We start from the raw sequence: 115,343 nt of genomic DNA on the forward strand, positions 1-115,343 counted from the left end.
CACCCTGCACGAACACACAGAACCCGCCCGCCCCGAGCTCTACCTCACCGCCTGACCACCACCCACCCACAGGGAACAACGGAATGACACCACGCCACGGGACTTGACCCCCACCTCGATCGCGGCAGGATCACCCGAAGGTTCGATCCCCACACCCCGGACGGCAACCGATCTGCCGCGAGGGACAGGCTTCCATCGTTGTTTCGCGAGATACCCATGATTCTGAATTCCTTCCTGGACGCCGATCTGGTCGTCTGATGGGTATAGGCCCCCTTGGCAGGCCTTCGCGGACATGGCAATTTGCGTGAATTCACGGCCACCACTCGAAGACGCCGTCGAGCGCATCGATATGCGCGACCGAGCGCTCGATGTGCGCCAGCTCGAACTCGTCGGCGAAGTCGTCGGCGTTGCGGTGCAGCAGGCTGCGGTACTCCCCCAGCGCGTTCACGAGGATGGCGTGGCACTCCGGGTTGGCGAGGAGCTCGTCGAGCTCCTGGTGGACGCCCATCACTCCCCCTCACCGAACAGCGAATCGATGGCGGCCGCCGCGCGACGGGCGACGTCGGAACGGGCGCGGCTGTACCGCTCGGTCATCTGCATGCTCGAGTGCCCGAGCACGGCCTGGACGTCGTTGGCCGAGGCGCCGGCATCGAACAGCATCGTGGCGAGCGTGTGGCGTAGATCGTGGAGGCGCAGGTCGTCGCGATGCAACTTCGCACGGAGCGTCTTCCAGTCGATCGCGCGGCGCACGTTAGAGGCGTTGATCCGCCCACCGCGAGGGCCCGTGAACACGAGCTCGCCGCGGTGCTTGCCGGCCATTGCCTCGGTCAGCGGCGCGACGAGCGGCGTCGGAATCGGCACGTCGCGCTCCTTGTGGCTCTTCGGCGTCAGCTCGACCCCGCGCCCGTCCGCGCCGATGCTGAATGCCCGGCGCACGTGGATCGTCCGATGCGCAAGATCGACGTCTTCCAGGCGCAATGCCGTCGCCTCGTTGGCGCGCATGCCGGTGTAGACGAGAGCGGCGATGTAGCGCCGATAGTGCGCATCATCGATCGCTGCAAGCAGCGTCGGCACCTCCGCGGCAGCGAGCGCGCGAGATCGCAGGCTCGTCGCCGACTCGGACTTCGGACGACGCGCGAGACGTGCTTGGTTCAGCGGCACGAGGTGCGCGCGGACCGCCCCGTCGAGTAGGCGGCTCAGCACTGAGAGCGCGTCGATCCGCGTAGACGTGCTCCCCTCCCACCCGATGATCGCTTCCTCGATGACTCCTGCCGTCAGCTTCTCGAGCTTCATGTGGCCCAGCCATGGCTTTACTCGCAGGCGCCAGCCGCGCTCGTATGCACGCGCCGTCGACGCACGCACGCTGCCCTCGATGACCGACCAGTGCCGCGAATGCCACTGAGTGAGCGTCATATCGCCGTCGGGGTAGCGCCGCGTGAGCGTCTCAGCGCGGAGCTTCTTCGCCTCGGCCAGCGTCTCGACGTAGGTCGACCGTTCGCGCTGCTCCCCGTTCAGGCCGATCGCCCATACGCGCACCTGATACTTGCCGCGGTCCGCGCGAAAGCGGATGCCCTCAGGGAGCGGGCGCCGGGTCTTCGGGTCGATCCGCTCGCCCCGTTCAGCCGACACCGCGGGTACCGCCAGCTTCGAGGAACGCTGCGACGGTCGACGCCCGCCAGAGCATGTGCTTGCCCATGTGCGCATCCGGGAACGGGAACCGGTTCTGCCGCCGAAGCGAGTCGAAGGTCGACAACGGCACACGGCAGAGCGCGGCCGCCTCTCGACGAGTCAGGTAGTCGTTCGGCTCGGCGTGGTCGGCGATGTCGATCTCGGGGTCGTCGACGAGCGTGTGAGTGGTCATGTCGTACTCCTTCCGGTGGGTGGGGTCTTGCGGTCTCGTGCGCGGTCGTGGCGCCACTGTCGGGCGGCATCCGCTGCTTCTCTCGCGAGTGCTTTGTCGCCGTCGGTGAGCCAGCCCATGCCCGCGTAGGCCCATGAGCCGATGACGAGTACCTCGTCGGGACTGATCTCCTCGGTCGGCTTCGTCTTGGCGAGCAGGTGCTTGAGGCGCCAGGTCCGCCGTGCGCCGCGAAGCGAGCCGAGCGTCACCGAGTAGCGCCGCGACTTCGTCGAGAAGTGACCGCGAAAGCCGAGCATCCCGTCCCAGCGATGCAGCTGCTCGTACGGCCCCTCGGGACCGACGACAGTGGCCAGCTCGCGAACCGTCGACCTGATGCGCTTGATGTGGTCACGGCCGGCGCCGGTGGGCTCGAGATCCTCGGTCGCTTTCGTCGCGTACTTCGCGATGTAGGCGGCCACAGCGCGGTCGGACAGTGCGCCGTCAAGACCCTCGCGACGCACGATCGGCCGCACGTCGAACTGCTTGCCCCAAGCGAGCGTGCGAGTCCTGGCGTCGCCAGGAAGTGGATCCGCAGCGACACTCGTCTTCCTCACAGCGGAGTGGATCGCCGTCACCAAGTGATCGGTCGTCACTGCGGCCGGCGGCGCCGGGAAAGGGAGCTCGGGATGGATGCCGTCGAGCCGGATGATGGCGTGGAAGTGGACGACTCCCCGACGCTGGAACTCGGCGACCTTCGCGAACTGCAGCCGTACGACGCGGGCCGCTGCGCGCTGCGTCATGCCGAGCGATCGAGCCAGCTCGCGGCGCAGCCGGATCGTGAACCGACGCCACAACTCCGGCGCGTGGTACTGCCAGACGACGTGACCGACGTAGTCGTAGCACTCGGCGCACACCGCGTCACCCCGCTGCGGATCGTCGTCGTCATGGTGGCAGCGGCATCCTCTCGGCTTGCCGTGCTCGCAGACGCCGGTGCGACGGTCGACGGCGGTCGTGTGCACGGCTCCGAACGACGGGGCTGTGAGCGTGAGGAAGACCATCGGGTGCTCGGCGACCTCCTCTGGCACCTCCTTCATCCCACCCGCAGCGCCGGCCATGATCATGTGCCAGGTGTCGCCCTTGTACTCGTGACTGCAGGACTCGCAGCGTGTGGCGCGTCGATTGCCGCACCGAGTGAAGGTGACGCCGTCCGGTTCGCTCGTCGACGAGTACTCCGAGAGGATCTCGCCGGATGCCTCGTGGAGCGTCGTCGAGGATCCAACGAGACGCACCGGGTTGAGGCAGTAGCCGGTCGAGGCGACGTTGTGCATCCAACGGTCGTACTCCTCGCTGCGGAGCCGCCGCGCGACGGACTCATCGAGACGCATCGGTCACCACCATCACGGGCACCGCGCAGCCGATCGGGTAGGTCAGGCTCATAAACGGGTCGTCGTACCAGGTAATGCGGCAGATCTCATCACTCTCGCCGGTTTCGCGGCGCAGCCCCTGCCAGTTGATGATCGCTGCGTCCGAGCAGGAGTTGTTCGCGATGGTCGGCCCGTAGTCGTCGAGCAGACTGTCGTCGACAGCGGGCGCGTCGTATCGTGCGACTTTGAGCATGGCGGCGCGGTCCCACCTCTCCCCCAGGTTGCAGGGCGCAAGAACGTCAGCGGGGCGTGTCCCGGTCGTCTGGCGGCTTGGGACGGGTGACGAGCTCCCAGTCGGTGCAGCACAGCCCGACAGGACGAGCGCCGCGACGAGGCCGCCGAGGGCGGCCGATGCGAGACCACGGGTGCGGTTCATGATGCGGTTTCCTTTCGTGAGGTGCGTCGCTGAGGTCGCGGCGCCCGGGGTGAGCGAGGCTGACGCTCTTCGGGAGCGGGAGGTTCGGGGATGACGACAGGCACCTGCCGCGGTGCGGCATATCGGGACGCGACGTCGCGGATCATGTCGTCGCTGATCAGTCCGGCGCGGACACGCTCGGGAGGGCGGCCATCTTCGGGCAGGACATAGGCGACGCCGGGTGTCGTGGGCGAGATCTCGTGGCAGCGTGCACCTGCCACCACGGCTCCGTCGCCGAGGACCATCGCGGTCTCCATGCGGTCACGCAGTCGGAGCCCGACCGTCTGAGTGAAGAGGCCGCGCGCCGGCAACGTCTCCTTGCGCGGATCTTGGAGACAGGCGAACACGATGAATCCGACAGCGCGGCCCTGTGAGGCGAGAGTCGCGAGCGCGGAGTTTGCCCGGCGGAGCAGATCTCGATCGGTTTCGTACGCGGTGAGCGCCGCGAGCTCGTCGATCAGCACGACGATCGTCGGGCTGTCGAGGGTCGCGACGTGCTGTCGGGTCGTGCCCGCGAGATCCTTCGCTCGCTGTTGCATCGCGGCGACGGCATCCTCGAGCAGAATTACCGAGCGCTCAGCGTCGGCGGCAAATCTCGTCAGCAGCGAGCGCCCGAGCGCGAGTTCCATGCCGCCCTTGCGGTCGATGCCCCAGACCTCGACGAGGCCGCTGTGGATGGGTTCGGCGAGTCCGAGGAGCAGACCCCACACCAGCGATGCTTTGCCGCTGCCCGATGCGCCGGCCACGAGGGTGTGGGGACCGAGGCGAAGCGACCAAGGTCCGCCTGTTGCGTCTCTGCCCATCGGGACCGTCTTGCCGTCCCACGCCACGGGCAGGTCGAGGGAGAACGCGAACTCGAGCGCATCCACGAACTCGAGCCGCAGCACCATCGCGCCGATGTGCTCACCGTGGACCGTCGCGCGGCGTGCGCCGAAGGCCTGCGCGAGTAGATCTGCCTGCGCCTGCAGGTGCTCACGGCCGAGTCCTTGCGGGAGGGCAATGGCGACGGCGCAGGTCCACCCCTCCCACACAGGCGCGCTGATTGCGGGGACCACCATGCCGCGCGTTCCGTAGCCGGGGACTCCGAGGCCGACGCGCATCGCTACCCCGGGCCAGTTCGCGAGGATGTTGCGGGCGACGTCACGCTTCCACTTGTCGTCGGGCCGGCGCGGCATCCGGAGAGCCACGACCGTGAGCCAGAGACCGAGGAGGACGACGAGCGCCAGGCACCCGATAGTGAAAGCGACCTGTACGACCGGCACCGGGGGGAGCCACGAAACAACCACCACGATCGCCGCGAGCCACCACCAGCGACGCAGAAGGATTCCGATCTCGTCACCCCAGCTGCGCAGTTCGCGCGGCACGGAGGTTCTCATTACTCGGCGCCGCGCGGCTTGGGCGCCGGCTTCATCTCGCGAGCACGGAGCGAGTAGGCGACGCGCGGGCGCCCCCGGCCCTCCTTGACGTACGGCGTCACGGTGAGCCCCTCGAACACAGCCGGGCGGAACGGCAGGCCGTTCAGCTCGGGCGGCAACTGCGGCTCGGAGATACTCGCGATCTTGACGGTGACCTCGCCCTGGCCCTTCTTGGCGTCGGGGTCGGCGTCGATCACGCGCACCTGCCAGAGCGGGTGACCGGAGTTCTTGTCGAGGTCCTGCCCCTGCCGCTCGCCGTCGTCGGACCACCTGATGATCGGCTCGACCTCGCCGACGACGAACGCACCCCGCGGGAAGAACGCGTCGAAGCTGACCGGGATTGCTGACTGGATTGCCATTACTAGTTCCTCTCAACTGGTGAACTTTTTGCTCACAGGAACAGCATCACACTTCTTCCTCATGCAGTCAACCTTTTTCTCGTTTAGTGCTTCAGGTGTCTCTACGCGCAGAAAAACGACACACGAGTAAGCTCGGAGCCGTGGAGAGGTCACCATGAGCGAACTGCCGGCACTGCCGACGTGGGGCGTTGTCCCCGACCCGGTTCGCAACGTCCTCCAGCGACTCAAGGAGCGAGCCGCTGCCGGGGTCGAGGCAATGGACACTCAGAAGATCAGCGGCGAGACCCCGCAGAACCACGACGAAGCGTTCCTGCAGATGTCGTGGGCAGCCGAAGCCGCCGATCGAGCCACGCGGGACTATCGCAGCGTCTTCAACGCCTACACGCACAAGTTCCACCAACCGAAGCCGCCGATCGGCGAACTCGCTGCAATGCAGGGAGCGATCACACAGTCATTCGCGAAGCGGTACACGCCGAAGACCGTCGAAGCGATCGAGGCACTCCTTTCAGCGGAGCCCAACCTCGACGCGATCCGCACAGGCATCCGTGCGCTCGGCTTCGAGGATCTCCGCGGAATCTCCGATGCACTCGACCGGGCGATGAACGCAGCCGAATCCGAGCGTGGCTTCCACCCTTGGTTGCCTGCCGCCGATAAGGCTCGTGCCGCAAGCCGCGCTCTCCAGGACCTCGGGGACGACGAGCTGTGAGAACTTTCTTTACTCGTTCAAGGCCGGCCTCCGGCCGGCGCGGTGAGCGTGGCACTGCGGTGCGTCCGGTCCTCGCTGCGCTCCGGTCCGGGCGCTCCTCGGCCACGCTCACCACACGCCATTCGTTGGTCGATCAGTAAGGAGCAACTACGACTCCGATAGTGTCGGCACGTGGCAGAAGGCGACTCGCAATCGGTGCAGGTACTAACGAGCACGGCTGTCCGCTGGAGCATCGACACTCTCGGAGTGCAGCGCCTGCACCCAACATTCGTGATGTACCTATACCTTCGCGGCCTAGACCGTGCCGGCGAGCTGGACAACGCCTCCGCGTCGGACCCTGAACTGCTCGCCCTAATCACCATGCCCGGCAACCCGACGAAGCCGTACTACTTCCCCTTGATAGACCGCGGTGACCGCACGAAGATGCCACTCCCAAGTTTCTGGCGAGCGAGGAACATTCCGGGGAGCTGGTCACCAGGCTCGATTCGTCGGCTACAAGGAGGAGGCTGGCTCGGCGCCAGCGAAAGCGCGTATGCGCTCCCGCCCAACCACGTGGAACTCGCATTCGACCAGATGCTCTACGGCCAGCGCACTTCCGCGCTGGCCCTTGGCGCCTACTTCCTGCGCAACGACGGCTTCCGCATAACGGGTGAACCCAGCGCGGCAGACGTGATCGCCGGCTTCCGAAGCAAGTTCGACTATCCCGCCGAAGCGGATAATGAGTTCCACACGCTCTTCCACACTGATCTCCCTGACTTCGAACTGGACTGGTTCGAACAACAGCCAGTGTCGGACGACGCACCGGCTTCGACGCAGATGGTCGATATCGAGGAGTCGAATGCTTGAGTCACTCGTTCCGTCAGTACGAGAGGTTTCGGCCGATGAACTCGGCATCGGCGTCATCGCGAAAGCACATAGTCGTGGAGGGTCCTCAGCGCCTGACGCCCCCGAAGCAAACTCCGACAACCCGGTGATTCGGGAGGTAGTGAGGCTCTCCTCGTTGTTCGGCGGAGTGATCTTTACCGGCCCGCCGGGAACATCCAAGTCCTACTACGCGGCTGAATCCGCGCGGGTCCTCGCCGATGGCGTCGATGACCGAGTGCGATTCGTGCAGTTTCACGCCAGCTACCAGTACGAAGACTTCATGATCGGCTTCGTGCCGACGACAAGCGGCTTCAAAGAGAGACCCGGCCCATTCCTCGAGCTCGTTCGCGCCGCCGATGCCGACCGAGAGCACACTTACGTGCTGGTCATCGATGAGCTCTCAAGGGCCGACGTCGGCCGCGTCTTCGGCGAGGCTCTGACGTATGTAGAACGCACCAAGAGAGAGCTCACTTTTGCCCTTGCCAATGGCCTATCCATCAAAGTCCCGTCGAATCTGATCATCCTCGCCACCATGAACCCGTTCGATCGCGGCGTCGACGAGGTGGATGCAGCGTTCGAACGTCGATTTGCCAAGATCACGATGGACCCCGACAAGGACCTGCTGGCCGATATGCTGACAGCAAGTGGCATGGAGGCCGCTCTGCGGCAGAGAGTGATCGGATGGTTCTCTCGTATCAATAGTCATGCCCAAAAGAATCCCGCTGCAGCTGTAGGCCATGCGTACTTCTCGAGCGCTTCCGATGAGAGCTCGCTTGACGACGTCTGGAGCTACCAGCTTCGGTACCTCGTACAACGGGCGTTCAGGCGAGACGAGAGCACCCGCAATGACCTCGAGGCGGCTTGGCGAAACATCTTCGTCCGCGCTGACGTCATTCTGGACCCGGAAATTGCCGTCGAAACGGAGCCCGGAGTCTAGTCGTGGCCCCGCAAACAGGTCAGCTGACCGTGGTCGAATGCGCTGAGTACGATCACATCGACGTCGATCCCGACCTATGGTTAGGTGACGGACATCGGACCGTGTTCAATTCGGAGATCGACAACCGCGATGTACTCCGCGCGTCCTTCCAAAAGGGACAGCTACGGCTGCAAGCCACTTCCTACGTCGGCGTGATCCCGATCAACGAACAATTGGTCGTGCGGGTAAAACCGCGTGTGCCCATAGGGAACCTGACGCGAATGGTCATCGATACGGGACACTCGGTGATGGCGCTGTCCGCGTTCCGCGACTACTCCGGCCGAGGCTCGGCGGACGACTGGGCAATGAAGGTGTACACCGATGCACTTATCGAGTATGTCGATGAGCTGCTCGATGCAGGTCTGATTCGAGAGTATCGAGACAGGACGGCAGAGGGTTCTTACCCGCACGGGCGTATCAACATGACGCAAACCGTACAGCGCTACGCCGCCCGTGGGATTCCTAACCGCGCGTCGTTCTCATGGTTCGAGCGCACGGTCGATACGGCTGAGAATCGCTGTATCAAGACGGCCCTAGAGATCGTCCACGCGCACCTGGAACAGCACCGCGACCGGCCCCGCAAAGGTGACCGAACGCGACTAGGAAGGCTCGCTGGGCTGCTACTGGCATTCGATGCGGTGTCTGATGACGAGCAGCACCGCTTCCTCACTGATCCGTACGTCGCTGGCCTAAAATCGCTCCCCGACTCGAGGTCCTACTACCGAAGGGTCTTGGATCTCTCGGTGCTCATTGTGCGCGGAGTCGGACTGGCCCTCGAGCTCGATGGTGACGATGTTCAACTCGGATCGATGCTCATCGACACGAACCAGCTCTTCGAAAGCTTTGTCCGAGTGAGTCTCGTGCGAGCCGCGGCAGCGCGATCATGGCTAGCCTCGGTGCTCGACGGCAACACGGAGGGACGCGTCGACTTCTACGATGTACCCGACCAGCTTCCTTCCATCCGGGGTAGTTCTCTTGAGGCGCTTGCAAGTGCTGACGCGGGAAAAGCGCAACCCGACATCGTTGTCGCGCGGCCAGACGGCAAAGCGCTGCTGATTGCGGAGGTCAAGAACACGGCGCACGGCCAAAGGTCGCAGACAATCGATACGCTTCCGGAGCGCGGAGAAGTAGAGCAAGCCGTCACGTACGCACTGCGGTACGACCTACCGTTCACCCTTCTAATCCACCCCTGGATTCGAGGGAGGAAGGGACTCGTCTACGTAGGGCGAGTTCGCACCATCGATGTCTACGACTATCGTCTCGATCTCTCGCTCGACGAGGCGATGGATGCCTCCCTGGAAGACATGGCCGAGGTTGTCGCCTACCTTGCTCGCCTGGAAGGCTCGGACGCCCCGATCTCAGGCTGATTCATTAGCGGCACGAGATCCACTCCGATCGCATCCCGACCCTCGGCGACCGCGGTTGTCAGCGTAGTTCCTGTGCCCGCGAATGGGTCCAGGACGATGCCTCTCGCGGGAGTGCCGTGCCCACAGTCGGTCCAGCCGACGGTGCGCTTCCTCGCGAAGGTGAACTCGCGAAAGTATCCGCCGAGGGCCTTCTTCGCCTCAGCCGCGAGCCTTTGCACCTCCGCAGTGTTACGGCCGGTTCCATTCTGGAACTTCGTCGCCTTACCGACATCCGAGACTCCGAACGCTTGGATCGCTCGGATATGAGCGTCAGTCAGGCCATGTTCTCTGGCGAGCTCCATCGCACGCTTCGCCTGCGGGCGGTTGGGGTCGAGTTCCGAAGTCCGCTCAATCACTCGCTGTCGGGGCACTCCGCACGTCTCACACACCTGCTGCGGCGCGCCCAGAAGAATCGCGCGACGCACAAGCTCCTTGGGGTACGGGGCCAGGTGAGCACCCATGTTGCGTTCAGGGTTGATCGTCCACACGTCGCCCGGATTGGCGCCGTTGCCGACGACTTCTGAGTATCCGACGAGGTCGTAGTAGTAACTCGGCTTGTACGTGAGATGAATGACGTACTCGTGACGATTGGCCAGCCGGTTCTTGACTGGATCAGGCATCCCAGATTCTTTCGCCCAGATGATCCTGTTACGAACCAGCCAACCGCCTTTATTGACAGCATCCCACTCGATCCGCCCGGGGATACCGAGGAGAGATTTGTTGTGATAAGTGTCCCCAACGTTGAGGAACACTGAACCGTGCGGACGAAGGACGCGCTTCCACTCGTCGAGACAGTCGAGAATTGAACGGACGTAAGCCTCAGCGGTAGCTTCAAGGCCGATCTGGTCATTGTGACCATAGTCGCGCTTGTTCCAGTACGGCGGCGAAGTCACGATCATGTCAACGGAGTTGTCCGGAAGGCCGGTGGAGCGAGCGTCGCCAGCGGTGAAGGACAAGGAAGGCTCGGCCAGCAGCGACTGCCAGTCCTCGAGTTGGCCGACTGATACAGATCCGAGCTTTGCGGCGCCTGCGACAGGCTCCGAGTCTGCGGCGACGCCCGAGGTCGTCTCGCTTGCCGTGTTAGTCATTCAGATTAGCCCTCAAATCGTCTTACTGTCTTCGTCTTGAAGCTATCGACGGGCTCGGACACTCGCTTCAAGGTCGCCGTGCACTCTCCCGCCTAGAGTCCTGTATACCCGAGATGTCGGCGGTCGTCGAGGCCCCGAGCCGCTCTCGACAGACTTACTCGACTGCTCCCTCCACGCCGTGACGCCCTGTCACCGATCGCAGAGCCAACTTGACGCACTCCCAGGTTCGTCTGGTAGAAATGAGCCATTGCTCCCCACCGTCCTCGCGGATTGGTGGGGCTTTTTTTACCAGGGGTGGATCATGGTTGATCGGGTTGCAGTGTTCATCGACTACGAGAACGCGCATCGCACCGGGCACGGTCTCTTCGGTGGGGTCGGCCAGCCGAAGTACGAAACGGTGCTCGATCCGCTGAAAGTCGCCGAAGCGCTCGTCTCTAAACGACGCTTCGCTGGCGAGCTCACTGACGTGTGGGTCTTCCGTGGAAGGCCAGTTCCCGAGCATCAACCTAAGCCCGCCAGTTCGAACGACCTGCAGGCGGAGGCCTGGTCTGAGGACGAACGGGTCCATGTCATACGGCGAGACCTCAAGTACGACTTCTGGGACGACGGCACTTTCACCGCACGCGAGAAGGGCATCGATGTCGCTCTGGCAGTTGGTCTCACCGAGGGTGCCCTGGACGGAGCGTTCGACGTCGCGATCGTCTTCAGCGGAGACACGGACCTATTGCCGGCGCTCGAGCTCGTGTTCCGCCGGCATCTGGCGAAGCTCGAGATCGCGACCTGGAGCGGTGCAAAGCCTCTCTGGTTTGCCGACTTCCTCCGCCAGACCCCACCGCGCCACCTGCCCTTTTGTCACTTCCTGAACGAGACGGATTTCCTCGCGTTCCGCGACTACAGCGCCATCGACGAGTGAACCGACTCTGGGCCGGTCCTGGGCCGGGGACCCGGTTGAAACCATCCGCGACCAGCGATCACCAACGAGCACGATTTCCGCGGAATCACGCGGCAAACGAGCACTCGTGAGCACCCGCAAACCCCCCGCATACAACTGAAAATCGCGAGGTCACCGGATCGACGCCTACCTTCGAACGTTGGCCACCCGGCGCGTCAAACCCCCCACCCCCGCTGGCCCCATCCCGATACCCTCAACACGTGCTCGCCGTCGCCACCGCGTACTCCGCCCGAGCGGCCGAGTACGCGGATGCGCTCGGGTCGATGGATGCCGTGCACCCGAGCGATCGGCAGCTCGTCGCCACCTGGGCGCGCACCGTCTCGGGGCGCGTGCTCGACGCCGGCTGCGGGCCCGGGCACTGGACCCGCTTCCTCCACACGCTCGGGGTGGACGTGCGCGGCATCGACCTCGCGCCGGAGTTCGTCGATCATGCCCGCGCGACTCACCCAGACGTCACCTTCGAGCGCGGTGACATCGACGCGACCGACGAGCGTGGCGGGTCTCTCGGCGGCATCCTGGCCTGGTTCTCGACGATCCATCACGCGCCGGCGCAGATCCATGTCCCGCTGACCGAGTTCGCGCGCGTCCTCCGCCCCGGCGGCACACTGCTGCTCGGCTACTTCGACGGCACGGCGATCGAGCCCTTCGACCACGCCGTCGTCCGCGCGTATCGCTGGCCCGCGGGCGAGCTGAGCGCCGCGCTGGATGCCGCCGGTTTCGACATCATCGAGACGCACCGGCGCACCGAACGCGGCCGCCGCGACGTCGGCGCCCTCCTCGGCGAGCGCCGCGCGCGCTGAGACGCCACGCCGACCGGCGCGCTACCTCACCATCCGTGCGTCGGTGATCAGCGGCGCCTGCGGATCGATCTGCTCGCTTTGTCAAATATTCTTGACACGCCACAGTCGTCTGCCCTACTGTGACCATGTCAAGAAAACTTGACACACAGAGGAGGGCTCATGTCGTACGAAGAGAAGAACACGTGGTCGCTCGGCATCATCGCCGTGCTCGGCTACGCGGCGTACCTCGTCATGGCATTCCTCGTCGGCAACGGTCCCCTCGACCCGGACACGTACATGTGGCCGATGGTGTGGGCGATCGGCGGCGGAATCGTGGCGGGCATCGTCGCCGGCATCCTGATCGGCATGGCGAGCGGCGGCTCGATGCGACGCGGGGCCACGATGATCGACCGGCGCGACCGCGAGATCGGCTGGGCCGGCTCGCGCGTCGGCAATTCTTTGATCGTCATCGGCGGCATCGGCGCGCTCATCCTGTGCTTCGTCGATGCGCCGCACGTCCTGATCGCCAACACGCTCTACCTCGGCTTCGTGCTCGCCGCGATCCTCGAGACGACCACGAAGATCGTCATCTACCGCAGGGGGTTCTGACGTGGTCAAACCGACCCGGGTGAGCAATCGCATCCGCGCCCTCCGCGCCGCATCGGGAGAGATGACGCAAGCCGACCTCGCCGACCGCATCGGCGTCACCCGACAGACCGTCAACGCGATCGAGCAGGGCAAGTACTCGCCTTCGCTCGAGGTGGCGTTCCAGATCGCCCAGGTCTTCGGCGTGGGCCTCGACGACGTCTTCCACTACGGCCCGAACCCCCACGATCAGGAGACCCCGAAATGAGAGCAGTCGTCCGCCGGGAGTACGGTGACACCTCCGTCCTCCACGTCGAAGACGTCCCCGAACCCGCCCTCGAGCCGGGCCACGTCATCATCGACGTCGCCGCGGCCGGCGTGAACATGGCCGAGTGGCACCTCATGGCGGGGCGGCCGAGCGTCGCACGCCTCGCCCTCGGCATCCGCCGCCCGAAAAGACCGGTGCTGGGGCAGGACGTCGCGGGCGTCGTGAGCGCCGTCGGCGAAGGCGTCACGCGGTTCGCCGTCGGCGACGCGGTCTTCGGTTCGGCGAAGGGATCGTGGGCGGAGCGCGCCGCCGCGAACGCCGACCTCCTGCAGCCCCTCCCGCCGGCGACGAGCTTCGAGCAGGCGGCGGCGGTGCCGATGTCGGGCTACACGGCCCTTCAGGCACTCCGCGCGGCGGGTGACGTCGAGGGGCGATCGGTCGCCATCACGGGCGCGGGTGGCGGCGTCGGTTCGTACGCCGTGCAGCTCGCGGCAGCGCGCGGCGCCCACGTCACCGCCGTCTGCAGCGCCGCGAAGGCGGCATTCGTGCGCGACCTCGGCGCCCACGAGGTCATCGACTACGCGACGACCGACCCCACCGATCCTGGCCGCACTCCACGGCGCTTCGACGCCGTCCTCGACTTCGCCGGAGGCCTCCCCCTCACCCGCTGGCGGCGGGTCATCACCCCGGGCGGACGGCTCGTCCTCGGCGGCGCCGAGAACGGCGGCCCCGTGCTCGGCCCCCTGTCGCGGTCCCTGCAGGCCCCGTTCACGAGGGGGCTGAAGGCCACCACGCTCGTGGCGACGACCAACGGCGATGACATCGCCGCCCTCGCCGACGCCCTCGGGGGCGGCACCCTCCGCTCGACCCGCTCCGCGACGTACGCGTTCGCGGAGGCGGCGCGCGCCGTCGATGCCCTGTGCGCCGCGACCCACCCGGGAAAGATCGTCCTCGTCCCCTGACCGGCGCGGCGGGGACGGGCGCTCCCGACGAGGCATCCTGGATCAACGAACCGCGGAGAACCCCCGGCCTGACGGACATTCGTCGCCTCCGCCCCCTATGATGAGCGCGGCGCCCGCATGCGCCGCGAACCGGGGGAAGAACATGGGCACACGTCGCGGACACCTCACGCCGTGGAGGCGCACCGCGTGGGCGGCGCTCGTCGTCGTCGCCGCGACGACGCTGTCGGCCTGCGGCACGGCAGGGACGACGGATGCCTCGACGCAGACCCCGTCCGACGCCCCGACCCCGACGCTGACGCCCACCCCGCTGACCGCGGCCGAGAAGCTCCTGCAGAACAACGCCGCCACACCCGGCGCGTGCGCGGTGTCGTTCGTGCTCGACGGGACGACGATCGACCCGCAGCTGCAGATCCAGGACCGCCTCTACGACCGCCTGCCGATCCCCCGCGCCGACGGACGCGCCTTCGCGGGCTGGTACGCCGACGCGTCCGCCGCGGCCGCGGCATCCGCCGACCCGACCACCGGCGCATCCAACCCGGCCATCCGCATCAACGGCTCCGACCTGGTCTCGTGCACCGATCAGCAGAAGACGCTGTACGGCGCGTGGACGACGGCGGCCGCCGCGGCAGCGGTCGGGGCACGGATCCCGATCATGATGTACCACCAGTTCACCGACAAGCCCGGCGGCGAAGACGGCTGGCTGCGCGGCAACTACTCCTACATCGAGGACTACCGCGCCACGATGCAGTACATCAAGGACTCGGCCTTCTATCTGCCGACGTGGGACGAGCTCAGCGCGTTCATCGACGGCGCGCTGTACCTGCCTGACCACTCCGTCATCATCACCGACGACGACGCCGACCCGACCTGGCTCACGATGGCCTCGCCGATCAACGAGCAGCTGCAGCTCATGGTGACATCCTTCGACATCACCGGCGACGGCGTCGCGCAGCAGAACAGATTCGTGCTGCCCCGCTCGCACACCAACAACATGCACACCGCCGGCGCCAACGGCAAGGGGCAGATGGTGAACCTCTCTCCCGAAGAGATCGCAGCCGACATGGAGGCCTCCGCCGCCGCCCTCCAGACGATCGGTGTGAGCGCACCCGCTTCGCACGAGATCATGGCCTACCCCTACGGCCACAACGACGAACGCTCGCACGAGGGCCTGAAGATGGCGGGCTTCGACATGGCCCGCACGATCGAGCAGGGCTACGTCGAGATCGGCTCCGACAAGATGACGCTCCCGTGCATCCGCATCAACTACGGCATGGGCGTGCCCGACGTGAAGAGGCTCATCGGATGACACCCCGATGAACGTGCGATGAGCCGGACATGACGCATCGCTAGCACATAGGGAACTGACAGACCACACTCGGGACAGGCGCAGGTGCCCCTCGCTACGCTGAGGAGTCCCACTCCGCCGTCGAAACGCGAGCAGCCCCCATGGATCTCACCGTCATCGTTCCGACCTTCAACGAAGGTCCCAATGTGGCAGAGCTCGTCCGCCGCGTCGGCGCGGCGCTTCACGGCCGCTCGTTCGAGATCCTCTTCGTCGACGATTCGACCGACAACACCCCGGATCTCATTCGGCAGGCGGCGGATGCCGCGGACTTCCCCGTGCGCCTCATCCACCGTGACAACCCGACCGCGGGACTCGGCGGCGCCGTCGTCGACGGCTTCCACGCCGCGGACTCCCGGTGGTGCCTCGTGATGGACGGCGACCTGCAGCACCCGCCGGAGGACATTCCCCGCATGCTCGACCGCGCCGCCGTCGGCGATGTCGACATCGTCGTGGCATCCCGCTACGTCGCCGGCGGCACCGCAGGCGGCCTCGCCAACGCGACCCGCACCGCCGTCTCGCGCGCGTCGACGCTCCTCACCAAGTCGATGTTCCCGCGCAAGCTCCACGGCACGACCGACCCGATGACGGGCTTCTTCCTCGTCGACCGCGACGCGGTCGAGCTCAGCGACCTCCGCCCCCGGGGCTTCAAGATCCTGCTCGAGATCCTCGCGCGCCGGCAGCTGCGCATCGGCGAGGTGCCGTTCGCGTTCGCATCGCGCTATGCGGGCGAGTCGAAGGCCAGCTTCGCGCAGGGCATGCGCTTCCTCACGCAGCTCGCGATGCTCCGCTTCGGCCGCATGTCGGCGTTCGCGCTCGTCGGCGGCGTCGGCGCGATCGCGAACCTCGTCATCATGTGGGGGCTCATCCGCCTCGGCATGGACTACCTGCCTGCCGCGATCATCGCGAGCGAAGTCACGATCATCGGCAACTTCCTGCTGCTCGAGTACCTCGTCTTCGCCGACATGCGCGCCGAGTCCGGGCAGATGTGGGTGCGGTTCATCAAGTCCTTCGCGTTCAACAACGCGGAAGCCATCGTGCGCATCCCGGTCCTGGCCCTCCTCGTCCAGAGCGCGCACATCCCGAGTGTGCTCGCCGCGGCGATCACCCTCGCCGCCGCCTTCGTCGTGCGCTTCGTCTACCACGCCCTGTTCGTCTACGCGCCCAGGAAGCGGGCTCCGCAGATGGTGGCGAAGTCGGCCGTCCCCCAGGCCAGCGGTCGTACCCTGGAATCATGACCTCCGACTCCCCCGCCTCGACGATCACGATGTTCGGCGCCGAATGGTGCCGCGACTGCCGCCGCACCAAGGCGCAGCTCGACGACCTCGGTGTCGAGTACACCTACGTCGACCTCGACGCCGACCCCTCCGCCGCCGAGGTGGCGCGCGAGATCTCGGGCCGCACGAACATCCCCGTCGTCGTCTACCCCGACGCGACGCACCACGTCGAGCCTTCGAACGACGACGTCGCGGCGAAGCTGCGCGAGCTCGCGCTGATCTGATCCGCCGTGCTGCCGCCCGCCCGTTAGGGTGAGCGGCATGGGCAATGACGCACCCCGGCAGGCCGGCGCTCGGCTGCGCCGCCGCACGATCGCGACCTACGCCGCCGGCTCGATCGGCACGGGCGGCTTCGCGACGCTCCCGGGGCTCGTCCTGACGTACTACCTGACCGACAGTCTCGGCGTCGCCGCGCTTCTTGCCGGTGTCATCGTGACCGCCGCGAAAGTGTGGGACGTCGTCATCGATCCCGTCGTCGGCGCGCTCACCGACGACGACCTGCGCCGACACGGATCGCGCCGCCGCCTCATGGTGATCGGCGGCGTCAGCCTGCCGGTGCTGTTCGCCCTCACCTTCGCCGTGCCGCCGGGGCTCGCACCCGCGAGCGGCGCAGCCTGGGTGCTCGTGGCGTTCCTGCTCACCGCCACCGCATTCAGCCTCTTCCAGGTGCCCTACATCGCCCTGCCCGCCGAGCTCACCGACCGCTACGACGAGCGCACGCGGCTGCTCACCTGGCGCGTCGTCGTGCTGACCTTCGCGATCCTGCTGTTCGGCGCGGGCGGACCGCTGCTGCGCAAAGCCACGGGCGACCCGACGACCGGCTACCTCCTCATGGGTGTCGTCGCGGGCGTCACGATCGGTGTCGGCATGCTCGTCTCCGCGTCGGTCGCGCGACACGGGCTCCGGACGCGATCGGCGATGGCCGCCGTCGGCACGAGCACCGCGGAGGAGGCGGAGCTCGTCGCCGATGCCACGGGCGCCGCGCCCGCCCATCGCGTCGGCGCGGACGCCTCGACACCCGGTGGCGGCATCCGCGACAACTTCCGCGCCGCGTTCGACACGCTCCGTCGCAGCCAGCCCTTCCGTGCACTGCTGCTGACGTTCGTCCTGCAGGCCCTCGCGACGGGACTCATGCTCGCGGGGGCGCAGTACCTCGCAACGTGGGTGCTCCGTTCAGAGGATGCCGTGACGCTCCTCTTCGTCGCCCTGATCGCCCCCGCCCTCGTCGCCGCTCCCGCGTGGGGCGCGCTCGCACGCCGGGCGGGAAAGGAGCGTTCGTTCGCTCTCGCCGGCATCCTCTTCGCCGTCGCGGCGCTCTCGACGGTCGCCGCCCTGTGGGCGCCCGGCGGCTGGATCTATGCGTCGGTCGCGGTGGCGGGCATCGCCTACGCGGGCATGCAGTCGCTGCCGATGGCCATGCTGCCCGACGTCATCAGCCACGACGCACGCCAGTACGGGGCGGGGCGCGCGGGCGCGTTCGGCGGCATCTGGACCGCCGGCGAGACGACGGGGTTCGCGCTCGGCGCGACCGTACTCGCAATCGTCCTCGCGGCGACGGGCTACGTCGAGCGCGTCGCGGGGGCGAGCGTCACGCAGCCGGATGCCGCCATCGCCGGCATCGTGCTGAGCTTCAGCGTGCTGCCGGCGGCGCTCGTCGTCGCGAGCCTCGTGCCGCTCGCGCGGTACCGCCTGCGCCGCGATGACATCGAGGAGCAAACTCACTGGGATCGAGTGCCACTTCAGCCGTAGGCTTGCAGCGGGTGTCGGGCGGTCTCCCGAAAGTCCGCCCGGCACCCGCCTCGGCATCCGCCGGGGACCCGGCCCCGGGCACCCATTCGAAGGAGAAGGCTGTGACCACGACGACGGAGCACGCCCCGCTCGACGAGGCGATCACGCAGCTGCAGACCGGGGCACGCGCCTGGAGCCTGCTCACGCTGTCGCAGCGCCGCGCTCTGCTCCTGCGCGTGCGGGCCACGACCGCCGCCGTCGCCGAGGAGTGGGCAGACGCGGCATCCACCTCGAAGGGACTCGCGCCGGGGCACCCGCTCCGCGGCGAGGAGTGGCTGTCGGGGCCGTACGCGGCGCTCGTCGCGATCGACGCCTACGCCGACACCCTCGCGGCTCTCGCGGCCGGCCGTTCGCCGATCGCTGGAGCGAAGATGGACACGGCGCCCGGCGGGCGCACGGTCGTGCACACGTCGCCCCTGACCGCGACCGACCGGCTGCTGCTGTCGGGCTACGAGACCGAGGTGTGGCTCGAACCCGGCGTGACCCCCGCCGACGCACGCGGCGCGGCGGGCCTCGCCCAGCGGCATCCCACCGATTCGGGAGGCGTCGGGCTCGTCCTCGGCGCGGGCAACATCACCTCGATCCCCTACCTCGACGTGCTCTACGAACTGATGGCGTTCAATCGCGTCGTCATCCTCAAGGTGAACCCCACGCAGGACGCGCTCGTGCCCGTCTTCGAACGCGCCCTCGCGCCGCTCATCGAACCCGGATTCCTGCGGATCGTTACGGGCGGCGGCGACGTGGGCGCCTACCTTACGCGGCATCCCGACATCGCGCACGTGCACATCACGGGGTCCGAAGCGACGTTCCGCGCGATCGTGCCGGGACTCTCCGTGCCGATCACGGCGGAGCTCGGCGGGGTCTCGCCGATCATCATCGTTCCGGGCGAATGGTCGCGCGCCGACCTGCGCTACCAGGCCGAGCACGTCGTGACGATGCGCCTGCACAACAGCGGCCACAACTGCATCGCGGGGCAGGTCGTGATCCTCAGCCGCGACTGGCCGCAGCGCGCCGAGTTCCTCGACGAGCTGCGCGCGGCGTACGACCGCGCGCCCGCCCGGCCGGTCTGGTACCCGAACAGTTCGGCGAAGCTGGATGCCGCGCGCGCGGCCTACCCGGCGGCCGACAGCTGCGGTGACGGCACCCGTGTGCTGATCGAGACCTCCGCGAACGGCGCCGAGGCCGACGCCGTCGAGACGACCGAGTACTTCTCGCCGGTGCTCGGCGTGGTCTCGCTGCCGGGCTCGGGACAGGAGTTCCTCGACGGCGCCGTCGCCCACGCGAATGACCGCCTCACCGGCACGCTCGGCGCGAACGTCTTGATCGACCCCGTGACGCAGTCGGCGCTCGGCGCCGGCTTCGAACGGGCGATCGCCGACCTCCACTACGGCACCGTCGCGATCAATGCGTGGACGGCCTTCGGCTTCCTCACCCCGACCGCGACGTGGGGCGCGTACCCCGGCGGGACGCTCGACGACGCCCCGAGCGGCATCGGGATCGTCCACAACGCGTTCCTCCTCGACCGCGTCGAGCGCACGGTGGTGCGCGGCCCGTTCCGCCCGTTCCCTCGGTCGGCGACGTCGGCGGTGCGCGGCTACGGCCTGTCGGTGCTGCCGAAGCCGCCGTGGTTCGTGACGTCGCGCACGGGAGCGGCCGTCTGCGAGGGCTTCACCCGGTTCCGCATCGACGGCAACTGGGCCGCCATGTCGGTCGTGCTCGTGAAGGCCTTCGGCGCATGACGCGCGATCGGCGGGGGCGGCGGGGGCGGGGCGGGCGGCGCGCCGATCTCGAGGCGGACTACATCGTCGTCGGGGCGGGCTCGGCGGGCGCAGCCCTCGCCGCGCGCCTGAGCGAAGACCCCGACGTCTCGGTGCTGCTGCTCGAGGCGGGACCGGCAGACCGTGCGCTCGAGCTGCACGTGCCGGCCGCGTTCTCGAAGCTCTTCCGCGGCGCGTACGACTGGAATTACGACACCGTGCCCCAGCCCGCTCTCGATGGGCGCACGATCTACTGGCCGCGGGGCAAGACGCTCGGTGGCTCGTCGTCGCTCAACGCGATGATGTGGGTGCGTGGATTCGCCGCCGACTACGACGCGTGGGCCGAAGTCGCGGGCGAGGGCTGGGCCTGGAAGGCGCTCGCGCCGTACTTCCTGCGGGTGGAGGACACCGAGGATGCCGCGGACCCCTCGCTCGGGCGCGGCGGTCCGCAGGCGGTGTCGCGCCAGCGCGATCCCCGGCCGCACACGGCGGCATTCCTCGAGGCGGCGCGCGAGCTCGGCCACCCCGTGACCGAGGCGAACCTGCCGACCGGGCAGGGCTTCTCGCAGACGATGGTCTCGCAGCACCGCGGAGGGCGGGCGTCGACCGCCGACGCGTACCTGCGGCCCGCGCTGCGGCGACGGCGCGGGAACCTCCGCGTCGCGACCGACGCCCTCGTGCGACGTGTGACTTTCGCCGCCGCTCCCCCCGCCGAGGGTGCACTCGTTCCCGCCGAGGGTGCACTCGTTCCCGCCGAGGGTGCACTCCCGCGCGCGACGGGCGTCTACGTCGACATCGCCGGAATCACCCGCCACGCTCGCGCACGACGCGAGGTCATCCTCGCCGGCGGCGCGATCAACACCCCGCAGCTGCTCATGCTGAGCGGCATCGGACCGGCCGACCACCTGGCATCCCACGGCATCGACCTGGTCGTCGACGCCCCCGAGGTGGGCGAGAACCTTCAGGATCACCTGGTCGCGGGGCTCGCGCCCGCGGCATCCGACGGCACTCTCTACGGCGCCGAGAAGCCCGCGGAACTCGTCCGCTACCTCACCCAGCGACGCGGCATGCTGACCTCGAACGTCGCCGAGGCATACGGATTCGTGCGCACCCCGGTCGCCGATGAGACCGGCGCCCCCGACGGGCTGCCTGACATCGAGATCATCTTCGCGGCCGCACCCTACGTCGGCGAAGGACTTGTGCCGCTGCCCGCCGAGGGGCTGACCGTCGGGGCGATCCTGCTGCAGCCGCGCAGCCGCGGCACGATCCGGCTGGCGTCGGCCGATCCGGCGGATGCCGCGGTCATCGACCCTGCCTATCTCACCGACTCCGAGGGAGTCGATGCCGCGACGATGCTCGCGGGGCTCGCCGAGTGTGAGCGACTCATCGCGACCTCCGCGCTCGGAGCCGTGACGACCGGCGGATGGGTGCAGCCCGAGGGCGGCGAGACGATGACGCCCGCCGAGCGGGCCGAGGCATCCCTGCGCCGCTACTCGCACACGCTCTACCACCCCGCCGGAACGGCCCGGATGGGTCTTGACGCTGCGTCGGTCGTCGATCCCGAGCTGCGGGTGCGCGGCGTCGCGGGCCTGCGCGTCGCGGATGCCTCGGTCATGCCGACCGTCATCCGCGGCCACACCAACGCCCCCGCGATCGTGATCGGCGAGCGCGCGGCCGACTTCATCCGCGGGGCCTGAGCCGGCCGGCCTCGTCCGCAGGGTCTGAGCGGACCCCGCGCGCGAAAACTCCTCCGATCGGGAGCGTCTGAGCCCTCGGTTGCCCGAGAATCCGGGGCACGCCGAGCGCCGACGGCGCGAATCGGAGGAGTTTTCGTGAACCAACCGCCGAGGGTCAGCGACCGGACCGGGTCAGCGACCGGAGCGGCGCTGGCCCCCGTTCTGACGCACGACCGAGCCGACCATGAGCTTGCCGCCGGCCGCACCGCCCGCGTGCGACGCACGACGGCCCGACGTGCGCGGGTTACCCGAGCCCTGAGCCGCGCCGTGATCGCGCGCCGGTCGCTGCGCGCGCGGCGCGTCGGTGTGCGCGGCCTGCGCCGGCCGACCCGGCCGCTCTGCCGCGGGGCGACCCGAGCGGTCCTTGCGGGGCTGGCCACCGGCAGCGGCCTGACCGCGTCCGCGACCGCCGCCACCCTGGCCCGAACCGCCCTGGCCCGAACCACCCTGGCCCGCACCGCCCTCGCGCGCGGCACGCTTGCGCTGCGCGTTAGCGCCCTGGCTGCGGCCACCACCACGCGGCTGCTCGACCTTGGGCTCGGGCTTGACGTAGGGGGCGACCTCGCCGACGAGCTGGGTCACCTCGGGCGAGGTGGCGCTGACCTTCACGGGCGTGGCCGTGATGGCGGCCTTGCGCAGCAGGTCCTTGACGTCCTTCTCCTGGCCGGGCATGACGACCGTGACGACCGAGCCCTCGGCGCCCGCGCGGGCGGTGCGTCCCGAGCGGTGCAGGTACGCCTTGTGCTCCATGGGCGGGTCGACGTGGATGACGAGCTCCACGTCGTCCACGTGCACGCCGCGCGCGGCGACATCGGTCGCGACGAGCACCTTCGCCGCACCCGAGGCGAAGGCCGCGAGGTTGCGGTCGCGGGCCGGCTGCGACAGGTTGCCGTGCAGGTCGACCGAGGGGATGCCCTGCGCCGTCAGCTGCTGGGCGAGCTTCTTCGCGTGGTGCTTTGTGCGCATGAAGAGGATGCGGCGCGAGGTGCCCGACGCGAGCGTGCGCACGAGTTCCTTCTTCTCGTCGGCGCCGGCGACGTGGAAGACGTGGTGCGTCATCGCGACGACAGGCGAGTGCGCTTCGTCGACCGAGTGCAGCACCTCGTTCTCGAGGAAGCGGTTCACGAGCTTGTCCACGCCGTTGTCGAGCGTCGCGGAGAAGAGCATCCGCTGGCCGCTGGCCGGCGTCGCCGCGAGAATGCGGGTCACCGACGGCAGGAAGCCGAGGTCGGCCATGTGGTCGGCTTCGTCGATGACGGTGATCTCCACGGCATCCAGCTTCACGAAGCCCTGCTTCATGAGGTCCTCGAGGCGGCCGGGGCAGGCGACGACGATGTCGACGCCGTCCTTGAGGGCCGCGACCTGACGGTTCTGGTTGACGCCGCCGAAGATCGTCGTCGTCTTCATGCCGTAGGCGGCTGCCAGGGGTTCGAGCGTCGCGTTGATCTGCGTCGCGAGTTCACGCGTGGGCGCGAGGACGAGCCCGAGGATGCGTCCGGCGCGGCGCGAGCCGCCGGCGAGCGCACCGCCCAGGCGCGCGGCGAGGGGGATCGAGAAGGCAAGGGTCTTGCCCGAGCCCGTCTTGCCGCGGCCGAGCACGTCACGGCCGGCGAGGGTGTCGGGCAGGGTGTCGACCTGGATCGGGAAGGCCTCGGTCTTGCCGTCCTTCGCGAGGACCTCGACGAGGGGGGCGGGCACGCCGAGCGTGCGGAAAGTGATGTCAGACATGGTGATGTTTCTGGGCGCGTGCGCCCGGATCGGTGGCCTCTGCGCGGATGCGCACAGGGTCGCCGTATGGGGAATGTCAGCCGGCATCCGGCGGACCGGGCGGCGAGGGAAGCGCTCTACGACGCAAGCGCGCGGGCGGATGCCGGCGCGTCAAGAGATTCCAGTCTAGCAGGCGCGCCCGGGCACGCCTCGCGTCACGAGGCGAAGCGGTCGGTCGCCGCCCGCAGCGCGCGGGCGATCCCGGGCTCGGTGGCCGAGTGCCCGGCATCCGGCACGACGACGAAGTCGGCCTCTGGCCAGGCCCGGTGCAGATCCCACGCGGTCATGATCGGCGTGCAGACGTCGTAGCGGCCTTGGACGATGACGGCCGGGATGCCGCGGATCGCCCCCACATCCTCGATGAGCTGGCCCTCGCGGAACCATCCGCCGTTCAGGAAGTAGTGGTTCTCGATGCGCGCGAAGGCGAGGGCCTGCGCGGGCTCCGTCATCGAGTCGACGAGCCCGTGATCCGACTCGAGCGTGAGGGTGGATGCCTCCCACGCCGTCCACGCGTGGGCGGCGCTCTGGTGCACGGCCGGGTCGGGGTCGGACAACCGCCGGTGGTAGGCCTCGATCATGCGCGAACGCTCGAGCACGGGGATGGGTTCGAGGTACGACTCCCACAGGTCCGGGAACAGGGCCGATGCGCCGCCCTCGTAAAACCACTCCAGCTCGTGCCGGCGGAGGGTGAAGACGCCGCGCAGCACGATCTCGGTCACGGCGTCGGGGTGGCACTCGGCGTAGGCGAGGGCGAGGGCAGACCCCCATGACCCGCCGAAGACCTGCCAGCGGTCGATGCCGAGATTCTTGCGGAGGAGTTCCATGTCGGCGACGAGGTGCCATGTCGTGTTGTAGCGGGGATCGGCATCGGGCTCGCTCATGTGCGGCGTCGACTTGCCGCAGCCGCGCTGGTCGAAGAGCACGATGCGATAGATCTCGGGGTCGAAGAAGCGCCGCTGCCAGGGTGACGTACCGCCGCCCGGCCCACCGTGCAGGAACACCACGGGCTTGCCGTCGGGGTTGCCCGACTGCTCCCAGTACACGCGCTGGCCGTCGCCGACGAGGAGGTAACCCGTCTCGTAGGGCTCGATGGCCGGGTACAGGATCTCGTCGAGGTGATCTCCGGCCGGGGTCACAGGTCGCCCCCCGAGACGCCGAAGGTGTTGCACGCCTGCGGGCCGCCCTGGTAACCCGTCATGAACCAGCGCTGACGCTGCTCGCTCGACCCGTGGGTCCAGCTCTCGGGGTTCACGACGCCCGACGACTGCTGCTGGATGTGGTCGTCGCCGACCGCCGCCGCGGCGGCGAGCGCGTCGTCGATCTGCGCGTCGGTGGGCGTCTGGATGTAGGCGACGCCGTGCGCGTCGGTCTGCTGCGCGGCATCCGCGACCCAGGCCCCCGCGAAGCAGTCGGCCTGCAGTTCGGTGCGCACGCCGTTGCTGTCGGGACCGGTGCCGTTGTTCGGGTACTGGTCGAAGATGCCGGTGATCTGCTGGATGTGGTGACCGTACTCGTGGGCGAGCACGTAGAGCTGCGCGAGGTCGCCCGCCTTGTCGCCGAACTGCTGCTCGAGAACGTCGAAGAAGGTCGGGTCGATGTAGACGGTCTCCTCCGGCGGGCAGTAGAAGGGACCGGTCGCGTTCGATGCCGTGCCGCACGATGTCGGCGTCGACCCGTCGACGATGATGAGCTGCGGCTGCCGGTACCCCTGCACCTGAGTCGCCCAGTAGGAATTGATGACCTTCGAACCCGCCGCGAGGCGGCAGTCGACGCTCGCGTTGGCGTCGGCACCCGTCTCGCAGTTCTGAATCTCGGACTCGGTGCCGGGCCCCGCCTGCAGCCCACCACCCCCGCCCAGAAGACTGGAGAAGTCGCCGCCGGTGAAGATCTGGAGCAGGATCACGGCGATCGCTCCGAGGCCGCCGACACCTCCCGCGATCACTCCGCCACCGGGGCCGCGCCGCTTCGCGCCGCTCCCGCTCACATCGGCGTTGCTGTTGAACGTCATGGCCTCACCGTACCGCCTGACATCGCGCAGCCGTCGGCTCGACGCCCGTAAGCTCAGGGCATGGATGCCACGACAGTCACCGTCACCGGCGCGGGCGGCCAGATCGGCTACGCGCTCCTCTTCCGCATCGCCTCCGGAGCGATGCTGGGCGAAGATCGCCCCGTGCGTCTGCGGCTGCTGGAGATCCCGCAGGGGCTGAAGGCCGCCGAGGGTGCGGCGCTCGAACTGCAGGACTGCGCCTTCCCGCTGCTGCACGGCGTCGAGATCACCGATGACCCGCGCGTCGGATTCGACGGCGCGAACATCGCGATGCTCGTCGGCGCGCGGCCGCGGACGGCGGGCATGGAACGTGCCGATCTCCTCGCGGCGAACGCGGGCATCTTCGGCCCGCAGGGCGCCGCGCTGAACGACGTCGCCGCGGACGACGTTCGGATCGTCGTCGTGGGCAACCCCGCGAACACGAACGCGCTCATCGCGGCGGCATCCGCCCCCGACATCCCCGGCGAGCGCTTCGGCGCCCTCACCCGGCTCGACCACGACCGCGCGCGCGCTCAGCTGGCGGCGGCGACGGATGCCGCGGTTTCCGACATCCGCGGGGTCACGATCTGGGGCAACCACTCCGCGACGCAGTTCCCCGACGTCGACCACGCGACGATCGCCGGACGCCCCGCGCGCGCCGTGCTCGCCGAGCGCTTCGGCGACCCGACTGCGGCGACCGCGTGGCTCGACGACGAGTTCGTGCCGCGGGTCGCGAAGCGCGGGGCGGAGATCATCGCCGTGCGCGGATCGTCGTCGGCGGCCTCCGCCGCGAACGCCGCCATCTCCCACATCCGCGACAGCGTGCTCGGCACGGGAGACGCGTCCGACTCGTGGACATCGGCGGCCGTCCTCTCGCACGGCGAGTACGGAGTCGCCGAGGGTCTGTACTCGTCGTTCCCCGTCACGAGCGACGGCTCGGGCTACCGCATCGTCGAAGGCCTCGAGGTCGACGACCGCGCCCGCGCCCGCATCGACGCATCGGTCGCCGAACTCGTCGCCGAGCGCGACGCCGTCCGTGGGCTCGGTCTGATCTGAGCGCCATGGACCTGCTCCTCGTCATCCTCGTCGCGGTGGTCGCCGCCGCGGTCGTGATGGCGCTGGGGCAGCGACTCGGCGTGGCCGGCCCCCTCCTGCTCGTCGCGTTGGGGCTCGTCGTGGGGCTGCTGCCCTTCGTGCAGGTGCCCGAGATCGACCCCGACCTCATCCTCGTGGGGGTGCTCCCGCCGCTCCTCTACGCCGCCGCGGTGCGGCTGCCGGCGATCGAGTTCCGGCGCGACTTCACGCCGATCGCGGGGCTCGCCGTCGTCCTCGTGGTCATCACGGCGCTTCTTCTCGGCTGGTTCTTCTCCCTCGTGCTCCCGGGCGTCGGCTTCGCGCTGGGCGTGGCGCTCGGGGCGATCCTGAGCCCCACGGATGCCGTGGCGACGGGCATCGCGAAGCGCCTCGGGATCTCTCCGCGCGTCACGACGATGCTCGAGGGTGAGAGCCTCCTGAACGACGCGACGGCCCTCGTGCTCCTGCGCACCGCGCTCCTCGCCGTGGCCGCCGGGTCGTTCTCCTTCGGCTCCGCCGTCGGAAGCTTCGCGTGGGGAGTGCTCCTCGCACTCGTGATCGGCGCCGTGCTCGGCCTGCTCGCCGTGCGCCTGCGTTCGTGGGTGCAGAACTCCGCGGCATCCACGGCCATCGGCTTCACGGTGCCCTTCCTCGCCTACCTGCCCACGGAGCACCTCGGCGGCTCGGGTCTCGTCGCCGCAGTCGTCGCGGGCATCGTGGCGGGGCAGGGCGGTCAGCGCTGGTTCACCCCGGAGCAGCGTCTGTCGGACGAGGTCAACTGGCGCACGGTCGAGCTCGTGCTCGAGGGCGGCATCTTCCTCATCATGGGGCTCGAGCTCGACCAGATCGTACGGGCCGTGACGGCGCGGCACGAGGGCATCGCGCTGCCGACGGCCGCCGCCCTCGTCGCTCTCGCGATCGTCCTTGTCGTCCGCGCCGGGTACGTCGCGTTCATCCTCTGGATCGGTCGCACGCGCGTGCGCCGCACCGACCGCGCACGGCTGGAGAGCATGGACGCGCGCATGGAGGCCATCGCCGAGAACGGCTGGCCGCGCCGCGGCCCCGACGACGCGGACCTGCCCCGCTCCATGCCCGCGGGGCGTCTGGGTCAGCGGCGCGCGAACTCGCCTGCGCGCGCCGAACGCCGCCTCACGTCGATGCGCCACCGGATCTCACGATCGCTCGCCGATCTGGACTACTACCAGTCGACACCGCTCGGCTGGAAGCACGGCACCGTGATCGTGTGGGCCGGCATGAGAGGCGTCGTCACGCTCGCCGCCGCGCAGACGATCCCGCGCACCATCGACACGCGCCCGGAGCTCGTCTACATCGCTTTCGTCGTCGCCCTCGTGAGCCTGCTGCTGCAGGGTTTCAGCCTGCCGTGGCTCGTGCGGCGTCTGCAGCTGACCGACCCCGGATCGGGACCCGAGGCCGACGACAGCCATGCCCTCGATGCGGAGCTGCGCGACGCCGCGACAGCCGCGCTCACCTCGGGCGACCTGCGCCGCCGCGACGGCTCGGAGTTCGACGCCGCGATCGTCGACCGAGCAGGCTCCCTCTACACCGCTCCCCCCGACGAGAAGTGGACGAGCTCCGCTCGGGAGGTCCTCGAACTGAGACTCGCGCTGATCGAGGCGATGCGGACGCGACTCAACCGCGTCGCTTCGGGCGGACGCTACGCCACGGCGACGCTGCGTCACACGATGTCGCAGCTCGACGCCGATCAGCTGAGCATCGAGCTGCGGCTGCGCGAGGACGAGTAGAGGACGGAGCGCATGGGCGCGGACACGGAACGCTAGACGCTGGGTGCTGAGCGCGCAGCGCTAGGTCAGAATGGATGACATGACCTCCGACGTCCCCGCCTCCGGCGAGCGCGCCCCCGCCGACTACGCCGAGTCGATCGCCCTGCCCGCCGTGACCGCCGCCGTCCCCCTCATCGTCTCGGGGACCGAATGGTGGGCGGCACGGCCCGCGGGGTCACGCCTCGTGGGGCTCGTCGTCGCGCGCGACGATCTTCCGTCGGTGATCGCGCAGCGCGATGCGCTCGCGGAGTTCGGGGTGCCGATCGAAGGCTTCCGCCACCCCGCCCCCGAGACCGGCGAGAGCTGGTCGGAGCGTCTCACGCGGCTCTTCGGTCGGCTCGTCGAAGGCGACGTCGTGGTCGTCGCCGACAAGCACGCCCTCGGACGCACCGTCCCGGAGGAGACGCACGCCATCGGCGAGCTGCGACGCCGCGGCATCATCGTGAAGGTCCTCGGCCACACCCGCGCCTGACCCCGATTCCGCCTTCCTTGTGCGCCGGCCGGCCGGCCGTGTGGTGGGCGGCCGGTGGCAGAAGCGCCCGGCGGCCGGTGGCAGAAGCGCCCGGCGGCGCGGCGGGTGGGTTACAACTCAGGCAGAACCCGCGCCACGCGGCACTCACGCCGTCCACCCGGCGATTCTGCCTGAGTTGTGCGCCGCCGGCGTCTCGCACCCGCGTCGACGGCACCCGCACGGACGCGGCAACCGCCGTCAGTCGACGGCGACGTACGCGGCGAGATGCTGCGCCGTCAGAGTTGCGCCGCTCGCGACGAGGTCGGCGGGCGTGCCCTCGAAGACGACCGTGCCGCCATCGCGACCCGCGCCCGGTCCGACGTCGATGATCCAGTCGGCGTGCGCCATGACCGCCTGGTGGTGCTCGATCGCGATGACCGAGTTGCCGGCATCCACCAGCGCGTCCAGAAGAGCGAGGAGACCCGCGACGTCGGCGAGATGCAGGCCCGTCGTGGGTTCGTCGAGGATGTAGATGGCACCCTTCTTGGCCATCGAGATGGCGAGTTTGAGGCGCTGCCGCTCGCCGCCGGAGAGGGTGCCGAGGGCCTGGCCGAGCGTGATGTAGCCGAGGCCGACATCGCTCATGCGGGCGAGCGTGGCGGCGGCCGTGCCCTTCAGCCCGGCATCCGCGCAGAAGGCGATCGCCTCTTCGACCGACATCGCGAGCACGTCGGCGATCGTGCGACCCTCGACCGTGTACTCGAGGACGGCGTCGCTGAAGCCCGATCCTTCGCACAGCTCGCACCGAGTCTCGACGCTCTGCGTGAACCCCAGATTCGTGATGATGACGCCGAGGCCCTTGCACGCGGGGCAGGCACCCTCGGAGTTCGCGCTGAAGAGAGCCGGCTTCACCCCGTTCTGCTTGGCGAACAGCTTGCGGATCTCATCGAGCACACCCGTGTACGTCACCGGGCTCGACCGCCGGGAACCCTTGATCGGCGTCTGATCGACCACGACGACCTCGTCGCGACCCGCGAGGCTGCCATGGATGAGCGACGACTTGCCCGATCCCGCCACACCCGTGACAACGGTCAGGATGCCGAGGGGCACGTCGACGTCGACATCCCTGAGATTGTGCAGGCTCGCGCCGCGGATCTCGAGCGCGCCGCGGTGGGCGCGCGTGCTCGGTTTGAGCGCTGCACGGTGATCGACGTGCCGCCCCGTCACGGTGTCGGACGCGCGCAGGCCCGCGACATCCCCCTGGTACGTGATGAGTCCGCCGTGGCGCCCCGCGCCCGGGCCGAGGTCGATCACGTGGTCGGCGATCTCGATGACCTCGGGCTTGTGCTCGACGACGAGCACTGTGTTGCCCTTGTCGCGCAGGAGAAGAAGCAGCTCGTTCATGCGCTGGATGTCGTGCGGGTGCAGCCCGGTCGTCGGCTCATCGAAGACGTACGTCATGTCGGTCAGGGCGGAGCCGAGGTGACGGATCATCTTCGTGCGCTGGGCTTCTCCCCCGGAAAGGGTGCCGCTCGCGCGGTCGAGCGAGAGGTAGCCGAGCCCGATGTCGACGAACGAGTCGAGCGTCTGCTGGAGCGTCTGCAGGAGCGGACCGACGCGCGCGTCGTCGATCGACCGCACCCAGGCGGCGAGATCCGTGATCTGCATGGCCGCGGCATCCGCGATGCTCGCTCCGGCGATCTTCGACGAGCGTGCACCCTCATTGAGGCGCGTGCCGTCGCATGCCGGGCACGGCATGAACTTCACCGCGCGGTCCACGAACGCCCGCACATGCGGTTGCAGGCTGTCGCGGTCCTTCTGCAGCATCGATCTGGTGACCTTCGGGACGAGACCCTCGTAGGTCATGTTGATGCCCGCGATCTTCACCTTCGTCGTCTCTTTGTAGAGCAGATCGTGCAGCTCCTGCGCGGAGTAGTCGACGATGGGCTTATCGCCGTCGACGAAGCCCGAGTCGGCGAATCCCTTCACCATCCAGCCGTCCGGCGTGTAGCCAGGTACCTTGATCGCCCCCGCACGCAGCGACAGCGAGCGATCGAGCAGCTCGTCGAGGTCGATGTCGCTGACCTGTCCGAGGCCTTCGCACTCGGGGCACATCCCTCCTGTGATCTCGAAGGAGCGCCGTTCCTTCTTGCCCTTGTCCTTGCCGGTCGCGATCGTGATCGCGCCGGCACCGCTGACGGAAGGGACGTTGAACGAGAACGCCTGCGGCGAGCCGACGTGCGGCTGCCCGATGCGGCTGAACAGCAACCGCAGCATCGCGTGCACGTCGGTCGCGGTGCCGACCGTCGAGCGGGCGTTGGCGCCCATCCGCTCCTGATCGACGACGATCGCCGGGCTGATGTTTTCGAGCCGGTCGATGTCGGGACGGCTCAGCTGCCCCATGAACTGCTGGATGAAGGTCGGATAGGTCTCGTTGATGAGCCGCTGCGACTCGTTCGCGATCGTTCCGAAGACGAGGCTCGACTTGCCCGACCCGCTCACCCCGGTGAAGACGGTGAGACGGCGTTTGGGGATCTCGACATCGATGCCGCGGAGGTTGTTCTCTCGCGCTCCTACGACGCGGATGACGTCATGTGCGTCGGCGACGGGGACAGGGGCGGGAGTTCCGGGTGCGGATGCCATGGGGACAGTCTGCCCGCCGCGGGCGACACCGTGTGCGATCGGACGCGATGCGAACGCGCCGTGCGTCTACGCTGACCTGATGTCCCCTTTCACCGTCGTCATCCCGTGGCGCCCCGCGCCGACGCGTGAGCCTGCCTACGCGTTCGTCACCGACTGGTACGCCCGCCACGTGCCCGAGGCCACCGTGCGCGCGATCGACACCGCGGACGACGTGTTCGTCCTCTCCGCGTGCCGCAACGAAGCGGTGCGTTCGGTCCCGCCCGGCGAGGTCGTCGTGATCAACGATGCCGACACGTTCCCCGAGGTGAACGTGCTGCGCGCCGCAGTCGAAGCCGCCCGCACGAGCGGCCGCGTGCATCTGCCGTACACCGAGTATCACTGGCTCGGGGCGGAGGGCACCGCGCAGCTGCAGTCGGGATCGGCTCCCGAAGACTGCGACTTCGAGCTCGTGAAAGGCGCCTGCTCCGGAGTGTATGTGACGACTCCCCGCACCTGGGCTGCCCACGGCGGGCAGGACGAGCGCTTTCGCGGATGGGGATTCGAGGATGCCGCGTGGTACCTCGCGCACAGCACGCTGTTCGGTGCGCCGCCGGTGCGCCACGAGGGCAGCGTGTACGCGCTGCATCACCGGGCCGAGGTGCGCGCCGGCGAGCGCTATGAGGCGAATGCCGCCCTGATGGAGCGCGACCGCGCTGCCTCGGGCGATCCGGCGGCGATGGCGCAGCTCGTCGGCGTGGACCGGCGTGCCGGTGCTGGGACTCGTCACCGACGAGTACACCGCCGTCAAGCAGCGCGGCGCGCTCGCGCACTGGGCTCAGGATGCCGTGGTGCCGATCGTCGCGGCGGATTCGGAAGGGATCACCCGGCTGCAGCAGCTGTGGTCGGGGCGACACGCGATCGCCGGCGCCGCCGCGCAGAGATACCCGGCACACCGCGCCGACGCGACGGCGTGGTGGGACGAGGTGGTGGCGGCCTTCGCGCCGCGCAGCATCTGAACGCGGGACCGCGGGAACGCGGGGCCGCCGTCACGCCGCGCGATGGCACCCGACGAGGTGGTCATCGACCATGCCCGCCGACTGCATGAGCGCGTACATCGTGGTCGATCCGACGAAGCGGAACCCGCGCTTCTTGAGCGCCTTCGAGAGCGCATCGGATGCCGCGGTCGTCGCCGGCACGTCGGCGAAACGCACCGGCCGCTCACCGGTGGGACGCGGACTCGGCGCGAACGACCACATCAGGGCATCGAGCTCGCCCGGCGCCATCGCCTCGACGAGGCGGGCGTTGCCCATCGTCGCGAGGATCTTGGCGCGGTTGCGGATGATGCCGGCATCCGCCATCAGACGCTCGACATCGGCCTCGTCGAAGCGCGCCACCGCATCGGGCTCGAACCCGGCGAACACCTCGCGGAAGCGCGGACGCTTGCGCAGGATCGTGATCCAGCTGAGTCCCGCCTGGAACCCTTCGAGCGACATCTTCTCGAAGAGAGCCCGATCACCGTGGAGGGGGCGCCCCCACTCCTCGTCGTGGTAGCGGCGGTACTCGGCATCGTCGCCGACCCACGCGCAGCGGGCGAGGCCGTCGGGTCCGGTGCGCAGGTCGTCCATCCCGCCAGGCTATCGGCGCGAGGGCCTCACGAACTCCGCAGAATGCCACGAACTCCGCAGCCGATCGCGGCATCCGATGCGGAGTTCGTGACTGACTGCGGAGTTCGTGCGCGCACACGTGCGCGCCGGTGCTACTTCTTCTTGGCGCGCGACTTCTCCGAGACGGGCGCGTCGCCGGAGGCGGCGAGGTTCGCGTAGTACGCGCGGGCCTCGTCCTGACGCTCCTGCTCGGCGCCCGAGGCGATGGGCGCGCGCACGTGCTCGGGCGCGAAGCCGTAGGCATCCACCAGGTCCTGCGCGTGCGGGCGCAGCCGCAGCGCAAGCCGGTCGATGTAGCGCGAGACGGATGCCGCACGCTGCGCCGACAGGCGACCGTTGATGAGGTACCAGGCGAGGTGCTTCTCGATGAGGTGCATGCCGAACATGTCGCGCAGCCACGTCAGAACCTGCGCGGTCCCCGGGTCGGAGATCTTCGCGATGCCGTCGCTGAACGCCTCCCACTGCAGCAGCTCGCCGTGCGCACGCGCCGCCTCGATCAGCTCCGCCTGGTTCGCGTTGAAGAGGGCCGCCGCCTCGGCCGGCGACGCCTTGGACGCGGGGCGCAGTCGCGCCGCGATGTCGGAGATCATCTGCTCGACGCGACCCGCGAGCAGCTCGTGCTGCTGCTCGGCGCGCAGCCCCAGCTCGACCGACCGCGCCGTCGAGCCGAAGTCGGCGACCGTCTGACCGAGTCGACGCAGGCCCGCACCGTGGAAGACCTTGCCGGCGGTCTGCTTCGCGGCGAACGACGCGAGCTTCGCGGCATCCGCCCCCTTGAACTGCTTCGCATAGTCGGCGAGCAGGCGCTTGCCGACGAGCTGCAGGAGGATGTTGTTGTCGCCCTCGAACGTCACGTACACGTCAAGATCCTGGTGCAGGCCCACCATGCGGTTCTCGGCGAGGAAGCCCGATCCGCCGCACGCCTCGCGCGCCTCCTGGATGGTCGACAGCGCGTTCCACGTCGAGAGGGGCTTGAGCGCGGCGGCGAGCGTCTCGAGGTCTTCCCGCTCCTGCGGGGTGTCGGTGCGACCCGAGAACACGCCGTCGAACTTGCGCAGCAACTCGTCGTTGGCGAAGAACTGCGCGTAGTTCTGCGCCAGGAGAGGCAGCAGGCGCCGCTGGTGCTTTCCGTAGTCGAGCAGCACGACCTCATCGCTGCCCGATCCCGAGTCGAACTGGCGGCGCTGGTTCGCGTACGTCAGGGCGATGTAGAGGGCGAGGGCCGTCCCGGTCGTCGCGGCGCCGTCGAGCGAAACGCGGCCCTGCACGAGCGCACCGAGCATCGTGAAGAAGCGGCGTCCCGGGCTCGGGATGTCGGACGTGTAGGTGCCGTCGGATGCCACGTCGCCGTACCGGTTCAGCAGGTTGAAGCGGGGGACGCGGACATGGTCGAAGGCGAGACGGCCGTTGTCGATGCCGTTGAGGCCGCCCTTGACGCCGTCATCCTCGCTCTGGATGCCGGGGAGCATCTCGCCCGCCTCGTCACGGATCGGCACGAAGAAGCAGTGCACGCCGTAGTTGACGCCGCCCGTGATGAGCTGGGCGAACACGGTCGCGGCACGCCCGTGCAGCGCCGCGTTGCCGAGGTAGTCCTTCCACGCCCCGCGGAACGGCGTGTGGATGACGAACTCCTCGGTCTCCGGGTCGTAGGTCGCGGTCGTGCCGATGGATGCCACGTCCGAGCCGTGCCCCGTTTCGGTCATCGCGAACGCGCCCGGCAGTTCGAGCTCGATCACATCGCGCAGCCACGCATCGTGATGCTTCTTCGTGCCGAGCTGGTAAATGGCCGAGCCGAACAGGCCCCACTGCACACCCGACTTGATCTGCAGGCTCGGGTCGGCGAGGACGAGCTCCATGAACCCGGCGAGGTTGGCGCCGTTGTCCTCGAGACCGCCGTAGGCCTTCGGGAAGGCGCGGCGCGAGCCGTTGTTCTCGACGAGGAGGCGCAGCTGACTGAGCACGCGCTCGCGATGCTCGGACATGGGCTGGCCGTCGATGCGCCAGAACGCGGGGTCCTTGATCATCTCCCGCGCCTCACGCCGCGTCTCGCCCCACGTGCCGAGGAGGAGATCTGTGACGGCGTCGATGTCGATACGCGGCTCGTGAGCCTCCTCCGCCGAGTGCGGCGCGGCGGGGGCGCCTCCCGAGGGCGTGCGCTTGCTGGTGGCGGGCCTCTTCGGGTGGATGTTCTCGCGGACGGCGGCGTCGGTCATGGGTGCACCTCTCGAAGGAGACGGACAGAGAAGATCACCTTCGACCGTAGGAGGGTCACAACCGAGCTGCAAACGGGTTGCACATGAGCGACAAACCCGTGCACACCCGTGTGCACGGTTGGTTGTATGACACCGACACCCACCCATCGTGACACTGAGTGTCACGATGGGTGGGTGTCTGCTCAGATCTCGACGCGGTGCCCGAAGCGGAACAGCGGGTCCGCCGTGTCGAACGGCACGTCGGGACGGGATGCCTCGACGGCCGCCATCGAGCGCGGGACATCGAACGGCAGGGCACCCTCCGCGCGCGCCGCACCACTCAGGACGTCCAACAGCGCTGCGGGACTCGCCCCCCAGTTGGCCGTCAGCGCGACGCCCGCCTCCGCGAAGGGCGTGAGGATGGCCGGACGGTCGAGGAAGACATCCACCACCGTGGGTACCGCGCCGGCGACCTCACGAACATGCGCGATGGTCTCCGCCGGGAACGCGAGCGAGCCGGCGTGGAAGAAGTTCTCGAACATCGATCCGCGCTCCTCATAGGGCGCCTCGAGGCGCAGAACGGCGAGGTCCGCCTCCTCCGGCGTCGCGACGACTTCACCGTACCCGGCCGCCACCCCGGCAGCGATGCCCTCGACGTACAGCCTCACGCCACGCGCGAACGGCAGCGCCGGAGACGACCGCAGCACCGTGATCGACGCGCGCTGGGCCGCGTCTCCGGCAGCGCGGAACGCAGCCGAGCCGACGATGAGATCGGCGGCCTCGGCATCCACAAACGGATTCTCGAAGAGGCCGAGGACGAACTTCTCGCGCAGCAGGCGTCGCGCCGAGACATCGAGGCGCTCCTCGCTGACCAGACCGTCGGCGACGAGCCCGAGCAGGATCTCGGTGCACTTCTCGCCCCCGAACTGGTCGGCGCCGGCGTCGAGGATCTTCTGCATCCGCTCGGCGGGAGTGAGATGCTCGACACCCCAGGCGCGCGCGGGGAACGGGGTGCCCATGATCTCGCTGTCGGTGATGAGACCCCACGCGGATGCCCACCGCGGTGTACTCCTGTCGCGCGAGGTCGCCGAACGTGCGGACGAGCTCCTCGTCACGCGTCGCGGCGAGACCCAGCGCGTCGGGCCATTGCGAGAAGGGCCCCGAGAGCATCGCGGCGCCCGGGTTCTCGGTGAAGGAGTGCCGCGGGTCGGTGGAGATCGTCACCGGGATGCCGAGGCGCGAAGCAGCAGCTCGACGCGCTCGCGTCGAGTCACTGCGCCGCGGCGATGACCTCGAGGACGGCCTCGCCGTAGGCTTCGCGTTTCTTCGCACCGATGCCCGTGACCCCGTCGAGGTCCGTCATCGAGGTCGGTCGCTGCTCGGCGAGGGCGCGGAGCGTGGCATCGCCGAACACGATGTACGCCGGCACTCCCTGCTCCTTCGAGACGCCCGCGCGCCAGGTGCGCAGCGCCTCGAACAGATCGCGGTCGCCGTCGGCGAGCGTGTCGGATGCCGCCGCCTTCCGCACGCGCGATGCCCCGCCCGATCGGCCCAGCACGTCGCGGCGGAGGGGCACGGCGGTCTCGCCGCGGAGAACCTCGCCGGCCCGCTCGCCGGCGACGAGGACGCCGTAGTCGCCCTGGGCCGCGATGACGCCGCCGGCGAGCAGCTGCCGGATGACGCTGCGCCAGTCCTGGTCGCTGAGGTCCGCGCCGAGTCCGTAGGTGGTGAGGGTGTCGTGCTTCTGCTGACGGATGCGTTCGGTCGAGGCCCCCCGCAGGATGTCGACGAGGTGGCCCGCGCCGAACGCCTGACCGCGCTCGCGTTGCAGCCGAATGATCGTGGAGAGGAGCTTCTGCGCGGGAACCAGCCCGTCGAACGTGTCGGCGGGGGTGAGGCAGGTGTCGCAGTTGCCGCATGGCCCCGACTCCTGCCCGAAGTATGCGAGGAGGTTCTGCCGTCGGCACGACACCGTCTCGCAGAGCGCGAGCATCGCATCGAGGTGCTGGCCGAGTCGCTGCTTGTACGCGCGCTCCCCCGGCGACTGGTCGATGAGGCGGCGCTGCTGGACCACATCTCCGAGCCCGTACGCCATCCACGCGACCGAGGGGTCGCCGTCGCGCCCCGCGCGCCCAGTCTCCTGGTAGTACCCCTCGACCGACTTGGGCAGGTCGATGTGCGCGACGAAGCGCACGTCCGGCTTGTCGATGCCCATGCCGAACGCGATCGTCGCGACCATGACGACACCGTCCTCTCGGAGGAAGCGCGCCTGGTTGCGGGCCCTCACCCCGGCATCCAGCCCCGCGTGATACGCGAGCGCGTCGACGCCTTGCGTGCGCAGGTACTCGGCCGTCTGCTCGACCGACTTGCGGCTGAGCGCATAGACGATGCCCGCCGACCCGGCCGGCTGCGCACGGATGAACTGCAGCAGCTGACGACGCGGATCGACCTTCGGCTCGATGCGGTACTGGATGTTCGGGCGGTCGAAGCTCGCCACGAAGTGCCGCGCCTCGGGGAGGTGCAGCCGCTCGGTGATCTCCTTGTGCGTCGCACGCGTCGCGGTCGCGGTGAGCGCCATGCGCGGAACGCCCGGGAAGCGCCCCGCGAGGTCGCCGAGCGCGAGATAGTCGGGACGGAAGTCGTGGCCCCACTGGCTGACGCAGTGGGCCTCGTCGATCGCGATCACGCTCAGTGCACCGCGTTGCAGGAGCGCCGTCGTCGACGCCGCGCTCAGTCGCTCGGGTGCGACGTAGAGTAGGTCGAGATCGCCGGCGAGGTAGGCCTGCTCGACGCTCGCGCGCTCTGCGGCGGACTGGGTGGAGTTCAGGTACGCGGCGTTGACGCCGTTGGCGACGAGCGCGTCGACCTGATCGTGCATGAGGGCGATGAGGGGGCTCACGACGAGGCCCGTCCCGGGACGCACGAGCGCGGGGATCTGGTACGTGATCGACTTGCCGCCGCCGGTGGGCATCAGGACGACCGCGTCGCCGCCGGAGACGACGTGATCGACGATCGCGGCCTGATCACCGCGGAAGTCGTCGTAGCCGAAGACGTCTTTGAGGACGGCGCGCGCGTCCTCCCCCGTACGGTCCCGTCCGAGGCGGGGGCGTCGAGGTGCGGAGGAGGAAGGGTCGGCAGCGGGTGGTGTCGCAGCCGTCGCACGCGCCAGCGCTCCGGCGTATCCGTCGAACTCGGGCGGCGGGGCGCTGTCGTACTCGTCAGGCGGAGTCAGCTCGTCGACGTCCCACGGGATGTCCGCGTAGGGGTCGTCGCCGGTGTGCCTGCTCACCCCACCAGGCTAGCCGCGGCACCCGACACCGCCGTCACAGCCGCACCACCTCGACGACGCGGACGATCGCCGCGCCCTCGGCGACGGATGCCTCGAGGTCGACCTCCGCGCGGATCCGCCAGTCGTGGTCGCCGGCCGGGTCGTCGATCGTCTGCTCGACCCGCCACCGGCCCGCGACCGCCGAAGCCTCGTCGATGACGCAGAGCCGCGGCGAACGCGCCGCAGCTCCGGTCAGGATCTCGTCGTGCTCGTCGTAGTAGGCGTCGAGGGCGGCGGGCCAATCGACGTCGGGGTCGAGGGCGACGAGCGCGTCGTCGTCCTGGAGAGCGGCGAGCTGCACGCGCCGGAAGAGCTCGTTGCGGACGAGCACCGTGAACGCACGCCGGTTCGCGAGGATCGACGGCGGTGCCGGCGGCACGACAGGGGTGTCGTCCTCGGGGAGGTGCGCGGCGCCGTCGACGAGCGCAGACCATTCGTCGACGAGGCTCGAGTCGACCTGACGCACGAGCTCGCCGAGCCACTCGATGATGTCCACGAGCTCATCGCTGCGCGCCTCGGCCGGCACCGTCTGCCGGATGGCTCGGTAGGCATCCGACAGATAGCGCAGCACGAGACCCTCGCTGCGCTGCAGCTGATAGAACGACACGTACTCCGCAAACGACATCGCGCGTTCGAACATGTCGCGGACGACCGATTTGGGACTCAGCGCGAAGTCCCGCACCCAGGGCTGGCTCGAGGCGAACACCTCGTACGACTGCGCCAGCAGGTCGGCGAGGGGTTTCGGGTACGTGATCTCCTCGAGCAGCGCCATCCGCTCGTCGTACTCGATCCCGTCGCGCTTCATCGCGGCGACCGCCTCCCCGCGAGCCTTGAACTCCTGCTGCGAGAGGATGGCGCGCGGGTCGTCGAGCGTCGCCTCGATGATGCTCACGACATCGAGGGCGTAGTGCCCCGTGCCGACGCCGCCCTCGCCGGGTGGGTCGGGCGACAGCAGCGCGATCGCGGCGAGCGCGAACGGCGATAGGGGCTGGTTGAGCGCGAAGTTCGGCTGCAGGTCGACGGTGAGCCGGATCACCGAGGCCCCTTCCGGGTCGCGGACGATCTCGACGATCCCGGCATCCACCAGGGTGCGGAAGATCGCGATCGCTCGGCGCGCGAGCGCGTACCGCCGAGCGCGCGGCTCGTGGTTGTCGAACACGAGCGAACGGACGTTGCCGAACACGTCGCCGCCCCGGCCGATGACGTTGATCATCATCGCGGCCGTCAGCTTCAGCTGGGGCACGAGGGGTTCCGGCGGTGCGGCGATGAGACGCTCCGCTGATCCCTCACCCCAGTTGACGACACCGGTCGGCGCTTTCTTGCGCACGATCTTCTTGCGCTTGGCGGGGTCGTCGCCGGCCTTCGCGAGCGCGACGGCGTTCTCGATCTCCCATTCCGGCGCCATCACCACGACGTTGCCGTAGGGGTCGTACCCCGCGCGGCCCGCACGCCCCGCGACCTGGTGGAACTCGCGCGCGGTCAGCTGACGCATCTTCGTGCCGTCGAACTTCGACAGCGCCGTGATCATGACGGTGCGGATCGGCACGTTGATGCCGACGCCGAGCGTGTCGGTGCCGCAGATGACCTTGAGCAGCCCGCGCTGCGCGAGCGTCTCCACGAGGCGCCGATATCGCGGCAGCATGCCCGCGTGGTGCACGCCGATCCCCGCGCGGACCAGCCGCGACAGCGTCTTGCCGAACCCCGTCGTGAAGCGGAACGCGCCGATCGCCTCGGCGATCTCGTCGCGCTGTGCGCGCGAGGTGAGGGTGAGCGATGCCAGCGCCTGCGCCCGTTCGAGGGCCGCCGCCTGCGCGAAATGCACGATGTACACGGGCACTTCGCGCTCGTTGAGGAGCATCGTCAGCACTTCGTGCACGGGCCGTCGCTCGTAGGAGAAATGCAGCGGCACGGGGCGCTCGACGCCGGTGACCTCCGCGACGGCGCGCCCCGTGCGGCGGGCGAGGTCGGCGGCGATCGTCGAGACGTCGCCGAGCGTGGCCGACATGAGGAGGAACTGCACACCGGTGAGGAGCAGCAGCGGCACCTGCCACGCCCAGCCGCGTTCGGGGTCGCCGTAGAAGTGGAACTCGTCCATGACGACCTGGTCGACGGCGGCATCCGAGCCCTGGCGCAGCGCGATGTTCGCGAGGATCTCCGCCGTGCAGCACACGATCGGGGCATCCGGGTTCACCGACGAGTCCCCCGTGACCATGCCCACGTTGGCGGCGCCGAAGATCTCGACGAGTGCGAAGAACTTCTCGCTCACGAGCGCCTTGATCGGGGCGGTGTAGTACGAGCGGCCCCCGGCGGCGAGGCACGCCGCGTGCGCGGCGATCGCGACGAGCGACTTGCCCGTTCCCGTCGGGGTGGACAGGATGACGTTTGCCCCCGAGACGAGCTCCATGACGGCCTCGTCCTGCGCGGGGTACAGCTCGAGCCCGCGCCCGGCCGCCCAGCGCACGAAGCCGTCGTACGCGGCATCCGCCGACGCCCCCGGCGGCACGGCCTCGGTCAGCGTTGTCGGGGCGATCGACGGGCTCATCCCTCGAGTCTGCCCCAGAGTCTGCCCCCGAGTTTGCCCCCAGGCGGCCCCGCCCGACCGACGCTCATCGCGATCGTGCGCCGGACAGCGGGCCGGGATAGCGTGGAGGCACCAGCGACCAAGGAGGCAGCATGGCTGACGACACCCGGAACGACGGCGAGATCGAGGTCGTGCGCAATGACGCGGCTGAGCGGTACGAGATCCTCGTGGGCGGCACGGTCGCGGGCTTCAGCGTGTTCGCCCCCGATGAGCACGGTCGCCTCGTCTTTCCGCACACGGAGATCGATCCGGCGTACGGCGGGCGCGGCCTCGCGACGCGCCTCGTCGGCGCCGCGATGGCGGACGTCGCCGCCCGGGGCGAGACGGTCGTTCCGGTGTGCCCGTTCGTCGTGAAGTACTTGCAGGAGCACGACGTGCCGGGCCTCGATGTCCACTGGCGCGAGCGCGACGTCGACGTCGCCGCGCACGCGCCGACCGACGACCGCGACCCGTCCGACGAGGGCGTCGGCCGCGGATGACCCGCCTCGACGGCGGGGCGGTCCCGCCGCCCGAGGCCGCGGCGCCCGTCGTCTGCGACGGCCCGCGCGCCCTGATGCTCGAGGCCCGCGAGGTGCCGCTCGGGGGTGTTCGCGGGATGTCGGTGCATCGGAGCCTGCCGCAGCGACCGCTGCCGATGGTGGGCGCGTGGTGCTTCCTCGACCGTTTCGGCCCGCAGACGGCGAAGATGCGCGTCGAACCGCATCCGCATATCGGGCTGCAGACGGTGACCTGGCCGTTCGTCGGCGACGTGCGCCATCGCGATGTGCTCGGCAGTGACGTCATCGTGCGGCGCGGAGCGCTCAACCTCATGACGAGCGGCGCCGGCATCGCCCACTCCGAGTACTCCGTCGGCGACGACGCCGTCCCCCTCGACGCCCTCCAGCTGTGGGTCGCCCTGCCCGAATCGCGCCGGCACGGCGCCCCCGCGTTCGAGCACCACGAGAACCTCCCCGTCGTCGACCTCCGCGGCGGGGCACGCGCGACGGTCGTCGTCGGTGCGTTCGCGGGCGTGGCATCGCCCGCCACGATGTACACGCCGATCGCGGGAGTGGAGGTGCATCTTCCCGCCGGGGCATCCGTCTCGCTGCCGCTCGACCCGGCGTGGGAGTACGCGCTCGTCGGAGTGAGCGGGGCGCCGGAGGTGGCGGCGGATGCCGAGGCATCCACCCCTCTTCCCGATCAGAGCCTGTTGTATCTCGGCATCCGCCGGGACCGGATCGATGTGCGCGCCGACCGCGATTCGACGCTCTTCCTCCTCGGCGGGGAGCCGTACGAGGCCGACATCGTCATGTGGTGGAACTTCGTCGGCCGCACGCACGACGAGATCGTCGCGGCGCGGGATGCCTGGGAGGACCCGGCGCGCGCCGCCGAGCGCTTCGGCCATGTCGTGGGGCATGGCGACGAGCGGGTCCCCGCGCCGCCCCTCCCCGCTGTCCGCCTCACTCCGCGCCGACGGCCCACTCTCGGTCTCTGAGCGCAGGCCGCGCCGGCGCCGCACCTGAGGGTCGGATTTCTCCCGGCGGACGCCCCCGCGCGCGCCGGTACGCTGGAGGCGTGGCCCGGAACCCGATCCTGTCGACGCGCGTTCTTCTCGTGTGCGCGGCGGTCGGCGTCGCCACGGGCATCGTCGGCGGCATCGCAGGCCTTCTCACGCCGGTGATCCTGGCGACCCTCCCGTTCGCCTACGGGCTGCTGCTGGGCGCGCACGTGCTTCCCGGGATCATCGCGCAGGAGGTGCTGCGGCTCCCGCTCGTCGCCGTCCTCTCGCACGTGATGGCCGCGATCGTCGCGAGCGCGTTCAACCCGGCATGGGCGGGGCGCTTCATCGGGACGGCTCTGCTCTTCGGCGGCATCCAAGAAGGCGTCGCCGCGCTCACGCGGTACCGCTCGTGGGGGGCGTGGCGATTCTTCATCTCCGCCGTCGTCATCGGCGCGCTCGTCGCCGTCGTCGTCTTCTTCGCGGCCCACATGAGCGTGCTGCCGCTGTGGGCGCAGGTCGCGTACCTCGCGCTGTCGGTCCTCGGCCCCGTCGCGTGGACGGCCGTCGGGCTCGGCATCGGCGCTTCGCTGCGGCGCGCGGGCGTCGCGCGCACCGCCGCCGGTCGCTGACGGTGCGCGCCGCCGCGTGCAGCGCATTCGCCCATCGTCGACGGTTGGCTATGCAGGTTAGGCACGCCTAAGCTAGCACCGACCCCTTCCGCCGATCAGCTGGGATGACCGTGACCTCGACCGTCTCCGGAGCGGCGATCGTCCGGCATTCCGGCGACACCGTTCCGCCCCTCCTCGCAGTGCGCGATGTCGGCATCCGTCATGAGGGCGCCGAGACACCGACTCCCGCGGCGGCGAGCTTCTCGGTCGCGCGCGGCGAGGTTGTCCTACTCCTCGGGCCGAGCGGCGCGGGCAAGTCCACGCTGGCCCTCGCCCTCAACGGGCTCATCCCGCACGCGGTTCCGGCATCTCTCACCGGCACGGTGCAGGTCGCCGGCCTCGACACGCAGCAGACCCCCGTCGCCGTCCTCTCGACGCACGTCGGAATGGTCTTTCAGGACCCCGATGCCCAGCTCGTGACCGGGACACTCCTCGACGAGGTCGCGTTCGCCCCGGAGAACCTCAGGATGCCGGTGGACGAGGTCCTCTCGCGCAGCGAGGACGCCCTGCGCCGCGTGGGGCTGTGGGAGCGCCGTCACGAGAACCCCGATCGACTGTCCGGCGGTGGCCGGCAGCGCCTCGCGATCGCGTGCGCCCTTGCGATGGGTTCCCCCCTGCTCGTGCTCGACGAGCCGACGGCGAACCTCGACCCGCAGGGTATCGAAGAGGTCTACGCCGCCCTCGAGGACCTCGTCGCGGCGGGTGACCGCGCGATCGTGCTGATCGAGCACAACCTCGACGCCGCCGCGCGCATCACCGACCGCGTCGTCGTGCTCGATCATGACGGCCGCACGCACGCCGACGGCACCGTCGACGACGTGCTGCGCCGACGCGCGCAGGAACTCCACACGATGGGTGTCTGGCTGCCGGTCGCCACGCTCGCGGCACTGCGGCTGCGCGCGGCCGGATGGACCCTCGATCCCCTCCCGATCGATCCCCACGAACTGCGCACGGCACTCGACGCGGCGGATGCGCCGGCGGCCCCGGCCCCGGCGGCGACCTCGGCATCCGTCGCGGGCGTTCGCAATTCAGTCTCCCCGCCCGCCGAGGCCCGGAATCGGCCGGATTCGGGGCTCAGCCGCTCAACGGGACTGAATACTGAACCGCTGATCCGGGTGCGGGGCCTGCGGACCCGCCGCGGCAGGGCCGAGATCCTGCACGGCATCGATCTCGACGTGCACGCCGGAGAGTTCGTCGCGATCGTCGGCGCGAACGGCGCGGGAAAGACCACCCTGCTGCAGTCGATCGCCGGCGTGGTGCCGGTGCCGCGCGGCCAGGTCACGATCGCGGGTGCCGACATCGCCCGCACCGACCTGCGCACGCTGTCGCGGCGGATCGGGTTCGTCTTCCAGAACCCCGAGCACCAGTTCATCGCACACACGGTCTTCGACGAGCTCGCGCACGGACTGCGCCTGCAGCACCTCCCCGACGACGAGGTCCGCGCTCGCACGACCGAGATGCTGCGCCGGTTCGGCCTCGAAGACAAAGCCGATGTGCACCCCTTCCTCCTCTCCGGCGGGCAGAAGCGGCGACTTTCCGTCGGCACGGCGCTCGTCGCGGGTGCGCCCGTCCTCGCGCTCGACGAGCCCACGTTCGGGCAGGACCGCGCCCGCGCTGACGAGCTCCTCGGCCTCCTCGACGCGCTGCGACGCGAGGGGACGACGGTGCTCGTCGTCACTCACGACATGCAGCTCGTCACGGAGCACGCCGACCGCACGATCGTCGTCGGCGACGGACGGATCCTGCGCGACGCCCCGACGCACGACGTGTTCGCCGACGACGCGCTCCTCCGGTCGGCGGGCCTGCGCCAGCCGCCGCTGCGCCGCGCGTTCTCCGGCATGACGCGGCACCCGCAGTTCGCGGGAGTGACGCGCCTGGCCGACCTACCCGCGCCCGTCGCAGAGGTCGCGTCGTGACCGCCGCAGCGTTCGATCCCTACGCCCGCGTCGAGGCTTCCGGCCGATTCCTGTACGCCCTCAATCCGCTCGCGAAGCTCCTCGCGCCACTCCCCGCGATGCTCGTGCTGGTGTTCGTGCGCGACCTGACGACGCCGCTCGTGTTCCTCGTAATCGCGTACGTCGTCCTGCTCGCGGGCGCCCGACTCACCGCCCGGATCGCCCTCGTCCTCGCCGTCGCGATCCCCGCCGCGGCCCTCGTCCTCGGCCTCGGCATGTCGGTGTGGACGGATGCCTCGCGCGTCGACACGTCCGTCACGGTGCTGCAGATCGGAAACTGGTCGCTGTACGGCGGAGCCCTCGCCGTCGGCATGGCGACGGGCCTGCGACTGGCCGCGATCGTGAGCCTCGCCCTCCTCGCCGGCCTCACGACGAGCGGTCCCGACCTCGTGCGGGCCGCGGTGCAGCAGCTGCGCGTGCCGTACCGGATCGGCTACACGGCTCTCGCCGCATTCCGGTTCGTGCCGCGGTTCGGGTACGAGCTCGACGTCATCCGGCAGGCGCACCGCGTGCGCGGAGCGCACGGCGGGCGGGGTCCGTTCGCCGCGGTCGCCCGCTGGTGGGGCTACATCGTGCCGCTGCTGGCCGGAGCGATCCGGCATGCCGAGCGCGTCGCGCTCGCGATGGACGCCCGCGCGTTCGGCGCGCATTCCGACCGCACCGAGCGCCACCTTGTGCCGTGGCGTGCGCGCGACAGTACGTTCGTCGCCCTCTTCTGGATCGTGAGTGCCGGCATCCTCGTCGCCTTCTTCCCCTGGACGCTCTGACGCGGCGGTATCGCCGCCGACCACCCGACGAAAGGACCCCGCATGGCCCGGACCTCCGCTCTCGTCGCCCCCGCGGTGCAGGAGCTGCTGCGCCTCGAGGTACTGCGCACCGAACGGCTCAGCCCGCACTGGATGCGCATCACGCTCGGCGGCGGCGACATCGCGCGGTTCACCGCGCTCGGCTACGACCAGTGGTTCCGGCTCTTCCTCCCCCACTCGGGTGACGGCGGCGACGAAGGCCTCGAGCGCATCCCGGCGAAGGCGAACAAGATCTTCGGGTACCTCAAGTACCTGCGCATCCCCGACGGCGTGCGCCCCGTGATGCGCAACTACACGGTGCGCGCGTACCGCGCTGTCGGCGAGTCGGGAGGGCCCGAGATCGACGTCGACTTCGTGCTGCACGGCTCGGGGCCCACGGCCGGGCCCGCGTCGCGGTGGGCGGATGCCGCCGAGCCGGGCGAGTCCGTCGTCATCATCGACGAGGGGCTGCGATTCAATCCCGCCCGCGGCGTGGAGAACCTGCTGCTCGTCGCCGATGAGACCGGCGTGCCCGCCGTGGCCGGCATCTGCGCCTCGCTGCCGTCGTCTGCGACGGGCATCGCGCTGATCGAGGCCCCGTCGGCCGAGGACGTCCTGCCGTTCGACGCGCCGGCCGGCATCAACGTGCGGTGGCTGGTGCGGGATGCCGGGCAGAAGCCCGGATCGCTCGCGCTCGCGGAGCTCGAGAAGCTCCAGGCCCCGGCATCCGACACGCATGCCTTCATCGTCGGAGAGCAGTCGCTGCCGACCGCGGGGCGACGCCGCCTCGTCGCCCAAGGCCTGGGCAAGGACCGGATCAGCTTCATCGGGTACTGGCGGGTGGGCGCCGCGTCGCCCGCCCCGAAATCGGAGCAGGCGCAGCCGGCGGGAGGCCGCTGATGGGCAGGGTCACGACCGCGTTCCTCCTGACGTGCGCCGCGATCGGCGTCGCGGGCGGCATCGTCCTGGCGGTCGGCTGGTGGCTCTCGGTCGCGCTGTTCGCGACGGTGCCCTTCGCCTCGGTCGCGATCGCGGGGCTGTGGGTCATGCCCGCCGTGATCGCGCTGCGGCTCCTGCAGCGCCCGTTCGCGGGGCTGCTCGTCGGCCTCATCTCGGGGCTCGCGCTCGCGCCGTTCTACACCGCGAGCGCGATCCTGACGACGCTGTTCTGGTCGTTCTTCCCCGAGCTGCCGTTCCTCGTGACGCTGTACCGGCGCTGGAGCACGTGGCTCCACTATGCGGGAGCGCTCGCGATGGGCGTCGCCTACCCGCTGCTCGCGGCGCAGTCGTTCGATCTGTGGGCGATGGCCCCGGGTCTCGTGGTCGGGTTCATCGCGCTGTGCACGGCATCCTGCATCGCGGGGACGTTCCTCGCGATCGTCATCGCCGATCGCCTGCGCGAGGCCGGCGTCGCCCGGCTCGCCCGCCGGCGGCCCGCCGAGGTCCCGGGCGTCGCGAAAGCAGGCTGAACCGACGGATCCGCGCCTCGCGGCGCGCGTTCCGGTCGATCCAGCCTGCTTTCGACGCGCGGGGCGCGCCCTGCGCTCAGCGCTTGCCGACGATCTGGCGCGAGACGAGGTCTCGCATGATCTCGTTCGTGCCACCGTAGATGCGGTGGACGCGGGCGTCCAGGTAGGCGCGCGCGATCGGGTACTCGGTGATGTAGCCGTAGCCGCCGTGCAGCTGGACGCCGATGTCGAGCAGCTCCGCCTCGCGGTCGGTCGCCCAGAACTTGACCTTCGCGGCCTCTTCGGCCGTGAGCTTCTTGTCGGCGTAGAGCTCCATCGCGCGGTCGATGTAGGCCCACATGACGTCGACCGTCGTCGCCATGTCGGCGAGACGGAAGCGCGTGTTCTGGAAGTCGGCGATGCGCTCACCGAACGCCTCGCGGCTGATGACGTAGTCGCGCGTCCAGGCGAAAGCCGCCTCGCCCGCAGCTGCCGCGGCGACGCCGATCGAGAGGCGCTCGAGGGGAAGGTTCATCATGAGCTGGATGAAGCCGAGGCCCTCCTTGCCGCCGATCAGGTTCGCCTCGGGGACGAACACGTCGGTGAAGCTGAGCTCGGCGGTGTCCCAGCCGTGGAAGCCCATCTTCTCGAGCTTCTTCGAGTGCTCGAAGCCCTCCATCCCGTCTTCGAGGATCAGCAGGCTGAAGGCATCCGGCCGGTTCCCCTCGCCCGTCTTGACGAACGTGACGACCATGTCGGCGGTCTTGCCCGAGGAGATGAACGTCTTCGCCCCGTTGACGAGGTAGCCGCCGTCGACCTTCTTCGCCGTCGTCTTGATGCCGCGCAGGTCGCTGCCCGCACCCGGCTCGGTCATCGCGAGGGCGCCGAGGATCTCGCCGGTCGCCATGCCGGGGAGCCATTTCTCCTTCTGCTCCTGTGTGCCCATGTGGACGATGTACGGCACGGCGAGGTCGTCTTGGATGCCGAGGGCGCCTGCGAGCGAGCCCTGGCCCGCACCGATGATCTCTTCGAGCACGATCGCGCGGAAACGGTAGTCCTGCAGCATGCCCGCGCCGCCGAACTCCTCGGGAACGGAGAGCCCGATGATGCCGGCCTCGCCGGCGGCCCGCATGGTGGCGCGGTCGACCTCGCCGTCCGCCTCCCACTGCTTGCGCTTCTCTTCGGTGGCGTAGCGCTTCACGAACTCCTTGACGACGTCGCGGAACGCCTCGTGGTCCTCGTCGTAGATGTTGCGCTCCATGCTGCGCCTGCCTTCCGTGTCTCGTCGTCGAGCCTGACGTGGTGGGATCATGTCCCGCTATTCATGGTACTGGGTTTCATCCGCTGTGGCACGCGGTCGCGGCGAGTCAGTCGACGTAGTCGGGCGCGGCCGGAAGGCCGAAGAAGTCCTCGAGGGTGTGGAAGCCGCCGTCGTGATAGACCTGCGCGAGTTCGGGGCCGATGTAGCGCAGATGCCAGGGCTCGGCCTGATACCCGGTGATGGCGGTCTGACCGTCTTCGTAGCGCACGATGAAGCCGAATCGCCACGCGTTCGCCGCGACCCAGGCGCCCTGCGCCGTCCCGCCGAAGGACTCGATCGCCCCGCAGCCGCCGGCGCACGCCGCAACGTCCGTCGCGAGCCCGGTCTGATGCTCGCTGAAGCCGGGGCGGGCGCTCTGCAGGTCGGCCGCCTCGCGCCCGAGCGAGTTCACATAGCCGTTGTACGTGCGGGTCTGCGAGTCGAACGAGCGGAACGCACTGTTCAGCCCGATCGCACCGACGCCCTCGTTCTGCGCGGCGGCGACGAGTGCCGTCAGGGCATCCGCCGCCGCGGGGCGCAGCCGACCGTCGACGGTCCGCTGCATGTCGGCGGGCGCAACGACGGTGTCCGGCTCCCACTCGATCGGATTCAGGGGACGCTGCTTGTTGACCACGAGCCACTCGTGCACCGGGTCAGCGAGGTTCACGCACGGCGCTTCGCCGCTCGCCACCAGGTCTCGGAACGCTGTCGCCCCGCCGAACGCGGCGATCACGTCGGCATCCGATCCCTGCGTCAGGGCCGTCGTCACCGCCGGGTCGTCGCACCCTGCGGCGACGACCGCCGCCGCGGATTGGGCCGGGACCGGAAGGGACGTCGCCGCGGGGACCGGCTCGACGCGGGTCTGCTGTGTGGCATCCGCGGTCGACGTCCCGCCACGCCCGCCGAGGGCGACGGCGGCGGCGATGGCGGAAATGAGCAGCACCGCCGCGACGGCGACGATCAGTGTGCGCCGCGTGGGCGACAAGGCGCGCTGTCGAGCTCGAACGGCAGGCGGCGCGGATGGCGCGGAGGCGTGACCGGCCCGCCGTGGGCCGATCCGCTCGACGGGGTTCGCCTCCGGCGCCGCAGCGGGCGTGGCCTCGGACGCCGTCTCGGGCGCCTCGCCTGAGCGCTCACGCTCGGCGCGGAGCGTGCGTCGAGACGGCAACGGCTCGGGAGGGATCACCCACCCATTCTGACGTGCGCACCCGTGACCCCGCCGTGAGCACTCAGATCTCCGTCTTCACGACCTCACCCCTTGCTCGATCTTCGTATCTATGTTCCACTGACTGTATGCGGTGGCACGGACAAACTCTCGAACAGACGGATGCCGCGGCACTCCCCGGTCTCGAGTCCCTGGGATCTCTCGTGCGGTCGGTCCGAACGCCCGCATTCCAGGGGGTGACCTTCCACGAGGTGCGCGCGAAGTCGGCCCTGAACCACGTGCCGCGCGGCTCGGCGATGCCCTTCGACTGGACGGTCAACCCCTATCGGGGCTGCACACACGCATGCTCTTACTGCCTCTCCCCCGACACCCCGATCCTGCTCGCCGATGGGCGCCACCGCCTGCTCGGTGAACTCTCGGTCGGAGATCGGATCATGGGCACGCGGCAAGAGGGCACGTACCGGCGGTACATCACGACCTCGGTGCTGGCGAAGTGGACCTCTGTGAAGCGGGCGTACCGGGTGACCTTGGCCGACGGCACGGAGATCGTCGCCAGCGCCGACCACCGCTTCCTCACCGAACGGGGGTGGAAGCACGTGAAAGGTACGATGTCCGGTCGGGGACGCCGCCCTTACCTCACGACGTCGAATCGCCTGATGGGGTTCGGCCGCCGACCCGAGCCCGATGTCGAGCCCGACGACGCGAAGTTCCGCCGCGGCTACCTCTCGGGGATGATTCGCGGCGACGGGATGATCTTCCACGGGTCCTACGACGATGGCGAGCGCACACGGGACATCCATCGATTCCGGCTGGCGTTGGCGGATCACGAGGCTCTCGACCTCACACGGCGATACCTCGCCGATGAAGGGATCACGGTCACCGAACGCCCCTTCACCCCGGCATCCCCGGTCCGACGTTCGATGACCGCCCTGCATACAGCCAGATCTGGGCAGGTTGCGCGCATCGAGGAGCTCGCCACGATCCCCGAGGCGCCGACGAAGGCATGGTCTGCGGGATTCCTGGGTGGGATCTTCGACGCAGAAGGATCGTGTTCACGTGGCATCCTGCGCATCACCAACAAGAGTCCCGAGCTCATCACGGCGATCGCGCACGCGCTCGATCTCTTCGACCTGCCCTACCGGATCGAACCGCCGCGCGCCTCCGGCGTCGTCACGGTGCGTCTTACCGGCGGACTCCCGTCGCGACGCCGCTTCTTCGACATCGCCCGGCCGGCCATCACGAGAAAGCTCGCGCTTGCGGGAGAAGCGGTGAAGACAGCGGCTGATCTTCACATCGTGTCGATCGAAGACCTCGGCGTCGATATCGAGATGGTCGACATCACGACCGGCACAGGGGACTTCGTCGCGGGTGGGGTCATCAGTCACAACTGCTTCGCCCGGAACACGCACACGTATCTCGACCTCGACGCCGGGGCCGATTTCGATCGGCAGATCGTCGTGAAGACGAACGTCGGCGACGTGCTGCGCCGCGAGCTCGCGAAGCCGTCCTGGTTGCGTGAGCCGGTCGCCCTCGGCACGAACACCGATCCGTACCAGCGGGCGGAAGGTCGCTACGCGCTCATGCCCGGGATCATCGGAGCCCTGGCGGAGAGCGGCACGCCCTTCTCCATCCTCACGAAGGGCACGCTCCTGCGCCGAGACCTGCCGTTGCTGACGGATGCCGCGGCATCCGTTCCCGTGTCGATCGCGATGTCGATCGCCGTCTTCGACGATGCGCTGCAGCAGTCGCTCGAGCCCGGCACGCCGACCGCCGCCGCCCGGCTCGCGACGGTGCGGGCCGCCGCCGATGCCGGGTTCCGCGTGACGGTCTTCCTCATGCCGGTCCTGCCGCACCTCACCGACAGCACCCCGCTGCTCGACGACGCCCTCGCGCGCATCCGCGCAGCGGGAGGCGCGCGCGTCGTGTTCGGTGCGCTGCATCTGCGCCCGGGCGCGAAGGAGTGGTTCTGGGAGTGGCTCTCTCAGACGAGGCCCGAACTCGTCCCGGCGTACCGCGGGCTCTACCCGGGAGCATCCGCCTACGCGCCCGACGGCTACCGGAAGCAGCTCGCCGCGCGTGTGCGACCGCTGCTGCGCCGACACCGACTCGCCGGCGGCGCCGAGGAAGACGTCGAGAGCCGGCCGCCGCGCCCGGGGCCCGTCAGGACGACGGGGCGGGCAACCGGCGACCGGCTCTTCTGACCGGCGAGCGGTCCGCGTTCGATCAGCGGGCGATCAGCGGTCGACGTGCGACTGCTGACGTCCGCTCAGCTCCTCGAGAAGGTCGTCACCGAGACGCGCCTCTTCGAACGGGGCATCGATCTCAGCACGGTCGAGCATCTCGGTCATGCGCCGGCGACGCTGGCGCGTGATGAGCGTCACAACGGTGCCGCTGCGCCCCGCACGACCCGTGCGACCCGAGCGGTGCAGGTACGTCTTGTACTCGTCGGGGGCGTCGGCCTGAATCACCAGGTCGATGTCGTCGACATGGATGCCGCGGGCCGCGACGTCCGTCGCCACGAGCACATCGACCCGGCCCGAGGTGAGCCGCTCGAGGTTCCGCGTGCGCTTGGCCTGGTTCAGGTCGCCGTGGAGGGCAACCGCTTTGATGCCGGCATCGTCGAACTGCTCGGCGAGCATCTCGGCGTAAGCGCGGGTGCGGGCGAAGACGAGCGTCTTGCCGTCGCGATCGACGAGGTTCGTGAGGATCTCGGCCTTGTCGCGGTGGTCGATCACGAGGACACGGTGGTCGATCGTGCCCGAATCCTGGTCCTCGCCGGCCACCTCGTAGACCGCGGGCTCGACGAGGAACTCGTCGACGAGCGCGGCGACCTCGCGGTCGAGGGTGGCCGAGAACAGGAGCTTCTGCGCGTCCGACGGCACGAGGCGCAGCAGGCGCTGCATCGGCTCGAGGAACCCGAGCTCGGACATGTGGTCGGCCTCATCGAGCACGACGATGCGGATCTCGGAGAGGTCGAGCTTGCCCTGATTCTGCAGGTCCTCGATGCGCCCCGGCGTGCCGATGACGATGTCGACGCCCTTCTTCAGCGCGCCCACCTGGCGCGCCTGCGGCACACCGCCGTACACCTGGGTCGTGAACAGGCCGACGCTCCGCGCGATCGGCTGGATCGTGCGGTCGATCTGCAGCGCGAGCTCGCGCGTGGGCGCGAGGATCAGCGCCTTCGGGCTGCGACCGAACTCGCGGCGCTTGCCTGCCTGGCTGCGCAGGATCGACTCGACCAGCGGCGCTCCGAAGGCGATCGTCTTGCCCGAGCCGGTGCGACCACGGGCGAGCACGTCCTTGCCCTCGAGGATCGGAGCGATCGTCGCGGCCTGGATCGGGAACGGGGATGCCGCGCCGAGGTCGGCCAGCGCCCGCACGATGTTGTCGCCGAGGCCGAGCTGACCGAACGTCGCATCGGCGACCTCTTCGGCCTGGATGGCCTCTGCCTGCAGCTTCTCGTGGACCGTGTCGGCATGCTCCTCGAAGGCCTTGCGCTTCGCGGCATCCTTCGCGTCAGCGTGCCAATCGGAGCGATTGCCGCCGTATGCGGGCCGATCGTCGCGACGCGGGCGGTCGTCGAACGAGCGAGCCGGGCGGTCATAACTCCTTCGATCCGAGCCGCTCGGGCTGAAATCGGGCCGTTCGCGCCGTTCCGGGCGCGAATCGAAGGAGTTGCGCACAGGGCGGTCCCCCGCCCCACGACGCGGGCGGTCGTGGAACGACGGAGCCGGACGGTCATCGCGACGCGGGCGGTCGTCACGGAACGACGGGCGCGCGTCACCGAAGGTGCGGCGGTCATCGCGCGGCTGGCGCTCGCCGCGGGGACGATCGTCGAACGAACGCCGCGGACGGTCATCGCGCGGCTGGCGGTCATCGTACGACCGGGCTGGGCGGTCCTCGAAAGCGCGGGCAGGGCGATCGTACCCACGGGCGGAACGGTCATAACTCCTTCGATCCCCGCCGTTCTGACCGGATTCGCGCCGATTCGGGCGCTCCGAGCCCGAATCGAAGGAGTTCTGCACACGCCGGTCGCCGTGACCACGCTCGTCGCGGCGCGGACGGTCGCCGAATCCCCGGTCGCGGCGCTCGTCGCGGGCCGGACGCGCGTCGCGATCATCGCGACCGGCGGCGTGCGAACGGATGCCGCGGGCCTCGTCGCGGCCGGCGCGCTCCTGCGCGTTCCAGCGCTGCTTCTTCACGGGAGCGCCGGTGCCGTTCTCCGGCTCCGGGCGGTACCCGCGGTGGCTCGGGCTCTTGGACCCGGGCTTGCCGGCGGACGACTGGCCGGGACGGCGCTTCGCATCCTGGTAGGAGGTCTTCTTCGCGCCGTAGCGCGGTTCGAAACTCTGCGCGCGGCTTCCGCCGGCGGGCTTCTTGTTCTTGGGCATGGGGAATCCTTCTGGGTTGTCTCGCACGAGAACAGCGCCCGTCCGCGTTCCCGTGGGGAACGCGACGAGCTACCCGGACATCCGTCGGCCGGGGCCATTCAGTGATGGTTCATGCGCGCCGATCGGCGCTCACCATCGGCCCCTCTGACTCACAAACCCACCCGCGCAGCACGCGGTGTCCGAAGCCGACCCGACTACTGTAGCCCGCGCGCCTGTGAAGCCGCCGCACCGCTCTACACTGACGCCATGACCACACCGGGCGCCATCGTCACCGGCATCGACGCCACCCCCGACCAGCCGAGCCTGCGCGCCGAGTCCGAGGCGATTCTCGCGGCGATGATCTCCGGCGCCGCCGGTGCCGTCGTCGGCCTCCTGCTCGGGCTCGCGCAGGCGACGACCGCGCTCTGGGGCGAGTGGAGCTTCGCGGTGTGGGCCGCCGTCGCCGCCGCGGTCGCGGCAGCCGTGTGTTCTGCGGTCGGATACTGGCGTGCCCGCACCACGTCGAGCGAGCTGTGGCGTCGGCAGATCACGAGCGTGCGCTACGTGATCTCGACGGTGTCGGTCGTCATCGCGCACGTCGCGCTCGCGACGATCGCGACCCTCGCCGCCTATGCCGTCCTCGCGCGGTGCTTCATCGGCGTGCAGCTGAACGGGTTCTGGACGACCGTCCTGCTCGCCGTCACGGCGGGGATCGCCGCGTGGCTGACGTACCTGTCGGCATCCCGCATCACGACGCAGCGCCTGACGAGCCTCCTCGTGAGCTTCATCGCGATCGGCACGATCGCCGCCATGCTCACGACGAGCGACCCGAAGTGGTGGGAGTACCACTTCAGTCAGCTCGGCACGTTCGACGATCTGTCGAGCTTCCTGTTCAACGGCACGCTCATCGCGGGCGGTCTGCTCGTCACGACCTTCACCCTCTACGTCGGCCACGACCTGCGGGGCATCGGCGAGTCGTCGCGCGGCACACGGATCGTCACCACCGCCCTCGCGATCATGGGCATCATGCTCGCGTGCGTCGGGATCTTCCCCGTCGACGTGAACATGCTGCTGCACAACCTGTCGGCATCCGGCATGGCGCTGATGTTCCTCGTGCTGCTCATCGGCGGCCCGTGGATCGTGCGGCGGATGCCGCGGGCGTACTTCCTCTCGGCGTGGGCGTTCCTCGCCGCGCTCGTCGCGTCGATCGTCCTGTTCGCCGTCGGCTACTTCGGGTTGACCGCGTTCGAGATCATCGTCTTCGCGCTGATCTTCGGCTGGCTTGCGGTCTTCATCCGCTTCATGGGGGTCGCCGACCAGCCCGAGCCGCTGCAGGGCTGAGTCAGAGCACCGGCAGCGTGCCGGTGTACCCCTCGCGCTCCCGCGCCGCCTGCTGGATGCGCGGGCGGTACGCGAACCACCCGATGATGAGGAGCGGTACGAGGACGACGGTGGATGCCAATACCCATCTACCCGTCTCGGAGAACCCCATCGTGACGAGGACGAACGCGAGGAACGCGAGCGTCAGGTACGACGTGAACGGAGCCCCGAACAGTCGGAACGATGGCCGCTCCGCGAGCCCCTTCTTCGCCCACCGCTGCAGCTTGATCTGGCAGAGGATGATCGTCGCCCACCCGCCGATGATTCCCAGCGCCGAGACCTCGAGGACGATCTCGAACGCCTGCGAGGGGAAGAGGGCGTTGAGCCCGACGCCGCAGAGCGTGATGACGGCGGTGAGCAGGATGCCGCCGTATGGCACGCCCGTCCGGCTCATGACCTCGGTGAAGCGCGGCGCCGAGCTGTTGACGGCCATCGAGCGCAGGATGCGGCCCGTCGAGTACAGACCGGCGTTGAGAGACGAGAGCGCGGCCGTCAGCACGACGAAGTTCATGATGGATGCCGAGATCGCGCCAGCCTCGGGAGAGCCGATGTGGGAGAAGAACGTGACGAAGGGCGACTCGCCCGCTTTGTAGAGCGTGTAGGGCAGCAGGAGCGAGAGGAGGAGCACCGAGCCGACGTAGAAGACGGCGATGCGGATCACCACCGTGTTGACGGCGCGGGGCATGACCTCGCGCGGGTTCGCCGTCTCACCGGCCGCCGTCCCGACGAGCTCGATCGCCGCGTAGGCGAACACGACGCCCGAGATGGCGAGCACGGGGGCGATGGCCCCCGTGGGGAACCAGCCGCCGTTCTCGGCGATGACGGACAGGCCCGTCGCGCCGGCATCCGTCTTGCCGTTCATGACGAGGAAGACGATGCCGATGATGAGGAAAGTGACCAGGGCGAAGACCTTGATGAGCGCGAACCAGAACTCCATCTCGCCGAAGACCTTCACCGAGACGAGGTTGAGCGAGAGCACGACGGCAAGGGCCACGAGCGCGATGAGCCACTGGGGCACCGCCTGCAGCGGCTCCCAGTACTGCGCCCAGAATTTGACGTAGAGGGCGACCGCGGTGACATCGACGATCGACGTGAACGCCCAGTTGAGGAAGTACAGCCAGCCCGCCGTGTACGCCATCTTCTCGCCGTAGAACTCGCGCGCGTACGACACGAACGATCCCGACGAGGGGCGGTGCAGGACGAGCTCGCCGAGCGCCCGGAGGATCAGGAACGCGAAGAACCCGCAGACGAGGTAGACGAGCACGAGCGCCGGCCCCGACGTGTTCAGTCGCGATCCGGCGCCCATGAACAGACCCGTGCCGATCGCGCCGCCGATGGCGATCATCTGGATCTGCCGGGGCTTGAGCGTCTTGTGGTAGCCGGCCTCTTCGCTGGAGAAATCCTCGGCGGCGAGCATCACGTCGCCCGTGAGCTCCCGCTCGTTCTCGAGCGCCTGCTCGGGGTCGTGCGGGGCATGCCGCATACCGCGCTCGCGCGCCGTCAGCTCGTCATCCATCGTTCGCCTCCTCAGCCCGCGTCGCGGGTTGAGGCCTCACGGTACTCCTGCCGGCGTTACAGTCGCACGACAATATGCGCCGACATGCGTCTGCGCTCCGGCGCTCAGCCCTCGTGCTGCTCGCGCAGGGCGCGCCGCGGGTGCAGCTCCGCCTCCGGGGTGGATGCCGAGGCATCCGTCGCCCCGTCCGCGCCGTCCGCGCCCGCGCGCCGCGCGTGCCGGCGCTCGCGGGCACCCTCGACGAGGTTGTACAGCGTCGGGAGGACGAGCAGGGTGAGCACCGTCGACGAGATGAGACCGCCGATCACGACGATGGCGAGCGGCTGCGAGATGAATCCGCCGTGCCCCGTGATTCCGAGCGCCATCGGTGTGAGGGCGAAGATCGTCGCGAGCGCGGTCATGAGGATCGGCCGGAGGCGTCGCGAGCCGCCGGCGACGACGGCGTCGTGCGCCGACAGCCCCTTCTCGCGGTACTGGTTCACGAGGTCGACGAGCACGATCGCGTTCGTCACGACGATGCCGATGAGCATGAGGACGCCGATGAGCGAAGCCACCCCGAGCGGCACGCCCGTCGCGATCTGCAGCAGGATCGCGCCCGTCGCCGCGAACGGCACGGAGACGAGCAGCAGCAGGGGCTGGCGGAGCGACTTGAACGTCGCGACCATCACGATGTACACGATGAGGATCGCGGCGAGCATCGCAAGGCCGAGCTGGCCGAAGGCATCCTGCTGCTGCGTGAGCACGCCCCCCACCTTCGCGTCTGCACCTGTGGGAAGGTCGACGTCTTTCAGCACCGCGGTGACCGTGGCCGAGGCGGCGGTGAGGTTGTCGGTCGACGGGGTCACCGTCACCGTCGACGTGCGCTGTCCGCGCTGCGTCGTGATGGAGGTCGGGCCCTGGCTCTCGGCCACGGTGGCGACCTGGTCGAGGGTGAGGGGACCGGCCGCCGTCGGAATCTGCAGCGCCTTCAGCTCGTCGATCGTCGCCGGCACGGAGGCGGCCTGCAGGTAGACCGTGACGGCGGTGCCGTCGAGCTCGACCGTGCCGATCTGGCGCGGCTGCATGGTGTTCGCCACCAGAGCCCCGACCGTCACCTCGGAGAGGCCGAGGGAGGCGGCCTTGGCCCGGTCGACCGTGACGGCGACGTACGGGAGGGAGGCGGCGAGGTTCGACGTGACCTGCCCGATGCCGTCCTTGCCGTCGAGCGCTGTCATGACCGCGTCCGTCGCTGTCTGCAGGGTGTCGGCCGAGGGCGCCGTGACGTCGATCTCGACGTTGCTCGAGGCGAACCCGCCCTGTCCGGCCGAGACCGTGATGTCGCCGACGCCGTCAAGAGCGCCGGTCGCGTCCTCCACCTCCTGGCGCACCTTCTCCTGGTCCGCCGAGGTCTCGGTCGTGATGGAGTAGGTGATGCCCGACGACCCGCCGGCGAACGCGTCGCGCACGGCCGAGCCGGTCGAGCCGATCGAGGTCTGCACGGTCTTGACGCCGTCGACCCCCAGGATCGCCTGCTCGACCTTCTGCGCGGCGCTGTCCTCGGCATCCAACGACGCGCCCGGGTCGAGCTTCTGCGACACCGTGAAGGTGTTCTGGCCGCTGTCGCCGAGGAAGTTCGTCTTCATGAAAGGCGCGGCGGCGAGGGTCCCGCCGAGGATGAGCACGGCGACGAGCAGCGTCACCCAGGAGTGCGTGAGCGTCCAGGACAGGATCGGAAGGTAGGACTTCTGCAGCCGCGAGGGCGGTGCGGCCGGGTCCTCGGGGTCGATCGGGTTTCCCGCCGCATCGCGCGCTTCGGTACCGGGCTTGAGGAACCAGTACGCCAGCACCGGCACGATCGTAAGGGCGACGAACAGCGAAGCCGTCATCGCGATCGTGACGGTGAGCGCGAACGGCCGGAAGAGCTCACCGGTCGTATCGCCCACGAACGCGATCGGAAGGAAGACGGCGACGGTCGTGATGGTGGATGCCGTGATGGCGGCGGCCACTTCGCGCACCGCGAGCCGGATCGCGTCGCCCTTGTCCGCGTCGCCGACGTAGTGGCGCTTGATGTTCTCGATGACGACGATCGAGTCGTCGACGACGCGCCCGATCGCGATCGTGAGGGCGCCGAGAGTGAGGATGTTGAGCGAATACCCGAAGGCCTGGATGCCGACGAACGTGATGAGCACGCTCGTCGGGATCGAGATCGCAGCGACGAGCGTCGAACGCACCGAGAGCAGGAAGACGAAGATCACGAGCACGGCGAAGACGAGTCCGAGCAGACCCTCCTGCGCGAGCGACTCGATCGACTGCTCGATGAACGGAGCCTGATCGAAGACGACGGTGAACCGGGCGCCGCTGCCGATGTCGTCCTGGAGTTTCGGCAGGAGCGCCGTGACGGCGCGGGACACGTCGACGGTGTTCGCCGCGGGCAGCTTCGTGATCGAGAGGGTGAGGGCGCTCTCTCCGTTCACGCGGGAGATCGATGTCACCGGGTCCTTCGCGAGGGCGACCGCGGCGACGTCGCCGATCGTCGTCGCACCGGCCTCGAGCTGGGCGGCGCTCGAGGGCACGAGCGGCAGGCCGGCGATCTCGTCGACCGAGGTGAGCTTCGCCCCCGTCTGCACGGTGAGGCTCTGGTCGCCCTCGGTGACCGACCCGCCCGGGAAGAGCACACCGTTCTGGTCCAACGCGTCGGTGATCGCCGTCTGGGTAAAGCCGGCGGCGGCGAGCTTCGCCTGGTCGGGCGTGATCGTCACGCGCTGTCCCTGGCCGCCGATGATGGATGCCGAGGCCACGCCCTTCACGTCCTCGAGGTCGGGGACGACGCTGGCCTCGAGCTGCGACTGGATCTTGTCGACGTCGTCGTACCCCGTGACAGCGAGGGAGATCACCGGCAGATCGTCGATCGAGAACGAGACGACGTTCGGCTCGACGCCGTCCGGCAGCGACGACTTGATGCGATTGATGGCCTGCAGGATCTTCTGCTCGGCGGTCGCGAGGTCGGTGCCGTAAGTGAAGGAGGCCTGGATGATCGAGGCGTTCGTCGTCGACGTCGCCGTCGTCGACTCGAGCCCCGCGATGCCCTGGATCGCGGTCTCGATCGGTGTCGACACGTCGTTGTTCACGACCTCGGGCGAGGCGCCGGGATACGTCGTGACGACCGAGAGCTGCGGGAACTCGATCGACGGGATCAACTCCTGCTTGAGGTTCGTGAGGGCGAGCCCTCCGAAGATCGCGGCCACGATCGTGATCAGCGCGATGAGCGCGCGGTTCTTCAGGCTCAGGACGGCGAGATTCGACACGGAGGACCTTTGCGGAAGGAAGCGGTTCCGATACACGGATGTATCGACGCCATTCTCGCACGCGCACACGGGCAGTCGCCGTCATCGGAATCGGAGAACGCCGCCGGATTCGGACGAGTCGGAGCGCGGCATCCGATTCCGGGGCGAATCTGCGATTCCGCTGCGGTGGCGAGGGACGGGCTGCGGGTTTCCACGCACGCGCGGTGGGGCCGACCCGCGAACCGGGGTCCGCGCGGCCGGCGCGCTCCGGGATCTCTCTACCCTGGTCGCACCTGACCGAAAGGACCCGCATGACCACCGCGATCAGCCCCCGCCTCGCCGCTGCCCCGGTGGCGCTCGCGCTCCTTCTCGCCCCGCTCTCGGCCTGCGCTTCGACCCCTCCGGCATCCGAGTCGATCGCCACGACGCCGAGCGAGGCGGCAACGGCAGCGGAAGCCCCGGCATCCGCTGCACCGACGACCGCACCGGCTGGCACGAGCTCCGCCACGAGCGACGTGTGCGCGGTGCTGAGCGAGGAGGAGGTCAACGGCGTCATCGGGCTTGCGACGGTGGACGCCAACCTGACCTTCGGGTCGCTCGGCGACGCGACCGGCGGTCAGTGCGTGTGGGCATCGACGAGCACTCCGGGGGCTTTCCTGGAGCTCGCGGCGTGGCCCGCCGGCAGCCTCAACCCGGCACCCGCCGAGGCTCCGGCCCCGGGGAGCGGTGGGTTCGCCACCACGCCCGGCGGCGCGTACTTCGCCGACGCGACGCACTCTTTCCGCCTCGCCCTGACCGGTGTCGTAGACCCTGCCCTCGAGGCGGCGGCGCAGACCCTCGCACAGATGGTTCAGGCGCGACGCTGATCGGACTCGAGCAGCCGCCCGACGGCGGCGGCGCGACCCGACACGCCGAGAGCGCGGTAGAGGCCGCGCACGTGCTTCTCGACGGTCTTGACGTGGATGCCGAGATGCTCGGCGATCGCGCCGTTGCCCGCGCCCGCGACGAGCTCGCGGGCGATCTCGGCCTGGCGCGCCGTGAGCATGCCGAGCGCGGCGGGATCGAGGGGCCGGTCGCCGCCGCCGCGCACGATGTCGACGCGATCGGCGATGCCCAGGCGGTCGAAGATCGCCGAGAGGTGGCCCTCGACCGTGCGGCGCGACAGAACGAGCTGGTCGGCGATCTCCTGATTGCGTAGGCCCCGTGCGGCGAGGCGCGCGACGGCCTGCTGGGCCCGAGTGAGGCGATCCCACGCGGGTTCGACGTCGAGGCGGCGGTCGCGGACGCCCTCGTCGCCTTTCGGTGCGACGCTGTCGAGCCAGCGACGGAGATCGACCGAGGAGGCCCCGAGCAGGTCAACGGATGCCTGGCCGCGCTGCACGGCGCCCCTGGCGTGCGTCGCGACGGCTGCGGCCCGTGCCCCGACGAGTCCGACGCCGGCGCCGAGCGCAGCGCGCGCGGCGCGCTCGGCGCGCTCCTCACCGGGGCCCCGCGCACCCGCCGCGATCTCGATCCGCGCCCGCGCGGCTTCGCGCGCGGCGCGGAACTGCGCGTTCGCGCCGAAGTCGATGCGGTCGAAGTCGACCATGATCCACGCCGCGAGCTCGGGATTGCCGGCGGCGAGCGCCGCCTCGACCAGCACGTCGTACGCGTAACCGCGGAGGGTCGGCGGCAGGAGCGGGAGTCCGGGTCCCCCGCCGCCCTCCCGCAGCAGCTCTCCCGCTGCGAGGACCATCCCGGCACCGGCGAGCCCGAGCGCGCACATGAGTGCGATCCCCGAGTCGGCGTAGCTGCGCGGGGGAACGACTTCGCGACGGATCACGGACGCCTCGGCGACGACGGCCTCGGCGCGGCCGGAGAATCCCGCGACGACGGCGCGCAGACACGTGACCGAGCGGCGCGCTAACGGCGACCGCGCATCGGGCGCGGCGAGCGCGAGGAGCTCCGCCGACTGGGCGACTTCGCCGCGGAAGAGGAGCGCCCGCGCGGCGGCGAGCCGCAGCCAGACGCGGGCCCGGCGGGGCACCGCTGCACTCAGGGCGCCATCGAGCATCGCGGAGCACTGCTCGATACGACCGACGAGGTGGGCCGCCTCGCTCAACTGGAAGAGCGCCATGGCTCCCACCGTCGTATCGGGCGGGATGGCGGCGACGAGCTGCACATCGGTCGCCCCCAGGCACAGCGCCTCGATCTGGGCCCGCGTGCCGCGCGCTCCGGGCGAGCCGTCGTCGACGTGCGCGATGGCGGTGAGCGCCTCGACGTATCGGCCGAGGAAGAGGAGCGCGTAGGCATCCACCCAGTCCCGCGGCGGCTCCGCAGCGTCGACGCGGGTCGCGATGCGCGGCGCATCACCACCGAGCTCCATGATCTCGAGGAAGGCGACCACACGCTCCTCGTCGCTGCCGCGCGCCGTCATGCGTCGATCCTGGCACGCGCGCGGGCGGGATCGTCACCGGTAGGCTGACGACACCTCGAGGAAGGCGCCCGCGTGTCAGACCCCGTCGCCGCGGCCGCGCCCGCGCCCGCACCGCAGCCCGCACCACCGCGCCGCCGCCCCGTCGGATGGATCGTCACTGCCGTCATCCTGGCCATGTCGCTCATCGCGATCGTCGCGGTCGCCGTGTGGCTGTACGTGGAGCGTACGCAGGATCGGGCGACGATCGACGACCAGCAGCGTGAGATCGAAGAACAACAGCAGCAGCTCGACGAGCAACGCGACCTCATCGATCGCAAGGAGGCGTTCGGCGCTGCCGTCGAGAACCTGCTCGGCGAGGTGGAGAGTCTTCGCGGGATGCCGCTGGCATCCGTCGTCCCGTGGGACTCGTACGACTCGCTGGCGTGGCAGGCCTGGAGCCGCCGCTGGGACCTCGCGGGCATGGATCAGAGCATCCGCGCCGTCGAAGACGCGCGGACCCGCCTCGCCGCAGAGCGCGCGAACGCGGCGAACGCGGCCTCCGTGAACGCCTCCGGCAGCGCGTACGAAGCGGCCCTCGACGCTCTCGGCCAGGGGTATGTGACGTGGTCGCTCGACGATGTCTGCAGCACCGCTGACGCCATCGCGTGCGTGCGCTCGAGTGATCCCCGCGTCGTGCACGTCGACGTCGCGCGCGAAGCGGAGCCGTACATGACGGATCGGATCCGCACGGGAGTCGCGTACCACGAGTTCGCGCACGTGCTGCAGTTCACGAACCCCGAGCCCACGGCGACGGCGCTCGAGGCTTTCGGTGACGCCGAGACGATGGCCGACTGCTTCGCGCTGACCTTCCTCGACGGCTGGACCCTCGACAGCCGCGTCTGGGACAGCGACTCGAGCTATTGGGACGTGAGCATCGGCTACGGCGTCGAATGCGACGACGCGCAGAAGCAGGTCATCCGCGACTGGCGCGCGAGCCTCGGTGTCCAGCCGCGGGTGATCGGCCCCGGCGCGCGCTGACGCGCGCGCCGCGCGGCATCCGTCAGCGCGGGAAGAGCCCGCCGATCGTGAAGCCGATCGCCGCCGCGACGACGCAGGCGACGAGCGTGCCGACGAGGTTCACCCACGCCCAGTCGCGCCGGCCGCGCTGAGCGAGCAGCGCCGTCTCGACGGCGACGGTGCTGAAGGTCGTGAAGCCGCCCAGCACGCCCACGCCGAGGATGGTGAGCCAGACCGCTGCGACGTGCGGGATGCCGGTGAGCAGCCCCAGCAGGAACGATCCGAGCACATTCACGACCAGGACGCCGAGGGGGAACGCGCCGCTGCGCCCGCGCATGATCGCACCGTCGAGCACGTATCGCGCTCCCGCACCGATCCCGCCGCCGACGAGCAGAGCCGTGATCTCGAGAGCGTTCACTCCGCCTCCTCCGGGGACTCGATCTCGCCCGGCCGGTCGACGATGCGTCGGCCGAGAGCGAGGCCCACAGCACCGGCCAACGTCCCGCCGAAGATCGTGACGGCGGCCAGCAGCAGTCCGACGAGCGGTGCGGAACTGCCCGTCGTCACGACGTGCACGGCGAAGGCGCTGTACGTCGTGAAGCCGCCCATCACGCCCGTCCCGAGGAACGAGCGCCACCGGGGATGCCGGTCGTCGAGCGCTCCGACGACGACGCCGAGCAGAAGCGCACCCACCAGGTTGATGACGAGCGTGAGCGCGGGGAGGAGGAGGGGGTGCGCACCCGCTGAGAACGGAAGGGTGAGCGCGGCGCGCGCGGCGACTCCCACCGCCCCGCCGCAGATCACGAGGATCAGCACGAGGGGCGAGAACCATGCGGCGCGGGCCATGACCGCAGGCTATCGTCCGCTCACCCGAGGATCAGCGCGCGGATCGCCGATTCGGGCGAGACGGCGGTGTCGAGCACGACGCCCCGGCGATACCTCGCGAAGACACGCGGATCGATGTACGAGCTGCGCGCGACCGCAGGTGTGTTGCCGAGAGCGTCCGACGCGGCCTTCACGGCCAGAACTTCTGCGTGCTTGCGATCTCGCTTCGAACCGGCCGGGCCGATCCGGGCGAGCGCGTCAGCGGCGAGGATCGTGCCGCGGAGCGTACGGAAATCCTTCGCCGTGAACGCTCCCCCGGTCATCGCTCGAACGTAGGCATTGACGTCCTTCGGCGTGAGCGGCACCCGCCGGCGGCCGCGCGTGTAGGCCAGCAGCGGCGCTGCCGGACGCCCCGCCGCGAGCGCCGCGACGACGACAGCGAGCTCGGCATCGTCGATGTTGAGACTCTGACGTTTGCCGCTCTTGCCGCGGAAGCGCAGGCTCGTGACCGAGGTGACGACGGCGGCATCCCGGCGCCGCAGCGTCGTCAGGCCACGACTGCCGTGACGCGCGAGGTACTTCGCACTGCCGACTCGTGGCGCCGCCTGATCGAGCAGCCGGAATGCCGTCGCGAGCACGCGCTCGCGGTCGAGGTCGTCGCGCCGCAGTGACGTCGTCACGCGACCGCGCGCGTGCGGCAGCGACGCTGCCAGCTGCAGCGCTCGGGCGTACTTGCCCTTGTCGCGTCCCGCCGCCCAGTCGGGGTGGTACACGTACTGACGTCGGCCCGCCTCGTCGACGCCGGTCGCCTGGATGTGGCCGTCGGATGCCGCGCTGATCCACACATCCGTCCATGCCGGCGGGATCACGAGCGCCGCGGCACGCTCGCGCTCCGCGGCGGGCAGGGTTGCGCCGTCGGCATCCGTGTACCGGAATCCGCTCCCCGAGCGTGTCCGGGTGTAGCCCAGGTCGATGCCCGGCCGGACAGTCCTGAGTCTCGGCATCAGTCCTCGCGCAGCATGTCGATGAGTTCGGACTTCCGCTTGCCGGAGTAGCCGGTGAGGCCGAGCTCTTTCGCGCGAGCACGCAGCTCGGCGACGGTCCAGTCCTCGTACGAGCCGGCCTCACCACCGCGGCGGCCGACGGCCGCGCGTCCATCACGGGCGGCCGCGTTCGAGACGCGGGCTGCTTTCTGCTTCGACGCGCCCTCCGCGCGGAGCTCCTCGTAGAGGTCGGGATCCTTGATGCTGGCAGGGGTCTGGTTTCGTGGCATACCTCGGCCCTATCGCATCACTCTCACCTGCCGCAAGGGGGGCGGCGCTGGGCGGTGACGGCGGTAGCGTCGGGGTGTCTCCGCCGTCCCCGGAGGCCCGGGTCGCTTCACAAGAGACGCCCGACACGAAAGGAGTTCCCCCATGAACATCGCCCTTCTCATCATCATCGTCGTCGCCATCGTGCTCGCCATCGTCGGCGGCATGAACGCCGCTCTGAACTGGCTGCTGTGGGTCGCGCTGATCGTCGGCGTCATCGCGCTGATCGCGTTCCTGCTGCGCGTGGTGCGCGGCGGCAGGGCCTGACGCCCGCGGCTTCGGCCGCACCAACGAAACGGCCCCGGCACTGCCGGGGCCGTTTCGTCTGCCGTCGGGGAGGCGTCAGAGATGCGCGGCGGCGTACGCGGCGAGCGCGTCGCGGACGAACACCGCCCCCGCCGCGCCGCCGTAGTTCGCGGCGAACCGCTCATCCGCGACGTACATCTCCCCGAGCCCGCGCACGTAACCTGCGATGTCGCCGTCGGAGGCTACCCCCGCCGCCGGTGTCCCCGGGATGCCGCGGAGCCAGTCCACGTGCCGCGCGGCGAGCGCCTGCGCCTCCTGCCCCTCCGGGTCGGCGCCGCGCGCGGCGGCGTCCTGCCAGGCGGCGTTCAGCGCCGCGGTCTGCGCCTTCCAGTCGCCCTGCGCCTCGGCATCCATGCCCCGCCACCAGCGGTCGGAATCGGCGTACGCCTGCGCACCCCACTTCTGCGTGACCTCGTCCTGGTACTGCGTGTGATCGAACCCATCGAACATGTCCTTCGCCACGGGCTCCTCTCCTTTCTTCAATGCGGTGATGGTCGTCTGCACCGCCGCGATCTGCCGCCCGAGGCGGTACTGCTCGGCGTGCAGCCACGCGAGGTGATGCGCGAGCGCATCCTCTTCCGACGCCGGGCGCGCGAGGATCTCGGCGATCTGCGGAAGCGAGAGTCCGAGCTCCCGCAGCAGCAGGATGCGCTGCAGCCGCACGAGCGCAGCGCTGTCATACCGTCGATAGCCGTTCGCGCCGATACCGCTGGGCGTCAGCAGTCCGATGTCGTCGTAGTGCCGGAGCGTCCGGCTCGTGGTTCCGGCGAGCTTCGCGATCTGCTGGATCGACCAATCATTCATGGATGCCACGTTAAATCTTGACGTTGCGTCAATGTCAAGATTTCTCTCATCCGCGTTCTGGAGAATCGAGATATATCGTGTTATTGTCACCCTAACGCGATATATCTCGAGTCGCGCACATCCACACGGAGGAACACATGTCGGACGAGAAGTGGCTGATCAAGCCGGGCGAGAACCGCGTGATCGACCTGGAGGACATCCGAAAGCTCAAGGTGGGTCTCGTCGGCGGGCAGATCGACGTCGTCGCCCACGACGAGCCGGGCGTGCGCATCGAGGTGCACAGCGTCACGATCAAGGACCTGCGCATCGAGGCCAGCGGCGACGTCGTCGAGATCGATCACCCTCAGCTGCGGTGGGACAACTTCCTCGAGGTGTTCCGCAACTTCGGCTCGGGCGGACCGAAGGCCGAGATCTCCGTCGCCGTCCCGCGGGGCGTCGCGCTGACGCTCGGGGTCGTGTCGGCGAGCGCCCTCGTGTCGGGCCTCGCGTCGGGCGCACGCCTCAACACCGTCTCGGGAGACATCATCGTCGACGGGCTCACCGGCGACCTGACCGTGAACGCCGTCTCGGGCGACGTGCAGATCCGTGGCCTCGACGGCACCCTGAACGCGAACTCCGTGTCGGGCGAGATCGCCGCGACCGGCATGATCCGCAGAGCCGGCGCCGACACCGTGTCGGGAGATGTCCTGGTCGACTCGTCAGGTCGCGTGGATGCCGTGAACATCAACACCGTCTCGGGCGAGACGACCGTGCGCCTCGACGAGGGATTGCCCGCCAATTACGTGCTGCGGTCGGTGAGCGGACGGGTCCTCGTCGACGGCGTCAAGCGCTCGGGGTCGGGCCCCACGAACTGGACCGACTCGGTCGGCGAGCTCAGCGGCAGCTTCGCCGACGTGCGCGCGAACTCCGTCTCGGGTGCCGTCACGGTGCTGCGTCGCGCGGCGGTCGCCCCGGCCGAGCCGACGGCATCTCTCACCGAGCCGGAGTACTGACATGGCGCCCGTCTTCTCGCACGGCGACCTGCGCCTGTATCTCCTGAGCCTTCTCGACGAATCCCCGCGGCACGGCTACGACCTCATGCAGGCACTCTCCGACCGCACCGGCGGCACCTACACCCCGAGCGCGGGCACGATCTACCCGCGCCTCGCGAAGCTCGAAGACGAGGGCCTCGTCACCAAGACCGTCGACGGCCGCAAGACCGTCTACGCGATCACGGAGGCCGGACGGGCCGAGGTCGCCGCCCGCACGGGAGACCTCGAAGGCATCGAGGCGGGTCTCGCCGACAGCGTGCGCCTCATCGCCGACGAGGTGCGCGGCAGCGTGCGCGAAGCCATGAAGAGCCTGCGCGCCGACCTCGCCGCCGCCGCCCGCGCCGACGGGGACGCCGCTCAGCACCGCGCCGCGTCGTCCGTGACCGCCGAGGATGCCGCGCGCGCCGATACCCGCGAGCAGCTGCGCCGCGCCGACGCGCTCGTCGCTGAGTTCCGCGCGAACGTCCGAGCCGACCTGCGCACGCACGTCGCGCGCGGGGGCGCGCTCGCGGCATCCGTCGTCGACGACCTCTCCCGGGCGCTCGACGAGGCGGCACACGACCTCACCCGCGCGCTCCGCGGCTGACGGATTCGGAGGCTCGCAACAGAATCGGACGTCGGCGACGCCAGTCTGCGATTCTGTCGCCGTTCTCCGATTCCGGTGCGCTCTCGCGCGACCTCAGCCCTCGGCGAGATCGGGCCACAGGTCCTCGTCGTCGGCGGCCGGATCCTGCAGCGGCACCACGAGGACCGGTCGCGACTGGCGATGCGCGAGGCGGGCGGCGACAGAGCCGGTGAAGAACTCGCGCACCGACTCACCGAATCCGCGGCGGCGGGTGCCGACGACGATCAGCCGCGCCTGCGCCTGCTCGGCGAGGTGCTTGATGGCCAGCGCCGGATCACCGACGAGCTGATGCACCGACCAGTCGACACCCCCCGTGCCGGCAGCACCGAGGGCTGCCGTCGCGGCATCCGTCACGGCCGCCAGCTGCGATTGGCCCGTCGCGGCATCCAGATCTATCGGGGCGGAGTGGACGTAGCCGTCGGGGTCCTCGTAGGTGACGAAGCGCGTGATGTCGACGTGCGCCACGATCAGCGGCGCAGCGAAGAGCTTCGCGTAGCGCGCCGCTTCTTTCAGCACCCGCGCCGGCTGGTCGGGGATCACACCGACGATCACCGCGTGCAGCGGAACCTCTGCCGCGCCACCCTCTGCCATGTCGCACTCTCCGCTCGAATCGCACCGTCGGGACCGCAAAACCGCGAGGGTCACAAGGCCCCGTGTTATCCTGAATGCTACTCTTCCCGGCCCCTGGCCGAATCGTGAATGCATCGGACGAGTGCGAACCGCAGCCGCACCGCCCAGGACTCAGAAATGAGGGGGTCTCGCATGGGGCGTGGCCGTCAGAAGGCGAAGCACACCAAGATCGCTCGCGAACTCAAGTACGACACGTACAACGTGAACTTCTCGTCGCTTGAGAAGGAACTCGGTCACCACGAGGACGATCAGTACGTCGACAAGTGGGCCGACCAGTACGAGGACGAGGACGAGGACGACAACGCCGCGCGCGTCTGAACGACCTCGCTGACGACGGCGACCTCTTCAGCGGGTCGCGTGTTCACCACGCGCCGTGACGGCGCTCCCATTCGTCTTCGATCGTTCGCGTGCGCGTCACGATGATCCCCGCCGGGATCGTGAACAGGAACAGGATGCCGAGGCTCACGAGAGCCCCGCGCCAGTCGCCCGTCGCTTCGTGCAGCACCGCGAAACCCAGCGGGAACAGCGCCGCGACGGCGTAGCCGACGCTCTGGCTGAAGCTCGAGAGCGCGACCGCGCCCTCGTGCGTGCGCGAACGGCGCTGGATCATCACGAGAACCGCGGGGAAGAGCCCCTGCGGCGTGCCGAGCAGGATCACCCAGAGCACTGTCGCGGCTGTCGGCGCGAGGACCATGCCGAGAACCCCCGCGACACCCGCGACGAGCGCGACGCCGTAGACAACCCCCACGCGGTTCCAGCGAGTGACGGCGATCGGCACGAGGATCGACCACGGCAGCCCCATCGCGCCGAACAGCGAGAGCAGAGCCCCCGCCGCGGCGTGGTCCAGGCCGGTCATGTCGACGAGCACGACGGGCAGCCACGCGAAGCACGCGTAGACACTCGCCGCCGAAATCGCGAAGGTGAGCGCGAGCGCCCACGCCAGAGGGATTCGCGGCAGTCTGCCGAGGACGCGAGGAGTGGGCTCTTCGACGATGTCGATCGCGCCGGTCGTCGGGAGCGGGCTCGAGCGCCGCGCGCGCACGAGCATCGTGACCCACGGCACGATCGCCGCGACCGCGAACGCCGCCCACAGCCCGAGGGAGACTCGCCACCCCGCGGCATCCGCCACCGGCACCGCCACGAGAGGCGGGACGAAGGCGGCGATCGCGAGGAGCGAGGAGTACAGCGCGGTCATCATGCCGGTGCGATCGGGGAAGTACGCCTTGATGAGCGGCGGGAGCACGACGTTGCCGACGCCGACCGCAGCGAACAGCACGACGGTGCCGATGAGCAGAACCGCACCGTCGCCCGCGACCGCACGCACGATCATCGCGGCGGCGGCGACGAGCATGGATGCCGCGGCGAGCCGCTCCAGCCCGAACCTGCGCTCGAGCGTCGGCGTCACGATGCCGAAGACCGCGAAGCAGATCGGGGGCGCTGCCCCGATGAGCCCGACCACCCACGTCGGCACGTGCAGATCGGCGTTGACCTCGGCGAGGATCGGCGACAGCGCGGCGACCGCGGACCGCAGCGAGAAGGCGACGAGAACGATGCCGGTGAAGGCGAGGGCTCGGCCCCGCCAGAGAGGTCGGGTGGGGGCTGCCGTCACTCCCCAAGCCTATGCCGGTCGCTGCAGGCGCGGCGCGGGGTCAGGACTCCTGTGTGCCCTCGACCCAGGCGAGGTACTCCTCCGAGACGGTTCCCGTCACGTAGCGGCCGTCGAAGCAGCTCATGTCGAGGTCCTCGACATCGGGCGCGCCGTCGAGGATCGCCGCCTTGAGGTCGTCGATCTCCTGGTAGACCATGTAGTCCGCGCCGAGCTCGGCGGCGATCTCGGGGATCGTCCGGCCGTGCGCGACGAGCTCGTGACGCGACGGCATGTTGATGCCGTACACGTGCGGGAAGCGGACGGGCGGCGCGGCCGACGCGAAGGTGACCGAGAGCGCCCCGGCATCCCGCGCCATCTGGATGATCTCCTTGGAGGTCGTGCCACGGACGATCGAGTCGTCGATGAGGAGGACGTTCTTGCCCTTGAACTCGCTCGACATCGCGTTGAGCTTCTGCCGCACGCTCTTCTTGCGCACCGCCTGCCCCGGCATGATGAACGTGCGGCCGACATAGCGGTTCTTGTAGAAGCCCTCGCGGTACTCGATGCCGAGCTTGCGCGCGACCTGCATCGCCGCCGGGCGGGACGAGTCGGGGATCGGCATGACGACGTCGATCTTGTCCTTCGGCGTGTACTTCGCGATCGTGTCGGCGAGGCGGTCGCCCATGCGCAGTCGCGCCTCGTACACCGAGATGCCGTTCATGATCGAGTCGGGACGGGCGAGGTACACGTATTCGAAGGAGCAGGGCACGAGCTTCGGATCCTTCGCGCACTGCTTCGTGTGCAGGTTGCCATCGAGGTCGATGAACACGGCCTCACCCGGCTCGACCTCGCGGACGACGTCGAATCCGCCGTTCTCCAGCACGAGGGATTCAGAGGCCACGATCCACTCGTAGCGGCCGTCCTCGTCCTGGCGAGTGCCGAGGATGAGGGGCCGGATGCCGAACGGGTCGCGGAACGCGAGCAGTCCGTACCCCGCGATGAGCGCGATCGACGCGTACGATCCCTCGACGCGCTCGTGGACGCGCGAGACCGCCTGGAACACCTGCGCCGGATCGAGCTCGAGACCGCCGATGGATGCCTGCAGCTCGTTGGCGAGCACGTTGACGAGCAGCTCCGTGTCGGAGCTCGTGTTGAGATGCCGGCGATCCTTGCGGAACAGCTCGTCAGTGAGCTCGCGCGTATTGGTCAGGTTGCCGTTGTGGACGAGAACGATCCCGTAGGGCGCGTTGACGTAGAAGGGCTGCGCCTCCTCCTCGCTCGAGGCGGTGCCCTTCGTCGCGTAGCGCACGTGGCCGAGGCCGATCGTGCCGAGAAGGGCGCGCATGTCGCGCGTGCGGAACGCCTCGCGCACCTGCCCTTTCGCCTTGAACAGATGGAAGACGCCGTTGGGCTCCGCCGTCGCGATGCCCGTCGAATCCTGCCCGCGGTGCTGGAGCAGAAGAAGGGAGTCGTAGATCTCCTGATTGACGTTCCCCTGCGAGACGACGCCGACGATTCCGCACATGGGTGTTGCTCAGTCCTTTTCCGCGCCTAATCCGACTTCTGCGCCTAATTCGCCGTCGAATACGAGCCGACGAGGCGCACGGCACCGCCGTCGACGCCCTTCGCGCCCTGTTCGAATTCGCCGTGGCCGTCCTCGGGAACCGCGTCGGTGCGCACGACCCCGGCCTGCCACGTGGCGATGCCCTCCGCGCGGAGGGTCGCGATCGCGGCATCCGCCTGGTCTGCGGCGACCACGGCGAAGAACCCGATGCCGAGGTTCCACGTGCCCTCGGTGCTCTCCAGTTCGAGTCCGCCGAGGTCGGCGAGCACGCGGAAGACGGGTGCCGGCGACCACGTGGCACGATCGACGTCGACCCACGAGCCCTTCGGCAGCACGCGGGCGAGGTTCGCGGCGATGCCGCCTCCCGTGACGTGACTGAGCGAGTGGATGCCCCCCGGGATCGCGTCGAGCAGACGCAGGAGCGGGAGCGTGTAGAGGCGGGTCGGCTCGAGGAGCTCCTCGCCCCACGTGCGACCGAAGTCCGGGGCCTCCGACGCGTAGGTGATTCCGGCGCGACTCACGATGTGACGGATGAGCGAGTACCCGTTGGAATGCGGACCGCTGGATGCCAGGGCGAGGACCGCGTCGCCGGAGCGCACCCGCTCGGCGCCGAGCACGGCGCCCGCCTCGACGATGCCGGTCGCAGCTCCCGCGACGTCGTAGTCGTTCACGCCGAGAAGGCCCGGGTGCTCGGCCGTCTCGCCACCGACGAGCGCGGTGCCGGTGAGCTCGCAACCCGTCGCGATGCCGCGCACGATGTCGGCGATGCGCTCGGGGAACACCTTGCCGCACGAGATGTAGTCGGTCATGAAGAGCGGCTTCGCGCCCACGACGACGATGTCGTCGACGACCATGCCGACGAGGTCTTGGCCGATCGTGTCGTGCTTGTCGATCGTCTGCGCGATCGCCACCTTCGTCCCGACCCCGTCGGTCGAGGTCGCGAGCAGCGGCTTGGTGTAACCGAGCAGTGCGCTCGCGTCGAAGAGGCCCGCGAAGCCGCCGACGCCGCCGAGGACTTCGGGGCCGTGGGTGCGCCGGACGGCCGACTTCATCAGTTCGACGGCGAGATCTCCCGCCGCGGTGTCGACGCCGGCTTCGGAATAGGGATTCTGTGGGGCATGGGCCACACCGACAGCCTACCGGGTGCGGATGTCGGGTCCGGCCGGGGCCGCGCGCACGACCGCGGGATCCCTAGGATGGCGACATGGCAGCGGAGGCACCGTCGTGGGTCGTGCGCGAGGACGCGGCGCTGCCCGTGCTCGTCGCGCTGTACCTGCGACAGGCACTCGGAATCCGCCACCCAGAGGAGCTGCCGCACCTGCGCGGCATCCCCTCCTCGACATCCGACGCGTACGTCGATGCGAGCGCGCTCGAGCGGCAGTGGCGCGTGCTGTGGGACATGACCGTCGAGCCGCAGGCGCACCCCTCCCCCGTCCCCCTCGAACTCGTGGACGGCTTCGACATGCTGGTCGCCCTGCCCACGGAGGGCTTCGCCGAGCTGCAGGCCGCGATCGCGCCGTTCGGCGCGGACGCCGTCGCCTACTCCCGCGACGCCAACGAGCGCTACCGGCAGTCGGTCGGCACTGGAGCGTCGTACCGCGCGTACGCGAGTGCCATCGCCCAGCACGAGCGCTCGAGCGGCCGGCGGGCACACTCGTTCGAGCTGAACGTGCAGATCCTGCCGTTGACGCAACGCGGCGTCTGGTGGATCGGCGCGCTGACGATCGCCGTGACCGACGGTCTCCGTCACGATGTCGCGGCGTTCGACGCCGCCATCGCACCGATCATCGCCGACATCGCCTGACCCGCGCCGCGCGGAGGCGGCGGCGCAGGGCGGATCAGTCGGTCCGTTCGACCCGCTCGTGGTCGATGCGCACTTCGCGCGTACGGCGCGCGAGGCTGCGGTCGAGGACCAGGGCGACCACAGCGCCGACGGCGAGACCGATCGGAATGCAGACGAGGCAGAGGAAGCCGAAGACCTGCGACGTCGAGTACGTGACGCTCGTCGACGCGCTCGCCTCGGCGGTGCCGTCGAAGGCGAACGTGAGGATGAGGGCGGCCAGGATGCCGAGGGCGGCCCCCGCCACGCAGAAGATCGCGTAGCGCGGGCTGCGGCGAACCCGCGCCGTCTCGATGCGGTGCACGGCGTGCTCGACGGGTTCGCTCATGCTCCCATTGTCCCACCGCTGGCGGGCCCACGGGGGACGCGGCGGGGCGATCAGGGCCGGAGGGGCAGCAGGGCGGAGAGATCGGCCCGGGTGCCCGACGCGAGGATGCGTCCGGATGCCGCGGCATCCCCCCACTCCTTCGCGCCGGTCGCGAGGTCGATCCAGGTGACGGCATCCGTCTCGACGACGTTCGGCGGGGTACCGCGCGTGTGCCGCGGGCCCTCGATCACCTGCACGGCGCCGTACGGCGGCACGCGCACTTCGACCGTGCCGCCGGGAGCCTTCTCGACGAGCAGCTGCAGGAGGTAGCGGACGGCCGTCGCCGTCTCGGCGCGCGGCAGACCGCCGCCCTGCTCCCGCACCGCTGCGACCGCCGCGAGCGCTGCCCGCCCGGCGTCGGTCGTGATCCTGCGGGCCATGGCACCCACGCTAGTGCGTCCCCGCCGGCTCGGTAGGCTGGCCGCGTGCGCATTCTCGTCCTCGGTTCCGGTGCCCGCGAGCACGCCATCCTCCTGGCGCTGAAGGGCGAGGGCGGCCACCAGCTCTTCGCGGCGCCCGGCAACGCCGGCATCGCCGCCGACGCGACCCTCGTGCCGGGCCTCGACGCCAACGATCCCGGCGACGTCACCGACTACGCGAACGACGAGTCCATCGACCTCGTCATCATCGGCCCCGAGGCGCCGCTCGTCGCCGGGGTCGCCGATGCGCTGCGCGAACGAGGCATCCCTGTCTTCGGCCCGGGCCGAGCGGCCGCCGCACTCGAAGGCTCGAAGGCGTTCGCGAAGCGCATCATGGATGCCGCGGACGTCCCCACCGGCCGCGCCGCCCGCGCCGCGACACGGTCGGAGGTCGAGACCGCGCTCGACGCCTACGGCGCCCCTTATGTCGTCAAGGCGGACGGCCTCGCGGCGGGCAAGGGCGTCATCGTCACGGACGACCGCGCTGCCGCACTCGCTCACGCCGACGCGTTCCTGGGCGCCGGTCCCGTGCTCGTCGAGGAGTTCCTCTCCGGCCCCGAAGTGTCGCTCTTCTTCGTCAGCGACGGCGACACGGTGCGCGCCCTGTCGCCGGCGCAGGACTTCAAGCGCGCCTATGACGGCGACGCCGGCCCGAACACGGGCGGCATGGGCGCGTACTCGCCGCTTCCGTGGCTCGCTGAGCGGTTCGGCAGCGAGCGCGCCTTCGTCGATCGCGTCACCGCCGAGGTGGCCGAGCCCGTCATCCGGCAGCTGGATGCCGAGGGCACCCCCTTCATCGGACTGCTCTACGCGGGCCTGATCCTCACCGGCGAAGGCGCGGACACCGAGATCAAGGTGATCGAGTTCAACGCCCGGTTCGGCGATCCGGAGACCCAGGTCGTGCTCGCGCGCCTGGAGAGTCCGCTGTCACGCCTGCTGATGTCGGCGGCATCCGGCACGCTCGAAGACGAGCCGGAGCCGACGTTCTCGCCCGCGCCGGCGATCACCGTCGTGCTCGCGAGCGAGGGCTACCCTGAGTCGCCGGCGACCGGCCGACCGATCGAGGGGCTGCACGCGGCGGCGTCCACGCCCGGCGTGCACCTCGCCCACGCGGCGACGGCAGGGCCGGACGCGCCCGGCGGCGACCTCATCTCGACGGGCGGGCGCGTGCTCAACGTCGTCGCGACGGGCGAGAGCTTCGCGCAGGCACGCGAGCGCGCGTACGCCGCGCTCGGTGAGATCACGCTCGAGGGCAGCCACTACCGCCGCGACATCGCCGCGCGCGTCGCGGAGTAGGCCCGGCGCCGGGTCACCAGAATCGGAAGACACCAACAGACTCGGACAATGGATGCCGAGGCATCCGAATCTGTTGCGTGTTTCCGAATCCGCGGCGCCCCGCGCCCGGGCCTCAGCCGAGGACGCCGGCGGAGCGGTAGTAGGCGCTGAAGCCCAGTGCATCCCAGGCGTCCGCCTGAGCGCGTGCCGCGGCGAGCACGTCGGCCTCGGCGACGTCGCCGCCGAGCGGCCCGCCCCAGCACACCTGAGCCACGAGGCCGAGCCGCGGCAGCAGCAGCGTCGCGGCATCGTCGAAGCTCGTCACGCTCTCGCACCACAGGGCGGCCTCGACCCCGGCGACGGTGAGACCGGCCTCGGCGATGTCGGCCTGCAGCGTGGGGTCCCAGCGCAGCACGTCCGTCGACGGCGTGGCCTCGTATCCGGGGTGGCCGAGCCGGGCGCGCTGCTCCTGCTGGCCGGCGTCGGTGGAGTCCTCGGAGGGCTTCCGATCGAGGTAGAGCGGGTCGCTCGACGACACGATCACCGGAACGCCGGCTTCACCCAGGCGCGCCGCGTCGCCGGTCGACTCGGCGAAGGTCTGCGCGAGGAGCGGGATGAAGGGGTGGAACTGCTCGGGGAGGTCCTGACGCGCCTTGTCGGCGTCGAAGCGATCCCGGTCGGCGATCCAGAGCTGGCTGCGGTCGTCGCCGCCGAGGATGCCTGCGCGGCTCGTCTCCTGCCATCCGAGCACTCGACGGCCACGTGCGCGAACCTCGGCGACGGCGGCGCGCACGAAAGCGACGTAGCTTTCGATCGGGTCGCCGAACGCCTCGTCGCCGCCGATGTGCAGGTAAGGCGCGTCGAAGCGGGCGACGAGCTCGTCGAGCACGGCCTGCACGAACGCGGGAAAGCCCTCACCGTGCCACTCGAGGTAGCGCACGAGCGGGTGCGGGCCGGTCGCGACCTCGACGCCGATCCGCTCTCCGACCGCGGGCGAGACGTGACCGGGCATGTCGACCTCGGGCACGATCGTCACCTGTCGCGCGGCGGCGTAGGCGACGAGGTGGTCGAGGTCGGCGGCCGTGTAGTGGCCGTCGCCGGATGCCACGTCATAGCCGGGCACGACGAAGCGCCACCCCTGCATGTCGCTGAGGTGGAGGTGGAGCACGTTGAACTTGTGGATCGCGAGCAGATCGATGACCCGTTCGACGTCTTCGACGGGGAACCATCTGCGTACGACATCGAGGGAGAGGCCTCGCCACGCGAAGTGCGGGCCGTCGGAGATCTCGAGCGCGGCGAGCTCACCCTGCGACGACAGGGCGGCCACGGTCAGCAGCCCACGGAAGAGCGCCTCGTCTCCTGCTCCGGTAACGAGCACTCCGTCACCGTCGGCCTGCACCCGGTAGGCCTCGGAGATGCCCGCGCGCGCGGGCGGGCGGGGGTCGGTTCCGACCGCCCCCTTTTCTTCACCGGCGGATGCGCGGCACAGGATGACGTCCGGATCGGCATCGTCGGCGACGACGCCGACTCCATAGGCCCGGCGCGTCAGCGCGTCGACGGCGGTGAGGTCGAGCGCGCGCTGCGGGAGATCTACCTGTCGGGCTTTGAGCAGGTCGTCCGCGAGTCGGCACCCTGGGCGCTCATGTCGTCGTAGAACCGACGGCCCCTGGCCGATGCGCGCGGCCGCGGCGCTCGACTGGCAGCTGCGCAATCTGTCGTTCGCCGGCAACGCGCAGCTCGACGGCTTCGCCGCGCGGATGATCCGCGACGCACCCGCCGACCTCATCACGCTGAAGGTGGGCATCAACCTGGTGAACGCCGACAGCATGCGCGAGCGCACCTTCCGCCCCGCGGTGCACGCGTTCCTCGACACGATTCGCGAGGGGCATCCCGACCCGCCGATCGTCCTCATCTCGCCGATCTCGTGCCCGATCCACGAGCAGACGCCGGGGCCGGTGTACGGCGACGCCGCCGGCATGATGCACGCCGCGGCGCGGCAGATCGAGCCCGACACCGGGGCGCTCACCCTGACGGGCATCCGCGAGATCCTCGCCGAGGTCGTGTCGGTGCGTGACGACGCGCAGCTGTCGTATCTCGACGGCCGGCAGCTGTTCGGCCACGCCGACGTCTCGCACCTCTACGACGATCTGCACCCCGACGAGGCCGGACTGCAGCTGATCGCCGAGCGGTTCGTCGACCTGATCCAGCGGTGACCGGGTGGGGGCGTTGTGCGCCCCCATCCCCGTCACCAGATTCGGAAAACACCAACAGATTCGGAGAATGGATGCCCAGGCATCCGATTCTGTTGCGACTTTGCGAATCTGCGGGCGTTGGCTACTCGCCCGAGCCGGTCAGAGCCGGGCGTACTCATCGATGTCGGTGAGGAAGTCGGAGACCGCCTCGGCCGACACCGTCGCCCGCGTTGCACCGAGCGCGCGAAGATAGTCGGCCGTCGCGAGCGGCGCATCGCCGGCATCCTCCCCGGGCCCGTCCCCGGCATCGCCCTCGGAACCGTCCGCAGACCCCTCGCCGGCGCGCAGCGCGCGGGCGAGGGCCTCCTGCGAGGCGCGGCGCGCGGCGTACTCGATGTCGGCGGGCGTGAGGCCGTCGCTCGCCGCGACGAGCGCCGCGATGTCGGTCGCCTCCGCCGCAGCGGCGGGGATGTAGCGGCGCCAGATGGCGGCGCGGGCCTCGCCGTCGGGCAGGCCGATCGGGATCACGTAGTCGAAGCGCCCGTGGCGCAAGAACGCGGCATCCAGGGCGCGCACGAAGTTCGTCGCGCACACGAGCAGACGCCCGTCGCGCTCGCGGAACTCCGCGACGATCTTCAGCAGCTCGTTGGTCACGCCCTGCGTCGGCGAGGGCGGAGTGCCGCCGCGGCGCGACGCGATCTCCTCGACCTCGTCGATGAACACGACCGCGTGCTCGAGCTCGCCGATCCGCTCGAAGGTCGTGCGAAGCGCCCCCGCGAGACTCGACGATCCGTCGGCCAGGCGCGAGGGGAACACCTCGACGAACGGCCAATCCAGGCGCGAGGCGACGGCCTTCGCAAACGTCGTCTTGCCGGTGCCGGGCGGGCCGAAGAGCATCACGGCGCGCGGCGGCACGACGCCGAACCGCTCCGCCAGGTCGGGGCGCGACAGCGGCGTGACGAGGCGCTCTTCGAGAAGGTCCTTCTCCTGACGCATGCCGCTGACCCCGCGCCACAGGTGCCGGGGCAGGATGCGCCCGCCCACCTCTTTGAGCAGGTCCAGCTCGCGGCGCTGCACCGGCATCTCGCGCTCGAGGTAGCGGAGCGGATCGCGCACCTCGAACCCGTTCGCCGTCAGCGCGGCGAGGGGTTGCTGCCCCTCGGCGAGCAGGATCGAGAGCTTGCCGAGGCCGAGCGGAGCCATCCGCCGCTCGAGCGCATCGAGCAGCCCGGCCGAGATCTGGTCGGGCTGGGCGACCGGCGCGACGCCGAAGAAGACGATCCAGCCCTGCGCGTGCGCGGCGCGGCCCACGGCCACTCCCACGAGCACGTCGTCACGCGTCGCGACGACGGCGTGGTCGGCCTGACACGACGCGATCATCTCGGCGAGCGAATACACCGGAGACTCCTCAGCGCCGTGCACCTCCTCCCACAGCCGCACGACCGCGTCGAGGTCGTCGTCATGGAAATCCCGGATATGCGTACGGCTCACAGCGCCATTGTGCCCGACGGATGCCTCCGCCGCGCGCCGCGCCCGCGCGCCCGCGGCGCCCCCGCGCCCCGCGCCCCGCGCCCCGCGACGGAATCGTAGATCACCAACGGATTCGGAGAATGGATGCCGAGGCATCCGATTCTGTTGCGAATCTGCGAATCCAGTGCCCGGCCGACGCCGGGCGCCCGCGGCACGCCCGCGCCCGCGGCACGCGCGCGCCCGCGGCACGCGCGCGCCCGGCGCCCAGCCCGCGCGGCGCCCGGCCGGCCGCGCCCCTCAGCGCTTCACGAGGTGCGCGGGTCGCTGCATGAACAGCACGACCACGACACCGACGAGCAGAACGCACGCGGGGAGCAGCATCGACTGCGCCATCGCATCGGAGAATCCGCCGACGACGGCATCGGGCAGCTGACCCGATCCGAAGTCGCCGCCCGCGTCACCCGCGCCGGGCAGGTTCGCCTCGAGCCGCGCCTGCATGAAGGCGGCGATCGCGGCCGAGCCCAGGACCGAGCCGATCGTGCGCGTCGTGTTGTAGATTCCCGAACCCGCGCCGGCCTGGCGCGGCTCGAGGTTGCGCGTCGCGGTCGTCGCGAGCGGACCCCACATGCCCGCCTGGCCGATGCCCATGAGCGCCGACGGCAGCAGGAACATCCAGATCTCGGTGTCGGGCTTCATCAGCGCCGCGTACCAGAACAGCGCGATCGCGGTGAACAGCAGGCCGGGGACGAGCAGGACGCGGGGGTCGACGCGGTCGAGGATGCGGCCCGCGACGGGCGCGAGCACGCCCGCGAGCACCGCCATCGGGATGAGCAGCAGCGCCGAATCGGTCGGCGTGAGGCCGCGCGCGAGCTGGTAGTAGAACATCGTCGGCAGCGACAGCGCGGTGACGGCGAATCCGACCGCGGCGATGCCGAAGTTGGCGACGGAGAAGTTCCGGTCCCGGAAGAGGCCGAGCGGCACGAGCGGCTCGCTCTTCGTCTTCGCCTGCTGCCAGATGAACAGAGCCATGACGAGGATGCCGGAGGCGATCATCGTCCAGACCCATGCCGCCCAGTCGTAGTGCTCGCCCTCCTGCAGACCGAACACGATGAGAAACAGCGCGATCGCGCTGAGGAAGACGCCCAGGATGTCGAAGCGGTGCTCGTGCGTCTCGAGGTCGGGCACGAGCATCCACGCGAGGACGAAGCCGATGACGCCGACGGGAAGGTTGATGAAGAAGATCCACTCCCACCCGAACGCGTCGACGAGCAAGCCGCCCGCGAGGGGTCCGACGAGCATCGCGACGCCCGACGTCGCACCCCACAGCCCCATCGCCGCCCCCCGCTGGGTCGGCGGGAAGGTGCGCGTGATGACGGCCATCGTCTGCGGCGTCATGAGGGATGCCCCGAGGCCCTGCGCCGCACGGAACACGATGAGCATCTCGAGCGTCCCGGACAGGCCGCAGGCGAGCGAGGCGAGGGTGAAGATCGCGAGGCCGACGAGGTACACGCGCTTGGGACCGAACCGGTCGCCGAGACGACCCGTGATGAGCAGCGGCACCGCGTACGCGAGAAGATAGGCCGACGTCACCCACACGACGTTGTCGAGGTTGTTCGTCGACGGGTCGAGCGCCGCCTTGATCGCGGGATTCGCGACCGAGACGATCGTCGTGTCGACGAGGATCATGAAGAACCCGATGACGAGGGCCCACAGGGCCGGCCACGGGTTGCGCTGGGTGTGGCCCGGCCCGTGCGCCGGGGTCTGCGCGGGAGCGCTGTTCGTGTGGGTTCCGGGGGTGGTGGTCGGTTCGGTCATCGCCGTGCGGCCTCTCTCTGAGCCAGGTAGCGGTCGTCGACTTCGTGTGTTCCCCACATGAAGTCGGGGGAGCTCAACCGCACGAGGAATGCGGCGAGCCAGTCATGGTCGGCGGCCAGAAGCGCACCCTGCCGGTCGACCTCGATGAGGTACTGCTCGGGGGTCCTCGCGGCGAGCGCTTTCGCACGCCCGCTGCGGTGGTAGTCGCGCGCCTCCGCGAGCGCGGCGAGCCGCGTGCGCAGGAGCGCCAGGACTTCATCGCGCTCGAGGTTGTGCGCCTCTGCGAGCGCGACGCGGAACTCGACCGGGTGGTCGAGCACCGGCAGTTCGCGCCGCACCCATTCGTCCACGGCTGCGCCGCCGGCATCCGCCAGCGCATACGTCGTGCGCTCCGGCCGGTTGCCGTCGCGGTCGATGCCGACCTCGGCGATGAGGCCTTGCCGCTCGAGCCGCGCGACGGTGTGATACACCGTGCCGTTCGTGACCGAGACGATGCGGTCGTCGTGTCGATGCCGCATGAGCCGGATCATCTCGTACGGATGCATCTCGCCCTCGCGCAGCAGCGCGAGCACCATCACCCCGAGCGGGGTGAGGCGGGCGGTGGCATCCTTCACCGTTACTCCATCTCGATTAGTCCATTTGGACTATACACGAAACCTCCTTGCCGCGGTAGCGTCCGAGCATGACGAGAACGCCCGACGAGATCTTCGACGAGGTCGCCTCCCGCTACCTGCAGCGGGAGGGCGTCGACATCGGCCCGATGTTCGGAAGCGCGGGCCTGCGCATCCGGGGCAAGGTGTTCGCCTTCCAGGGGTACCAGGGCGGACTCATCGCGAAGCTGCCGGAGGCGCGGGTGACCGAGCTCGACAGTGGCGGACGCGCTCAGCGCATGACGATGCGCGAGCGCGCGATGCGCGAGTGGGTCTTCGTCGGGGCGGATGCCGCCGACCTCTGGCCGACCGTGATCGATGAGGCCTTCGCGTTCGTCGACGAGATCACCCCGCGCGACTGACCGAGACGGGCGCGGGGGGGGTGTCAGCGCCCGCCCGCGCCCCCGCCCATCGATCCGCCCGTGGGCGCCGTGCTCGTGTCGACGCGCGCCGTGAGCATCGCGGTGAAGCCCGCCGACGAGTCACCCGTCACCGTCGCGATCTGCAGCGCTCCCCCGTCGTCGCCGAACACGTTGTCGGTCGCGAGCGAGACGCCCGCGAGGTTCTGAGCCGAGCCGGTGTAGGCGGGCAGCGCGTACACGCCGCCCAGCATCTCCTCCGGAAAGGCGAGTTGCGACGTCGAGATCGCGTTCGCCGAGTCGGTGATCAGGTCGACCGACGGGTACACCTCGAAGTGGATGTGCGGCCACCGACCGCTGTAGCACCCGGGGACGACCGAGGTGAACGTGACCTGACCGGAGGCATCTGCCACCTGCACGCCGCGCAGATACGACTCGTTCTCCACGCCCGACGAGTACATCGAGTAGTTCCCCTGCGCGTCGCAGTGCCAGGCGTAGACGGCGACGCCTGCGAACGGGGCATCGCCGTTCGCCATGTCGGTGATACGGAGCGTGAAGGTGAGGGGTGCACCGTCGGCGGTCATCCCGCCCCCGATCGAGGTCCGCAGGTCCGAGCGCACGATGCCCGACTGCGCCAGCACGTCGGGGCCGTTGGAGCCGTCGCCCGGGTACGGCCCCGCGGTCTCGTCGGGGATCTCACCCGCGGGGAGGGGCGTCGTCGCGGTCGGTGTCGGAGTGGGCGCGGGCGTCGCGGTGGGGGTCGCTGTCCGTGTCGCCGAGGGCGATGCCGCGGCATCCGTCACCGCCGTGCAGGCGGCGAGGGCGACCGCGCCCACGCCGAGCCCTGCGATCCCCAGGATGCCGCGGCGCGACACGAGGGTGCGCAGGTCGAACCCCGCGCCCTGATCGACGACATCGTCGTCGGGGCGGTCGAGGGTCCGCCCTTCGTACCGCGGGCCGTCGGGGGTGTGGTCGGGTGCGGGAATCATGACCCCAGGATCGCGGGCCGCTTTCTGCACCGCCCCTGGCGAATCGATGAATCGGCTATGCGTGAGACCGGCCACCATAATGGAGGCGTGACCGACGCTCTCGACCTGCCCGGCTGGACCCACGTGTACTCGGGCAAGGTGCGCGACCTGTATCGCCCGTCGGACGACGCGCCGAACGGCCCCGACCGGATGCTCGTCGTCGCGAGCGATCGGGTGAGCGCGTTCGACCACGTGCTGAGCCCCGGCATCCCCGGCAAGGGCGCGCTGCTGACCGCGCTCAGCCTGTGGTGGTTCGACCAGCTCGCGGGCGCGGACGGCGGTCGCGCGATCCCGAACCACCTCACCGGCGCAGCGGCACCCGCCGCGGTCGCTGATCGCGCCATGGTCGTCCGGTCGCTCGACATGCTGCCGATCGAGTGCGTCGTGCGCGGCTACCTCACCGGCTCGGGGTTCAAGGAGTACCGAGCGGAAGGCACCGTCTGCGGCATCCCGCTGCCGGAGGGACTGCAGGACGGCGACCGACTGCCCGAGCCGATCTTCACCCCCGCCTACAAGGCGCCGCTCGGCGAGCACGACGAGAACATCTCGTTCGCGCGGGCCGAGGAGCTCGTCGGGGCGGAGCGCGCGGCCGAGCTGCGCGACGCGTCGTTGGAGATCTATCGTCGCGCCGCCGCGATCGCCGAGGCGCACGGACTGATCCTCGCCGACACGAAGTTCGAGTTCGGCACCGACGCCGACGGCACGCTCACGCTCGCCGACGAGGTGCTCACGAGCGACTCGTCGCGCTACTGGGATGCCGCGGCGTGGGCCACCGGCGAGACCCCCGCCGCGCGCATGGCGAGCTTCGACAAGCAGATCGTGCGGGACTGGCTCGCCTCCGCGTGGGACCAGCAGGGCACCCCGCCGGAGCTCCCCGCCGACATCGTGGAGCGCACCGCCGCGAAGTACCGCGAGCTGCTCGACAAGCTCGCCGCGTGAGCCGACGACACGGCATCCAGCGTTCTCCCAGATAATCTGATCGTCGGACATCCCCGCCGATCTGAGGAGCACCCGCATGCCCATCTGGACTCTGCACGGCGACGGCCGCACCGTCGCACCCGGCGCCGTCGTCGCTCCCGGTGAGCGACTGAGCTGGCCCGGAACGATCGCGATCGGCGCGCAGCACGTCGTCGCGATGTTCGGCGCGACGTTCCTCGTGCCGATCCTCACGGGCTTCCCCGTGACGACGACGCTCTTCTTCTCGGGCGTCGGCACGATCCTGTTCCTGCTCCTCACGCGCAACAAGCTGCCCAGCTATCTCGGATCGTCGTTCGCCTTCATCGCGCCGATCCAGGCGTACAACGGCGGCAAGACGCTCGAGACGACGGCGCAGATCACGCAGGCGATGGTGAGCGTCGCCGTCACGGGTGTGCTGCTCGCGCTCGTGGGCCTCATCGTGCAGAAGGTCGGCACGCGCTGGATCGAGAAGCTCATGCCGCCCGTCGTCGCGGGCGCGATCGTGGCCCTCATCGGTCTCAACCTCGCCCCGGCCGCGTGGAACAACTTCACCCTGCAGCCGGTCATCGCGACGGTCACCCTCGCCGCGATCATCCTCTTCAGCGTGCTGTTCCGCGGCTTCCTCGGCCGCATCTCGATCTTCCTCGGCGTCATCGTCGGCTACGTCGTGGCTGCCCTGACGGGCCAGGTCGACTTCACGGCGATCAGCGCGGCACCGTGGATCGGGCTGCCCGAGTTCCACTTCCCCGCTTTCGGCGACCCGGTCTCGTGGAGCCTCCTGCCGATCTTCCTCCCCGTCATCCTCGTGCTCATCGCTGAGAACGTCGGCCACGTGCGCGGCGTCGCGACGATGACCGGCGACCCGACGATCAACCGGCACACGGGCCGCGCGCTCACTGCGGACGGCGTCGCGAGCACGCTCGCGGGCCTGTTCGGCGGGTCGGCCACGACGACCTACGGCGAGAACATCGGCGTCATGGCCGCGACGCGGGTCTACTCGACGGCGGCGTACTGGGTCGCGGGCGCGTTCGCCATCCTGCTGTCGTTCTCGCCCGCCTTCGGCGCCGTGATCAACACGATTCCCGCGGGGGTCATCGGCGGCGCCACGACGGCCCTGTACGGTCTCATCGGCGTCATCGGCATCAAGATCTGGGTCGACAACCAGGTCGACTTCTCGCGCCCGGTCAACCAGTACACGGTGGCGGTGTCATTCGTCATCGCGATCGCCGGATTCACCATGAACCTCGGTGCGCTGACCTTCTCGGCGATCGTGCTGGGCACCGTCGCGGCGCTCGTGATCTACCACGGCGGCAACGCGATCGCCCGCTGGCGCAAGACCGGCGCCGACGACGGCGGCCCCATCGTGCCGATCGGCCAGCTGGGCGGCGACCCCGAGTAGGTCGCCGTTCGAACGCGGGGGCGCGAACGCGCGCTTCGCAACCGCGCAAGACGGCATTCGCGCCACCTTCTTTTTGCTCGATGGAAGAAGGTGTCATGGATGCCGGGATCAACGCGCCGCACCCCGGCATGTGCGCCACCTCCTTTCCCGCGGGCGCGAACTGCGCGCCAGCGCGGGCTGAGGCGCGGAGATCAGGCGGACGCGCGAACGATCAGTTCGGTGTCGAGCACGGTCACGTGCGGCGGCGTGCCGCCGGCGAGGAGCGAGAGCAGCACATCGGCCATCTGCTGCCCCTGCAGGTGCGAGGGCTGACGCACGGTCGTGAGGTTCGGCTGGACGGCCGTCGCGACGGGTGAGTCGTCGAAGCCGATGAGTGACACGTCGCCGGGAACGTCGATGCCCGCGCGCGCGAGGACTGCGAGCGCACCGCGCGCCATGAGGTCGCTCCCGACGAACAGTGCGTCGAAGGATGCCCCGGACTCGAGGATCCGCGCCATGGCGGCCGAGCCGCCGTCGGCCGTGAAGTTGCCGTCCTCGACGGCGACCGGCACCAACCCGGCATCCGCCAGCGCCGAGCGGAAGCCCGCGAGACGGTCGATACCCGCGGGCATCGAGACGGGGCCCGAGATGTGCGCGATGCGCCGGAAGCCTTTCTCGACGAGGTAGGTCGTCGCCTGATAGGCACCCGCGGTGTTGTCGACGTCGATGTAGTAGTCGTTCTCCCGCGCGCGCGACGGTCGCCCGCCGTAGACGACGGGGACCGACGCCGCGATGCGGTCGATGAACGTGTCGCTCGTGTGGTGCGACACGACGATCGCGCCGTCGACGGCACCGCTGCGCACGTAGGCCGCGGTCTTGTCGCGCGGATCGTCGCTCGCGATGATGAGGTTGAGCACGTAATCCGAGCGGCTCAGCCGCGCATTGATGCCCGACACGATCGCCGCGAAGAACGGATCGCCGAAGAAGCGCGTCGTGTCCTCCGGCACCACGAGCGCGATCGCCATGGTCGCGCGCGAGGCGAGCGAGCGCGCGGCACGGTTGGGCACGTAGCTGAGCTCCGCGATGGCGCGCTCGACCGCCGCGAGGGCGGCGGGACTCACGGCGGTCGACCCGTTGACGACGCGAGAGACGGTCGACCGCGACACGCCGGCGGCGGCCGCGACCTCTTCGATCGTCGCCGCCGCCTTCGGCGCATCGATGCTCACGGAGCGGGTACCTCACTTCGGATGACGACGGGAACGGTGGCGACGTCGGCGGGCGATGCCGGGGCGATGTCGATCGCGCGGGCGGCGATGACCCGACGATACTCCAGCGCGCTGTCCTTCAGCGTGCGCTCCTGGGTGTCGTAGTCGACGTGGATGATGCCGAAGCGCTTGTCGTACCCCCACGCCCACTCGAAGTTGTCGAGCAGCGACCAGTAGAAGTAGCCGCGGACGTCGACCCCGGCATCCTGAGCGTCGAGGATCGCCCCGAGGTGCCGCCGCAGGAAGTCGACGCGTTCGGCGTCGTGCACCCGCGCCCGGCTGCCCTCGTGGACGAGGACATCGTCGTAGGCCGCACCGTTCTCGGTGACGTAGAGGACGGTCCCGGCGGGCGCTGCGTACGCGCTCCACACCCGCTCGAGGAGCGTCGTGAGCCCTGCGGGATCGACCTCCCAGTGCATGTTCGTGCGCGGGAGACCGCGATCGTGCCAGTGGATGTCGTCGTGCGAGGGGAAGGGGGACTCGACCCGTCGCGCCGTGGGCGCGTCACCCGACGCCGGCGCGTGCGGATCCGGAGATCCGCCGACGTACTCGCCGTGGTAGTAGTTCACGCCGAGGGCATCGAGCGGCGTCGCGATGATGTCGAGGTCGCCGGGAGCGGTCGCGGCATCCAGCGCATCGATCGCTTCCGGGCTGACGGCGCGGATGTCCTCGACGACGTCGACGGGGTAGGCCCCGCGGAAGATCGGGTCGAGGAACCAGCGGTTGAACTGCCCGTCGATGCGGCGCGCGGCGTCGACGTCGGCCGGGTCAGTAGGGTCGACCGGCTCGGCCACGGTGAGATTCAGCGTGATGCCGAGGCTCAGCGCGGCATCACGCGTCCGCAGCTCCTGCACGGCGAGTCCGTGACCGAGGAGCAGGTGGTGCGCAGCGAGCACCCCGTCGGTGACGCTGTACCGACCGGGCGCGTGGATGCCCGCGGTGTAGCTCAGGAACGACGAGCACCACGGCTCGTTGAGCGTGGTCCAGTTGGCGACGCGATCGCCGAGGGCGTCGTGCACGTCGAGCGCGTACTCGGCGAACTGCTCCGCCGTCGAACGCACGGTCCATCCGCCGCGCTCTTCGATCGCCTGCGGCAGGTCCCAGTGGTACAGCGTGAGCCAGGGCAGGATGTCGTTCTCGCGCAGGTCGTCGACGAGGCGCTTGTAGAAGTCCAGGCCCTTCTGATTGACCGGACCGCCGTCGGGGCGCACCCGCGACCACGACACCGAGAAGCGGTATGTGTCGAGGCCGAGCTCCTTCATCAGGGCGACATCGGCGGGATAGCGGTGGTAATGGTCGCAGGCGACATCCCCGTTGTCCGCGTTGATCACGGCGCCGGGCACGCGGCAGAACGCATCCCAGATGGAGGCGGTGCGGCCGTCCTCGAACGCGGCGCCTTCGATCTGGAAGGCGGCGGTTGCCGCCCCGAACAGGAATCCGGGCGCGAAGGGGCGAGCGGAATCGGTCATGAGAATCCTTCCGACGGCACGGCGGGCGTCAGCCCTTGACCGCACCCTGCATGATGCCGCTGACGAGCTGCTTGCCGGCGAAGACGAACAGGATCAGCAGAGGAATGGTAGCGAGCAACACGCCGGCGAGCACGATCGAGTAGTCGACGAAGTAGTTCGACTGCAGGAGCGACAGCGCGACGGGTAGCGTCGGGTTCTGTCGGTCGAGCACGATGAACGGCCAGAAGAAGTTGTTCCAGGCCGACACGAACGTGAACAGGGCCAGCATCGCCGCCGCCGGGCGCGCAGCCGGCAGGCCCACGGTGAGGAAGGTCCGGAACGAGCTCGCGCCGTCGACGCGGGCGGCCTCGATGAGCTCGTCCGGCACGGCCTGGCGCAGGTATTGCGTCATCCAGAACACGCCGAAGGCACTCACGAGAGCGGGCACGATGATCGCGCCGAGCTGCCCGGTCCAGCCGAGGTCGCTGAACAGGATGTACAGCGGAACGACGCCCAACTGCGTCGGCACGGCCATCGTCGCGATGACGAAGACGAGCAGCCAGCTCGACCCTCGGAAGCGCAGTTTGGCGAACGCCCAGCCCGCAAGCGTGGAGAAGAAGACGACGGATGCCGCGATCAGAGCGGAGCTCACGATCGAGTTCCACAGTGCCATCCAGAAGTTCACGGCGGGGTCGTTCACGACCTTGGCGGCGTTCGCGAAGAAGTTGCCGCCGGGGATCCACGACATGTTGGGGTCGCGGATCGTGTACGAGTCGCCCGATCCGATCAGCAGCGACCAGTAGAAGGGGAAGACGCTCGCGAGCATCACGACGGCCAGGCAGGCGTAGATGAACCATCCGGGGCGCGTGCCCTTGATGTGCCGCGGGCGCTTGTTCGGCCGCGGCTCGGCGTCATCCGGCACGACCACCGGTCGTGCATCCAGAGCGGTCATCGGGAGGCCTCCTTGAGGGACGCGCCATCGGCGCGAGCTGCACGATCCGTGGCGACGGCTGCCTTGGCATCCCGCCGCGCCGCACGCAGCTGCGTGCGGGTGAGGGCACCGCGGGCACCCTCGTCACGGACGAGGCTGCGGGTGATGAACAGGTTGATGACGCCGATGGCCAGGATGATCAGGAAGAGGATCCACGCGAGCGCCGCGGCGCGGCCGAAGTTCCACTGCCCCCATCCGAGGTCGTACAGCCACAGCGTGATCGTGAGCCACTGGTAGTTGGCGCCGCCCGTGCCGAACTGGTCGTACATGCGGGGCTCGTCGAAGATCTGCAGGCCGCCGATCGTCGAAGTGATGATCACGAAAATGAGCGTGGGGCGCAGGCTCGGGAGCGTGATGGCGAAGAACTGGCGGATCTTGCCGGCGCCGTCGACCGTGGCCGCCTCGTAGTAGTCGCGCGGGATCGCCTGCATCGCGGCGAGGAGGATGAGGGTGTTGTACCCCGTCCAACGGAAGTTCACCATCGTCGCGATGGCGATGTGGCTGGCGAAGGCGTTGGAGTGCCACTTGACCGCGTCGATGCCGATCGACGCGAGCCAGGTGTTGATGATGCCGTACTGGTCGCCGAACATGTTCGAGAAGATGAGCGCGACGGCGACGGGAGCCATGACGTAGGGCAGGAGCACTCCCATGCGCCAGAAGGTCTTCGCGCGGATGTTCTGATCGAGCATCGCCGCGATGAAGACCGCGAGGATCAGCTGCGGCACGCTGGAGAGCAGGAAGATGCTGAAGGTGTTGCGCAGCGCGATCCAGAACTTCGGGTCGCCGAGGACGGTCGCGTACTGGTCGAACCCGACGAACTGCCCCGAATTGCGGACGAGATCCCAGTCCATGAAGGAGATCACGGCGGTGTAGCCGAGCGGGAACAGGCCGACGATGAAGAACAGGATGAAGAACGGCGAGATGTAGAGGTACGGCGAGAGCTTCAGGTCCCACGAGCTGAGCGTGCTGCCGAACCCGATGCGCTTGGTGGGCCGGGAGGGGGCGGTGGCGGTCACATCAGGCTCCTTTCATGAGAGCGGTCGGGGGGGGGGGGGGGGGGGCGGCCCCCCCCCCCCCCGACCGCGGGGATCACTTGATGGCGTCGACTTCGCTCTTCCACTGCGCCCAGGACGTCGCCTTGTCCTGCGTGCCCTCTTCGACACGGGTCAGAGCCTTCTGCATCGCGTCGTTGATCTGGAAGTAGAACTGGCCCTTGAACGGCGACACCGTCACGGCGTTCGCGCGGTCGGTGAGGATCTGGCCGACGGGGGCGTTGTTGAAGAACTCGTTGGTCGAGCTGAGCAGCGTGTCGCTCTTCATCGCGTCGAGCTGGCTCGGGAACGTGCCGGCGTTCTCGAACGCCTTCAGCTGGGTGTCGGGGCTCGTGAGCCAGTCGGCGAGCTCCTGCGCCGCCGCGACGTTCTTGCCGTTGGCGGGGACCGTCAGGTACGAGCCGCCCCAGTTGCCGCCGCCGCCGGGGAAGACGTTGGCGATGTCCCAGCCGGTGACGTCCTTCGCGTTTCCGGAGATGACGCCGAGCATCCAGCCCGGGCACAGCATCGTCGCGAACGCGCCGTTCGACAGGCCGGCCATCCAGTCGTCCGACCACTGGCCGAGGTGAGCCGACTGCGTCGCGCTGGCATCGAGGACCTCGTTGTAGATCTTCTCGACGTCGGGAGCGATGTCGATCTCGCCGCTCGAGGGGTTCTCGTACGCCGCCTCGACCTGGTTGATCATGCCCTGGTAGGTACCGCCGGCCGAGTCGAAGAACGCCTTGCCGGTCTTGGCCGTGTAGTCCGCGCCGACCTTGAAGTAGTTCGCCCAGTCGCCCTCGAGCAGCTTGGCGACCTCTTCGCGATCGGTCGGCAGGCCGGCCGCGGCGAACAGATCGGATCGGTAGCAGACGCCCTCCGGGCCGATGTCGGTGCCGTAGCCGATGAGGTTGCCGTTGGCATCCGTCGCGCCCTTCTCCTTCCAGTCGAGCCAACGGCCCTTGAGGCTGTCGGGGACGGGAGCGAGCAGGTCGGAGTACTTCATGACCTCGGGCATCCAGTCGATCTCGATCGCCTCGATGTCTGCGAGGCCCGTCTTGCCGAGCTTCTGGAAGTAGTTGGCCCGCGCGTCGTTGGAGGTCGCGGCCTTGTTGTGGACGATCGTGACGTTCGGGTGCTCCTTGGAGTACTCGGCGAGCAGCTCGTCGGTGTAGCCGAAGTCGTTGAAGGTCGCGACGGTGAGCGTGACCTTCTCATTCGGGTCGGCGGTCGCCGCTCCCCCGCTCGAACCGGCACAGCCGGCGAGCACGAGGGCGGAGGTGGTCAGTGCGCCGGTCACGAAGCCGATGCGACGCAGTGCGCGTGAATTCACGGTCACTCCTTTGTGTGTGCGGGTGCGGGGGTGCTGCATCGGTGGGGCCGCTCCCTACCTCATGGAACAGTGGGAGCGCTCTCATCCGACGTGACTCACGTTATGGGATCGCTCCCACGAACGCAAGGGAGCGCTCCCATACCGTTGGTCACGATTCGATCACGAGCGGATCCGGATAGACTGCTGTCACCTCTTCCCGCGATATCTGGAGCCTCGAATGCCCACCATCGTCGTCGACGTCATGCCCAAGGCCGAGCTGCTGGATCCGCAGGGAAAGGCTGTCGCCGGCGCCCTCGCGCGGCTCGGACACGCCGGGTTCGAGGGCGTCCGCATCGGCAAGCGGTTCGAGCTGACCGTCGCGGACGTCTCGGACGAGACGCTCGCCGCCGTCCAGACGATCGCTGAGGAGATCCTCTCCAACGCGGTCATCGAGGATGTCGTCGGCATCGAGGTCTCGGAGTGAGCGCACGCATCGGGGTCATCACCTTCCCCGGTTCGCTCGACGACGGCGACGCGCAGCGCGCCATCCGGCTCGCCGGCGCGGAGCCGGTGGCCCTCTGGCACGGTTCGCACGACCTCGACGGCGTCGACGCGCTCGTCCTCCCCGGCGGGTTCAGCTACGGCGATTACCTGCGCGCCGGAGCGATCGCGGCCCTCGCTCCGATCATGACCGAGGTGAAGGATGCCGCGGCGAAGGGCATGCCCGTCCTCGGTATCTGCAACGGCTTCCAGATGCTCGTCGAAGCGCACCTGCTGCCGGGCGGTCTGATCCGAAACGCCCACCAGCAGTTCATCCGTCGCGATCAGCGCCTGCGGGTCGAGAACGCCTCGACCGCGTGGACGAACGAGTTCGAGGTCGGGCAGGAGATCACGATCCCGCTGAAGAACGCGGACGGCGGCTACATCTGCTCCGCCGAGACGCTGAAGCAGATCGAGGGTGATGGCCTCGTCGCCTTCCGCTATCTCGGCGTGAATCCCAACGGTTCGCTCGACGACATCGCCGGCATCACGAACCCCACCGGCAACGTGGTCGGCCTCATGCCGCACCCCGAACACGCCGTCGAGCCGGGCTTCGGCCCGAACACGCCCGCCGCCATGCGCTCGGGCGTCGACGGCCTCGGGTTCTTCGCCTCGGCCATCGCGTCACTGGCCACCGCCGCCGCGTAACGCGCCCGCGCACTCTCCGCATCTGCGGATCGGGATCAGCGCCGGAATCAACACCGGGCCGGCCCCGGAGGCACGTCTGCCCGGGCTCGAGGCCCGGGCAGACGCTCCGCGATGGGGAGTTCGCGGGGGCTCCGGCCGCCGTAGGGTGCGACGACCGGAGCCCGCTCGGCTCACCGAACGCGCGCCCCCCGACGCACGATCAGCAGCACGAGTCCCAGGAGGAGCAGCCCGAGGGCGATTCCTCCGACAGTGCCCCACACCCATGCCGAACCACCGGTCACCGCGAGCGGCGGCGCGACGGCCACGACGGGCGCGTCATCGGTGTTGTTGTTCGGGTTGCGCTCCGGCACATCCGTCGTCGACGGCGCCACCACGGCCACGTTCAGGAGCGTGCCGGTCACGCCCGCACCCACCTTGGCGATCACGGTGATCGGCTCTCCGTCCTCGCCCGCGGCGAGAACATCGGATGCCGTGCACGTGCCGTCGACGCAGGTGTAGCCCTCGCCGGTCATCGACACGAGCGTCAGTCCGGTCGGCAGCTGGTCGGCCACCGTCCAGCCCGCGAGCACGTCAGACGGGCCGTCGTTGCGCGGCGTGAGGGTGAAGGTCACGGTCGCACCGGACAGCACCTTCTCGTCGCCCAGGCGCTCCTTCGTGATGGTGAGGTCGTAGCTGACCAGACCCGCGTCGATCGTCGGGTCGTCGGCCTCGCCCGGCTCGGTGCGGTTGCTGCCCGACGCGGGAGCAGTGATGCTCACGCGGCCGGTCGTCACATCGGCATCCGAGTCGACGGCGTCGCCTTCGCCGGTGTTCTGCGTCGTGAACGCGGTGCCGTCGGGCTTCACGAACTCGATGACGTAGTCACGCCCCGGGACGAGATCGTCGAACGCGTAGTAGCCGTCCTCGTCGGTTTCGGTGGAGCGCAGGAGCGCGCCCTCGACGTCGCGGAGGTTGACGGTGACGCCCGCCACCGGCGGCTCGTCTTCGCCCTGGACGCCGTCGCGGTCGTTGTCCCACCACACGTAGTCGCCCACGCTCACGAGGGAGTCCACCGTGATGCGCTTCGAGTCGTCGTTGTCGGTCGGGGTCTTGCCCGTGTCGACGAGCGCGTTCTCGGGGCGCTGCAGCGGGTTCGTCTCCGGCACATCGGTCGTGGCGGGCACGACGTAGGCGACGTTGTTGAGCTCGCCGACGAAGTCCTTCGCGATCACCGCGGTGACCGTGATGGGAGCGCCGTCGGTACCGGCTGCGAGGGCGGCGCCCGCGACACACGTGAGAAGGCTCACGTCGCATCGGTACGCCTCACCGCCGTCGAGCGCGGTGATCCGGAGACCGTCCTGCGGCAGCTCGACCACGGACCACGCCGTCAGCGCGTCCGCCGGCCCGTCGTTGTGCGGCGTCAGCGTGAACGTCACCGTCGACCCCTCGTAGTACGGACCGCTCGAGGTGATCGCCTTGACCAGGGTGAGGTTGAACTTCACGAGACCGGCGTCGATCGTCGGGTCGTCGGGCGCCGTCAGCGAGTTGCCGCCGGCTGCCGGTGTCGTCACGTTCACGCGCCCGGTCGTGACATCGGCATCCGAGTCGCTCCTGTCGCTCTCGCCCGCGTTCTGCTTCGTGAACGAGTAGCCGTCCGGCTTCACGAACTCGACGACGACATCGGTGCTCGGACGCAGATCACCGAAGGAGTAGAACCCCTGGTCGTTGGTCTTCGTCGTTGCGATGAGGGTCGTGCCGTCGGCCTTGTACAGGTTGACCGTCACGTCCTTCACGGGGTTCCCGTCGTTCTGCACACCGTCGCGGTTGACATCGATCCACACGTAGTCGCCGATCGAGACGAGCGATGCACCCTTCACCGGAGCCTCCGCGTCGTTGTCCGTCGGGGACGTCGACGTGTCGGTCGTGTTCGTCGGCGGCGTGCCGAGCGGGTTCGTCTCCGCGGCATCCTTCGGCGCCGGGCTCACGTAGGCGACGTTCTTCACGTCACCGGTGAGGTTCGTGTGGACGGTCGCAGTCACGGTGATCGGGTTGCCCGTGGCTCCCGACGCGAGGGCGGTGCGGCTCGTCGCCGTCGCGCCCGAGACGTCGTAGCCGTCACCGGTCATCGACACGAGCGTCAGCTCGGCAGGCAGCACCTCGGTGACCGACCAGCCGGCGAGCGCGTCGACCGGTCCGTCGTTGCTCGGGGTGAGCGTGAAGGTCACCGTGTCACCCTTGTAGACGACGTCCGTGGTGGTGCGCGTCTTGGTGAGCTTGAGGTTGTACTTCACGAGGCCCGCGTCGATGCCCGGGTTGTCGGCCTTGCCGGGCAGACCCGAGTTGTTCCCGGTCGCGGGCGTCGTGACGACGACGGTGCCGTCGGCGGGGTTCGCGTCCGAGTCGACCAGGTCGCCGGACGGGCTGTTGTCCGTCGCGCCGGTCTTGTTCTGCGTCGTGAACGTCGCGCCGGTCGGGGGCACGAACTTCACCGTGTACTGCGTGCTGGGCAGCAGATCGGTGAACGCGTAGTAGCCACCCGGGTCCGTCGTCGTCGTCGCCACCACGTCGCCGCCGCGCAGCAGCTGCACGGCCACGCCCGCGGCGGGCTTGTCGTCGTTCTGCGTGCCATCACGGTCGACGTCCCACCAGACGTAGTCGCCGATGGAGACCTTCGGGACCTCCAGCTGCGCCTGCGCGTCGTTGTCGGTCGCGCTCTTCGCCGTGTCGGTGGCGAGGGTCGGCGTGACGAGCGGGTTCGTCTCCGCGACGTCGTTCTGCGACGGCGATACGTACGCCACGTTCTTCGCGACACCGGAGAAGCTCGCGCCGATCGTCGCGACGACAGTGATCGTGGCGCCGTCGGCGCCCGCGGCGAGCGCCGCGCCCGCGACGCACGTCGCCGTTGCGGCGTCACACGTGTAGCCGTCGCCGACGATCGAATCGAGGGTGAGCTGCGTCGGCAGCACGTCGGTGACCGACCAGCCGGCGAGTGCCGCGGTCGGGCCGTCGTTGTGCGGCTTCAGCGTGTACGTGACCTGCTGACCCGGACGGAACGGCCCCTCCGTGACGAGGTTCTTCGTCAGTGACAGGTTGTACCGCACGAAGCCCGCGTCGATGCCGGGGTTGTCGGCCTTGCCGGGGGCGGTCAGGTTGAAGCCCGCCTCGGGCGTCGTGAGCGTCACCTCGCCGGTCGCCGGGTCGGCGTCCGAGTCGGTGAGGTCGCCCGTCGGGCTGTTGCTCTCGTCATCGCCGGAGTTCCGCGTCGTGAAGAAGACGGCGCCGTCGTTCGTCGTGCCCGTGGGCTTGCCGAACGTGACCGTGTACTTCGTCGACGGCTCGAGGTTCGCGAACGCGTAGTACCCGTTCGCGTCGGTCGTCGTCGTCGCGACCACGTCTCCGTCGAGCGTCAGACTGACCGGCAGGTTCGCGACCGGCTTCTCGCCCTCGCTCTGCAGACCATCGCGGTTCGCGTCCCACCAGGCGTAGTCGCCGATGGAGACCTTGTTCACCACGACGCCGGCGTCCCACGTCGGGTCGATGCCCTCGGTGGCCGTGACGCCCTCGTAGTCCTTCGTCAGCGCGGGGTTGGACGCACCGAGGGTGAACACCGGGGTCGTCGCGACCTTCGGGTCGCCCGAGACCACGGCATCCGAGTCCGTCGCATCCGGCGTCGACGGGGGGTTCGTCCCCGACGCGTTGGCCGTCGTGAAGTCGTACATCTGCGCCTGCGCGTCGGTCAGCGTGAAGCGCACGCGGTAGTCGCCGGCGACGAGGTTGTCGAAGAGGTACAGGCCGTTCGCATCGGTCGAGGTAGTCTTCACGACCGCGCCCGTACCGTCGAGGAGCTCGACCGTGACGCCCTCGAGCGAGGGCTCGCCCTCGGTCTGCAGGCCGTCGCGGTTCGCGTCGATCCACACGCGGTCGCCCACGGCGTAGTCGACGATCGGCTCGTTGGTGATGGTCACCTGGGGAGACGAACCGTCGGTGTTCGCGACCGCCGTGAAGACCTCGGTCGTCGGCGTGTAGCCGGCCGGCGCCTTCTTCTCGGTGATCGTGTAGGTCCCCGGGTTCTTCACCGTGAGCGCCTTCGTGCCGCCGTTGCCGTCGGAGACGACGAGCACGCCGTCCTTGACCGACGCGGTCGCGACGAGAACGCCTGCGGCGTCACGCACTTCGAACGCCGCGTTCGGGTCGGTGATGGCCTTGGTCGGGTTGCTGGCGTCCTTCTTCAGGACGTTCAGCGGGTAGTCGTTGGTCGGCACGATCGTCGCCGGGTTGCCGGAGACCACGTTCGTGATGCCGGTGTCCGCGGTGAACGACGTGACCTTCACCCGGATGTAGGTGTCGATCGACTGCTGCTTGGTGAGCAGTGTGCCGTCCTGGTTCTTGATCGTGATGGTGCGCGATGCCGCGTCGTAGCTCGCCTGCAGGTTGCCCGCCAGCAGCTTGGTCGACGTCGAGGTCCCGCTCGTGGGGCTGTCGGCGAATCCGACGAAGTCGACACCCGCGGGGAGCACGTCGGTGATCGGGATGATCGCGACGTTCGCGTAGTCACCGTGCGGCATCGCCTGCACCTTGTAGGTGAAGGTGTCCTGCGTCATCGAGCCGTCGGCGTTCAGGGGAACGCGCACGCTCGTCGTCCACTGCGAGTTCGCGGCATCCCACACCGACTTGCGCACCTCGAGCTCGTCGCCCCACGTCGTCGCGTAGGACTCGGTCGTGGACACGAACTCGAGGTTGTTCTTGGAGCCGACGAGCGATGCGGAGTTGTGGATCTGCACCGTCTGGGTGCCGTCGATCTTCTTCGTCGGCAGCTTGAGCGCGAGACGCCAGTTCTGAGTATCCGCCCAGGGGTTGGCCGCCAGGTAGTCGAGCAGTTCCTGGCTCGGCTGGATGACGAGATCACCGGCGCCGTTGAGCGAGAGCGCGAAGTCGTTCGCATCGAGTCCGACGGACCATCCGATGTTGCTGAAGTAGTCTCGCCCGTTCGCGGAGAAGTACCCCGCGATCGTCGCGCGGATGTCGTCCAGGTTGGCGTTCGTGACATCGAACACGGTGTGATCGATGTGGTCGACGATCGTCGACTCGCTGATCTTTCCGGGGCTGTTGGACACCTCGAACTGGTACGGAGCCCAGGCGTTCTCGCCTGACCCGATCTCGATCGTGCCTTCGCTCGTGGTCTTCGTGAAGAACGCGACGTTGGTCGTGGGAGCGGTCGGCTTGTAGTTGAGGTAGACCTCGCCGTTTCGGGTGACGTCGTCGCCCGCGCTCCAGTCGAAGCTCGCCGAGTTGCGGGCCAGCGAGGTCTGCATGTCGGACGTGCTGTTCCAGCGGTTGTCGACGCTGGAGACGGTGGCGTTGGCGTAGATGCGGATGTTGCGCGCGGACGTGCCGACGTTCACGACGAGCGTGTCGCCGTCGACGAGGTACTGGTCGACGTGGGCGTTGTCGGACATCTGCGCACGTGTCGTGCCGCTGGGCGCCTGCGTCAGGGTGAACTGCGCGCCGGAACCGGCGTCGGTCATCCGGATGAAGCCGGCCGGGTCGGACGTGTTCCAGGCCTGCCCGGCCTGCAGCGCGTCGGTGATGACGACGTTCTGGCCGAGAGTGCGCTCGGGCGTCGAGCCGTCCCACTGCCTGAGGTCGGCATTCAGCGCCCACGTCACGCGGACGGGCGTGTCCAGCACGTAGGGGGCGGAGGTCGAAGAAGACGTCACCCATTGCGCGTCGGGGCCATCGGTCAGCCAGCCCCACTTCGAGAACGCCCACAGATCGGGCCGCCACGGGCCGGCCACGTTGCCGCCGACGTACCCCGTCGCGACCTTCGCGCCGTCGGAGGTGAACGGACCGATCAGGGCGGAGTTGGACAGCGCGACCTTCCAGTCGCCGCCCGTGGACGTCACCGCGTCGTACTCGGCCTGCAGGGCGTCGCGCAGAGCGCCCAGCTGCGCGGCATCGAGGCGCGCCTTGTAGGTGACGTCGAGGACGGAGTTCACCGGGAGGTCCGTCGTGAAGGTGAACGTCGTCGCGCCGTCGGTCACGGCGGGGGCACCGAGCGACGTCGTCGTCTTGTTGAGCCCGGCGCCGTCCCACGTCGTGAGCGTGGCCGCGCCGGAGCCGCCGACGAGCTCGAGATAGGTGCCGAGCGTGTCGCTGACCGTGAAGCCGGAGACGGCGTCAGCGGTCTCCGCGTGCACCGTGTCGGTGATCTGCTGGGATGCCGCGGACGGATCGATCACGACCTGTCCGTTGTCGACCGTGATGAGACCCGAGATCGCGCCGAACGCGTTGCCGTCGACGTTCTTCGACGCGCCGGGGTTGACGTTCTCGAAGGTGTCGCCGGGCTTCTTGATGATGACCGTCGACGAGGTGGGGACGCCGTCGACCCCCCACGGGAGGCTCGTCTTGACGGATTCCGTGACCTCGTCGAAGCGGAACTTCACCCCGATGAGGCCCTGATCGATGTTGGTCGGGAACGGGTTGGCGAAGGTGATGACGATGTCGCCGCCGTCGCGCGTGAGCGTCGAGACCGCAGTGTTGCCGGGGGGCACCACGAGCGAGGAGTCGGGAATCGTCACGCCCGCGGGCGCGGTGATGCGCACCTGCTGGCCGTTCGCCATCTTGCCGTACTGCACGTTGAGCGTGTAGTCGGTGCCCGGCGAGAACACCTGCGTGCCGTCGTAGGACTCACCCGAGGGCACGACCGTGACGGTTGCGGTGCCCGCTGCCATCGCGGGCGCCGACACACCGAGAATCGTGAGAAGTCCGGCGATCAGGGCGACCACCACGAGCTTCGCGGTGTGCCGGATCGTCGGTGGTGCGGACGTCGTCGAGTCGTTACCGCGCTTTCGCGCACGGCTCGAAGGCATGCTTTTCACAGGGTCCCCTCCCCAATAGGCGAACGCCATCACACGCCGTGTCCCTCCACGGCGGAGCGTCGCTGCGCATGCGCGGTCGGGTCCGCGCCTGCTCGAGTCGAACGTAGGCGACAGGCATGGCGGCGACTGCCGCGCTTCTCCGAAACCTTGATCGCGATCAAGCGGGCGGGATCAGTCTGTTGATCGCGATCAATCGATGCAGAAACTCGCGTCACCTTCTGGCGGTCGCGGTGTCACACATAGTGACGATGGTGGTCCACCGAGGATCATCCGCAAGACTGGCCTCGCTCCCGTGCGTGCGAGTCGAAGGGACGACATGCCGAGTTTCCGCACGCGCGCCGCGCAGCCCGAAGAGCTCCTGCCGGTCCGGCGCGAGTTGGAGCGCCGCGCGGGAGCGGCCCTCCCGGAATGGGAGTCGTTCGCCGCGACCGCACAGCTGTGCTCGGGGGCATCGGGAAAGCTCCTGTCACCGACCACCAAAGACGCATCCGGCGGCCCGGGCATCCATCTGGTCACCTCCGGCGTACTGAAAGCGACGGTGACGACGAGCGCCGGACGCCCGCGGATCATGTCGTTTCCCCGGACCGGAGACATCGTCGCGAGCCTCGGCTTCCTCGCGGCGGCGAGCCAGACGACGATTCCGGTGTCACACGACCCCGGGGAGCCACTGCCGGGTGACGCGAAGCTGACCGCCGTCGTCGCCACGACGACGCTGCGCTTCGACGGCGCCGTGGCGATCGCACTCGCGGAGCGCCACCGGGAGTGGTCGACTCTCGCTCTCCGGCTTCTCATGGAATTGTTGCTGCTGCGAACGTTCCGGCTGAACGATCACCTCGTGCTGAGCGCCGAAGAGCGCTACCTGAAGGTCCTGCGCGAGGAAGCGGCGCTCGTCCGGCAGATCTCGCAGCGTGACCTGGCGCTGTACCTCGGCGTCACGCCGGAAGCGCTCAGCCGCATCGCGGCGCGCGCACGCGAACGACAGCGCCTGCAGGCCGCGGGCGAGTAGCGCACGCGATCGGTGCGCCTCAGACCGTCCCGGCCGGCGGCCACACTCCGATGATCACCGACATCACGATGACGAGCACGAGCTCGTAGGAGATATTGAGCACCGTCAGTTGCGACGGGCGACCCGCGAAGACATCGTGGGTGATCACACGACCCGCAGTGAATCCCGCCCACAGCGTGATGCCGGTGACGATCGCCGAGCCGAAGTAGGCGCCCCCGTAGAAGTGCCACGCGATCGCGACCGAACCTGCGAGCACCCACGCGAGGAGGAACGCGAGGGCGACCGACACCATGATCGGCAGCCACGCCTGAACCGCCGTCTCGGGCTCGCGCACCTGCGCCCAGCGCTTCCACCGCGCACCGAAAACCTTCGGCGTGTACCAGATCGAGCCGATCACGACAGCGGCGACGGTCGCGGCCAGCACGGCCCAGTAGTTGATCTCGGGAATCATGTCGACCTCCTTCCCACCGCACGCTACCGGGCTCAGCGGCGTGCGGTCGGCAGATCGACATCCGCACCGTGCCAGAGATCGCCGCATTCGACGCACTCGACACCGTTCTGCGTGAGGTACTCGCCCGCCCCACGGTCGCCCGCGACCCCGGCGATCACTGCCGGCCAGTGTCGACGCCCGATCACGACGGGGTGGCCCGGCACGCCGTCGTACACGGCACGGCGCAGCGTCGACACGTCGGCGCCCTCCGCCATGCGCGCCACGACCGCCGCGGGGAGGTCCGGAGTGTCCACGGGAACGATGACGGCGGCGGCCCGCACGGTCTCCCCCGCGGCCGCGAGCGCGGTGCGCACGCTCGCGGAGATCCCCCGCGCCCACTCCGGCACCGCGACGATGACGACGCGCTCGTCGACGTGAACGAGCGCTGCCGCCGCCTCGCGTTCGGCGCCGAGGGCGACGAACACGGGGGCGCACCCGCCGGCGAGCAGCGCATCGACGGCGCTCCGCACCCACGGGGTGCCGTCGGAACGTACCGCGAGGGCCTTCGGCGTGCCGTACCGAGTGCCCGATCCCGCCGCGAGAACGATCCCGCACGCCCCGCTGGCGCGGCAGGGGTCTTCGCCGCTGCCGTCGTCACCCCGGCATCCGCTCATATCGATGCGTGCAGCGGGCCGGATGCCTCGCGCAGGGGCCCCGCGCTGCGCCCGTGCCGTACGGCGACGATCTCGGCGAGGATCGACAGCGCGGTCTCTTCGGGCGAGCGTCCGCCGAGGTCGAGTCCGATCGGCGAACGCAATCGCGCGAGCCTGTCCGGGGCGACGCCGGCGTCGTGCAGACGCGCCACGCGGTCGTCGTGCGTCCGCCGGCTGCCCATCGCGCCGACGTAGCCGGCGGCGCTCGCGAGCGCGACCCGCAGTGCGGGAGCGTCGATCCTCTCGTCGTGGCTGAGAACGCACACCGCCGTGTCGACGTCGATCCCGATGCGTTCGAGCCAGCGGTCGGGCCAGTCGCAGACGACCTCGGCGCCCGGGAACCGCTCGGGGGCGGTGAACGCCTCGCGCGGGTCGACGACCGTGACGGCGTAGCCGCACGCCGCGCCGATCCGCGCGAGGGCGACCCCGTGCTGCACGGCGCCGACGATCACGAGACGCGGCGGACCTCCGAAGGGGAGGACGAGATGCTCTGTGACGGGATCGGCGTCGGTACGGCAGCCCGCGGCGTCGTAGCCGATCACCTCCGCCCGGCCACCGGGCCCGACCTCGTCCCGCACGGCGCTCGCACCGAGCTCATCGCCGCGCACCGTCAGCACGAAGGTGCGCGGGCGGTCGAGCGCCGCCAGTCGGCTGAGCTGGACCGCCGCGTCGGACCCGCGCCGGACGGGTCGGACGAGCACATCGATGCTCCCGCCGCACATGAGTCCGACGCCGAGCAGCTCGTCCTCCGCGATGCCGTAGCGCGCGACCGATGCGCTGTCTGCTGCCAGAGCCTCGAGACACGCCTCGATCACCGCTCCCTCGACGCACCCGCCCGAGACATTCCCCCGGAGGGCGCCGTCGGCGGCGACCACGAGGCTCGCCCCGAGCTCGCGGGGTGCCGACCCGCGCACCGCGACCACCGTCGCGACGGCGATGTCGCGGCCGTCCGCGAGCCACCGGACGGCGTCATCGAGGATGTCACGCACGCGGCACCTCCGCCCTCGACGCCGCGAGGCGCCAGACGCGATCGCGCGACATCGGGAGCTCGAAGGGCCGCACCCCGAGCGCACGACGCACGGCATTCGCGAGCGCAGGTGCGACAGGGTTGTACGGCGACTCGCTCATCGACTTCGCTCCGAATGGCCCGAGGTCGTCGCTCGTGTCGGCGAACAGGACCTCGGTGCGCGGGACGTCGGCGAGCTGCGGCACCCGGTACACGCGGAACACGGGTGTCTGGAGCGCCCCCGACGGCCCGACCATGATCTCTTCGTAGAGCGCCGAGCCGATGCCCTGCGCGACGCCGCCCTCGACCTGACCGCGGCACTGCTCGGGGTTCATCACGGTTCCGGCATCCGCCGCCTGCACCGACTGCAGAACGCGCACCTCTCCTGTCTCGGGGCGCACCGCGACGCGAAACGCGTGCACGTTGAACGCGAGCGAACGCTGCTCGCCGAGCTCGCTTCCGTCGGTGCGCAGCCCATCGCCGTGACGACGCTCCGGGGGCGCCGCGGCGATGATCTCGGCGAAGCCGACGAGGCGTCCGGCCTGGACTCCATCCGGAGTGAGCGCGCATTCCTCGATCGGAGTGCCCGTGAGAGAGGATGCCGTCTCCCGCAGCACGCGGGCGAGCGCCAAGGCCGCGGCGTGCAGCGCTTTGCCCGCCACCGTGATGCCCGCCGAGGCGAAGGCGCCCGTGTCGTGCCGCGCCGCATCCGTGTCGGCATGGTGCAGGAACACCCGGTCGGGGGTCGTCCCGAGGTCGGTCGCGACGATCTGCGCGTGCACCGTCGTCGTGCCGTTGCCGAACTCGGCGGTGCCGATCCCGACGCGGTACCGGCCGTCGGGCGTCAGGTCGAGGGTGGCGTGCGAGATGTGGCCGAACGGCGCCATGGTCGCGATCATCGCGACGGCCATCCCCTCGCCGACGAGCCAGCCCTCCGGCGCCGCGACCCCGTTACCGCGCGCGAGCGCGTCGCGCGCGAGATCGAGGCACTGGTCGAGGCCGTAGCTGCCCCAGACGAGGTCGGCGTCGGGTTCGCTGCTGTGGTGGCGCAGGTCGTCGCCGTCCTTCACCGCGTTGCGACGGCGCAGTTCGAACGGATCGATGCCGAGCTCGATCGCGAGCTCGTCCATGGCGCTCTCGATCGCGAAGATCACCTGGCCGAGGCCGTAGCCTCGGAACGCGCCGGAGGGCACGGTGTTGGTGTATACGACCTCGGCATCCAGCCGCTTCGCGGGGCATCGATAGAGGCTCAGCGACTCGGCGACGCTGTGGAAGAGCACGCCTCGTGAGTGGTTGCCGTAAGCGCCCGTGTCGGAGAGCACGTCGACCTCCATCGCGGTGAGGATGCCGTGCTCGTCCGCTCCGAGCGTCACCGAGACCCGCATGGGGTGGCGCACGGCGGTGCGCTCGAACTCCTCGCGCCGCGACAGCTCGTACGCGACGGGCCGGCTGGTGCGCAGCACGCCGAGCGCGACGAGATCTTCGCAGAACAGTTCCTGCTTGCCGCCGAATCCGCCGCCGACGCGCGCGGCGTGCACGCGGACCCGGTCGCGATCGAGCCCCAGGATGTAGGCGAGTTCGTCGCGCACGAGGAACGGCACCTGAGTGCTCGTGCGGATGACGAGGCGGCCGTCGTCGTCGAGACGGCCGATCGCACCGCGGGTCTCGAGCTGCGCGTGGATGACCCGTCCGGTGCTCCACGTGCCGCCGACGACGGTGTGCGCTCGGGCCATCCCCGCCGCGACGTCGCCGTAGCCGTCGTGGAGGGAGAGGATCACATTCCGCCCCGCATCGTCGACGCGGTCCGCGGCTGTGCGGTCGGGGTGCAGGAGCGGAGCGCCCGGGGAGCGCGCGAGCTCGGGGTCGAAGACGGCCGGGAGCACGTCGTAGTCGACACGGATGAGACGCAGCGCCGCCTCCGCGATCGCGGCGGTGTCGGCGACGACCGCGGCGACGCGCTGCCCGACGAAACGCACCGTGTCGTCGAAGACGAGCGTGTCGTCGGGGTCGTCGTCGCGGTGCTCGTGCCGCCCGGTCGAGAAACGCGGCGTGACGACGTTGCGGTGGTCGAGCACGAGGTGCACGCCCGGCAGCGCCTCGGCCGCAGCCGTGTCGATCGCCGTGATCCGCGCGTGCGCGTGCGGCGCACCGAGCACCCGCAGCACGAGGGCGCCGGCGAAGGGGCCGGCGAGCTCGTCGGCGCTGAGGTCGAACGTGTACGGCTCGAGGCCGGCGACGACGCGCTCAGCCGCCGGCGGATGCACCGAATGTCCGACCGCATCGCCCGGACGCACCCCCGTCGCACCGAGGTTCTGCGCGCCAGGCGTCGTGCGCGCTCGGCGCGAGACCCCGTCGCGGATCGCCTCCTCCACGGCCCGGTACCCCGTGCAGCGGCAGAGGTTGCCCTTCATCCTGCGCGGCAGGTCATCGAGGTCGCTCTCGCTCAGGGTCGAGGCGGTCACGATCATGCCGGGCGTGCAGTACCCGCACTGGAAGCCGAAGTGCTCGACGAACGACTCCTGCAGCGGCGACAGCGCGCCGGGGATGCCGAGACCGGCGACGGTCGTCACCGACCGACCGTCGATACGCTGCGCGGGGAAGATGCACGAGTGCACCGGCTCTCCGTCGACCAACACGGAGCAGGCCCCGCAGTCGCCGGCGTCGCACCCGCGCTTGACCTCGGTATGCCCGTGCTCGCGCAGCAGGGTGCGCAGGCATTGCCCGGGAGCGGGCGCGGCATCCACGTCTTCGCCGTTGATCTCGAACCTCACGATGACAGCTCGCTCCGGATCTCCTCCGCGAGCACGCTCGCGCACTGCCGACGCCAGTCCGCGGCGCCGAGCGGGTCGGTGTAATAGCCGTCGAGCCCCACGATGTCGGCGCGCAGAAGCTCTGCCGACGGCATGCGTTCGTAGCGGAGGACCGACGGGCGCCACGTCGCCGCGGTGACCGAGAAGACCGCCGCGCCGTCGTCGTCGACACGACCGATGACGACCGCCCCGGATCGCCCGAGATCGGTGAGTGCGATCTTGCGCAGGGCTGCCCGGGCACGAAGGGCGCGCGCGGGCAGTTCGATCGCGCGGAGCACCTCGCCGGCGCCGAGCGATGTCGTGCCGTCGCCGGTCACCAGGTCGGCGACGGCGATGCGGTACGCATCGCCCCGCGCGTCGCCGGGCCGCGTCCACACCTCGGCGACGCCGTCGAGCGCCGTGCACAGCGACACCATCGCCCCCGCTGCGAACGCGCGGCAGATGTTCCCGCCGACGGTCGCGACGTTCCACACCTTGAACGACGCGAGCAGGGCGTGCGCGCTCTGGGTGAACAGCGGCACCGCCCGCCACGGTCCGCGATAGCGGGTGAGCTCGGCGATCGTGCACGTCGCACTGATTCGGATGCCGGCATCCGACTCTTCGATCGCCGGCCACCCCATGGTGGTGAGATCGACGAGCCCGGTCGCCTCCGGCTGCGGTTCCGAGTACAGCCAGGTGCCTCCTCCGAGGAACCGCTCTCCCCGTGCCAGGTCGAGATCGGAGCGCGAACGGGCGGCACGGTACACGGTCACGGTGTTCAGGTCCACGGCTCCCCTTTCGCGAAGTGGCAACAGCAAACACCACGGATGTGTCGGTGATGTAAAGACCGTGCGCACGAGCTGTACAGAACCGCGCCGTCGGCGACTCGTAACGCCTCGAAAACAGTGCGCCCCCTCCGCGAAACGTCGGAGTCCTACCGTCGATCCGATCCGGGATGCGCGCCATGCCGCCGTCCCGACGGCGGCGCGACACTCCGCCACCCATCGCGGCCCGCGAGGCCGTCACAGCATCAGGAGGCAGTCATGTCATCGTCCCCCACCCTGCGCCGGCTGAGCGCGACGCTCGCCGCCGTCGCGGTTGCCGCGCTCGCCCTCAGTGCCTGCTCGGGCTCGAGCTCTCCCGCCTCGTCCGAGAGCGCGGGCGGCGCGTCGGCCGACTACGGCGACATCAGCGTCCAGTACTCGTGGATCAAGAACGAGGAGTTCGCCGGCGAGTACTACGCCTACGAGAACGGGTACTACGACGAGGCGGGCTTCGGCACCGTGACCGGCGTCGCCGGCCCGGACACCGGCGTCGCCAAGCTGCTGTCGGGTTCGGTGCAGGTCGCTCTGACCGACGCGGCATCCGTCGGTGCCGCCGTCGCCGAGCAGGACGCGCCGCTGAAGATCATCGCGACGACGTTCCAGAAGAACCCCTTCACGATCCTTTCGCTCAAGAGCGGCGGCAACATCGCCACGCCCGCCGACCTCAAGGGCAAGAAGATCGGCGTGCAGGACTCCAACGCCTCGGTGTTCGCTGCACTCCTGAACGCGAACGGCATCGACCCCAAGGACGTCACGGTCGTCCCGGTCGACTTCGACCCGACCCCCCTCATCAACGGCGAGGTCGACGGTTTCATGGCGTACCTCACGAACGAGGCGATCACGGTGCAGATGGAAGGCTACGAGACCACCAACCTCGCGTACGCCGACAACGGCCTGCCCTACGTCGCCGAGTCGTACGCCGTCACCGACCAGTACCTCGCCGAGCACAAGGATCTGCTGAAGGCGTTCCTCACCGCCGAGATCAAGGGCTGGACGAAGACCTTCACCGAACCGGTCGACGACACCGTCGCCCTCGTGACCAAGTACTACAACGAGTCGGCGGCGGCCGGCGATCTCACCTTCGGCGACCTCGACCCGAAGAAGACCGCGGCGGGCATCGAGGCGCAGGCGAAGCTCATCTCGACCGACGAGACGCAGGCCAACGGTCTCTTCACGATCTCCGACGAGCTGAAGAAGCAGACACTCGCCTCGCTCAAGGCCTCGGGATGGGAGCTCGACGCCGACAAGCTGTTCGACACGACGATCATCGACGAGATCTACGCCGAGAACCCCGACCTCAAGAAGTACCTGCCCTGATCGGCACGACCCGGTTCACGAACCCATGTCGAATCTGACGAACGTGGATGCCGGTGCCCGCACGGGCACCGGCATCCACATCACCGGCCTCTCCAAGACCTTCTCCCTGCGCGGAGGCGGCTCGCTCACCGCACTGCAGGACACCGACCTGCACACGGAGAAGGGGTCGTTCCTGGCCCTGCTCGGCCCCTCGGGCTGCGGCAAGTCGACGATCCTGCGCATCCTCGCCTCCCTCGAGAAACCGTCGAGCGGGGTAGCCCTCGTCGACGGCGAGACACCCGACCAGCTGCGTGCCGGGAGCGAACTGGGCATCGCGTTCCAGGACCACGCGCTCCTGCCGTGGCGCAGCGTGCGCAAGAACATCGAGCTGCCGTTCGAGGTCGCGGGGCGAAAGGTCGACACCGCTTACGTCGACGAACTGATCGGGCTCGTCGGCCTGAGGGACTTCGCGAATGCGAAGCCGGCACAGCTGTCCGGCGGCATGCGCCAACGCGCCTCGATCGCCCGCGCACTCGTCCTCCGCCCCTCGGTCCTCCTGCTCGACGAGCCGTTCGGCGCGCTCGACGACATGACGCGCCAGAACCTCAACCTCGAGCTCCTGCGCATCTGGACCGAGAAGCCCGCGACGACCCTCCTCGTGACGCACGGCATCAGCGAGGCGATCTTCCTCGCCGACCGCGTCGCCGTGATGTCGCCGCGGCCGGGACGCGTCAAGAAGATCATCGAGATCGACCTGCCACGCCCGCGCACGCCCGAGATCATGCGCACGCCCGAGTTCCACGCCTACGTCGACCAGGCGTCCGAGCTGCTGTTCGGTTCGGACGGACGCGCCGAAGCGGAGGCCTGATGACCCGCACCCGCAGGCCCGGCTGGGTCGCCGCGCTCCTCGGCGGCGTCGCCCTGGTCCTCGTCTGGTGGATCTTCGCCCTCACGGTGTTCACCCCGGCCGAGGGCACCACGTTCACACCGGTTCCGACGCCGGTCGCGGTGTTCCAGTGGCTGTTCGTGCAGGGCAACATCGCGGGCACCTGGAGCGTGTTCGCCCCCACCCTCGCCGCGGCGGGCATCGGCTATCTCTGGGGCAACGGCACCGCGCTGCTCCTCGCGACGATCGTGCTGCTGTTCCCGAAGACCGAGACGGTCATCACGCAGATCGCCGTCGTCAGCTACTGCCTGCCGATCGTCGCGGTGGGCGGCATCTCGATCGTCGTCCTCGGCGGGGCCAAGAGCCCGGGTGACCCCTCGGCGACCGCGATCTTCCTGGCCGCCCTCGTCTGCGTGTTCACGACCGTCGTCGGCGCCATCCTCGGGTTCCGAGCGGCCGACAAGGCATCCCTCGACGTCGTCCACGTCTACGGCGGTGGACGCTGGACGCAGCTGCGCAAGGTGCGCGTCATCGCCGCTCTCCCCGCGATCCTCAACGCCCTGCAGATCGCGGTGCCGACCGCCTTCCTCGGCGCCGTCCTCGGCGAGTACCTCGGCGCGATCACGGCGGGTGTCGGACCGACGCTCATCCGTCTGCAGGGCCAGCTCGACTCGGCGGGTGTCTGGTCGGTGTTCCTCCTGTGCGCCGTGTTCGCTCTCGTCGCCTACGGTCTCGTGGGACTCCTCATCCGACTCGTCACCCCGTGGGTGGCGGGCGCCGCCGGGAAGGCCGCCTGATGCCGCACACGCTCAACGACGCATCGGCCACCGCGAACGTCGCGGTGCGCGCCGACCCCGCCGCACTCGCCCGGCTGCGAGCCGACCGCCGGCGGGCCCTCACGCGCTCGCTCGGGAAGTCGCTGCTGAACGCGCTGCTGACCTTCGTCGTGCTCATCGCGCTGTGGCAGGCCGTGGTCAGCCTCACGGGCATCTCGCCGTACGTCGCGAAAGGACCCCTCGACGTCTGGACGTTCCTGATCACCGATGACGACGCCCAGAAGCACCGCGACCAGCTGCTCCCCCTCCTCGGGCAGACTCTCGGCGACTCTCTGATCGGCTTCGTCGTCGGCATGATCGTCGCGATCGTCCTCGCCATCGCGTTCAGTCTGTCGAAGGCGGTCGAGGCCGGTGTCATGCCGCTCGTGCTGCTCCTGCGCACCATTCCACTCGTCTCGATCGCCCCGGTGATCATCCTCATCACGGGGCGCGGGACCCCGGCATCCGTCGCCGTCATCGGCACGATCGTCGTGCTCTTCCCCGCGCTCGCGAACGTGCTGTTCGGTCTCAGTCGCGCGAGCCGTCAGAGTCTCGACGTCGTGCACGTCTTCGGCGGCGGACGCTTCACGGCGCTGCGCAAGGTCAACCTACCGGGGGCGCTCCCCTCGATCTTCGCGGCGATGCGCGTCTCGGTGCCCGCCGCCGTCACGGGGGCGCTGCTCGCCGAGTGGCTGTCGACCGGGACGGGCATCGGGGGATCGATCCTCAAGTTCAACGCCCAGGCGCAGTTCGCGCAGCTCTGGTCGTCGATCGCGCTCATCACGATCATCACCCTGCTGCTCTACAACCTCGTGCAGATCCTGGAGAACGTCGTCCTGGCCCGGATGGGCATGGCGACCTCCACCGCGTGACCGCCCGGCCTGCCTCAATGCGGGTGGCCGCGCAGCGGCGCGACGGCGGCGGGGAGCTCGTGCACCTTCGCGGATGCCTCCTCCGCGAGCGGATTCGTCGAGACCCCGCCGTCGGCGCTCACGAGACGGCCGCCGACGTAGACGGCCTTGAGGTTCCGCGGGCTCATCGCGAGCACGTAGGAGCGGACGGGATGCCAGAGCGGCCCGACGTCCGGCATCCGGGGGTCGACGACGACGAAATCACCGAACTTGCCGACCTCGAGAGAGCCCACGCGGTCGTCGACGCCCATGATCTCGGCGGCGCCGAGAGTGTGCAGACGCAGCATGAGTTCGGGCGTCATCGACAGCGGGTCCTGCGTACGCGCCCGCTGCATGTAGATGCCCATCCGCATGTTCTGCCATGGGTCGCTCACGTCGGTGCAGGCCTGGTCGTCGAGGCCGACGCCCACCTTCATCCCCATCGCGAGCATCTCGGGGACGAGAGCGACGCCCGACGCGAGGCGGCCGTTGGATGCCGGCTGCCACGACATCGACGCGCCGCCCTCGACCGCCTGATCGATGATCTCGGGCGTCGTCTGGATGAAGTGCCCGAGCATCAGCCCGAGCTCGAGCGCTCCGGCGCGACGGTAGAGCGCGAATTTCGACTGCTGGTGCGGCACCGCTTCGGGCGACTCGAGCAGATGCGCCTGGTTGCTCACGCCGTAGCGCCGCATCGCCTCGACCTCGAGCTCGGCGGCCTCGGGGTGCGGCGACCACTGCACCTGCCCCATGATCGAGGCGCCGAGAGCGAAGTCGGGGTCGAAAGTGCGCGTGTGGGCGACTTCGGCCGCGAACCGGTCGAACACCTCCTCGGGGGTGCCGGCCGTGACGTCCATGCCCGCGGCATCCACGAAGCGGATGCCCGCGTCGCGCGTGCCCTCGGCCTGACGGAAGTGGTACTCGAGGCCGCGCAGCCCGGCGGTGCCGGTGCGCTTGCCGTCGACCATCGACTCCCATGCCTGGAGCGGGTCGGTGAAGTTGTACGCGGTCGTCACGCCGTTCGAGAGGAAGTCGAGCGAGCCGTGGAGGGTCGACCAGTACATCTGGTCGGGCGTCATGTGCGCCGTCGTACCGAGCATCGCGTCGCACCAGCCGTAGAGCGTCTCCTCGACGCCGAGCCCCCGCAGCCCGCTCGTGAACAGGTGCGAGTGGCTCGAGACGAAGCCCGGTGCGACGAACGCGCCGGCGACATCGAGGGTTTCGTCGGCCGTCGTCCCGATGGGCGGCTCGCCCGCGCCGAGCGCGGTGATGCGCCCGTCGTCGCCGACGCGCATCCAGCCCTCCTCGATGTACCCCGGGTCGGCCGAGCCGGTCGGAACGGTGATGAGGCGGGCGTGGATCACGAGCAGCGACATGCACGCCACGCTAATCACGGGATGTTTCCGGGCTGTCACGGTGCGGAAACACGCGACGCCTAGCGTCGGGACATGTCACGGTTCACAGTCACGGTCTTCTGCGGATCCTCGCCGGGGTTCGACCCGGTCTACGTCGACGCGGCACGCGCGGTCGGCACGGCGATCGGAACCGCGGGGATGGCCCTCGCCTACGGCGGCGGGCATGTCGGCCTCATGGGCGCCGTAGCGGATGCCGCCGTCGCCGCCGGCGCGGAGGTGACCGGGGTCATCCCGCGAGCCCTGCAGGCCCGGGAGGAGGTCAACGACAACCTCACCGAGCTGATCCTCGTCGACACGATGCACGAGCGGAAGATGATCATGGCCGACCGGGCCGACGCGTTCCTCGCACTCCCCGGTGGGCCCGGGACCCTCGAGGAGCTGACCGAGCAGTGGACGTGGGCGCAGCTCGGCATCCATGAGAAGCCGGTCGGCATCCTCAACGTCGCCGGCTACTTCGATCCGCTGCTCGCCTTCGTGGCGAACATGCGCGACCGGGGCTTCACGCACCCGCGCTACACGGACATGCTCGTCGTCGCGACCGAGGCGACCGAGGCGCTCGCGCGCCTTCGCGACTATGTGCCCCCCGAGCGCTCGGAGGCTTCTCCCGGCGCGGAGATGACGGGCGCGCTCGCCCTGCCCGTGCAGCCCTGACCGCACGGAGCGGGCGTCACGCCCGCTCCGTGCCGCGCAGGAGCACTGCTTCGGCGAGGGCACGGATGCCGTGGGCCACGTCGCCCGCCGAAACGGCCTCGTCGGGGTGGTGGCTGATGCCGTCGGGGTTGCGCAGGAACAGCATCCCGACGTCGGTGACGGCGCCGAGCGCCATCCCGTCGTGCCCGGCGCGGCTGAAGATCACGGGGGGCGCCTCGGAGCGCGGGGGCAGGGCCCCGCGGATGCCGCCGGCCACGACGTCCTGCAGGAGCGGCGCACAGAACACGGCCGGCGCACTGTGCACCTCCCGGGAGCGCCAGCGGAGCCCCCGGCGGCCCATGATCCCGTCCAGCTCGCGGGCGAGTTCGTCCCACACGCGGTCTCGTTCGCCGTCGAACTCGCCGCGCAGGTCGAGGGAGAACTGCACCTCGCCGGGAATGACGTTGACCGCACCGGGGAACGCCTCGAACCGCCCGACGGTGCCGACGATGTGGTGCTCCGCGGAGCAGATCCGCTCGACGGCCAGAGCCGCCTCGCTCGCGCCCAGGAGGGCGTCGCGACGCATGTCGTAAGGGGTGCCGCCCGCGTGGCGGGCCTCCCCCTCGACGACCAGCTGGAACCTCCGCGCCGAGGCGATCGAGGAGACGACGGCGAGCGGCTCCCCCGCCCGATCGAGCTCGGGGCCCTGCTCGATGTGCGCTTCGAGGTATCCGACGAGCTCGTCGGGCCGGCGGGCGGCTTCGCCGACCCGGCCGGGATCGAGCCCGAACTCGAGGAACGCGCGGCGCAGGCTCACGCCGTCGACATCCGTCAGGTCCCACCAGGCGTCGTTCCACGCGCCCGCGACGGCGGATGACCCGAGCAGCGCCTTGCCGAAGCGCGTGCCCTCCTCGTCGGAGAAGGCGGCGACCTCGATCGCGAACGGCAGCGGCACGGTCCACCCGTCCCCGCCGTCGCCCTCGCCCGCGCCCGTCGGCACGCGCAGCAGCCGCACGACCTCGAGCGCCATGAGCACGCCGGCGATGCCGTCGTAGCGGCCCGCGTCGAGCACGGTGTCCAGGTGCGACCCGAGCATGAGCGCCGGCGCCGCGGGGTTTCCGATGCGCCCGACCTGATTGCCCGCCGCATCCTGCCACGTGCGCATGCCGAGCTCCCGCATCCACTCTGCGGCGAGGCGGTTCACCCGGGCATGCTCGGGGGAGAGGTAGACGCGCTCGATGGATGCCGCGCCGGCACTCACCCGCGCGAGCTCCTCGCAGCGGGCCATGACCCGGCGGGCGGCGGTCGCGACGGCGTCGGGCGCCGCGCGCAGCAGAGGCGCCGCGGTCATGCCGCCGCCGCGAACACGTCGACGGCCGCCTCGACCCCGCCGCCGGCGGGCACCGCCGCCCCGAACCGCCGCAGCACGGTCTCGAGCGCCGCGAGCGTCGTCAGGACGGCGTCCTTCCGCGCGTTGTAGCCCATCGTGCCGATGCGCCAGACGCGGCCGTGCAGCGGTCCGAACGACGTGCCGATCTCGATGCCGAAGTCTTCCAGCAGCGCGGCGCGCGCGGCGTCACCCGGGACGCCCTCGGGGATCTCGACGGCGACGACGTTGCTCATCTTGTGGGCGACGTCGCCGAAGACGACGAGTCCCAGCGCCCGGACGCCCTCGAGCATCGCGCGCCCGGCGAGCTCGTGGCGGGCGATGACGGCATCCCGCCCCTCCGCGAGGAGCACGCGGGCGCACTCACGGGCCGCGTACAGCATGCTCGTCGCCTCGGTGTGGTGGTTGAGGCGCCGCGGCCCCCAGTAGTCGAGGATCTGCCCCAGGTCGAAGTAGTTCGAACGGACGAAGTCGGGAGACGAGGCGTCGCCCGGCTCGCGGATGCCCGCCTCCACCTTCTTCCGCGACTGGATGACCTCCACC

Annotated in this window: 101 protein-coding genes (1 of these 101 running past the window's edge); 48 read left to right on the forward strand and 53 right to left on the reverse strand. The window is 69.7% G+C overall.

All coding sequences use genetic code 11. From position 1 onward, the window contains the following. Positions 1–310: 310 nt before the first annotated feature. Genes WFI52_RS09215 through WFI52_RS09245 form a run of 7 tightly spaced genes read right to left on the reverse strand, consistent with a single transcriptional unit; the run spans position 311 to position 5,453 of the window. Positions 311–508, reverse strand: coding sequence for a hypothetical protein (locus WFI52_RS09215; RefSeq protein ID WP_336627178.1), 198 nt, complete (start codon positions 506–508; stop codon positions 311–313). Continuing rightward, positions 508–1,629 (reverse strand): tyrosine-type recombinase/integrase, encoded by a 1,122-nt coding sequence (locus tag WFI52_RS09220; RefSeq protein WP_336627177.1) that lies wholly within the window; start codon positions 1,627–1,629, stop codon positions 508–510. Before WFI52_RS09220 ends, WFI52_RS09215 begins: the two co-directional genes overlap by 1 nt. Next, on the reverse strand, positions 1,619–1,861 hold the full coding sequence (locus WFI52_RS09225) for a helix-turn-helix transcriptional regulator (protein ID WP_229935627.1): 243 nt from the start codon (positions 1,859–1,861) through the stop codon (positions 1,619–1,621). The genes WFI52_RS09220 and WFI52_RS09225 overlap by 11 nt, the downstream gene beginning before the upstream one ends. Beyond that, positions 1,858–3,225 (reverse strand): replication initiator, encoded by a 1,368-nt coding sequence (locus WFI52_RS09230; RefSeq protein ID WP_336627176.1) that lies wholly within the window; start codon positions 3,223–3,225, stop codon positions 1,858–1,860. The genes WFI52_RS09225 and WFI52_RS09230 overlap by 4 nt, the downstream gene beginning before the upstream one ends. Beyond that, positions 3,212–3,640, reverse strand: coding sequence for a hypothetical protein (locus WFI52_RS09235; protein ID WP_336627175.1), 429 nt, complete (start codon positions 3,638–3,640; stop codon positions 3,212–3,214). Before WFI52_RS09235 ends, WFI52_RS09230 begins: the two co-directional genes overlap by 14 nt. Next, a complete protein-coding gene (locus tag WFI52_RS09240; protein WP_336627174.1) occupies positions 3,637–5,055 on the reverse strand; it encodes an FtsK/SpoIIIE domain-containing protein in 1,419 nt (472 codons plus the stop codon). Before WFI52_RS09240 ends, WFI52_RS09235 begins: the two co-directional genes overlap by 4 nt. Then, positions 5,055–5,453, reverse strand: coding sequence for a plasmid replication, integration and excision activator (locus tag WFI52_RS09245; RefSeq protein ID WP_336627173.1), 399 nt, complete (start codon positions 5,451–5,453; stop codon positions 5,055–5,057). The genes WFI52_RS09240 and WFI52_RS09245 overlap by 1 nt, the downstream gene beginning before the upstream one ends. Before the next feature lie 154 nt (positions 5,454–5,607). Here WFI52_RS09245 and WFI52_RS09250 point away from each other — a divergent pair, with 154 nt between their 5' ends. The 4 genes from WFI52_RS09250 (at position 5,608) to WFI52_RS09265 (ending at position 9,366) form a co-directional block, all read left to right on the forward strand. Beyond that, entirely contained in the window at positions 5,608–6,159 is a 552-nt protein-coding gene (locus WFI52_RS09250; protein ID WP_336627172.1) for a hypothetical protein, read from the forward strand. A gap of 171 nt (positions 6,160–6,330) precedes the next feature. Beyond that, on the forward strand, positions 6,331–7,005 hold the full coding sequence (locus WFI52_RS09255) for a hypothetical protein (RefSeq protein ID WP_336627171.1): 675 nt from the start codon (positions 6,331–6,333) through the stop codon (positions 7,003–7,005). Then, entirely contained in the window at positions 6,998–7,960 is a 963-nt protein-coding gene (locus WFI52_RS09260) for an McrB family protein (protein WP_336627170.1), read from the forward strand. The genes WFI52_RS09255 and WFI52_RS09260 overlap by 8 nt, the downstream gene beginning before the upstream one ends. A gap of 2 nt (positions 7,961–7,962) precedes the next feature. Then, complete coding sequence (locus WFI52_RS09265; RefSeq protein WP_336627169.1) at positions 7,963–9,366, forward strand: 5-methylcytosine restriction system specificity protein McrC; 1,404 nt, start codon at positions 7,963–7,965, stop codon at positions 9,364–9,366. Here the strand turns inward: WFI52_RS09265 and WFI52_RS09270 are convergent. After that, positions 9,321–10,493, reverse strand: coding sequence for a DNA-methyltransferase (locus WFI52_RS09270; protein WP_336627168.1), 1,173 nt, complete (start codon positions 10,491–10,493; stop codon positions 9,321–9,323). The two genes, WFI52_RS09265 and WFI52_RS09270, sit on opposite strands and share 46 nt — an antisense overlap. Positions 10,494–10,740: 247 nt before the next feature. On the opposite strand from WFI52_RS09270, the gene WFI52_RS09275 reads away from it, so the two are divergent. The 11 genes from WFI52_RS09275 to WFI52_RS09325 all read left to right on the forward strand — a co-directional run bounded on the left by WFI52_RS09275 (position 10,741) and on the right by WFI52_RS09325 (position 21,900). Then, positions 10,741–11,406 (forward strand): NYN domain-containing protein, encoded by a 666-nt coding sequence (locus tag WFI52_RS09275; protein ID WP_336627167.1) that lies wholly within the window; start codon positions 10,741–10,743, stop codon positions 11,404–11,406. A 239-nt stretch (positions 11,407–11,645) separates the two neighbouring features. Continuing rightward, positions 11,646–12,245 carry a class I SAM-dependent methyltransferase gene (locus tag WFI52_RS09280; protein ID WP_336627166.1) on the forward strand — a complete coding sequence of 200 codons (600 nt, stop codon included), beginning with the start codon at positions 11,646–11,648 and terminating at the stop codon, positions 12,243–12,245. 159 nt (positions 12,246–12,404) lie between these two features. After that, on the forward strand, positions 12,405–12,833 hold the full coding sequence (locus tag WFI52_RS09285; protein WP_336627165.1) for a hypothetical protein: 429 nt from the start codon (positions 12,405–12,407) through the stop codon (positions 12,831–12,833). A gap of 1 nt (position 12,834) precedes the next feature. Then, positions 12,835–13,077: a helix-turn-helix transcriptional regulator gene (locus WFI52_RS09290; RefSeq protein ID WP_336627164.1), complete on the forward strand. Its 243-nt coding sequence runs from the start codon at positions 12,835–12,837 to the stop codon at positions 13,075–13,077. Further along, positions 13,074–14,039, forward strand: coding sequence for an NAD(P)-dependent alcohol dehydrogenase (locus WFI52_RS09295; protein WP_336627163.1), 966 nt, complete (start codon positions 13,074–13,076; stop codon positions 14,037–14,039). The genes WFI52_RS09290 and WFI52_RS09295 overlap by 4 nt, the downstream gene beginning before the upstream one ends. A gap of 142 nt (positions 14,040–14,181) precedes the next feature. After that, positions 14,182–15,345, forward strand: coding sequence for a polysaccharide deacetylase family protein (locus WFI52_RS09300; protein WP_336627162.1), 1,164 nt, complete (start codon positions 14,182–14,184; stop codon positions 15,343–15,345). A 140-nt stretch (positions 15,346–15,485) separates the two neighbouring features. Then, the gene (locus tag WFI52_RS09305) at positions 15,486–16,619 is read left to right on the forward strand and encodes a glycosyltransferase family 2 protein (protein ID WP_336627161.1); all 1,134 of its coding nucleotides are present in this window, start codon (positions 15,486–15,488) and stop codon (positions 16,617–16,619) included. After that, a complete protein-coding gene (locus WFI52_RS09310) occupies positions 16,616–16,882 on the forward strand; it encodes a glutaredoxin family protein (RefSeq protein WP_336627160.1) in 267 nt (88 codons plus the stop codon). Before WFI52_RS09305 ends, WFI52_RS09310 begins: the two co-directional genes overlap by 4 nt. 37 nt (positions 16,883–16,919) lie before the next feature. Beyond that, entirely contained in the window at positions 16,920–18,407 is a 1,488-nt protein-coding gene (locus WFI52_RS09315; protein WP_336627159.1) for an MFS transporter, read from the forward strand. A gap of 101 nt (positions 18,408–18,508) precedes the next feature. Beyond that, positions 18,509–20,185, forward strand: a complete 1,677-nt coding sequence (locus WFI52_RS09320) for an aldehyde dehydrogenase family protein (RefSeq protein ID WP_336627158.1) — start codon at positions 18,509–18,511, stop codon at positions 20,183–20,185. Then, positions 20,182–21,900, forward strand: a complete 1,719-nt coding sequence (locus WFI52_RS09325; protein WP_336627157.1) for a GMC family oxidoreductase — start codon at positions 20,182–20,184, stop codon at positions 21,898–21,900. The genes WFI52_RS09320 and WFI52_RS09325 overlap by 4 nt, the downstream gene beginning before the upstream one ends. A gap of 171 nt (positions 21,901–22,071) precedes the next feature. On the opposite strand, the gene WFI52_RS09330 is transcribed toward WFI52_RS09325, so the two are convergent. From WFI52_RS09330 to ypfJ, 3 genes are all read right to left on the reverse strand, one after another. Next, complete coding sequence (locus tag WFI52_RS09330) at positions 22,072–23,667, reverse strand: DEAD/DEAH box helicase (protein ID WP_336627156.1); 1,596 nt, start codon at positions 23,665–23,667, stop codon at positions 22,072–22,074. Between the two features lie 194 nt (positions 23,668–23,861). Next, complete coding sequence (gene pip / locus WFI52_RS09335; RefSeq protein ID WP_336627155.1) at positions 23,862–24,842, reverse strand: prolyl aminopeptidase; 981 nt, start codon at positions 24,840–24,842, stop codon at positions 23,862–23,864. Beyond that, entirely contained in the window at positions 24,839–25,714 is an 876-nt protein-coding gene (ypfJ, locus tag WFI52_RS09340) for a KPN_02809 family neutral zinc metallopeptidase (protein WP_336627154.1), read from the reverse strand. The genes pip and ypfJ overlap by 4 nt, the downstream gene beginning before the upstream one ends. A 60-nt stretch (positions 25,715–25,774) precedes the next feature. On the opposite strand from ypfJ, the gene WFI52_RS09345 reads away from it, so the two are divergent. The 3 genes from WFI52_RS09345 to WFI52_RS09355 all read left to right on the forward strand — a co-directional run bounded on the left by WFI52_RS09345 (position 25,775) and on the right by WFI52_RS09355 (position 29,080). After that, the gene (locus WFI52_RS09345; RefSeq protein ID WP_336627153.1) at positions 25,775–26,788 is read left to right on the forward strand and encodes a malate dehydrogenase; all 1,014 of its coding nucleotides are present in this window, start codon (positions 25,775–25,777) and stop codon (positions 26,786–26,788) included. Between the two features lie 5 nt (positions 26,789–26,793). Then, complete coding sequence (locus WFI52_RS09350) at positions 26,794–28,569, forward strand: cation:proton antiporter (RefSeq protein WP_336627152.1); 1,776 nt, start codon at positions 26,794–26,796, stop codon at positions 28,567–28,569. Positions 28,570–28,648: 79 nt separating this feature from the next. Further along, entirely contained in the window at positions 28,649–29,080 is a 432-nt protein-coding gene (locus tag WFI52_RS09355) for a dehydrogenase (RefSeq protein ID WP_442927734.1), read from the forward strand. Positions 29,081–29,317: 237 nt separating this feature from the next. On the opposite strand, the gene WFI52_RS09360 is transcribed toward WFI52_RS09355, so the two are convergent. Further along, positions 29,318–31,702 carry an excinuclease ABC subunit UvrA gene (locus WFI52_RS09360; RefSeq protein WP_336627150.1) on the reverse strand — a complete coding sequence of 795 codons (2,385 nt, stop codon included), beginning with the start codon at positions 31,700–31,702 and terminating at the stop codon, positions 29,318–29,320. 79 nt (positions 31,703–31,781) lie between these two features. On the opposite strand from WFI52_RS09360, the gene WFI52_RS09365 reads away from it, so the two are divergent. Next, complete coding sequence (locus tag WFI52_RS09365) at positions 31,782–32,786, forward strand: hypothetical protein (RefSeq protein WP_336627149.1); 1,005 nt, start codon at positions 31,782–31,784, stop codon at positions 32,784–32,786. Here the strand turns inward: WFI52_RS09365 and WFI52_RS09370 are convergent. From WFI52_RS09370 to WFI52_RS09390, 5 genes are all read right to left on the reverse strand, one after another. Continuing rightward, positions 32,728–33,306 carry a DNA-3-methyladenine glycosylase I gene (locus tag WFI52_RS09370; RefSeq protein WP_336627148.1) on the reverse strand — a complete coding sequence of 193 codons (579 nt, stop codon included), beginning with the start codon at positions 33,304–33,306 and terminating at the stop codon, positions 32,728–32,730. The two genes, WFI52_RS09365 and WFI52_RS09370, sit on opposite strands and share 59 nt — an antisense overlap. 131 nt (positions 33,307–33,437) lie before the next feature. Continuing rightward, positions 33,438–35,558, reverse strand: a complete 2,121-nt coding sequence (locus WFI52_RS09375; protein ID WP_336627147.1) for an acyl-CoA dehydrogenase family protein — start codon at positions 35,556–35,558, stop codon at positions 33,438–33,440. Between the two features lie 182 nt (positions 35,559–35,740). Continuing rightward, complete coding sequence (locus WFI52_RS09380; protein ID WP_442927735.1) at positions 35,741–36,652, reverse strand: glycoside hydrolase family 3 C-terminal domain-containing protein; 912 nt, start codon at positions 36,650–36,652, stop codon at positions 35,741–35,743. Between the two features lie 155 nt (positions 36,653–36,807). Beyond that, on the reverse strand, positions 36,808–38,826 hold the full coding sequence (gene recQ, locus WFI52_RS09385) for a DNA helicase RecQ (RefSeq protein ID WP_336627146.1): 2,019 nt from the start codon (positions 38,824–38,826) through the stop codon (positions 36,808–36,810). 34 nt (positions 38,827–38,860) lie between these two features. Further along, the gene (locus WFI52_RS09390) at positions 38,861–41,407 is read right to left on the reverse strand and encodes a DEAD/DEAH box helicase (RefSeq protein ID WP_336627145.1); all 2,547 of its coding nucleotides are present in this window, start codon (positions 41,405–41,407) and stop codon (positions 38,861–38,863) included. 131 nt (positions 41,408–41,538) lie between these two features. Here WFI52_RS09390 and WFI52_RS09395 point away from each other — a divergent pair, with 131 nt between their 5' ends. The 7 genes from WFI52_RS09395 to WFI52_RS09425 all read left to right on the forward strand — a co-directional run bounded on the left by WFI52_RS09395 (position 41,539) and on the right by WFI52_RS09425 (position 47,803). Further along, positions 41,539–41,925, forward strand: coding sequence for a GNAT family N-acetyltransferase (locus WFI52_RS09395; protein WP_336627144.1), 387 nt, complete (start codon positions 41,539–41,541; stop codon positions 41,923–41,925). Further along, positions 41,922–42,920, forward strand: a complete 999-nt coding sequence (locus WFI52_RS09400; RefSeq protein WP_336627143.1) for a pirin family protein — start codon at positions 41,922–41,924, stop codon at positions 42,918–42,920. The genes WFI52_RS09395 and WFI52_RS09400 overlap by 4 nt, the downstream gene beginning before the upstream one ends. 80 nt (positions 42,921–43,000) lie before the next feature. Further along, positions 43,001–43,555: an ECF transporter S component gene (locus WFI52_RS09405; protein WP_336627142.1), complete on the forward strand. Its 555-nt coding sequence runs from the start codon at positions 43,001–43,003 to the stop codon at positions 43,553–43,555. Positions 43,556–43,665: 110 nt separating this feature from the next. Then, entirely contained in the window at positions 43,666–45,510 is a 1,845-nt protein-coding gene (locus WFI52_RS09410) for an ABC transporter ATP-binding protein (RefSeq protein WP_336627141.1), read from the forward strand. Next, positions 45,507–46,316, forward strand: a complete 810-nt coding sequence (locus WFI52_RS09415; protein ID WP_336627140.1) for an energy-coupling factor transporter transmembrane component T — start codon at positions 45,507–45,509, stop codon at positions 46,314–46,316. Before WFI52_RS09410 ends, WFI52_RS09415 begins: the two co-directional genes overlap by 4 nt. A 42-nt stretch (positions 46,317–46,358) precedes the next feature. Next, on the forward strand, positions 46,359–47,234 hold the full coding sequence (locus WFI52_RS09420; RefSeq protein ID WP_336627139.1) for a siderophore-interacting protein: 876 nt from the start codon (positions 46,359–46,361) through the stop codon (positions 47,232–47,234). Next, positions 47,234–47,803 (forward strand): ECF transporter S component, encoded by a 570-nt coding sequence (locus WFI52_RS09425; protein ID WP_336627138.1) that lies wholly within the window; start codon positions 47,234–47,236, stop codon positions 47,801–47,803. The genes WFI52_RS09420 and WFI52_RS09425 overlap by 1 nt, the downstream gene beginning before the upstream one ends. A 76-nt stretch (positions 47,804–47,879) precedes the next feature. Here WFI52_RS09425 and WFI52_RS09430 read toward each other — a convergent pair whose 3' ends face one another. Together WFI52_RS09430 and WFI52_RS09435 are read right to left on the reverse strand one after the other, a co-directional pair. Then, complete coding sequence (locus WFI52_RS09430) at positions 47,880–49,043, reverse strand: acyl-CoA dehydrogenase family protein (protein WP_336627137.1); 1,164 nt, start codon at positions 49,041–49,043, stop codon at positions 47,880–47,882. A 106-nt stretch (positions 49,044–49,149) separates the two neighbouring features. Then, positions 49,150–50,268 (reverse strand): M15 family metallopeptidase, encoded by a 1,119-nt coding sequence (locus WFI52_RS09435; protein ID WP_336627136.1) that lies wholly within the window; start codon positions 50,266–50,268, stop codon positions 49,150–49,152. A 107-nt stretch (positions 50,269–50,375) separates the two neighbouring features. On the opposite strand from WFI52_RS09435, the gene WFI52_RS09440 reads away from it, so the two are divergent. Beyond that, complete coding sequence (locus WFI52_RS09440; protein WP_336627135.1) at positions 50,376–52,448, forward strand: intein-containing Rv2578c family radical SAM protein; 2,073 nt, start codon at positions 50,376–50,378, stop codon at positions 52,446–52,448. 33 nt (positions 52,449–52,481) lie between these two features. Here the strand turns inward: WFI52_RS09440 and WFI52_RS09445 are convergent, their stop codons facing one another. After that, a complete protein-coding gene (locus tag WFI52_RS09445; RefSeq protein ID WP_336627134.1) occupies positions 52,482–54,638 on the reverse strand; it encodes a DEAD/DEAH box helicase in 2,157 nt (718 codons plus the stop codon). 246 nt (positions 54,639–54,884) lie between these two features. Between WFI52_RS09445 and WFI52_RS09450 the strand changes: the two genes are divergently transcribed. Next, the gene (locus WFI52_RS09450; protein WP_336627133.1) at positions 54,885–55,958 is read left to right on the forward strand and encodes a DUF998 domain-containing protein; all 1,074 of its coding nucleotides are present in this window, start codon (positions 54,885–54,887) and stop codon (positions 55,956–55,958) included. Position 55,959: 1 nt separating this feature from the next. On the opposite strand, the gene WFI52_RS09455 is transcribed toward WFI52_RS09450, so the two are convergent. Then, complete coding sequence (locus WFI52_RS09455; RefSeq protein ID WP_336627179.1) at positions 55,960–57,414, reverse strand: amino acid permease; 1,455 nt, start codon at positions 57,412–57,414, stop codon at positions 55,960–55,962. Between the two features lie 203 nt (positions 57,415–57,617). Beyond that, a complete protein-coding gene (locus WFI52_RS09460) occupies positions 57,618–60,797 on the reverse strand; it encodes an efflux RND transporter permease subunit (RefSeq protein ID WP_336627132.1) in 3,180 nt (1,059 codons plus the stop codon). Positions 60,798–61,087: 290 nt separating this feature from the next. Here WFI52_RS09460 and WFI52_RS09465 point away from each other — a divergent pair, with 290 nt between their 5' ends. Next, entirely contained in the window at positions 61,088–61,642 is a 555-nt protein-coding gene (locus WFI52_RS09465; protein WP_336627131.1) for a hypothetical protein, read from the forward strand. On the opposite strand, the gene WFI52_RS09470 is transcribed toward WFI52_RS09465, so the two are convergent. Next, positions 61,627–63,192, reverse strand: coding sequence for a helix-turn-helix transcriptional regulator (locus WFI52_RS09470; RefSeq protein WP_336627130.1), 1,566 nt, complete (start codon positions 63,190–63,192; stop codon positions 61,627–61,629). The two genes, WFI52_RS09465 and WFI52_RS09470, sit on opposite strands and share 16 nt — an antisense overlap. A 72-nt stretch (positions 63,193–63,264) precedes the next feature. Here WFI52_RS09470 and WFI52_RS09475 point away from each other — a divergent pair, with 72 nt between their 5' ends. Then, positions 63,265–64,209 carry a hypothetical protein gene (locus tag WFI52_RS09475; protein ID WP_336627129.1) on the forward strand — a complete coding sequence of 315 codons (945 nt, stop codon included), beginning with the start codon at positions 63,265–63,267 and terminating at the stop codon, positions 64,207–64,209. A gap of 22 nt (positions 64,210–64,231) precedes the next feature. On the opposite strand, the gene crcB is transcribed toward WFI52_RS09475, so the two are convergent. From crcB to WFI52_RS09495, 4 genes are read right to left on the reverse strand one after another with little or no spacing between them, the layout of a single operon-like run. Then, positions 64,232–64,606: a fluoride efflux transporter CrcB gene (gene crcB / locus WFI52_RS09480; RefSeq protein ID WP_336627128.1), complete on the reverse strand. Its 375-nt coding sequence runs from the start codon at positions 64,604–64,606 to the stop codon at positions 64,232–64,234. Further along, the gene (locus tag WFI52_RS09485) at positions 64,603–65,034 is read right to left on the reverse strand and encodes a fluoride efflux transporter FluC (protein ID WP_336627127.1); all 432 of its coding nucleotides are present in this window, start codon (positions 65,032–65,034) and stop codon (positions 64,603–64,605) included. The genes crcB and WFI52_RS09485 overlap by 4 nt, the downstream gene beginning before the upstream one ends. A gap of 20 nt (positions 65,035–65,054) precedes the next feature. Further along, positions 65,055–66,017 (reverse strand): DNA topoisomerase IB, encoded by a 963-nt coding sequence (locus tag WFI52_RS09490; protein ID WP_336627126.1) that lies wholly within the window; start codon positions 66,015–66,017, stop codon positions 65,055–65,057. Next, a complete protein-coding gene (locus tag WFI52_RS09495) occupies positions 66,017–66,286 on the reverse strand; it encodes a DUF7218 family protein (protein ID WP_336627125.1) in 270 nt (89 codons plus the stop codon). The genes WFI52_RS09490 and WFI52_RS09495 overlap by 1 nt, the downstream gene beginning before the upstream one ends. 142 nt (positions 66,287–66,428) lie before the next feature. Here WFI52_RS09495 and WFI52_RS09500 point away from each other — a divergent pair, with 142 nt between their 5' ends. Next, positions 66,429–66,590 (forward strand): hypothetical protein, encoded by a 162-nt coding sequence (locus WFI52_RS09500; RefSeq protein ID WP_336627124.1) that lies wholly within the window; start codon positions 66,429–66,431, stop codon positions 66,588–66,590. Between the two features lie 75 nt (positions 66,591–66,665). On the opposite strand, the gene WFI52_RS09505 is transcribed toward WFI52_RS09500, so the two are convergent. Beyond that, positions 66,666–67,433: a MerR family transcriptional regulator gene (locus WFI52_RS09505; RefSeq protein ID WP_336627123.1), complete on the reverse strand. Its 768-nt coding sequence runs from the start codon at positions 67,431–67,433 to the stop codon at positions 66,666–66,668. 137 nt (positions 67,434–67,570) lie between these two features. Here WFI52_RS09505 and WFI52_RS09510 point away from each other — a divergent pair, with 137 nt between their 5' ends. After that, positions 67,571–68,425, forward strand: coding sequence for a DUF4097 family beta strand repeat-containing protein (locus tag WFI52_RS09510; protein WP_336627122.1), 855 nt, complete (start codon positions 67,571–67,573; stop codon positions 68,423–68,425). A gap of 1 nt (position 68,426) precedes the next feature. Further along, positions 68,427–69,050, forward strand: a complete 624-nt coding sequence (locus tag WFI52_RS09515; protein ID WP_336627121.1) for a PadR family transcriptional regulator — start codon at positions 68,427–68,429, stop codon at positions 69,048–69,050. A 93-nt stretch (positions 69,051–69,143) separates the two neighbouring features. Here the strand turns inward: WFI52_RS09515 and WFI52_RS09520 are convergent, their stop codons facing one another. Next, positions 69,144–69,680: a universal stress protein gene (locus tag WFI52_RS09520; protein ID WP_336627120.1), complete on the reverse strand. Its 537-nt coding sequence runs from the start codon at positions 69,678–69,680 to the stop codon at positions 69,144–69,146. Positions 69,681–69,851: 171 nt separating this feature from the next. Here WFI52_RS09520 and WFI52_RS09525 point away from each other — a divergent pair, with 171 nt between their 5' ends. Next, on the forward strand, positions 69,852–70,037 hold the full coding sequence (locus tag WFI52_RS09525) for a DUF3073 family protein (RefSeq protein ID WP_336627119.1): 186 nt from the start codon (positions 69,852–69,854) through the stop codon (positions 70,035–70,037). Between the two features lie 43 nt (positions 70,038–70,080). Here the strand turns inward: WFI52_RS09525 and WFI52_RS09530 are convergent, their stop codons facing one another. Genes WFI52_RS09530 through purM form a run of 3 tightly spaced genes read right to left on the reverse strand, consistent with a single transcriptional unit; the run spans position 70,081 to position 73,998 of the window. Beyond that, positions 70,081–71,328 (reverse strand): MFS transporter, encoded by a 1,248-nt coding sequence (locus WFI52_RS09530; protein WP_336627118.1) that lies wholly within the window; start codon positions 71,326–71,328, stop codon positions 70,081–70,083. A gap of 40 nt (positions 71,329–71,368) precedes the next feature. Then, on the reverse strand, positions 71,369–72,832 hold the full coding sequence (gene purF / locus WFI52_RS09535; protein WP_336627117.1) for an amidophosphoribosyltransferase: 1,464 nt from the start codon (positions 72,830–72,832) through the stop codon (positions 71,369–71,371). Between the two features lie 44 nt (positions 72,833–72,876). Then, positions 72,877–73,998, reverse strand: a complete 1,122-nt coding sequence (purM, locus tag WFI52_RS09540; protein WP_336627116.1) for a phosphoribosylformylglycinamidine cyclo-ligase — start codon at positions 73,996–73,998, stop codon at positions 72,877–72,879. A 77-nt stretch (positions 73,999–74,075) separates the two neighbouring features. Between purM and WFI52_RS09545 the strand changes: the two genes are divergently transcribed. Further along, positions 74,076–74,675 (forward strand): zinc-binding alcohol dehydrogenase, encoded by a 600-nt coding sequence (locus WFI52_RS09545; RefSeq protein ID WP_336627115.1) that lies wholly within the window; start codon positions 74,076–74,078, stop codon positions 74,673–74,675. 34 nt (positions 74,676–74,709) lie between these two features. Here WFI52_RS09545 and WFI52_RS09550 read toward each other — a convergent pair whose 3' ends face one another. Next, entirely contained in the window at positions 74,710–75,039 is a 330-nt protein-coding gene (locus WFI52_RS09550) for a potassium transporter Trk (protein WP_336627114.1), read from the reverse strand. Between the two features lie 50 nt (positions 75,040–75,089). Beyond that, the gene (locus WFI52_RS09555; RefSeq protein ID WP_336627113.1) at positions 75,090–75,458 is read right to left on the reverse strand and encodes a sterol carrier family protein; all 369 of its coding nucleotides are present in this window, start codon (positions 75,456–75,458) and stop codon (positions 75,090–75,092) included. A gap of 45 nt (positions 75,459–75,503) precedes the next feature. Between WFI52_RS09555 and purD the strand changes: the two genes are divergently transcribed. Further along, positions 75,504–76,793, forward strand: coding sequence for a phosphoribosylamine--glycine ligase (purD, locus tag WFI52_RS09560; RefSeq protein WP_336627112.1), 1,290 nt, complete (start codon positions 75,504–75,506; stop codon positions 76,791–76,793). Between the two features lie 112 nt (positions 76,794–76,905). Here the strand turns inward: purD and WFI52_RS09565 are convergent, their stop codons facing one another. Continuing rightward, positions 76,906–78,483, reverse strand: coding sequence for a family 20 glycosylhydrolase (locus WFI52_RS09565; protein ID WP_336627111.1), 1,578 nt, complete (start codon positions 78,481–78,483; stop codon positions 76,906–76,908). Here WFI52_RS09565 and WFI52_RS09570 point away from each other — a divergent pair. Then, entirely contained in the window at positions 78,446–78,985 is a 540-nt protein-coding gene (locus WFI52_RS09570) for a hypothetical protein (RefSeq protein WP_336627110.1), read from the forward strand. The two genes, WFI52_RS09565 and WFI52_RS09570, sit on opposite strands and share 38 nt — an antisense overlap. A 138-nt stretch (positions 78,986–79,123) precedes the next feature. Here WFI52_RS09570 and WFI52_RS09575 read toward each other — a convergent pair whose 3' ends face one another. The 3 genes from WFI52_RS09575 to WFI52_RS09585 all read right to left on the reverse strand — a co-directional run bounded on the left by WFI52_RS09575 (position 79,124) and on the right by WFI52_RS09585 (position 82,863). After that, positions 79,124–80,455 (reverse strand): ATP-binding protein, encoded by a 1,332-nt coding sequence (locus WFI52_RS09575; RefSeq protein ID WP_336627109.1) that lies wholly within the window; start codon positions 80,453–80,455, stop codon positions 79,124–79,126. Positions 80,456–80,731: 276 nt separating this feature from the next. Further along, positions 80,732–82,249 (reverse strand): DHA2 family efflux MFS transporter permease subunit, encoded by a 1,518-nt coding sequence (locus WFI52_RS09580; RefSeq protein WP_336627108.1) that lies wholly within the window; start codon positions 82,247–82,249, stop codon positions 80,732–80,734. Continuing rightward, entirely contained in the window at positions 82,246–82,863 is a 618-nt protein-coding gene (locus WFI52_RS09585) for a PadR family transcriptional regulator (protein ID WP_336627107.1), read from the reverse strand. Before WFI52_RS09585 ends, WFI52_RS09580 begins: the two co-directional genes overlap by 4 nt. Positions 82,864–82,931: 68 nt before the next feature. Here WFI52_RS09585 and WFI52_RS09590 point away from each other — a divergent pair, with 68 nt between their 5' ends. Continuing rightward, on the forward strand, positions 82,932–83,261 hold the full coding sequence (locus tag WFI52_RS09590; RefSeq protein WP_336627106.1) for a hypothetical protein: 330 nt from the start codon (positions 82,932–82,934) through the stop codon (positions 83,259–83,261). Positions 83,262–83,284: 23 nt separating this feature from the next. On the opposite strand, the gene WFI52_RS09595 is transcribed toward WFI52_RS09590, so the two are convergent. Then, entirely contained in the window at positions 83,285–84,247 is a 963-nt protein-coding gene (locus WFI52_RS09595; RefSeq protein WP_336627105.1) for an intradiol ring-cleavage dioxygenase, read from the reverse strand. A 57-nt stretch (positions 84,248–84,304) separates the two neighbouring features. On the opposite strand from WFI52_RS09595, the gene WFI52_RS09600 reads away from it, so the two are divergent. Both WFI52_RS09600 and WFI52_RS09605 read left to right on the forward strand, forming a co-directional pair. Next, positions 84,305–85,225, forward strand: coding sequence for a phosphoribosylaminoimidazolesuccinocarboxamide synthase (locus WFI52_RS09600; RefSeq protein WP_336627104.1), 921 nt, complete (start codon positions 84,305–84,307; stop codon positions 85,223–85,225). Between the two features lie 76 nt (positions 85,226–85,301). Beyond that, complete coding sequence (locus WFI52_RS09605; protein WP_336627103.1) at positions 85,302–86,642, forward strand: uracil-xanthine permease family protein; 1,341 nt, start codon at positions 85,302–85,304, stop codon at positions 86,640–86,642. A 191-nt stretch (positions 86,643–86,833) separates the two neighbouring features. On the opposite strand, the gene WFI52_RS09610 is transcribed toward WFI52_RS09605, so the two are convergent. From WFI52_RS09610 to WFI52_RS09630, 5 genes are all read right to left on the reverse strand, one after another. Further along, the gene (locus WFI52_RS09610) at positions 86,834–87,847 is read right to left on the reverse strand and encodes a LacI family DNA-binding transcriptional regulator (protein WP_336627102.1); all 1,014 of its coding nucleotides are present in this window, start codon (positions 87,845–87,847) and stop codon (positions 86,834–86,836) included. Next, positions 87,844–89,355, reverse strand: coding sequence for a glycoside hydrolase family 1 protein (locus tag WFI52_RS09615; protein WP_336627101.1), 1,512 nt, complete (start codon positions 89,353–89,355; stop codon positions 87,844–87,846). The genes WFI52_RS09610 and WFI52_RS09615 overlap by 4 nt, the downstream gene beginning before the upstream one ends. A 28-nt stretch (positions 89,356–89,383) precedes the next feature. After that, complete coding sequence (locus WFI52_RS09620) at positions 89,384–90,286, reverse strand: carbohydrate ABC transporter permease (protein ID WP_336627100.1); 903 nt, start codon at positions 90,284–90,286, stop codon at positions 89,384–89,386. Continuing rightward, positions 90,283–91,341 (reverse strand): carbohydrate ABC transporter permease, encoded by a 1,059-nt coding sequence (locus WFI52_RS09625; RefSeq protein WP_336627099.1) that lies wholly within the window; start codon positions 91,339–91,341, stop codon positions 90,283–90,285. The genes WFI52_RS09620 and WFI52_RS09625 overlap by 4 nt, the downstream gene beginning before the upstream one ends. A gap of 73 nt (positions 91,342–91,414) precedes the next feature. Beyond that, positions 91,415–92,689 carry an ABC transporter substrate-binding protein gene (locus tag WFI52_RS09630; RefSeq protein ID WP_336627098.1) on the reverse strand — a complete coding sequence of 425 codons (1,275 nt, stop codon included), beginning with the start codon at positions 92,687–92,689 and terminating at the stop codon, positions 91,415–91,417. 217 nt (positions 92,690–92,906) lie between these two features. Between WFI52_RS09630 and purS the strand changes: the two genes are divergently transcribed. Beyond that, the gene (purS, locus tag WFI52_RS09635) at positions 92,907–93,152 is read left to right on the forward strand and encodes a phosphoribosylformylglycinamidine synthase subunit PurS (protein ID WP_336627097.1); all 246 of its coding nucleotides are present in this window, start codon (positions 92,907–92,909) and stop codon (positions 93,150–93,152) included. Next, positions 93,149–93,856, forward strand: a complete 708-nt coding sequence (gene purQ, locus WFI52_RS09640) for a phosphoribosylformylglycinamidine synthase subunit PurQ (RefSeq protein ID WP_336627096.1) — start codon at positions 93,149–93,151, stop codon at positions 93,854–93,856. The genes purS and purQ overlap by 4 nt, the downstream gene beginning before the upstream one ends. 170 nt (positions 93,857–94,026) lie before the next feature. On the opposite strand, the gene WFI52_RS09645 is transcribed toward purQ, so the two are convergent. Continuing rightward, the gene (locus tag WFI52_RS09645) at positions 94,027–100,704 is read right to left on the reverse strand and encodes an SdrD B-like domain-containing protein (RefSeq protein ID WP_336627095.1); all 6,678 of its coding nucleotides are present in this window, start codon (positions 100,702–100,704) and stop codon (positions 94,027–94,029) included. A 325-nt stretch (positions 100,705–101,029) separates the two neighbouring features. On the opposite strand from WFI52_RS09645, the gene WFI52_RS09650 reads away from it, so the two are divergent. Continuing rightward, positions 101,030–101,719 (forward strand): Crp/Fnr family transcriptional regulator, encoded by a 690-nt coding sequence (locus WFI52_RS09650; RefSeq protein ID WP_336627094.1) that lies wholly within the window; start codon positions 101,030–101,032, stop codon positions 101,717–101,719. A 19-nt stretch (positions 101,720–101,738) separates the two neighbouring features. Here the strand turns inward: WFI52_RS09650 and WFI52_RS09655 are convergent, their stop codons facing one another. From WFI52_RS09655 to WFI52_RS09675, 5 genes are read right to left on the reverse strand one after another with little or no spacing between them, the layout of a single operon-like run. After that, a complete protein-coding gene (locus tag WFI52_RS09655; RefSeq protein ID WP_336627093.1) occupies positions 101,739–102,170 on the reverse strand; it encodes a DUF1761 domain-containing protein in 432 nt (143 codons plus the stop codon). Positions 102,171–102,202: 32 nt separating this feature from the next. Beyond that, the gene (locus WFI52_RS09660; protein WP_336627092.1) at positions 102,203–102,823 is read right to left on the reverse strand and encodes a nucleotidyltransferase family protein; all 621 of its coding nucleotides are present in this window, start codon (positions 102,821–102,823) and stop codon (positions 102,203–102,205) included. Continuing rightward, entirely contained in the window at positions 102,820–103,851 is a 1,032-nt protein-coding gene (locus WFI52_RS09665) for an XdhC family protein (RefSeq protein ID WP_336627091.1), read from the reverse strand. The genes WFI52_RS09660 and WFI52_RS09665 overlap by 4 nt, the downstream gene beginning before the upstream one ends. Next, entirely contained in the window at positions 103,844–106,639 is a 2,796-nt protein-coding gene (locus WFI52_RS09670; RefSeq protein ID WP_336627090.1) for a molybdopterin-dependent oxidoreductase, read from the reverse strand. Before WFI52_RS09670 ends, WFI52_RS09665 begins: the two co-directional genes overlap by 8 nt. Further along, positions 106,636–107,445 carry an FAD binding domain-containing protein gene (locus WFI52_RS09675; RefSeq protein ID WP_336627089.1) on the reverse strand — a complete coding sequence of 270 codons (810 nt, stop codon included), beginning with the start codon at positions 107,443–107,445 and terminating at the stop codon, positions 106,636–106,638. Before WFI52_RS09675 ends, WFI52_RS09670 begins: the two co-directional genes overlap by 4 nt. Positions 107,446–107,700: 255 nt before the next feature. On the opposite strand from WFI52_RS09675, the gene WFI52_RS09680 reads away from it, so the two are divergent. The 4 genes from WFI52_RS09680 to WFI52_RS09695 are packed head-to-tail and all read left to right on the forward strand — an operon-like array spanning position 107,701 to position 111,350. Continuing rightward, positions 107,701–108,798: an ABC transporter substrate-binding protein gene (locus WFI52_RS09680; protein ID WP_336627088.1), complete on the forward strand. Its 1,098-nt coding sequence runs from the start codon at positions 107,701–107,703 to the stop codon at positions 108,796–108,798. Positions 108,799–108,823: 25 nt separating this feature from the next. After that, the gene (locus tag WFI52_RS09685; protein ID WP_336627087.1) at positions 108,824–109,645 is read left to right on the forward strand and encodes an ABC transporter ATP-binding protein; all 822 of its coding nucleotides are present in this window, start codon (positions 108,824–108,826) and stop codon (positions 109,643–109,645) included. Further along, positions 109,645–110,460, forward strand: coding sequence for an ABC transporter permease (locus WFI52_RS09690; RefSeq protein WP_336627086.1), 816 nt, complete (start codon positions 109,645–109,647; stop codon positions 110,458–110,460). The genes WFI52_RS09685 and WFI52_RS09690 overlap by 1 nt, the downstream gene beginning before the upstream one ends. After that, positions 110,460–111,350 carry an ABC transporter permease gene (locus tag WFI52_RS09695; RefSeq protein ID WP_336627085.1) on the forward strand — a complete coding sequence of 297 codons (891 nt, stop codon included), beginning with the start codon at positions 110,460–110,462 and terminating at the stop codon, positions 111,348–111,350. The genes WFI52_RS09690 and WFI52_RS09695 overlap by 1 nt, the downstream gene beginning before the upstream one ends. 14 nt (positions 111,351–111,364) lie before the next feature. On the opposite strand, the gene WFI52_RS09700 is transcribed toward WFI52_RS09695, so the two are convergent. Continuing rightward, positions 111,365–112,744 carry an amidohydrolase family protein gene (locus tag WFI52_RS09700; RefSeq protein ID WP_336627084.1) on the reverse strand — a complete coding sequence of 460 codons (1,380 nt, stop codon included), beginning with the start codon at positions 112,742–112,744 and terminating at the stop codon, positions 111,365–111,367. A 72-nt stretch (positions 112,745–112,816) separates the two neighbouring features. Here WFI52_RS09700 and WFI52_RS09705 point away from each other — a divergent pair, with 72 nt between their 5' ends. After that, positions 112,817–113,434: a TIGR00730 family Rossman fold protein gene (locus WFI52_RS09705; RefSeq protein WP_336627083.1), complete on the forward strand. Its 618-nt coding sequence runs from the start codon at positions 112,817–112,819 to the stop codon at positions 113,432–113,434. A gap of 16 nt (positions 113,435–113,450) precedes the next feature. On the opposite strand, the gene WFI52_RS09710 is transcribed toward WFI52_RS09705, so the two are convergent. Then, a complete protein-coding gene (locus WFI52_RS09710) occupies positions 113,451–114,764 on the reverse strand; it encodes a Zn-dependent hydrolase (RefSeq protein ID WP_336627082.1) in 1,314 nt (437 codons plus the stop codon). Next, on the reverse strand, positions 114,761–115,343 hold the end of the coding sequence (locus tag WFI52_RS09715; RefSeq protein ID WP_336627081.1) for a pyridoxal-phosphate-dependent aminotransferase family protein. The gene runs 671 nt beyond the window's last position; the window shows 583 of its 1,254 coding nt (coding positions 672–1,254); its start codon lies beyond the right edge, outside the window — the gene reads right to left on this strand; it ends in the stop codon at positions 114,761–114,763. The genes WFI52_RS09710 and WFI52_RS09715 overlap by 4 nt, the downstream gene beginning before the upstream one ends.

The organism is Microbacterium sp. MMO-20, from assembly GCF_037147735.1.
In the GTDB taxonomy this organism is placed as follows: domain Bacteria; phylum Actinomycetota; class Actinomycetes; order Actinomycetales; family Microbacteriaceae; genus Microbacterium.

Coding starts and splice junctions, on each gene's coding strand:
- WFI52_RS09215 (WP_336627178.1), bottom strand. CDS start 508: ATGGGCGTCCACCAGGAGCTCGACGAGCTCCTCGCCAACCCGGAGTGC.
- WFI52_RS09225 (WP_229935627.1), bottom strand. CDS start 1,861: ATGACCACTCACACGCTCGTCGACGACCCCGAGATCGACATCGCCGAC.
- WFI52_RS09230 (WP_336627176.1), bottom strand. CDS start 3,225: ATGCGTCTCGATGAGTCCGTCGCGCGGCGGCTCCGCAGCGAGGAGTAC.
- WFI52_RS09235 (WP_336627175.1), bottom strand. CDS start 3,640: ATGAACCGCACCCGTGGTCTCGCATCGGCCGCCCTCGGCGGCCTCGTC.
- WFI52_RS09240 (WP_336627174.1), bottom strand. CDS start 5,055: ATGAGAACCTCCGTGCCGCGCGAACTGCGCAGCTGGGGTGACGAGATC.
- WFI52_RS09245 (WP_336627173.1), bottom strand. CDS start 5,453: ATGGCAATCCAGTCAGCAATCCCGGTCAGCTTCGACGCGTTCTTCCCG.
- WFI52_RS09250 (WP_336627172.1), top strand. CDS start 5,608: ATGAGCGAACTGCCGGCACTGCCGACGTGGGGCGTTGTCCCCGACCCG.
- WFI52_RS09260 (WP_336627170.1), top strand. CDS start 6,998: ATGCTTGAGTCACTCGTTCCGTCAGTACGAGAGGTTTCGGCCGATGAA.
- WFI52_RS09270 (WP_336627168.1), bottom strand. CDS start 10,493: ATGACTAACACGGCAAGCGAGACGACCTCGGGCGTCGCCGCAGACTCG.
- WFI52_RS09285 (WP_336627165.1), top strand. CDS start 12,405: ATGTCGTACGAAGAGAAGAACACGTGGTCGCTCGGCATCATCGCCGTG.
- WFI52_RS09295 (WP_336627163.1), top strand. CDS start 13,074: ATGAGAGCAGTCGTCCGCCGGGAGTACGGTGACACCTCCGTCCTCCAC.
- WFI52_RS09300 (WP_336627162.1), top strand. CDS start 14,182: ATGGGCACACGTCGCGGACACCTCACGCCGTGGAGGCGCACCGCGTGG.
- WFI52_RS09305 (WP_336627161.1), top strand. CDS start 15,486: ATGGATCTCACCGTCATCGTTCCGACCTTCAACGAAGGTCCCAATGTG.
- WFI52_RS09310 (WP_336627160.1), top strand. CDS start 16,616: ATGACCTCCGACTCCCCCGCCTCGACGATCACGATGTTCGGCGCCGAA.
- WFI52_RS09315 (WP_336627159.1), top strand. CDS start 16,920: ATGGGCAATGACGCACCCCGGCAGGCCGGCGCTCGGCTGCGCCGCCGC.
- WFI52_RS09325 (WP_336627157.1), top strand. CDS start 20,182: ATGACGCGCGATCGGCGGGGGCGGCGGGGGCGGGGCGGGCGGCGCGCC.
- WFI52_RS09330 (WP_336627156.1), bottom strand. CDS start 23,667: ATGTCTGACATCACTTTCCGCACGCTCGGCGTGCCCGCCCCCCTCGTC.
- ypfJ (WP_336627154.1), bottom strand. CDS start 25,714: ATGACGTTCAACAGCAACGCCGATGTGAGCGGGAGCGGCGCGAAGCGG.
- WFI52_RS09345 (WP_336627153.1), top strand. CDS start 25,775: ATGGATGCCACGACAGTCACCGTCACCGGCGCGGGCGGCCAGATCGGC.
- WFI52_RS09350 (WP_336627152.1), top strand. CDS start 26,794: ATGGACCTGCTCCTCGTCATCCTCGTCGCGGTGGTCGCCGCCGCGGTC.
- WFI52_RS09355 (WP_442927734.1), top strand. CDS start 28,649: ATGACCTCCGACGTCCCCGCCTCCGGCGAGCGCGCCCCCGCCGACTAC.
- WFI52_RS09360 (WP_336627150.1), bottom strand. CDS start 31,702: ATGGCATCCGCACCCGGAACTCCCGCCCCTGTCCCCGTCGCCGACGCA.
- WFI52_RS09365 (WP_336627149.1), top strand. CDS start 31,782: ATGTCCCCTTTCACCGTCGTCATCCCGTGGCGCCCCGCGCCGACGCGT.
- WFI52_RS09370 (WP_336627148.1), bottom strand. CDS start 33,306: ATGGACGACCTGCGCACCGGACCCGACGGCCTCGCCCGCTGCGCGTGG.
- WFI52_RS09375 (WP_336627147.1), bottom strand. CDS start 35,558: ATGACCGACGCCGCCGTCCGCGAGAACATCCACCCGAAGAGGCCCGCC.
- WFI52_RS09390 (WP_336627145.1), bottom strand. CDS start 41,407: ATGAGCCCGTCGATCGCCCCGACAACGCTGACCGAGGCCGTGCCGCCG.
- WFI52_RS09395 (WP_336627144.1), top strand. CDS start 41,539: ATGGCTGACGACACCCGGAACGACGGCGAGATCGAGGTCGTGCGCAAT.
- WFI52_RS09400 (WP_336627143.1), top strand. CDS start 41,922: ATGACCCGCCTCGACGGCGGGGCGGTCCCGCCGCCCGAGGCCGCGGCG.
- WFI52_RS09420 (WP_336627139.1), top strand. CDS start 46,359: ATGGCCCGGACCTCCGCTCTCGTCGCCCCCGCGGTGCAGGAGCTGCTG.
- WFI52_RS09425 (WP_336627138.1), top strand. CDS start 47,234: ATGGGCAGGGTCACGACCGCGTTCCTCCTGACGTGCGCCGCGATCGGC.
- WFI52_RS09430 (WP_336627137.1), bottom strand. CDS start 49,043: ATGGAGCGCAACATCTACGACGAGGACCACGAGGCGTTCCGCGACGTC.
- WFI52_RS09440 (WP_336627135.1), top strand. CDS start 50,376: ATGCGGTGGCACGGACAAACTCTCGAACAGACGGATGCCGCGGCACTC.
- WFI52_RS09445 (WP_336627134.1), bottom strand. CDS start 54,638: ATGCCCAAGAACAAGAAGCCCGCCGGCGGAAGCCGCGCGCAGAGTTTC.
- WFI52_RS09450 (WP_336627133.1), top strand. CDS start 54,885: ATGACCACACCGGGCGCCATCGTCACCGGCATCGACGCCACCCCCGAC.
- WFI52_RS09455 (WP_336627179.1), bottom strand. CDS start 57,414: ATGCTCGCCGCCGAGGATTTCTCCAGCGAAGAGGCCGGCTACCACAAG.
- WFI52_RS09465 (WP_336627131.1), top strand. CDS start 61,088: ATGACCACCGCGATCAGCCCCCGCCTCGCCGCTGCCCCGGTGGCGCTC.
- WFI52_RS09470 (WP_336627130.1), bottom strand. CDS start 63,192: ATGACGGCGCGCGGCAGCGACGAGGAGCGTGTGGTCGCCTTCCTCGAG.
- WFI52_RS09485 (WP_336627127.1), bottom strand. CDS start 65,034: ATGGCCCGCGCCGCATGGTTCTCGCCCCTCGTGCTGATCCTCGTGATC.
- WFI52_RS09490 (WP_336627126.1), bottom strand. CDS start 66,017: ATGCCGAGACTCAGGACTGTCCGGCCGGGCATCGACCTGGGCTACACC.
- WFI52_RS09495 (WP_336627125.1), bottom strand. CDS start 66,286: ATGCCACGAAACCAGACCCCTGCCAGCATCAAGGATCCCGACCTCTAC.
- WFI52_RS09500 (WP_336627124.1), top strand. CDS start 66,429: ATGAACATCGCCCTTCTCATCATCATCGTCGTCGCCATCGTGCTCGCC.
- WFI52_RS09505 (WP_336627123.1), bottom strand. CDS start 67,433: ATGAATGATTGGTCGATCCAGCAGATCGCGAAGCTCGCCGGAACCACG.
- WFI52_RS09510 (WP_336627122.1), top strand. CDS start 67,571: ATGTCGGACGAGAAGTGGCTGATCAAGCCGGGCGAGAACCGCGTGATC.
- WFI52_RS09515 (WP_336627121.1), top strand. CDS start 68,427: ATGGCGCCCGTCTTCTCGCACGGCGACCTGCGCCTGTATCTCCTGAGC.
- WFI52_RS09520 (WP_336627120.1), bottom strand. CDS start 69,680: ATGGCAGAGGGTGGCGCGGCAGAGGTTCCGCTGCACGCGGTGATCGTC.
- WFI52_RS09525 (WP_336627119.1), top strand. CDS start 69,852: ATGGGGCGTGGCCGTCAGAAGGCGAAGCACACCAAGATCGCTCGCGAA.
- purF (WP_336627117.1), bottom strand. CDS start 72,832: ATGTGCGGAATCGTCGGCGTCGTCTCGCAGGGGAACGTCAATCAGGAG.
- WFI52_RS09545 (WP_336627115.1), top strand. CDS start 74,076: ATGGCAGCGGAGGCACCGTCGTGGGTCGTGCGCGAGGACGCGGCGCTG.
- WFI52_RS09550 (WP_336627114.1), bottom strand. CDS start 75,039: ATGAGCGAACCCGTCGAGCACGCCGTGCACCGCATCGAGACGGCGCGG.
- WFI52_RS09555 (WP_336627113.1), bottom strand. CDS start 75,458: ATGGCCCGCAGGATCACGACCGACGCCGGGCGGGCAGCGCTCGCGGCG.
- WFI52_RS09570 (WP_336627110.1), top strand. CDS start 78,446: ATGCGCGCGGCCGCGGCGCTCGACTGGCAGCTGCGCAATCTGTCGTTC.
- WFI52_RS09580 (WP_336627108.1), bottom strand. CDS start 82,249: ATGACCGAACCGACCACCACCCCCGGAACCCACACGAACAGCGCTCCC.
- WFI52_RS09590 (WP_336627106.1), top strand. CDS start 82,932: ATGACGAGAACGCCCGACGAGATCTTCGACGAGGTCGCCTCCCGCTAC.
- WFI52_RS09595 (WP_336627105.1), bottom strand. CDS start 84,247: ATGATTCCCGCACCCGACCACACCCCCGACGGCCCGCGGTACGAAGGG.
- WFI52_RS09600 (WP_336627104.1), top strand. CDS start 84,305: ATGCGTGAGACCGGCCACCATAATGGAGGCGTGACCGACGCTCTCGAC.
- WFI52_RS09605 (WP_336627103.1), top strand. CDS start 85,302: ATGCCCATCTGGACTCTGCACGGCGACGGCCGCACCGTCGCACCCGGC.
- WFI52_RS09615 (WP_336627101.1), bottom strand. CDS start 89,355: ATGACCGATTCCGCTCGCCCCTTCGCGCCCGGATTCCTGTTCGGGGCG.
- WFI52_RS09620 (WP_336627100.1), bottom strand. CDS start 90,286: ATGACCGCTCTGGATGCACGACCGGTGGTCGTGCCGGATGACGCCGAG.
- purS (WP_336627097.1), top strand. CDS start 92,907: ATGCCCACCATCGTCGTCGACGTCATGCCCAAGGCCGAGCTGCTGGAT.
- WFI52_RS09645 (WP_336627095.1), bottom strand. CDS start 100,704: ATGCCTTCGAGCCGTGCGCGAAAGCGCGGTAACGACTCGACGACGTCC.
- WFI52_RS09650 (WP_336627094.1), top strand. CDS start 101,030: ATGCCGAGTTTCCGCACGCGCGCCGCGCAGCCCGAAGAGCTCCTGCCG.
- WFI52_RS09655 (WP_336627093.1), bottom strand. CDS start 102,170: ATGATTCCCGAGATCAACTACTGGGCCGTGCTGGCCGCGACCGTCGCC.
- WFI52_RS09660 (WP_336627092.1), bottom strand. CDS start 102,823: ATGAGCGGATGCCGGGGTGACGACGGCAGCGGCGAAGACCCCTGCCGC.
- WFI52_RS09680 (WP_336627088.1), top strand. CDS start 107,701: ATGTCATCGTCCCCCACCCTGCGCCGGCTGAGCGCGACGCTCGCCGCC.
- WFI52_RS09685 (WP_336627087.1), top strand. CDS start 108,824: ATGTCGAATCTGACGAACGTGGATGCCGGTGCCCGCACGGGCACCGGC.
- WFI52_RS09690 (WP_336627086.1), top strand. CDS start 109,645: ATGACCCGCACCCGCAGGCCCGGCTGGGTCGCCGCGCTCCTCGGCGGC.
- WFI52_RS09695 (WP_336627085.1), top strand. CDS start 110,460: ATGCCGCACACGCTCAACGACGCATCGGCCACCGCGAACGTCGCGGTG.
- WFI52_RS09700 (WP_336627084.1), bottom strand. CDS start 112,744: ATGTCGCTGCTCGTGATCCACGCCCGCCTCATCACCGTTCCGACCGGC.
- WFI52_RS09705 (WP_336627083.1), top strand. CDS start 112,817: ATGTCACGGTTCACAGTCACGGTCTTCTGCGGATCCTCGCCGGGGTTC.
- WFI52_RS09710 (WP_336627082.1), bottom strand. CDS start 114,764: ATGACCGCGGCGCCTCTGCTGCGCGCGGCGCCCGACGCCGTCGCGACC.